At 70.6% G+C, this 101,253-nt stretch carries 73 protein-coding genes and 2 pseudogenes; 45 read left to right on the forward strand and 30 right to left on the reverse strand.

Annotated features, from left to right (window positions below; genetic code table 11):
* Window positions 1–25: 25 nt before the first annotated feature.
* The 9 genes and pseudogenes from OEB96_RS46600 to OEB96_RS04020 form a co-directional block, all read left to right on the forward strand.
* Window positions 26–1,120, forward strand: a pseudogene (locus OEB96_RS46600) (type IIL restriction-modification enzyme MmeI); the annotation flags it as partial.
* A 78-nt stretch (window positions 1,121–1,198) separates the two neighbouring features.
* Entirely contained in the window at window positions 1,199–1,741 is a 543-nt protein-coding gene (locus OEB96_RS03985) for a hypothetical protein (protein ID WP_266214088.1), read from the forward strand.
* A gap of 183 nt (window positions 1,742–1,924) precedes the next feature.
* A complete protein-coding gene (locus OEB96_RS03990; RefSeq protein WP_266214089.1) occupies window positions 1,925–3,271 on the forward strand; it encodes an HD domain-containing protein in 1,347 nt (448 codons plus the stop codon).
* 63 nt (window positions 3,272–3,334) lie between these two features.
* Complete coding sequence (locus OEB96_RS03995; protein WP_266214090.1) at window positions 3,335–3,862, forward strand: hypothetical protein; 528 nt, start codon at window positions 3,335–3,337, stop codon at window positions 3,860–3,862.
* Between the two features lie 162 nt (window positions 3,863–4,024).
* Window positions 4,025–7,465, forward strand: a complete 3,441-nt coding sequence (drmA, locus tag OEB96_RS04000; RefSeq protein WP_266214091.1) for a DISARM system helicase DrmA — start codon at window positions 4,025–4,027, stop codon at window positions 7,463–7,465.
* The gene (gene drmB / locus OEB96_RS04005) at window positions 7,462–9,648 is read left to right on the forward strand and encodes a DUF1998 domain-containing protein (RefSeq protein WP_266214092.1); all 2,187 of its coding nucleotides are present in this window, start codon (window positions 7,462–7,464) and stop codon (window positions 9,646–9,648) included. The genes drmA and drmB overlap by 4 nt, the downstream gene beginning before the upstream one ends.
* Window positions 9,649–9,652: 4 nt before the next feature.
* Window positions 9,653–11,713, forward strand: a complete 2,061-nt coding sequence (locus OEB96_RS04010; protein ID WP_266214093.1) for a 3'-5' exonuclease — start codon at window positions 9,653–9,655, stop codon at window positions 11,711–11,713.
* A 51-nt stretch (window positions 11,714–11,764) separates the two neighbouring features.
* A complete protein-coding gene (locus OEB96_RS04015; protein WP_266214094.1) occupies window positions 11,765–12,361 on the forward strand; it encodes a cob(I)yrinic acid a,c-diamide adenosyltransferase in 597 nt (198 codons plus the stop codon).
* Between the two features lie 79 nt (window positions 12,362–12,440).
* A complete protein-coding gene (locus OEB96_RS04020; RefSeq protein WP_266214095.1) occupies window positions 12,441–12,623 on the forward strand; it encodes a hypothetical protein in 183 nt (60 codons plus the stop codon).
* Window positions 12,624–12,707: 84 nt separating this feature from the next.
* Here OEB96_RS04020 and OEB96_RS04025 read toward each other — a convergent pair whose 3' ends face one another.
* Window positions 12,708–13,787, reverse strand: a complete 1,080-nt coding sequence (locus tag OEB96_RS04025; RefSeq protein WP_266214096.1) for a hypothetical protein — start codon at window positions 13,785–13,787, stop codon at window positions 12,708–12,710.
* Window positions 13,788–14,032: 245 nt separating this feature from the next.
* On the opposite strand from OEB96_RS04025, the gene OEB96_RS04030 reads away from it, so the two are divergent.
* The gene (locus OEB96_RS04030; RefSeq protein ID WP_266214097.1) at window positions 14,033–15,238 is read left to right on the forward strand and encodes a hypothetical protein; all 1,206 of its coding nucleotides are present in this window, start codon (window positions 14,033–14,035) and stop codon (window positions 15,236–15,238) included.
* A gap of 37 nt (window positions 15,239–15,275) precedes the next feature.
* Here OEB96_RS04030 and OEB96_RS04035 read toward each other — a convergent pair whose 3' ends face one another.
* From OEB96_RS04035 to OEB96_RS04060, 6 genes are read right to left on the reverse strand one after another with little or no spacing between them, the layout of a single operon-like run.
* The gene (locus OEB96_RS04035; protein ID WP_266214098.1) at window positions 15,276–16,154 is read right to left on the reverse strand and encodes a 1,4-dihydroxy-6-naphthoate synthase; all 879 of its coding nucleotides are present in this window, start codon (window positions 16,152–16,154) and stop codon (window positions 15,276–15,278) included.
* Between the two features lie 19 nt (window positions 16,155–16,173).
* A complete protein-coding gene (mqnB, locus tag OEB96_RS04040; RefSeq protein ID WP_266214099.1) occupies window positions 16,174–16,791 on the reverse strand; it encodes a futalosine hydrolase in 618 nt (205 codons plus the stop codon).
* 28 nt (window positions 16,792–16,819) lie between these two features.
* Window positions 16,820–17,509 carry a hypothetical protein gene (locus tag OEB96_RS04045; protein ID WP_266214100.1) on the reverse strand — a complete coding sequence of 230 codons (690 nt, stop codon included), beginning with the start codon at window positions 17,507–17,509 and terminating at the stop codon, window positions 16,820–16,822.
* Window positions 17,510–17,564: 55 nt separating this feature from the next.
* Window positions 17,565–18,905 (reverse strand): dihydrolipoamide acetyltransferase family protein, encoded by a 1,341-nt coding sequence (locus tag OEB96_RS04050; protein ID WP_266214101.1) that lies wholly within the window; start codon window positions 18,903–18,905, stop codon window positions 17,565–17,567.
* A 25-nt stretch (window positions 18,906–18,930) separates the two neighbouring features.
* The gene (locus OEB96_RS04055; RefSeq protein WP_266214102.1) at window positions 18,931–19,914 is read right to left on the reverse strand and encodes a pyruvate dehydrogenase complex E1 component subunit beta; all 984 of its coding nucleotides are present in this window, start codon (window positions 19,912–19,914) and stop codon (window positions 18,931–18,933) included.
* A 4-nt stretch (window positions 19,915–19,918) separates the two neighbouring features.
* Window positions 19,919–20,968: a thiamine pyrophosphate-dependent enzyme gene (locus tag OEB96_RS04060; RefSeq protein WP_266214103.1), complete on the reverse strand. Its 1,050-nt coding sequence runs from the start codon at window positions 20,966–20,968 to the stop codon at window positions 19,919–19,921.
* A gap of 135 nt (window positions 20,969–21,103) precedes the next feature.
* On the opposite strand from OEB96_RS04060, the gene OEB96_RS04065 reads away from it, so the two are divergent.
* The 3 genes from OEB96_RS04065 to OEB96_RS04075 all read left to right on the forward strand — a co-directional run bounded on the left by OEB96_RS04065 (window position 21,104) and on the right by OEB96_RS04075 (window position 25,870).
* Window positions 21,104–23,149 (forward strand): WD40 repeat domain-containing protein, encoded by a 2,046-nt coding sequence (locus OEB96_RS04065; protein ID WP_266214104.1) that lies wholly within the window; start codon window positions 21,104–21,106, stop codon window positions 23,147–23,149.
* A 64-nt stretch (window positions 23,150–23,213) separates the two neighbouring features.
* Window positions 23,214–24,308, forward strand: coding sequence for a biotin synthase BioB (bioB, locus tag OEB96_RS04070; RefSeq protein ID WP_266214105.1), 1,095 nt, complete (start codon window positions 23,214–23,216; stop codon window positions 24,306–24,308).
* 29 nt (window positions 24,309–24,337) lie between these two features.
* A complete protein-coding gene (locus tag OEB96_RS04075) occupies window positions 24,338–25,870 on the forward strand; it encodes a ferritin-like domain-containing protein (RefSeq protein ID WP_266214106.1) in 1,533 nt (510 codons plus the stop codon).
* Window positions 25,871–25,878: 8 nt separating this feature from the next.
* On the opposite strand, the gene OEB96_RS04080 is transcribed toward OEB96_RS04075, so the two are convergent.
* Window positions 25,879–28,815: a serine/threonine-protein kinase gene (locus OEB96_RS04080; RefSeq protein WP_266214107.1), complete on the reverse strand. Its 2,937-nt coding sequence runs from the start codon at window positions 28,813–28,815 to the stop codon at window positions 25,879–25,881.
* 172 nt (window positions 28,816–28,987) lie between these two features.
* Here OEB96_RS04080 and OEB96_RS04085 point away from each other — a divergent pair, with 172 nt between their 5' ends.
* Complete coding sequence (locus OEB96_RS04085) at window positions 28,988–31,054, forward strand: cation:proton antiporter (protein ID WP_266214108.1); 2,067 nt, start codon at window positions 28,988–28,990, stop codon at window positions 31,052–31,054.
* 99 nt (window positions 31,055–31,153) lie between these two features.
* Window positions 31,154–32,932: a cation:proton antiporter domain-containing protein gene (locus tag OEB96_RS04090; protein ID WP_266214109.1), complete on the forward strand. Its 1,779-nt coding sequence runs from the start codon at window positions 31,154–31,156 to the stop codon at window positions 32,930–32,932.
* Window positions 32,933–32,946: 14 nt separating this feature from the next.
* Here the strand turns inward: OEB96_RS04090 and OEB96_RS04095 are convergent, their stop codons facing one another.
* Genes OEB96_RS04095 through OEB96_RS04105 form a run of 3 tightly spaced genes read right to left on the reverse strand, consistent with a single transcriptional unit; the run spans window position 32,947 to window position 36,374 of the window.
* Window positions 32,947–34,287 carry a hypothetical protein gene (locus tag OEB96_RS04095; protein ID WP_266214110.1) on the reverse strand — a complete coding sequence of 447 codons (1,341 nt, stop codon included), beginning with the start codon at window positions 34,285–34,287 and terminating at the stop codon, window positions 32,947–32,949.
* Between the two features lie 15 nt (window positions 34,288–34,302).
* A complete protein-coding gene (locus OEB96_RS04100) occupies window positions 34,303–35,898 on the reverse strand; it encodes an AAA family ATPase (protein WP_266214111.1) in 1,596 nt (531 codons plus the stop codon).
* A 20-nt stretch (window positions 35,899–35,918) separates the two neighbouring features.
* A complete protein-coding gene (locus OEB96_RS04105; RefSeq protein ID WP_266214112.1) occupies window positions 35,919–36,374 on the reverse strand; it encodes a DUF6918 family protein in 456 nt (151 codons plus the stop codon).
* A gap of 106 nt (window positions 36,375–36,480) precedes the next feature.
* Between OEB96_RS04105 and OEB96_RS04110 the strand changes: the two genes are divergently transcribed.
* The 4 genes from OEB96_RS04110 to OEB96_RS04125 all read left to right on the forward strand — a co-directional run bounded on the left by OEB96_RS04110 (window position 36,481) and on the right by OEB96_RS04125 (window position 42,328).
* The gene (locus tag OEB96_RS04110; protein WP_266214113.1) at window positions 36,481–38,904 is read left to right on the forward strand and encodes a S9 family peptidase; all 2,424 of its coding nucleotides are present in this window, start codon (window positions 36,481–36,483) and stop codon (window positions 38,902–38,904) included.
* Window positions 38,901–40,937 carry an ATP-dependent helicase gene (locus OEB96_RS04115; protein WP_266214114.1) on the forward strand — a complete coding sequence of 679 codons (2,037 nt, stop codon included), beginning with the start codon at window positions 38,901–38,903 and terminating at the stop codon, window positions 40,935–40,937. Before OEB96_RS04110 ends, OEB96_RS04115 begins: the two co-directional genes overlap by 4 nt.
* A complete protein-coding gene (locus tag OEB96_RS04120; protein ID WP_266214115.1) occupies window positions 40,934–41,350 on the forward strand; it encodes a group II truncated hemoglobin in 417 nt (138 codons plus the stop codon). Before OEB96_RS04115 ends, OEB96_RS04120 begins: the two co-directional genes overlap by 4 nt.
* A 147-nt stretch (window positions 41,351–41,497) precedes the next feature.
* Window positions 41,498–42,328 carry a helix-turn-helix domain-containing protein gene (locus tag OEB96_RS04125; RefSeq protein WP_266214116.1) on the forward strand — a complete coding sequence of 277 codons (831 nt, stop codon included), beginning with the start codon at window positions 41,498–41,500 and terminating at the stop codon, window positions 42,326–42,328.
* Window positions 42,329–42,361: 33 nt separating this feature from the next.
* On the opposite strand, the gene OEB96_RS04130 is transcribed toward OEB96_RS04125, so the two are convergent.
* Window positions 42,362–44,146, reverse strand: a complete 1,785-nt coding sequence (locus tag OEB96_RS04130) for a DUF6909 family protein (RefSeq protein ID WP_266214117.1) — start codon at window positions 44,144–44,146, stop codon at window positions 42,362–42,364.
* A 141-nt stretch (window positions 44,147–44,287) separates the two neighbouring features.
* Between OEB96_RS04130 and OEB96_RS04135 the strand changes: the two genes are divergently transcribed.
* On the forward strand, window positions 44,288–45,259 hold the full coding sequence (locus OEB96_RS04135; RefSeq protein WP_266214118.1) for a hypothetical protein: 972 nt from the start codon (window positions 44,288–44,290) through the stop codon (window positions 45,257–45,259).
* A 2-nt stretch (window positions 45,260–45,261) separates the two neighbouring features.
* Here the strand turns inward: OEB96_RS04135 and OEB96_RS04140 are convergent, their stop codons facing one another.
* On the reverse strand, window positions 45,262–50,562 hold the full coding sequence (locus OEB96_RS04140; RefSeq protein WP_266214119.1) for an AgmX/PglI C-terminal domain-containing protein: 5,301 nt from the start codon (window positions 50,560–50,562) through the stop codon (window positions 45,262–45,264).
* 186 nt (window positions 50,563–50,748) lie between these two features.
* Here OEB96_RS04140 and OEB96_RS04145 point away from each other — a divergent pair, with 186 nt between their 5' ends.
* From OEB96_RS04145 to OEB96_RS04165, 5 genes are all read left to right on the forward strand, one after another.
* Entirely contained in the window at window positions 50,749–51,180 is a 432-nt protein-coding gene (locus OEB96_RS04145) for a hypothetical protein (RefSeq protein ID WP_266214120.1), read from the forward strand.
* A 66-nt stretch (window positions 51,181–51,246) separates the two neighbouring features.
* A complete protein-coding gene (locus tag OEB96_RS04150) occupies window positions 51,247–52,266 on the forward strand; it encodes a hypothetical protein (protein ID WP_266214121.1) in 1,020 nt (339 codons plus the stop codon).
* Between the two features lie 236 nt (window positions 52,267–52,502).
* Window positions 52,503–53,741: an FG-GAP repeat domain-containing protein gene (locus tag OEB96_RS04155; RefSeq protein ID WP_266214122.1), complete on the forward strand. Its 1,239-nt coding sequence runs from the start codon at window positions 52,503–52,505 to the stop codon at window positions 53,739–53,741.
* 191 nt (window positions 53,742–53,932) lie between these two features.
* Entirely contained in the window at window positions 53,933–57,223 is a 3,291-nt protein-coding gene (locus tag OEB96_RS04160) for an alpha/beta hydrolase family protein (protein WP_266214123.1), read from the forward strand.
* 363 nt (window positions 57,224–57,586) lie between these two features.
* Entirely contained in the window at window positions 57,587–59,341 is a 1,755-nt protein-coding gene (locus OEB96_RS04165) for a response regulator (RefSeq protein WP_266214124.1), read from the forward strand.
* Between the two features lie 122 nt (window positions 59,342–59,463).
* Here the strand turns inward: OEB96_RS04165 and OEB96_RS04170 are convergent, their stop codons facing one another.
* Window positions 59,464–60,645, reverse strand: coding sequence for an aKG-HExxH-type peptide beta-hydroxylase (locus tag OEB96_RS04170; RefSeq protein ID WP_266214125.1), 1,182 nt, complete (start codon window positions 60,643–60,645; stop codon window positions 59,464–59,466).
* Complete coding sequence (locus OEB96_RS04175) at window positions 60,642–61,292, reverse strand: hypothetical protein (RefSeq protein ID WP_266214126.1); 651 nt, start codon at window positions 61,290–61,292, stop codon at window positions 60,642–60,644. The genes OEB96_RS04170 and OEB96_RS04175 overlap by 4 nt, the downstream gene beginning before the upstream one ends.
* Before the next feature lie 205 nt (window positions 61,293–61,497).
* Here OEB96_RS04175 and OEB96_RS04180 point away from each other — a divergent pair, with 205 nt between their 5' ends.
* The 3 genes from OEB96_RS04180 to hxsC4 are packed head-to-tail and all read left to right on the forward strand — an operon-like array spanning window position 61,498 to window position 64,723.
* Window positions 61,498–62,022: a hypothetical protein gene (locus OEB96_RS04180; protein ID WP_266214127.1), complete on the forward strand. Its 525-nt coding sequence runs from the start codon at window positions 61,498–61,500 to the stop codon at window positions 62,020–62,022.
* Window positions 62,019–63,629 (forward strand): His-Xaa-Ser system radical SAM maturase HxsB, encoded by a 1,611-nt coding sequence (hxsB, locus tag OEB96_RS04185; RefSeq protein ID WP_266214128.1) that lies wholly within the window; start codon window positions 62,019–62,021, stop codon window positions 63,627–63,629. Before OEB96_RS04180 ends, hxsB begins: the two co-directional genes overlap by 4 nt.
* Entirely contained in the window at window positions 63,626–64,723 is a 1,098-nt protein-coding gene (hxsC4, locus tag OEB96_RS04190; protein WP_266214129.1) for a radical SAM protein HxsC4, read from the forward strand. The genes hxsB and hxsC4 overlap by 4 nt, the downstream gene beginning before the upstream one ends.
* Here hxsC4 and OEB96_RS04195 read toward each other — a convergent pair.
* From OEB96_RS04195 to OEB96_RS04205, 3 genes are all read right to left on the reverse strand, one after another.
* Window positions 64,720–65,781, reverse strand: coding sequence for a response regulator (locus tag OEB96_RS04195; protein ID WP_266214130.1), 1,062 nt, complete (start codon window positions 65,779–65,781; stop codon window positions 64,720–64,722). The two genes, hxsC4 and OEB96_RS04195, sit on opposite strands and share 4 nt — an antisense overlap.
* A 300-nt stretch (window positions 65,782–66,081) precedes the next feature.
* On the reverse strand, window positions 66,082–67,017 hold the full coding sequence (locus tag OEB96_RS04200; RefSeq protein WP_266214131.1) for a radical SAM protein: 936 nt from the start codon (window positions 67,015–67,017) through the stop codon (window positions 66,082–66,084).
* A 39-nt stretch (window positions 67,018–67,056) separates the two neighbouring features.
* Window positions 67,057–67,584 carry a hypothetical protein gene (locus OEB96_RS04205; protein WP_266214132.1) on the reverse strand — a complete coding sequence of 176 codons (528 nt, stop codon included), beginning with the start codon at window positions 67,582–67,584 and terminating at the stop codon, window positions 67,057–67,059.
* A 274-nt stretch (window positions 67,585–67,858) separates the two neighbouring features.
* Between OEB96_RS04205 and OEB96_RS04210 the strand changes: the two genes are divergently transcribed.
* The 4 genes from OEB96_RS04210 to OEB96_RS04225 all read left to right on the forward strand — a co-directional run bounded on the left by OEB96_RS04210 (window position 67,859) and on the right by OEB96_RS04225 (window position 70,056).
* Window positions 67,859–68,194, forward strand: a complete 336-nt coding sequence (locus OEB96_RS04210) for a PilZ domain-containing protein (protein ID WP_266214133.1) — start codon at window positions 67,859–67,861, stop codon at window positions 68,192–68,194.
* Window positions 68,191–68,874, forward strand: coding sequence for a sigma-70 family RNA polymerase sigma factor (locus OEB96_RS04215; RefSeq protein WP_266214134.1), 684 nt, complete (start codon window positions 68,191–68,193; stop codon window positions 68,872–68,874). Before OEB96_RS04210 ends, OEB96_RS04215 begins: the two co-directional genes overlap by 4 nt.
* A gap of 62 nt (window positions 68,875–68,936) precedes the next feature.
* On the forward strand, window positions 68,937–69,464 hold the full coding sequence (locus tag OEB96_RS04220) for a hypothetical protein (protein ID WP_266214135.1): 528 nt from the start codon (window positions 68,937–68,939) through the stop codon (window positions 69,462–69,464).
* A 70-nt stretch (window positions 69,465–69,534) separates the two neighbouring features.
* Window positions 69,535–70,056, forward strand: coding sequence for a hypothetical protein (locus OEB96_RS04225; protein WP_266214136.1), 522 nt, complete (start codon window positions 69,535–69,537; stop codon window positions 70,054–70,056).
* On the opposite strand, the gene OEB96_RS04230 is transcribed toward OEB96_RS04225, so the two are convergent.
* Window positions 70,044–72,257, reverse strand: a complete 2,214-nt coding sequence (locus tag OEB96_RS04230) for a C1 family peptidase (protein WP_266214137.1) — start codon at window positions 72,255–72,257, stop codon at window positions 70,044–70,046. The genes OEB96_RS04225 and OEB96_RS04230 overlap by 13 nt on opposite strands.
* 41 nt (window positions 72,258–72,298) lie before the next feature.
* Complete coding sequence (locus OEB96_RS04235) at window positions 72,299–74,122, reverse strand: hypothetical protein (RefSeq protein WP_266214138.1); 1,824 nt, start codon at window positions 74,120–74,122, stop codon at window positions 72,299–72,301.
* 106 nt (window positions 74,123–74,228) lie between these two features.
* On the opposite strand from OEB96_RS04235, the gene OEB96_RS04240 reads away from it, so the two are divergent.
* Window positions 74,229–74,696: a hypothetical protein gene (locus OEB96_RS04240; RefSeq protein ID WP_266214139.1), complete on the forward strand. Its 468-nt coding sequence runs from the start codon at window positions 74,229–74,231 to the stop codon at window positions 74,694–74,696.
* Between the two features lie 154 nt (window positions 74,697–74,850).
* Here the strand turns inward: OEB96_RS04240 and OEB96_RS04245 are convergent, their stop codons facing one another.
* Entirely contained in the window at window positions 74,851–76,491 is a 1,641-nt protein-coding gene (locus OEB96_RS04245) for an FG-GAP repeat domain-containing protein (RefSeq protein ID WP_266214140.1), read from the reverse strand.
* A 232-nt stretch (window positions 76,492–76,723) separates the two neighbouring features.
* Here OEB96_RS04245 and OEB96_RS04250 point away from each other — a divergent pair, with 232 nt between their 5' ends.
* Both OEB96_RS04250 and OEB96_RS04255 read left to right on the forward strand, forming a co-directional pair.
* A complete protein-coding gene (locus tag OEB96_RS04250; RefSeq protein WP_266214141.1) occupies window positions 76,724–78,799 on the forward strand; it encodes a PAS domain-containing sensor histidine kinase in 2,076 nt (691 codons plus the stop codon).
* 118 nt (window positions 78,800–78,917) lie between these two features.
* Window positions 78,918–80,471: an AAA family ATPase gene (locus OEB96_RS04255; protein ID WP_266214142.1), complete on the forward strand. Its 1,554-nt coding sequence runs from the start codon at window positions 78,918–78,920 to the stop codon at window positions 80,469–80,471.
* Window positions 80,472–80,492: 21 nt separating this feature from the next.
* Here OEB96_RS04255 and OEB96_RS04260 read toward each other — a convergent pair whose 3' ends face one another.
* On the reverse strand, window positions 80,493–81,194 hold the full coding sequence (locus OEB96_RS04260; protein ID WP_266214143.1) for a PspA/IM30 family protein: 702 nt from the start codon (window positions 81,192–81,194) through the stop codon (window positions 80,493–80,495).
* A gap of 117 nt (window positions 81,195–81,311) precedes the next feature.
* Between OEB96_RS04260 and OEB96_RS04265 the strand changes: the two genes are divergently transcribed.
* The 4 genes from OEB96_RS04265 (at window position 81,312) to OEB96_RS04280 (ending at window position 86,156) form a co-directional block, all read left to right on the forward strand.
* Window positions 81,312–82,388, forward strand: coding sequence for a DNA polymerase III subunit (locus OEB96_RS04265; RefSeq protein ID WP_266214144.1), 1,077 nt, complete (start codon window positions 81,312–81,314; stop codon window positions 82,386–82,388).
* Entirely contained in the window at window positions 82,388–83,440 is a 1,053-nt protein-coding gene (locus OEB96_RS04270) for a HEAT repeat domain-containing protein (protein WP_266214145.1), read from the forward strand. Before OEB96_RS04265 ends, OEB96_RS04270 begins: the two co-directional genes overlap by 1 nt.
* A 272-nt stretch (window positions 83,441–83,712) precedes the next feature.
* Window positions 83,713–84,708 carry a hypothetical protein gene (locus OEB96_RS04275; protein WP_266214146.1) on the forward strand — a complete coding sequence of 332 codons (996 nt, stop codon included), beginning with the start codon at window positions 83,713–83,715 and terminating at the stop codon, window positions 84,706–84,708.
* A 260-nt stretch (window positions 84,709–84,968) separates the two neighbouring features.
* Entirely contained in the window at window positions 84,969–86,156 is a 1,188-nt protein-coding gene (locus tag OEB96_RS04280) for a vWA domain-containing protein (protein ID WP_266214147.1), read from the forward strand.
* Here the strand turns inward: OEB96_RS04280 and OEB96_RS04285 are convergent, their stop codons facing one another.
* The gene (locus OEB96_RS04285; protein WP_266214148.1) at window positions 86,157–86,759 is read right to left on the reverse strand and encodes a hypothetical protein; all 603 of its coding nucleotides are present in this window, start codon (window positions 86,757–86,759) and stop codon (window positions 86,157–86,159) included.
* Window positions 86,760–86,770: 11 nt separating this feature from the next.
* A complete protein-coding gene (locus tag OEB96_RS04290) occupies window positions 86,771–87,814 on the reverse strand; it encodes an AAA family ATPase (RefSeq protein WP_266214149.1) in 1,044 nt (347 codons plus the stop codon).
* A 100-nt stretch (window positions 87,815–87,914) separates the two neighbouring features.
* Between OEB96_RS04290 and OEB96_RS04295 the strand changes: the two genes are divergently transcribed.
* The 3 genes from OEB96_RS04295 (at window position 87,915) to OEB96_RS04305 (ending at window position 90,307) form a co-directional block, all read left to right on the forward strand.
* A complete protein-coding gene (locus OEB96_RS04295; protein WP_266214150.1) occupies window positions 87,915–88,778 on the forward strand; it encodes a TatD family hydrolase in 864 nt (287 codons plus the stop codon).
* Between the two features lie 137 nt (window positions 88,779–88,915).
* Entirely contained in the window at window positions 88,916–89,599 is a 684-nt protein-coding gene (gene rplC, locus OEB96_RS04300) for a 50S ribosomal protein L3 (RefSeq protein WP_266214151.1), read from the forward strand.
* Window positions 89,600–89,689: 90 nt separating this feature from the next.
* The gene (locus OEB96_RS04305; protein ID WP_266214152.1) at window positions 89,690–90,307 is read left to right on the forward strand and encodes an RlmE family RNA methyltransferase; all 618 of its coding nucleotides are present in this window, start codon (window positions 89,690–89,692) and stop codon (window positions 90,305–90,307) included.
* A gap of 86 nt (window positions 90,308–90,393) precedes the next feature.
* Here OEB96_RS04305 and OEB96_RS04310 read toward each other — a convergent pair whose 3' ends face one another.
* From OEB96_RS04310 to OEB96_RS04320, 3 genes are all read right to left on the reverse strand, one after another.
* A complete protein-coding gene (locus OEB96_RS04310; protein ID WP_266214153.1) occupies window positions 90,394–92,127 on the reverse strand; it encodes a GAF domain-containing sensor histidine kinase in 1,734 nt (577 codons plus the stop codon).
* 272 nt (window positions 92,128–92,399) lie between these two features.
* Window positions 92,400–95,519 carry an efflux RND transporter permease subunit gene (locus tag OEB96_RS04315; RefSeq protein WP_266214154.1) on the reverse strand — a complete coding sequence of 1,040 codons (3,120 nt, stop codon included), beginning with the start codon at window positions 95,517–95,519 and terminating at the stop codon, window positions 92,400–92,402.
* 31 nt (window positions 95,520–95,550) lie between these two features.
* Entirely contained in the window at window positions 95,551–96,687 is a 1,137-nt protein-coding gene (locus tag OEB96_RS04320; RefSeq protein ID WP_266214155.1) for an efflux RND transporter periplasmic adaptor subunit, read from the reverse strand.
* 93 nt (window positions 96,688–96,780) lie between these two features.
* On the opposite strand from OEB96_RS04320, the gene OEB96_RS04325 reads away from it, so the two are divergent.
* The gene (locus tag OEB96_RS04325; RefSeq protein WP_266214156.1) at window positions 96,781–97,029 is read left to right on the forward strand and encodes a hypothetical protein; all 249 of its coding nucleotides are present in this window, start codon (window positions 96,781–96,783) and stop codon (window positions 97,027–97,029) included.
* Window positions 97,030–97,105: 76 nt separating this feature from the next.
* Window positions 97,106–97,825 carry a recombinase A gene (locus OEB96_RS04330; protein WP_266214157.1) on the forward strand — a complete coding sequence of 240 codons (720 nt, stop codon included), beginning with the start codon at window positions 97,106–97,108 and terminating at the stop codon, window positions 97,823–97,825.
* A 171-nt stretch (window positions 97,826–97,996) separates the two neighbouring features.
* Here OEB96_RS04330 and OEB96_RS04335 read toward each other — a convergent pair whose 3' ends face one another.
* Genes OEB96_RS04335 through OEB96_RS04345 form a run of 3 tightly spaced genes read right to left on the reverse strand, consistent with a single transcriptional unit; the run spans window position 97,997 to window position 100,943 of the window.
* On the reverse strand, window positions 97,997–98,635 hold the full coding sequence (locus OEB96_RS04335; RefSeq protein ID WP_266214158.1) for a hypothetical protein: 639 nt from the start codon (window positions 98,633–98,635) through the stop codon (window positions 97,997–97,999).
* A gap of 46 nt (window positions 98,636–98,681) precedes the next feature.
* Window positions 98,682–99,962: a TRM11 family SAM-dependent methyltransferase gene (locus OEB96_RS04340; protein WP_266214159.1), complete on the reverse strand. Its 1,281-nt coding sequence runs from the start codon at window positions 99,960–99,962 to the stop codon at window positions 98,682–98,684.
* A 15-nt stretch (window positions 99,963–99,977) separates the two neighbouring features.
* Window positions 99,978–100,943 (reverse strand): XdhC family protein, encoded by a 966-nt coding sequence (locus OEB96_RS04345; RefSeq protein ID WP_266214160.1) that lies wholly within the window; start codon window positions 100,941–100,943, stop codon window positions 99,978–99,980.
* A 117-nt stretch (window positions 100,944–101,060) separates the two neighbouring features.
* Between OEB96_RS04345 and OEB96_RS04350 the strand changes: the two are divergent.
* Window positions 101,061–101,253, forward strand: a pseudogene (locus OEB96_RS04350) (hypothetical protein); the annotation flags it as partial.

The following is a 101,253-nucleotide window of genomic DNA, read 5'->3' on the forward strand; positions in this document are numbered from 1 at the left end:
CCCCCCCCCCCCCCCCCCCCCCGACATTGACCTACATCCATTCCATTGGGAGTTGGAGTTTCCCGAAGTATTCGATCGTTCGAATCCAGGCTTCGACGCATTCATCGGCAACCCACCGTTTCGCGGAGGCAAGAACATCAGCGGAGACCTGGGCCCCACCTACCTATCCTGGCTCAAGTCCAACTACGACTCCGCCGGGGGACAGGCAGATCTCGTCGCATACTTTTTCCAGTGCACCGCAAGAAATCTACGCCACGGCGGAACGGCCGGACTCGTGGCAACCAATACGATTTCACAAGGGGATACCCGCCAAGCAGCACTCGAGCACATCACAAACCTCGGCATGACGATATACTCAGCGACACGCAGGCTTCGCTGGCCGGGACGAGCCGCAGTCAATGTCAGCATCATCCATTTCTACAAGTCAACGATGGGACACACTCCCACGGCAACACTCAACGGCGACACCGTCGAACAAATCACATCATACCTATTTCCGTTCGGCCCAAACATATCACCTCAAAAACTCGGCGAAAACTCCAACATTGCGTTTGCCGGGCCAAAGGTAGACGGAGCAGGCTTCACGTTCGACAACGAGAATGAAGGAGCCACTCCAGTATCAAACGCGATAGATCTTCTCGCCGAGAACCCCCGCAACGCAGAGATCATCAAGCCGTATATCGGCGGACAAGAGATGCTCAGCCACCCGAGCCACATGCATCGAAGGTTCGTGATAGATTTTTCAGATCTGTCACTCGCCGAGGCATTGTGCTGGCCAGAGCTTTTACGAATACTTGAGAACAAAGTCAAGGCGCATCGACAAGCCGGCCGACTTTCAAATCACCCATGGTGGCAATTCGAGAGGACTCGCCCTAAGTTGCGACTCGCCACGGCAAACCTACCTCGAGTACTCATGCACCCATTCACCTCGAGAAATCTCGCCTTTGCTTTCATTCCAAGAGGCACTGTAATCGGAACTCCTCATTCAGTGTTCGCAAGTGACTCGTCCGCATTCTTTGCATGCATCCAAGCCCGGACACATGAGACATGGGCACGCTTCTTTGGATCCACCATGAAGGATGACCTTCGATACACATCCTCTGATTGCTTTGAGACGTTTCCTTTGCCTCGATCGTGGGGTTCCACTCTCGCTCTCGAATCTGCGGGTGAAACTTACTACACCCACCGCGCCGCCCTCATGATCCGCAACGACGAAGGCCTAACCACCACCTACAACCGCTTCCACGACCCCGACGAGACCTCCCCCGACATCCTCCGCCTTCGCGAGCTCCACGACGCAATGGACCGCGCCGTGCTCGATGCCTACGGCTGGACCGACATCCAGCCCCGCTGCGAGTTCCTCCTCGACTACGAGGAAGACGACGACGACGAAACCACCAGCCGCCGCCGCAAGCCCTGGCGCTACCGCTGGCCGGACGAGATCCAGGAGGAGGTCCTCGCCCGCCTGCTCGACCTCAACCAGCAGCGCGCCGAAGAAGAACGCCTCGCCGGTCTCACAGCCGATGGTGGCAAGACCAAGGGCGGCAAGAAGGCGACCAAGGCCGCGAAGGCGAGCAAGGCCAAGGCCGGCAAGAAGACTACGAAGAAGACCACCTCCCCTGTCCCAACGATGTCGTCCGCCCCCGACGACGACGGCGAGTGGAAGACCACCAAGAAGAAGCGCCGCAAGAAGGAGACCGCCTCCGCCAACCTCGAGCTGCTACCGAGCGACGACGATTGATCCTCGCCGACCGTTCACGCTGCCCGGTCGCGACCAACCGAGCATGCGACCGCATCGACTGATTCGACGTTCGAGACCCGCCTGATCCCCTACGTCCCATCCACGCCCCACCCCGCTTCGGTGTCCCCATTGGTTTCACCTCGAGCCCCAACCTCGCAGTGTGGCCTTGACTTGCCGATCCCCATGACGTCTACTCCCCTCGTGGATGATCCCTTCGATGGACGCCCGCGGATCTTCCGCGATCCAATCCACGGCGACATCAAGTGGCCCCGCGATGCCTTCGGCACCTTGATCCGTCGGCTCATCGACGCCCCCGCCTTTCAACGTCTTCGGTCCATCCGACAAAACGGCGTCACCAACCTCGTCTTCCCCGGCGCCGAGCACTCCCGATTCACCCACTCCATCGGCGTCGCCTGGACGGCATCCAAGATGCTCGATGCGATCGTTCGCAACTCCAGGATCCCTCTGCCCCAAGAGACTCGCGAGGACACCATCCTTGCCGCGCTGCTCCACGACGTTGGCCATGGGCCCTTCTCGCACACGCTCGAGGACATCCTTCGACAACTCGGGGTCCCCTTCGATCACGAGGCCATGACGGTTCGCCTTCTCACGGAAGCCGGCTCCCGGATCCACGACCTCCTCGAGGACGGCTCCAGCGGGCGCAGCGAGCGTCTGGCGCAGTACATCGACAAGACGCGTCGGGACGAGAACCACTGGTGGCACACCCTGGTCTCGAGCCAGCTCGACGCCGATCGCCTCGACTACATCCGGCGAGATGCCCGGATGGCCGGCATCGACAATCATCGCCCTGATATCGATCGACTCATCGAGCACCTCGGCTGTGTCGGTGAGGACGTCGTGGTCGACGACCGTGCATTCGACGTGGTGGAGAGCATGCTGCTCGCCCTCGACCACCTCTACGGTGCCGTCTACTTCCACCGTACCGTCCGCGCCGCTACCGAGCTACTCACCTCCACGCTCCGGTGCGCGGCATCGGTGCTCGACGCCTCGATCCCCGCCGACGAGCCCCTGCGGGCGCTGCTGGAGCGCGGACAAGAGATCTCACTCGAGGACTACGAACGTCTATCCGACACCACCGTGTGGTACTTCGTCGACCGCTGGCGCTGGTCCAAGGACGCCTCACTCTCCTATCTGGCCAACCGGCTTTGGAGGCGAGATCTCCCAAAGCCGGTCGTTCTGCCCGAGAGGCTCGAGCAGCACTACCGCATCCGTGATCGCGCGCACGCGCTCGCCACCGAGCGTGTGCCGGGTATCCCGGTCGGGCTCCTGGTGACCCTCGACGAGCCCTCCCGGGTAAACTACCGCCGCTACAAGGGCGAGGAAAGCGGCGATGCCCCCATCCGCATTCGTGACCGCGACCGCGGGCGCATCGTCCCCATCGAGGATGTCGAGCGCAGTATCGTTGCCAAGGTCGAGCGACGTTTCTACAAGCCCAGGCTCTTCGTCCCCCCCGAGATCCACCAAGATCTCCTTCGCTTCATCCGCGACGATGGAGCGCGCCATCCCTGAGCCGCATCATCGCCCCGCATCATCGCCCCGCATCATCGCCCCGCATCGCCCCGCATCCTCGCCATGGCCAACCTCGACGATCTCCGCAACGCCCTCGCTGCCCTGGTGGCGCTCGTCCGTGGCTACTCCCCCCTCCACGGACGGGTTCGGCTCCAGAAGCTGGCCTACCTGCTGCAACGGATGGGGTTCGAGCCCCTGCAGCACGTGCACTTCGCCTATCACCACTATGGCCCCTACTCCGATCAGCTCGCGGGTGTGCTCGACCAAGCGGTGGCCTCGGGCTTGGTGCAAGAGCGCGAGCACACCACCGCAGAACAGCGTCGCCAATTCACCTACGAGATCGACGAGGCCCATGACGATCTGCGCTTGCTCGCGCTCACGGACCGTCAGCGTCAAGCGATTTCGACCTTCCACCATGCCACGAAGCAGACCCACTGGCGCACGCTCGAGCTTGCCGCCACGGTGATCTACCTCGAGCGTCACTCCCGGCTCGACCGAGGTGACGCCCTCGCTCGCGCACTCAAGCTCAAGCCAGCCTGCGCGACCTACCAGGACCAGGCCACGCAGCTCCTCGGCACCCTCGGGCTCTGAGGTCATCCACGGCCCATGCGACGAGGCGCTCGCCGCCGCCATCGTGAAGGCATCCCGCCACCGTTCCCCTGCGCCTGACGTGGTCCAAACGGACCTCCTTGCCTCACCGAACGACCGGGGTCTACCCTAGTGTGCCATTCGAGCGCCTGGACGACCCTGCCCATGACCACCTCCGCCACCGTCCGCGCCTCCCTCGTCGACGCCCTTCGTCTCGACCTCGTGGGCCCCGACCCCACCGACCCCGCCCACGCCCCCCACGCCACCGAGCAGCTCTCGCAGTCCCCCACCAAGTGGTACCTCACGGGCTTCCTCGCCCCGCGCGGAGCGAAGCTCGACGACCGCACCGACGACGAGCCCGACGAGCAGCTCGACGAGCACGAGAAGCACAAGACCCTCGGCGCCGACGAGAACTCCCCCGAGACCGCCGCGGCCCGTCGCGCCTTCTTCCCTTCGTCGATGGGCCTATCGGTGCTCGTCCCCGCCGACGTCGACGCCCTCACCGTCACCGCCCACTGGGGCACCTACGCCCCGATCCTCGATACCTCCAGCGACGCGTCCACCACCGAGCCCACGCCGCCCTCGATCGACGACCGCGTCCCCACCGATGCCCCCTGGCAGCGCACCCCTCACGTCGACACCCTCACCGTCCCGCTCCGGCCCGACACCCACGCCCATCCGCTGCCCACCGATCCACTCCTGCGCATCGTCGTCTCCGTCCGCCCGATCCCCTCCACCAACCTCGTTCCCCCCGGGACGCGCTCGGTCTCCGTGTTCCTCGTCAACGACCGCTCCGCCCGCTCGGGCGGCCGTCGTGACGAGGGCTACGTGTTCCAGGCCGCGCTCGAGCTGTCGGCCCCGCGCCCCTTCGTCCCCCGTCCCGACGGCCGCGGCCACGCGCTCGAGGACTGGGACGAGCAGGTGGCCGACCTCCAGTATCGCGACGACTTCGAGCACGCCGTCGGTCACAACGTCTCGGTCCACGCCACCCTCGACGAGCACGGCGCCTGCCACCGCGTGCGCACGGTATGGATCCCCCGCGCCGAGGTCGAGAAGGTCGAGCCCACCGCACCGCCCAAGCTCGCCGTCGACCTCTCGATGGAGGCCCTTGCCAAGGCACCTTCCGCCGAGGCCATCCGCTCCATGGTGGGCCCGCTCGTCACCGCCTACGGCGACTGGATCGAGGACCAGGTCACCCAGCTTCCCGCCGATCCTGGTCGCCACGAGACCGCACAGCGGCTCCTCGAAGAGGCCCGTGCCGTCCGCGACCGCATCGCCGATGGCCTCGCGGCGCTCGACGACCCCACCGTCCTGCTCGCCTTCACCCTCGCCAACGACGCGATGGCCCGCGCCGCCCGCCAGCGCTTCTCCGTCGAGAAGCAGTGCACCCCCGAGGAGGTCGACCCGCCGCGCTGGCGCCTGTTCCAGCTCGCGTTCGTGCTGATGTGCCTGCGGGGCCTGTCCGAGCCCACCCACCGCGATCGCGCCCTCGTCGACCTCTTGTTCTTCCCCACCGGCGGCGGCAAGACCGAGGCCTACCTGGGGCTGGCCGCGTTCACCCTCGTGCTCCGACGCCTCCGCCACCCGGGCGTGAGCTCGGCCGGGGTGAGCGTGCTGATGCGCTACACCCTGCGTCTGCTCACCCTCGATCAGCTCGGCCGCGCCACCACCCTCATCTGCGCGCTCGAGCTCCTCCGCCAAGACCAGCCCGATCGACTGGGCCCCTGGCCGTTCGAGATCGGCCTGTGGGTCGGCCAGAGCGCCACCCCCAACCGCATGGGCCGCAAGGGCGACAAGGACAAGCACTCGGCCCGCTCCCGCACGCTGGCCTTCGAGCGCAGCTTCGATGGCAAGGGCGACAAGCGCAAGCCCTCACCGATCCCCCTCGAGGACTGCCCGTGGTGCGGCCAGAAGTTCGGGCGCAGCTCGTTCCAGCTGCTGCCCGATGCCGACGCACCGCAGGAGCTTCGCGTGGTCTGCAGCCGCCGCCGGTGCGCCTTCGGGGGCAAGAATCCGCTGCCGGTGATCGCAGTCGACGAGCCGATCTACCGCCGGCTGCCCTGCTTCCTCATCGCCACCGTCGACAAGTTCGCGGGTCTGCCCCGCATCGGTCGCACCGGCGTCCTGTTCGGCCGAGCCCCACGCTACGATGCCCAGGGGTTCTACGGCCCGGCCGAGCCAAGCCAGGGCCGCCCCCTGCCCGCCCCGTTGCCCCCGCCCGACCTGGTGATCCAGGACGAGCTGCACCTCATCTCGGGTCCGCTGGGCACCATGGCAGGCCTGTACGAGACGGCCATCGACGCGCTGTGCACCCGCACCATCGACGATCTGCGCGTGGGTCCCAAGATCGTCGCTTCCACCGCCACCGTCCGCCGCGCCACCCGACAGATCCAGGCCCTGTTCGGTCGCACCGAGGTCGACGTGTTCCCGCCTCCGGGACCCGATCGCCGCGACTCGTTCTTCGCCCGCACCGTCCCCTCCACCGACAAGAACGCTCGCCTCTACGTCGGTGTGGCCGCTCAGGGCCAGAGCGCCAAGAAGGTGCTGCTGCGGGTCTACCTGGCCCTGGCCGCGGCAGCCCAGCACGCATGGGAGGAGCACGGCGGAGCCAAGGCCGAGCGCAACCCGGCCGACCCCTACATGACGCTGCTGGGCTACTTCAACTCGCTGCGCGAGCTCGGAGGAAGCCGGCGGATCGTCGAGGACGAGGTCAACGCTCGACTACGCCTCTATCATCGACGCCGCCGCGTGGGCGAGGAACGCGGCCCCTTCAGCCGCCGAACCATTCAGGACTTCCCGCTCGAGCTGACCTCGCGCGTCCCCACCAACGAGGTGGCCGAGACCAAGCAGCGCCTGGCCCTGCCGTTCCGCGACAAGGCCCACATCGACGTGGCCCTGGCCACCAACATGATCTCGGTGGGTCTGGACATCCCCCGCCTGGGATTGATGGTCGTGCAGGGCCAGCCCAAGACCGCCGCCGAGTACATCCAGGCCACCTCTCGCGTGGGCCGCGACGACTCCCGACCGGGTCTGGTGGTCACGCTCCTCAACATCCATCGCCCCCGCGACCGCTCGCACCTCGAGCGCTTCGCCGCCTGGCACCGCGTGTTCTACCGCGCCGTGGAGGCAACCTCGGTCACCCCGTTCTCGCCCCGCGCCCTCGACCGTGGATTGGCGGCCGTCACGGTGGCGCTGGCTCGTCTGAAAGTGCCCGAGCTCACCGCCCCGGCGCAAGCGGTGGCCATGGCGCGCATGCGCAAGGACGTGGCCCACGTGCCACGGACGCTGGCCAACCGTGCCCAGCACCACGACCCCACCTTGCCCACGCCCGAGCAGACCGCGCTCGGGCAGCGCGTTCACGCCCAGGTCGAACGGATCCTGGAGGACTGGGCCGAGCTCGCGACCCGCAACCAGCAGACCGGCTCGGGCCTGCAGTACGCCAAGGAGATGGGCTCGTACCCTGCCCTGCTCGCCGATCCACTCGATGCTGGCGTGGGCCATCGCGAGTTTCGGGCCCCGTGGAGCCTGCGCGACGTGGAGCCCTCGGCCAACCTATGGGTCCGCCACCCCGATGGCCGCGACGAGCTCGAGGAGGACGACCGATGAGCCCCACCCCCAAGTCTTCCGTCGGCCAGATCCGTCAGTCACAGATCGTGACCACCTTTGGTCCGGGTGCGTTGGTCGATCTGCCCGACCACTCGGTGATCGTGGGCGGCCTCGACCACTGGGCCGGCGAGATGCGACCGATCCGCGAGGATCGGCTCACCACCAAGATCGCCGAGGTGCTCGGCGTGTCGGAGGTGACCCTGCGTGCGCCCCCAGTGGACAGCGACTCGCCCCATGCGGCCACCAGCGGGATCACCACCTTCACGTTTCCCGCCTGGTTCCTGGCGCAGTACCAGGACGAGCTGCCCGACGGAGGCCGCACCCGACCGCTGGTACACTGGAACGCGCTCGAGAAGCGACGCTTCCTGGGCCCCGATCGCAAGCGCCACGCAGTGGTTCCGGTGCGCTTCGTACGGGCGTGTCCCAATGGCCACATCGATGACATCGACTGGATCGGGTTCGCGCACCGCGACTATCACACCGCCTGCCGCGGGCAGCTGTGGCTCGACGAGCACGGCACCACCGGTGATCTCGCCGAGCTGCAGGTGCGCTGTGAGGCCTGCAAGGCAACCCGCCCTCTGTCGGCGCTCAAGGGCGCCGAGGGTCATGCCCTGGGCAGTTGCAACGGGAAGCGCCCATGGCTGGGCCGTTCGGCCCGCGAGGACTGCGTGGGCGGCAAGGACGACAGGCCCCACCACGCCCGTCTGCTCACCCGCTCGGCCTCCAATGCCTACTTCTCACAGACGCTGAGCGTCATCTCGCTGCCCGAGCCCGACGAGCGCCTGCGCAACGCCGTCGACCTGGTCTGGGAGGACTTCCTGCAGTACTGCGAGGACCTTGGCGACGTCGAGCGAGAGCGTCGCAAGCAGAAGGTGGCCCAGGCGCTGGTGGGGCTCTCCGACGACTTGGTGTGGCAGGAGCTGCAGCGCCGTCGTGGGGTCGAGACCACGCAGACCCGCGGGATCAAGCAGGCCGAGCTCGAGACCCTCCTGTCCGACGAGCTGGGCCGCGATGATCCCTCCGAGTCGTTCTATGCCACGGTGCGCTCGCTCGATGGCCTACCGGAGGTGCTGGTCCCCATCGTCGAGCGCATCGTGCTCGTGCACCGCCTACGCGAGGTGACGGCCCAGATCGGCTTCACTCGCTTCGAGGCCGCCATGACCGATGCCGATGGCGAGCTCGACCTCGATGTGCGACGTGCAGCGCTCAGCCTCGACTGCCCCTGGGTCCCCGCTACCGAGCAACGCGGCGAGGGCGTGTTCGTGGCCATACGGCCCGAGGCCATCCGCCAGTGGCTACGACGCCGCGCCGTGATCGCCCACGGCCGTCGGCTCGAGGAGGGATTCTCCGCCTGGAAGCAGGCCCACGGCCGCGATCGAGCCCGCTTCCCCGGCCTGCCCTACGTGATGCTGCATTCCCTGGCGCACCTGCTCATCACCGCGGTCGCTCTCGAGTGCGGCTACTCGGCCAGCTCGATCCGAGAGCGCGTCTACGCGACGGGATCGGGCTGCGGGATCCTGCTCTACACCGCCACCCCGGGCGCCGAAGGAACCCTCGGCGGCCTGGTGGAGGTGGGCCGGCGGATCGAGCGTCACCTGCTCACTGCGCTCGACATGGGGCGCCTTTGCAGCAACGACCCCGTCTGCGCCGGCCACGAGCCCAATGCGACGTTCGAGCAGCGGTTCCTGCATGGCGCCGCCTGTCACGGCTGCCTGCTCATCGCCGAGACCAGCTGCGAGCAACGCAACGAGCTGCTCGACCGTGCCCTGGTCATCCCCACCGTCAGCGTGCCCGACGCTGCGTTCTTCGCAGGAATCAGCATCAGCGCAGCCGACGTATCCGAGCTGCCCGCGGCTCCCGATGCCCCGGTGGACCCGCGACTTTCTGCTCCGATTCCGACCGAGCTCGACCTCGAAGACTTCGACGAGCCGTGGCAGCCGTTCGTTGCTCGGCTCGCCGCCCACGACGAGCTCCGGCTCGAGGCCGGCGGCGAGGTGGCCGACGACCGCGGGCGCGTCATCGGTCGTACCGTGATCCGCATACAGGCCGGATCCAAGCTCGTGCACGTGCTCGACGCCCACGACCCCGAGTCCGAGGCGGTCGCCGCACTGCTGCACGCCCGAGGTGCCCGGGCCATCCTGCTGACCCCTGACGCCGATCCGAGCCCCGCGCTCCTGGAGTGACCCAATGGCCGTGATGTTCGCCGACACGTTCTTCCTGTCCGTGGGCAAGCTCGAGCCCCGCGACCAAGCGCGTGCGATCGACTTCGTCAACCGTTTCCAGGCCAATCCTGCCAACCCCGGGACCAGCCTCGAGCGTCTCACCGGGCGCTCGCGCGATCTGTGGAGCGGTCGAATCACCCGGGACCTGCGCTGCATCCTCCACCAGGATGGAGAGCACTGGGCGCTCTTGTACGCCGACCATCACGACGAAGCCTATCGCTGGGCCGAGCGGCGCCGCGTCGGCCGACACCCGGTGACGGGGATCATCCAGGTGGTGGAGACGGTGGAGGCCGTTCCCGAGGTGCAGCGCGTGGTCGAGGCTGCCCCCGCGGATGCGCCGCTCTTGCTCGAGGCGCACGACGATGCGTACCTGCTGAGCCTGGGCGTGCCGGAGGACTGGCTGCCCACGCTGCGCAAGGTGGTCGACGAGGACCAGCTCCTCGTCGTCATCGACAAGCTGCCGCCCGACGTGGCGGAGCGCCTGCTGGCCCTGGCGGCGGGAGACCTACCCACTCCCCCCGCCCCGGTGGCCGCCGATGCACCGCTGCTGGATCATCCCGACGTTCGACGGCGCTTCTTCGTGTCCGAGGACTCGGACGAGCTCCTGCGCGCGCTCGAGGCCCCCATGGAGCGCTGGATTGCGTTCCTGCACCCCTCGCAGCGCGCCCTGGTCGAGGGCGACTACAAGGGCCCGGTCAAGGTCAGCGGCTCGGCCGGCACGGGCAAGACCGTGGTGGCGATGCATCGGGCCCGGCACCTGGCTCGCCAGGGGCAGCGCGTATTGCTGACCAGCTTCGTCAAGACCTTGTGCAAGAACATCGAGCAAGCGCTCGGGATCCTGTGCTCGCCAACGGAGCGTGAGCGGATCACCGTGTCGACGGTGCATGCGCAGGCATTGTCGCTGCTGCGCAGGGTCGAGCCACGGATCCAGCCGGCCTCGGAATCGGCCATCGACGACCTCCTGGTCGAGCTGCAGCGCCGTGAGGCCCCTGGCTTTTCGCTCGAGTTCGTGCGCTCCGAGTGGTCGGCCGTCGTGCAGGCTCAGGGGCTGCGGACATGGGCCGAATATCGCACGGCACGGCGTACGGGACGGGGCACGCCGCTGTCCACGAGTGACCGCAAGACCCTGTGGAAGGTGTTCACCGGAGTACACGCGCGACTGGCTTCGACCGGGCTGCTGGACTGGCCGGGCGTGTGCCGCAAGGTGGCCGACCGACTCGAGGCCGGCGAGCTGCAGTCGCCCTTCGACGCGGTCATCGTGGACGAGGTCCAGGACCTCTCGCCTCCCGAGCTGCGCCTAGTGGCCGCGTCGTGTGCCGAGCATCCGGGCCATCTGATGGTCGTGGGTGACGTGGGTCAGCGGATCTACCCGGGCGGAGGAGGCCTCTCCAAGCATGGCATCGCCGTACGCGGGCGCTCGCACGTGCTCGAGCTCAACTACCGCACCACCGAGCAGATCCGTCGCACGGCCGACCGCATGCTGGGCGTGATCGACGACGAGGACCAGGATCGAACGCGACGCGATCGAACGCGCAGCTTGCTGCGGGGGCCCACGCCCGTGTTGCAGGGCTACGCGAACGTGACCCAGGAACACCTTGGTGCGGTGGAACGAGTGCGTGCGTGGATCTCCGAGGGCCTGCAGCCGGAGGAGCTCGCCGTCTTCGCCCGAACGAAGCGAGTGCTCGACGAGGTGGACGCCGCGCTACACGAGGCTGGTGTACCGACACGGCGGCTGGCGGATGATGAGCGCCCACCACGAGGTGTGGTCAGACTCGGCACGATGCACCGAGCCAAGGGGCTCGAGTTCAAGGCCGTGCTGCTGGTCGGCTGTACCCGAGGGCAGGTCCCCAGCGAAGGGCTGTTACGGCACCTCGGCGATCCTCAGGATCGCGAGCAAGCCGAGGACCGCGAGCGAAGGCTCTTGTACGTGGCCATGACGCGAGCCAGGGACGAGCTGATGCTGAGCTGGGCAGGTGCGCCAAGCCCGTTCCTCGACGGGCTGAGCCACGAGGGTGGCCCAACCTGACGACCCGCTGCGGTGGCACGAGTACAACCCCGTGCTACCGTCCCCCGGCCCATGGTCTACATCTCCAAGGTCTACACCAAGGCCGGCGACGCCGGCGACACCATGCTCGCCAGCGGCGGACGGGTGCGCAAGCACGCGGCCCGCCTCGAGGCGTACGGCACCGTCGACGAGCTCAATGCGTGCGTCGGCCTCATCCGCATCGAGCTGGCTCGCGAGCCTCGGCGCCAGGGCGCCGAGGTGGTCCTCGACGAGATGGACGCCCAGCTCGCGCGGATCCAGCAGGAGCTGTTCAACCTCGGCGCGGAGCTGTCCACCGCCGATGTCGAGGAGCCCAAGCTGCGGATCGATCCTCGCCACGTCGAGCGGCTCGAGAAGGAGCTCGACGCCTGGAACGGCCCGCTGCCGCCGCTGGGCAGCTTCATCCTCCCCGGCGGCGGCCCGGTGGGCGCGAGCTGCCACCTCGCACGCACGGTGTGCCGCCGGGCCGAGCGGGTGGCGTTTCGGCTGGCCGACACCGAGGGCGAGCGGGTGCGCCCCGAGGCGCTGCGCTACCTGAACCGCCTCAGCGACTACCTGTTCGTGCTCGGCCGCGCGGTGGCCCACCGCCTCGAGTACGAAGAGCCGCTGTGGCACCCAGCCTCGACCTGAGCCCGCACCCGACCACTTCCGCCCAGCCGCGAGCCCGCAGATGCCAGCGCTTCGCAAGTTCCGCTACGAGTTCCCCATCATGGAACCCCACTTCCTCGAGGCACCCTCGCCCAAGGCAGTGGTGGCGTTCCTGCGGCGAACCTACCCGCACAACTACGACGAGGTCGTGCCCACGCTGGTCGAGATCCCCATGTGGCCGGAGTTCTGGAAGGTCCTCGACGACGGCGGCCGGGTGATCCCCCGAACGCAGCGCCAGGACTGACGCCACCAGCCCGCCGCTGGCCCATCCGCCGCGTTCGCTCCGAGTTCGCTCCGAGCCCGCACCACCCGCCCCGCTCGTGCGCCCTCACCCGGCGGGGATGAACTCCTCGCACGCGGTGTCGATGGTCTCGATCGCATCGTGGAAGAGCGGCACGTAGTCGGGCTCGCACACCGAGGCCCAAGATCCGTAGGGAAACGACTCGGCCCACTGCCGCAGCCGCACGGCAGGGTTGGCCCCGCTGTTGTCGACGGGATCGAACGGCGCACACACGGCCCCGGGCAGATCGGAGTCGCCGATCAGCGCCAGCACCACCACCGAGCCCTCGTGGCCACCCTGGAGCTGCACCAGCACGTCCTTCCACTGCGGCGGGTCGCCCAGGGAGGCCAGCGAGTCGTCCTCGTCGGTGACCACGGTGACCACGAGCAAGGCATCGTCGCGCAGGAAACCCTCGTTGCAGCCGCCGGGCTGGGCGAGCTCGCCGAGCGCAGCGGACAGCGCCTGCATGGGCCGCTCGTTGGGCTCGCCCTCGATCCCCACCGAGGCCATGCACTGGAAGCTCCCGCTGGGATCGGGATCGCCAGACAGCAAGTAACGCCGCCCCGCGGGCAGCCCACAGGGCACGCCGCTGCCGCTGGTCACCCGCCCCGCCCCCAGCCTGGCGTCGCATGGCACGTCGGAGAACGGAGCGCACGGCTGCGAGTTGCACTCGCAGTTGCAGCCGGCCGGACAGTTGGCCCCGCACCACAGCCCGCAATCGAACGAGTTGTACATGGCCTCGTAGCACGGCCAGCCGTCGCCGATGTCGGTGTCGATCACCAGCACCCGATAGTCGTCGCCCGCGAGCACGGCCTCGATCTCGGCGATGAAGCTGGGAAAGCTGGCCAGCAGGCTCTGCTGCTCGTCGTACATGGAGGCGGAGTTGTCGACCACGAACACGAGATCGATCTTGTCGCAGCGCATGGGCTGTAGCGGCAGGTCGAGACCACCCCCGAGGTCGAGGCGCTCGGCGGTGTCGCCCGCATCGAGCGTGCCGTCGAGGGTCGACATGGGGAGCGTGACGACCGGTCCCGAGGTGCCCGAGTCCGGCCGCGCCTCGTCCCCGCCTCCACACGCACCGAGCATCACGCCCAGCACCGAGCCACCAACGACGAACCGACCACGCATGACGAGCATCGTACGGCCAAAATCGACCCATGCGAGCGCGAAGCGAGCACGACGCTTCGCGCTCGCAGCCGGCCGCCCGTCGATGAATTTCGGCCGATTTCGCTGGATATTGCAGTTTCTTTCACCACGGCTCTAGCCACCACGCGCACCGATCGACGGGTCGCCTCGTGCACCCCCACCCCGTCCTTTCACGCACTTGGTGGCCGCATCGCGCTTGGCACATCGCTTGCTCCACCCATGCCGCGATGACCACGAACGATGCGACCGCCGAGCGTACCCTCGACCCCTGGCACTGGCTGGAGACCCGCGACGACGACGGCGTGATCATCCGCGTGGCGCGAACGTGGGAGGACGCCGAGGCGGCACGCCGGCTGATCCGCGACGCGTGGGCCGTCGAGGACGGCGAGCGCTACTTCTACGGGGCGTTCGACGACGCCAAGACCCTGTTCGAGACGGTCATCGTCCCCAGCACCCGCAGCGGCGACCTGCGCGAGCTCGACGCGATCTGCGTGCTGGTCGACGCGGTGGACGAGCACGGCCGAACCATCAGCGTGGGGACGTTCAGCCTGGTGCTCGACCACGAGGCGCGCACGGTCGAGATCGGTCGCGGGGCGGTCGCTTCGGCGTGGCAGCGCCGGCAGCTCCCGGCGCGCGCGCTCCGGCCCATGCAGCGCCTGCTGGGCACGATCCCCGAGTACGCCGCGATCACCGACGCAACCACCCTCGCCCGCGGCGCCAAGGCGACCGCCGATGCGCTGGGCCTGCACACGGTGGCGCTGCACCCCAGCAACTTCACGGTGCAGGCCAACGCCGTCGCCCCCTGGCACGCACGCCTGCACGAGCGCCGCGGCGCCGCGCTGGCCCAGGCACTGCTGCGTCGCTCGGACCGCACCGGGCTCGGCCGCTTCACCACCAGCCATCACTGCCGCCTGCCCCGTGAGCTCCGTCCGCCGATGCCGGTGCTCACCGCGGCCCAGATGCCGTTCTTCGCCCACACGTGCCGGGTGTCGCAGCTCCACGAGACCCTCGAGGGCGCGCCCACGCAGCGGGCTCGGCTGCGCAAGACGAAGATCAGCGATCGGATCCACACCGCGACCCGCACCGTCGTCGACCCCCACCCCGGGGTCGACGTTCGGGCCAGCGTGACCGCAGCGGCGGCAGAGGGCTTCGAGACCCTGGTGGTGCAGGTCCCGTGCGATGCGCAGCACCGGCCGCTGTGCGAGCGCCTCGAGCTCACCGGGGCGATCCTCGGCGGCGTGTTCGTCGACGCCCACGGCTGCTGGCGCGCCAGCTACACGCTGCCGACCACCGAGGAGCACGCGGCCCAGGTGCGCCGCGACCTGGCGGTGGTCGCCGAGCACGAGGCGCTCGACGGCGAGGCCGCCCCCCTGCTGCGGCTGGTCCATGCGTACGTGACCCACACGAACTCCACGCTCGAGCAGGCCTCGTGAGCGGGGTGTGCACGAGCGCCGGCGGCCGCGGCGAGGCTCAGCGCCAGGGCCCGGGTGCGTCGGCGGGCATCACCCCCGCCTCCCGCATGCGCTGCACCAGCCGCTCGATCGCCCGCCGCCCCTCGTCTCCCAGCGAGGCCGAGAACGCGTTGACGTAGAGCTCGATGTGCCGGCGACAGACGTCGTCGGACAGCTCCTGCGCGTGCGCACGCACGTAGGGGCGCGAGGCGTCGGGGTCGGCCCAGGCGGCCTCCACCGAGGCGCGCAGGCCCTGCTGCACGGCGTCGATGGTGGCCGCCGGTAGCTCGCGCCGCGCCACGATCACGCCGAGCGGCAGCGGCAGCCCGGTGTCGGCCTCCCAGCGCTCCCCGAGATCGGCCACCAGCGCAAGACCGTGATCGGGATAGGTGAAGCGGCTCTCGTGGATCACCAGGCCCGCGTCGACCTCACCGGCCGCGAGGGCGGGCATGATCTCGTCGAAGCGCATCACCACCCGCCGCACGCTGGCGGGACCGAAGATCCGCAGGAGCAGGTTGGCGGTGGTCGCCTCGCCGGGGATCGCCACGCGAGCCCCCGCGAGCTCGCCGAGGCCGACGCGCGAGCGGTCGTCCGCTCGCCGCAGCACGAGCGGCCCGCAGCCCCGGCCGAGCGCGGCGCCAGCATCGAGCACGGCATGATCGGCGGTGAGCCGACCGAGGGCCGCCACGCTGACCTTGGTGACCGACAGCGGCGGCCGCGAGTCGAGCCCGAGCGCCCGGCGGTTGAGCACCTCGATGTCGTCCATCTCGACCGACAAGCGCAGGCCGCCCGCGTCGACCCGACCGTGCACCAGCGCGTCGAACATGAAGGTGTCGTTGGGGCACGGCGAGAAGCCCAGGGACAGCACGGCGGGGGACGACACGGCAGGCTCGGACATGGGTCACCCAGTGGCGCGTTCACGACGCAGGCGGCAGCAGCCAGTCCATCGCCTCGTGCAGCCGCGACAGCGCCCCCTCGAGGTCCCACCCGGCCAGATCGCGATTGCCGGTGCGGTTGCTGATGACCCGCAGCTGGGCCCAGGGCACGCCGAACGCCGCGCACACGGCCCCCACGGCGGCCCCCTCCATGGTCTCCACCGCCACCCCGGGGCACGCGGCCATGCGCTCGTCGGCGCGTCGATCGGTGCCCGAGCAGGTGGAGACGGTGGCGCCGACGACCCGCCGCAGGCCGCGACCGAGACGGGCGTCGAGCACGTCGGTGAGCATCATGTCGGCCACGTAGGGCCCGCGCTCGCCCAGGCTCAGATCCTCGAGCGCGAGGAAGCCCCCGGGGGTGATGACGCCCTCGTCGGCGAGCCAGTCGGCGGTGACCAGGCAGACCTCGCCGACCTCGGGGCCGCGAGGGTAGGCCCCGGCCACCCCGAACAGCACCACCGCCTCGGGCCGATCGGCAAGCATGCGCTCGGTGAGCGTCATGGTGGCGGCGACCTTGCCCACGCCCAGCCCAAGCGTGCGAGGATCGCTGGCCCACGGCTCGCCCTCCCGCGCGGCGGCGTAGACGTAGAGCGTCAGCACGTGGGTCCTCCTTCCCGCACGACGCCACCTAGGGCTTGTTGCACACGCAGATGTGGTCGTTGGCGGTGGCGTCGTCGCAGGTGGTCGCCACGTCGATGGACGCGCAGTCGCTGGCGGTGTTGGTGAAGGTCTCGGCGCAGGTGGCCCCGAACATCATGCACATCGCGTCGCAGCTGGTCATGCCCAGCGTGGCGTTGAACGAGCAGGTGGTGGGGGTCTCCTCGCACGGGATGTAGCCGGGCACGGCCCCGAACAGGTCGTCGCAGACCCCCGGCATGCCGCCGCTGCTGCTGTCGCCGGACTCGGTCATCGGCGGCGGCTCGCCCGAGCTGCTGCCATCGGCCGGCAGGGTGGTCGAGCTGCTGCCGGACGACGAGCCCCCGTCGCTGCCGCTGTCGGTGCCGGTCCCGGCCTCGGTGTCGCTGCCGGTGCCGCCGCCGAGATCGGAATCCTCGTAGCACTTGCCGGCCAGCTCGGCCGCGCGATCGTGCCAGCGCTTGCCGTTGGGACAGCTCTCGTCGGGGAACGTGCACAGGTTGTTGGGCTCGCACACGCCGCCCTCGCCCCCCTCGTCGATGCAGTTCTGATCCTCGAGGCAGGTGAAGACCGAGACGACGTTGAGGTTGCAGCCCACCGCCCACCCGAGCAGCAGACCCAGGCCGGTGTGGAGGGCGACGCGAGGGATCCGCGGACGATCGAAGGCACGCATGTCGGGCACCGCCGCAATCGTGCCAACAAACGCCCCCAGACGCGAGCGCGGTCGGGCCAGGGGGTCAGGCGAGCATGGCCAGGGGCTGCTCGAGCAGGCCACGCATGGTGGCCAGGAACTTGGCGCCGGTGGCCCCGTCCATCACGCGGTGATCGCAGGCCAGGGTCATCTTCATGCGCTTGCCCACCCCGACCTGGCCGTCCACGACCACCACGGTGTCGGCGATGGCCCCCACCGCCAGGATCGCACCCTCACCGGGGTTGATGACGGCCGAGAACTCGTCGATGCCGAACATGCCGAGGTTGGACACGGTGAAGGTGCTGCCGCTCATCTCCTGCGGGGCGAGCTTCTTGTCGCGCCCGCGCAGGCCCAGGTCGCGAGCCTGCTCGGCGAGCTCGCGCAGGCCCTTCTGATCGGCGTGGCGCACCACGGGCACGATGAGCCCCTCGTCCACCGCCACCGCGACGCCGAGGTGCACGTTGCCGCGGCGCACCACGGTCTGTCCGTCCCAGTAGGCATTGACCTCGGGGTGGACGCGCAGCGCTCGCGACGCAGCCATGAGCACGAGGTCGTTGAAGCTCACCTTGGCCTCGATGGCCGACTTGAGCTGATCCCGCAGGGCGACCGCGCGATCCATGTCGACGACGGTGGTGAGGTAGAAGTGCGGGATCTCGGCGTTGGCCTGGCTCATGCGCCGCGCAATGGCCTTGCGCATCTGCGAGAGCTTGACCGGCTCGTCGGGGCGCACGAGCAGCGGACGGCCCGATGCGTCGAGCTCGACGCCGGCCGGCACCGACGCGGCCGCGGGCGCGGCCCCGGGGGCCGCCGCTCGGCCGGCCGCCGCGGCCTCCACGTCGGTCTTGATGACGCGACCATGCGGCCCGCTGCCGGTGATCGACGACAGCTCGATCCCATGCTCGCGCGCCAGCCGACGCGCGAGCGGAGAGGCGGCGATGCGACCCGGGGCTCGATCCCCCTCGGCCGGGGACGCGGGCGGGGCCGGCGTGGCGGAGGGGGCCGGCGCAGCGGCGGCTTCGGTCGGAGCCGCCGCCGGCTCGGGCGCAGGCTCGGGCGCCGCCTTGGCCGCTGGCTCGGGCGCCGCCTCGGCCGGAGCCGCCGTCGCACCGCCGCTGCCGTGGGCCGCGAGGGCCGCCTCGACGTCCTCGCCCGGCTTGCCGAGCACCGCGATCGGCGTGCCGATCGCCATCGTCTCGCCCTCGGGGGCGAGCAGACGCAGCACCACCCCGGCGTCGAACGACTCGAATTCCATCGTGGCCTTGTCGGTCTCGATCTCGGCGATCAGCTGACCGCGCTTGACCTTGTCGCCCTCGGCGACGTGCCACTTGGCGATGACGCCCTCCTCCATGGTGTCGGAGAGTCGGGGAAGCTCGACGATCTTGGCCATCGTTGTTGGTGTCCTTCGGTGCGGTCTACACGCGAACGTATGCGATTCTTTTGATCGCCTCGGCGGCGCGCTCGGGGCTGGGGATCACCAGGTTCTCCAGGTTCTCCGCGTAGGGCATGTTGACGTCCTCGTAGCAGACCCGCTCCACGGGAGCATCGAGGTGGTCGAAGGCCAGCCGCTGGATCCGGTCGGAGATCTCGGCTCCGGTGCCGCCGTACGGCCAGCCGTGATAGACGAGCACGGCGCGGTTGGTCTTGCGCACCGAGGTCAGCACGGCCTCGTCGTCGAGCGGCCGCAGGGTCCGCAGGTCGATGACCTCGCACTGCAGACCGTCGGCCTCGCACAGCTGCGCGGCGGCCAGGGCCACGGCGACCCCCTGCCCCCAGGTGATCACGGTGACGTCGTCGCCGGGCCGCTTGATGTCGGCCTTGCCGATCGGGATCAGGTACTCCTCGTCGGGCACCTCGCCCTTGACCGAGTACATCACCTCGCTCTCGAAGAAGATCACGGGGTTGTCGTCACGGATGGCGGACTTGAGCAGGCCCTTGGCGTCGTAGGGGGTGGCGACCGAGATCACCTTCACCCCCGGGAACCCGCAGTAGAAGCTCTCGAACGCCTGGCTGTGGGTGGAGCTGAGCATGTGCGCGGCCGCGTTGGGCCCGCGGAACACGATCGGCAGCGTGAATTGCCCGTTGGAGAGGTGCCGCAGCTTGGCCGCGTTGTTCAGGATCTGATCGAAGGCCACGGCCGAGAAGTTGAAGGTCATGAACTCGATGATCGGGCGCAGCCCCGCCATCGCAGCCCCGACCCCCACCCCGGCAAAGCCGGCCTCGGCGATCGGGGTGTCGACCACCCGCTTCTCGCCGTACTTCTTCAGCAGGCCCTCGGTGACCTTGTAGGCCCCGTCGTAGTAGCCGACCTCCTCGCCCATGACGAACACGCGGTCGTCACGGCCCATCTCCTCGTCGATGGCGGCGCGCAGCGCCTCGCGGATCTGAAGCAGTGGCATGGCGTCAATTCCCCTCCTGCACGGGCTCGTGGCCGGCGGCGGCTGCGAGGTCGTCCTCGACCAGGTGCCCGAGGAAGCGATGCTCGGGCTCCGGATGCGGCGACTGCTCGGCGAAGCGAACGGCGTCGTCCATCTCCCCCCAGACCGTCTCGTCGATGGCCTCGAGGTCCTCCTCGGACATGCCGTGCTGGCCCCGCAGCTCGGCCTCGGCGCGAAACAGCGGGTCGCGCTCCTTCCACTGCTCGACCTCGTCCTTGGTGCGGTACTTGCCGGGATCGCTCATGCTGTGGCCGCGGAAGCGGTAGGTCAGCAGCTCGACGAGCCCGGGCTGCTCGTCGTTGCGCGCGCGGTCGATCGCCTTGGCCAGGCGGGCCCGGGTCTCGAACACGTCGCGCACCACCCAGCGATCGGAGGTGAGCCGATAGGACGGCGCACGCACGGTGAGGTCGTCGACGGCGGTCTGGCGCCGCAGCGGGGTGCCCATGGCGTACTGGTTGTTCTCGATCACGAACACGATCGGCAGCCGCCACAGCCCCGCGAGGTGCATGCCCTCGTGGGTGGCCCCGATGTGCATCGCGCCCTCGCCCAGGAAGCACAGGGTGACGGCTCCGTCCCCGAGGTACTTGGAGGCGAAGGCGTGGCCGGCGGCGACCGGCACGTGGCCGCCCACGATCGCGTATCCGCCCCACAGCCCGTGGTCCTTGGCGAAGAAGTGCATCGAGCCGCCGTTGCCGCCGACCAGCCCCGTCTTCTTGCCGTAGAGCTCGGCCATGCACGCGCCGGTGTCGCAGCCGAGCGCGACTGCGAACCCGTGATCGCGGTAGGTGGTCACGACGCGATCGCCCGGCTTCATCAGCTCGGCGGTGGACACCGCGATGGCCTCCTGCCCGATGTAGAGGTGGAGGAAGCCGCTGATCTTGCCCTGGGTGTAGGCTCGCGCGGCGGCCTCTTCGAACCGGCGGATCCGCAGCATTTGCGTGTAGAGGCGACGCAGCTCGTCGGGATCGCGGCCGGCCACGGGGGCAGGCGATGTCTCGGCGCTCGGTGGGCTCACGGGGGGACCTCCTTGGAAGGGGGGCGCCGGAGGCTAGCATCGGTCTCGTCACGCTCGCGCGGATCGTCACGAAACGACGAAATCACGGGCACTTTGGTTGCCGGGGCGCGTATCCTCGCAGTCACGCCCGTGCCCATGAGCCCGCCTGAGCCCCCCGCACGCGTCGACCCCAACGACCCCAACGCCGTCGTCGCGGCCACGCTGAACGTGGAAGCGCTGACCCACCGGGTGCGCACCGAGGGCGGCCTGGGTCTCGAGCGATCGCTGCGACGGCTGGCCAAGGTGGTTCCGCCCGAGGCGGCCGAGGCGATCATCGTGCTCGCGCGCGCGATCGGTTCGTGCTCGGACTGGCTGACCGACGATCCCGACGCGCTGCCCATGCTGCTGTACGACCGCTTGCTGGGCCGAGCCCCCGCGCTGCACAAGCGGCTGTTCGACCGCCGGTCGTCGCCCCTGCCGCGGCTGCGCCACCCGCTGCCCGACGATGGCTGGCCCCGGGTGCTACGCGGGCACAAGGGCTGGGTCAACACCGTGGTGGCGCTGCCCGACGATTGCCTGGCGTCGTCGTCGATGGACGCGACGATCCGGATCTGGGACGCGACGTACGGCGAGGGGCTGGCGATCCTCAAGGGACACGGCGGCCCGGTGGGCTCATTGGCGGTGCTGCCCGATGGCCGCCTGATCTCGGGCGGAGTGGACGCCACCGTGCGCATCTGGGACGTGGGTGCAGGACGGCCGATCGACGTGCTCGAGGGACACACGGGCCCGATCTGGGCGCTGGCCCTGCTCCCCGACGGACGGCTGCTGTCGGCCTCCGACGACGGCACGCGACGGATCTGGGACCTGGACACGGGCAAGACCAAGACGGTGCTGCGCGGCCGCGTGCAGGCGCTGGCGATCGCCCCCGACGGGCGCGTGCTGTCGGCCACCGGCGACGAGACGATCTCGGTGTGGGACGTGGCGGCGGGCTGCCCGTTCGCCACGCTCGAGCGCAGCCGCAAGCGCGCGCTGGCGCTGGCGGTGCTGCCCGATGGCCGGCTGGTCACCGCCTCGGGGGATCGACGCCTGCGGATCTGGGATCGATCGGGGCGCAAGCTCGCCACGCTCAAGGGCCACGCGTTCGAGGTCAAGGCGCTCGCAGTGCTGCCCGACGGTCGGCTGGCGTCGTCGGCCCAGGATCACACGGTGCGGATCTGGGACGTGGATGCACGCCGCGAGGCGATGATCCTGCGAGGACACGAGGGCGGGATCAACGGGATGGCGGTGCTGGGGCCCGAGCGGCTCGCGACCGCCTCGGACGATCACACGGTGAGGCTTTGGTCCATCGAGCCCACGACGAGCGAGCACCTGGGGCACACCGACGGCATCACGGCCCTGGCCACGCTGCCCGGCGGGCACGTGGTCTCGGGCTCGCGCGATCGCACGATCCGCGAGTGGGACCCGGTCTCGGGCCGCATGATCGCGATCTGGCGCGGTCATCGGCTGTGGATCAACGGACTGGCGACGCTCGAGGACGGCCGCGTGGTCTCGGTGTCGCGCGATGGCTCGCTCCGGCGCTGGAATCCCCAGACCGGCAAGGCCGACGTGGTGATCGCCGACCACCGCCTCGACGTGCAGCGCGTGGCGGCGCTGCCGGGCGGCCGCGTGGTCTCGGCCTCGGGAGACAAGACGATACGCCTGTGGGATCTCGACTCCGAGCGCGCGCTGGTGACGGTGCCCGACGTGGTGATGGCCCTGACCTCGGTGCCCGACGGCCCGGTGGTGTCGCTGTCGTCCGACGGCCGCGTGCGCCTGTGGGACGAGTCGTCCGAGCGCACGGTGGGCGCCCTGCTGCCCCCGCCGCAGTCGGTGCACGCGATGGTGGCCCTGGCCGATGGCAGCTTTGCGACCGCGACCGACGAGCCCGAGATCGCGATCTGGTCGCTCGAGACGGGCACGCGGCTGTCGACGCTCCTGGGGCACACGGCCCGGGTCAACGCGCTGGCCGCGTGGCCCGACGGTCGCCTGGTCTCGGCGTCGGCCGATCGCACGGTGCGAGTGTGGGACCCATCGACGGGCTGGTGCCTGGCCGTGATCCGCTGCGATGCCGAGGTGCTGGCGGTGACCACGACGGGGCCGCACGCCATCGCCGCAGGCGATGCGATCGGCAAGCTGTGGATGGTGGAGCTGCCGCGGGGCTGATCCGCTGCGCACCGGCCTCCGCCCACGATCCCCGAGCGTTGGTTCCCTGGTATACCTCCTCGTCATGAGCCGCCCCGACCCCGCCGTCTTCGCCGATCGGATCCTGGCGGGCGACGACCACGCCGTCGACGCCCCCACCCTCCTGGCGTTCCTCTCCGAGGACGTGGACGTGTGGGACCTGATGGCGGCGGCGGATCGGGTTCGGCGGGCGCGCTTTGCCGACCGCGTGCACCTGTGCTCGATCGTCAACGCCAAGGAGGGGGGCTGCCCCGAGGACTGCGGGTTCTGCTCGCAGTCGCGCCACTTCTCCACCCACGTGACCGCCAGCAAGTTCACGCCGATCGACGAGGTCGTGGCGCACAGCATCAAGGCACGTGACCACCACGCCACCGCGCTGGGGCTGGTCACCGCCACCCGCGGGCTGCCCGACGACAGCAAGGGGCTGGCCCACGTCGAGGCCGCGATCCGAGCGGTGCGGGAGGCGGGCCACACCGAGGCCCACGCCTCGGTGGGATTCCTGTCGGAGGCTGCGCTCGACCGGCTCGTCGACGCGGGCCTGACCGAGCTGAACCACAACCTCGAGACCGGCCGCAGCTACTTCGCCAAGATCGTCTCGACGCACACCTACGACGAGCGCATCGCGACGATCCGACGGGCCAAGGCCAAGGGCCTGCGCACCTGCGTGGGTGGGATCTTCGGGATGGGCGAGGCGCCCTCGGATCGGGTCGAGCTGGCGCAGGCGCTGCGAGAGCTCGACGTGGACGAGGTGCCGCTGAACTTCCTGGTCAGCATCGACGGCACCGCGCTGCAGAAGGTCGAGCCGCTGCAGCCGCTGCAGATCCTGCGGATCATCGCCGCCTACCGCCTGTTCCTGCCGCGGCAGAACATCTTCATCGCGGCGGGGCGGACCCACCTGGGGCAGCTCTTGCCGCTGATGTTCACCGCGGGCGCGTCGGGCATGATGATCGGCGACTTCCTGACCACGCCCAACCGCGGCCCGCAGGACGATCTGCGGATGCTGGACGAGCTGGGGCTGCGACCGTACGGCTGCGGCACGGACCACGAGGCGCGACCGGAGCTGACGCGCGCGACCCCGACGCCAACGCCCGGTGAGCCGCACTCCGCACCCGTGCGCGCGCGTTTGCCCGTGGTCGCATAGCGCACGGGGAAGGTGCTACCGTGCCGGCCATGCGCGACACGCTGCGTCTGCGAACCACCATCGCGTTGCTCGTCTGCGTGCCGGGGCCAGGGCTCGGACTGGCCGCGTGCTCGCCCCCACCCAAGCCGCAGCAGGTGGAAGAGGAGGACGAGACCACCCGCAAGCGACGCGAGGCGATGGAGCGCCGTCGCACGGAGCGCGAGGAGACCCCGGAGGTCGGTGAGCGGCGCAAGCAGTACTACGAGGACAAGGCCCGTCGCGAGGGCAAGCCGGTCGAGGACGTCACGCCTCCGGCCCAGCTCGAGGCGCAGGAGCTCGACGAGCGCCGCAAGCAAGCGGCCGAGCGCCGGGCCGCCGCGCCCGAGCCCGCCACGCCCGATCCATCGACCCCGACCCCTGGCCCGAACCCTGGCCCGAACCCTGGCCCGAGCGCGGCCGCCACCCCGCCCTCCCCGGATCCCCACACCATGGGGCTGATGGCGTTCCCGGGCGATCCTCCGTTCATCGACGGCTACAACCCCGAGGAGGAGAGCTGCATCTCGGGCAACTGGTGCGGCGCGGCTGCGGCCGCCGCCGCGGTCGCGGTTCCCGGGCTGCCCGAGGAGCTGGGGTGCGCCACGAGGATCACGGGCGGTACCTCGGTGGAGACCATCAAGGGCGCCCCCAAGACCTACGCGGGGCTGTCGGCGGCGCCCAACATGCAGGGCGCGCTCAACCAGCACGGCACGGAGCTGGCGCGGGCCAAGCCCGGCGGCGGGGATACGTGCTGCTACCACTGGTTCGAGTACTGCAGCGGTCGGCCGCACCTCGGCGAGCACGGCCCCGTGCTCGCGGCGCTGCACGAGGGCACGGACTGGGCGCGTGGGTCCGAGCCCGACGCGAGCGCCTCGCCCCGGCTGCCCGCCGCGCTGCGCGAGCGGATCGCCGAGCAATGGCGGCAGGACGCGCGCGCCGAGCATGCCTCGGTGGCGGCGTTCGCCCGGGCCACGCTCGAGCTGATGGCGGTGGGTGCTCCCCCGGCGCTGCTGGCCGAGGCGCAGCGGGCGGGTCTGGACGAGATCGATCATGCCCAGCGATGCCTCGCGCTCGCGGCCCGCTACGGAGGCGCGCCGATGCAGCCGGGCCCGCTGCCGGCCCTCGCACCCCGCCCGGCCACGCTGGCCCGCCTGGCGGCCGACACCTTCGCCGAGGGCTGCGTGGGCGAGACGATCGCAGCGCTGGCCGCCCAGCGAGCGGCGCGTGGCTGCACCGAGGCCGAGGTCGCGCGCCACCTCGAGCCGATCGCCGACGACGAGGCGCGGCATGCCGCGCTCGCCTGGTCGACGATCGCCTGGGCGCTGCGCGAGGGCGGCGAGGCCGTGGCCTCGGAGCTACGCCGAGCTGCGGCCGCGCTGCGCCCGGTGCCCGAGCGACCCGAGCCGACGGCCGAGCCGGACGCGAACACGCTGGCCGCCCACGGCCGCCTCGATGCCCGAGCGCTCCACCGCACGGCCCGCGATGCATGGGACGACGTGATCGGCCCCATGCTCGACGAGCACCTGGCCGCGCTCGGTCACGCGTGAGCGCCCGCCTACGGCCCGCCGTGCTCGGCCAGCCAGGTCTCGACGTCGGCGATGGCCGTGGCCACCCGGCGACGCCGGCCCTCGGCCAGGCCCGCGTAGATCCGCTGCGCAGCCTCGGCCTCGACCCTCGCCGGACCATGCTCCCCTCGGTCCCACCGCACGCGCGCCAGCGCGAAGCGAGCGGACGCGAGCACCCAGGGCTCGGCCTCCTGCGTCTGCGAGAGGCTCAGCGCCCGCTCCACGTGCCGATGGGCGGCATCGAGCTGGCCCTGCTGGCGCTCGGCCTCGGCGAGCGCCAGCAGCGGCTCGACCAGCGCCACGTGCTCGGCCCCTCGCGCACTCTCGAAGACGAGCACGGCGCGGGTCAGGCTGGTGACCGCTTGGTCGTGGTGCTGCTGGGCCAGGTGGACCTCGCCCAGCAGCAGGTGCATGTGCGCGGCCTCGGGCGACTCGGGCCCCTGGGACCGCTCGCGGATCGCCAGCGCCTCGGCGGCCAGCGGAAGGGCGAGCCCGGGCTCGCCTCGCTGGAGCCGCAGGGTCGCGAGGTTGGCCAGGGGCTTGGCCACGTCGGGATGATCGGGCCCCAGCACGCGGCGGCGTAGGGTGTGGGCCCGCTGGAAGCTGAGCAATGCCTCCTCGTCCCGACCGGCGCGCATGAGCACCAACCCCTGGTTGTTGAGCATCTTGCCGACCTCGGGATGCTCGGGGCCCAGGGCGGCCTCGCGGATCGCCAGCGAGCGCTGGATCGCCTCGAGCGCAGCCTCGGGACGATCGAGCTCGAGCAGGGTCAGACCGATGTTGTTGAGATCGGCGGCAACCTCGGGATGCCGAGGACCCCACTCGTGCTCGAGCAGCGGCAGCGCCTCCTCGAAGCGGGCGAGCGCTTCCTCGGGGCGGCGCGCGGCGAGCAGCACCGACCCCTGCGTGCCCAGGTAGTCGGCGCGCGCGCGGGCGCTCCCCACCCGCTCGGCCGCCGCTCGGGCATGCTCGAGCCACTTCTCACCGTCCTCGGGCCGGCCCTGCAGCGAGGCGACCACGTAGGCGAGCATGGTGGAGGCCTGTCGCGCGAGCTCGTCGTAGGGCAGCTCGGTGGCCAGGAAGTAGGCGCGCTCGAGCGAGCGCTCGGCCGGCTCGTGAGCCCCCAGGTAGCGATGCAAGGCCCCCACCTGCAGGTGGGCCTCGACCTGCAGGGGCGCGTAGCCCAGCGCATCGGCGGCGGTGGCCACCGACTCGGCCACCGCCAGCCCCTCCTGGTAGCGACCGGAGCGCTGCAGCGCCTTGGCGCGCGAGAGCGTCCCCCGGTGCACCTCGATGCGCTCGGCCAGCATGGGGTCGGAGGGCGGGGCCAGGGCCGAGACGCCCTCACGCGCGTCACACTTGCCGATCTCCTCGAGCTGGCTCACCGCGAGGGTGGCCTGCTGGACCACGCCGGCGTCGGCCGCCATCAGCACCTCCACCAGCGACCCCAGCTCGCGACGGCGCCGCTCCAGGCACGCCATGCGATCGTCCATCGCCTCGTCGTCCCCGCCGGCGGCGGCCGCCGCCAGCAAGGCCTCACAGGCGCGGTGATGCCCCTCGAGCCACTGGGCGCCGTAGTCGTCGAGCCCGGCCTCGACCTTGCGAAACGTGTCCTCGGCGTAGGGCACCCCGGTGCCCAGCATGGCCTGGCGCACGCGATCCTCGTGCGCGGCGTCCCAGACCTCGGCGAGCTTGTCGCGGCCGCCCGTGCAGCGCTCCTTGCCCTCCGGCTCGTGCGCCAGCCACAGGGTCATCGCGGTGGCGACTCCCACCACGCCCACGCTCGCGCCGAACCACGCCACGTGGCGACGCTGGACCAGCGCTTGCGACAGCGCCACGAGCAGCGCCTGCATCGAGGGCCAGCGCCCGTCGGGCTGGACCGACAACCCGCGCATCACCACCCGATGCAGGGTGGAGGGCACCTCGTTGCCCGCCGGCGGCTCGCGCAGGCGTCCCTCCATCACGTGCTTGGGCAAGAGCTCCCACTGCTGGCGCTCCACGAACGGGTGCTCGCCGTAGAGCGACTCCCACAGCGCCACGCAGAACGAGAACTGATCGCTCTGGGCCGAGGCGGGGCGCCCTTCGTACTGCTCGGGCGACATGTACGCGGGCGTGCCCAGCATCGCGCCCGTGCGCGTCAGCACGCCCTCCCACACGTCCTCGTGACTCTGCAGCTCGACGTTGGCGAGCGCGGGGTGGGACCCCGAGGCGGCCCGGTGCGGGCCCGTGCCCGTCGCCTGCGCTCCCGAGGCGATCGGATGCGGACCGGTGCGCATGGAATCCTCCGATGGCGATCCGGTGGGTGCCGCCAGCCCGAAGTCGAACACGCGGACGCGCCCGTCGTCGTCGACCAGCACGTTCGAAGGCTTGAAGTCACGGTGCACCAGGCCCTGGGCATGAGCGGCGGCCAGGCCCTGCCCGGCCTGCACGAAGGTCTCGATGATCTCGGGCACGGTGCGCGGTGCCGCGGCCAGCCAGCGGTGCAGCGGCGCGCCGGGCAGCCGCTCCATCACCAGGTACGCCCGCCCCTCGTGCATGCCGGCCTCGTAGATCTCGACCACGTTGGGATGGCAGAGCCGCGCCAGCGCCTGCGCCTCTCGCTGCAGCCGAGCCTGTCGACGACGACCCCCCTTGTCGCGCAGCAGCTTGAGCGCGACCGTGCGATCGAGGCGCTCGTCGTAGGCCTCGTAGACGACGCTCATGCCGCCCGAGCCGAGCGGACGCAGGATCCGAAACGATCCGATCCGCCGCGGCGGAGCGATCCTGCGACGAACCGAGGTGGGCCTCAGCCGATCGAGTGGTGCATCGGGATCGGGGGTCCGATCCGGCCACAGCGTCAGCAACACCTCCTTCTTGCGGCGACGCGGCGTCGCGCCCTCGCCCGCATCGCCCGACGGGCGTCCCGAAGCCGGAGGACGGTGTTCCACGGCCAGCAGGATCCCCTCTCGAGCCGCCGTTGTCGACCGGCGTTCGAGACCTTCGGTGGGGATCCCACGCGCTCGGATCGATCGTGCACTCACGCACGCGCATGCTGGGTTACCAATCTCGCACTCCTCGATGGGTGACCCAATGCTGCTATCCCTTGGGCTCCGCCCTCCCATGCCGCACGCGTCCCTCGTCACCGACCTGGCCCTCGTCCTGGGGGTCGCGGCCGTCACCGGCACCGTGTTCCGAGCGCTTCGCCAGCCCCCGATCCTCGGGTACCTGCTGGCGGGCCTCATCGTGGGCCCGTACATCCCCATCCCGCTGTTCGCCGACGTCCACCGCGTGCACGAGCTGTCGGAGTCCGGGGTGGTGCTGGTGATGTTCGCGGTGGGCCTGGAGTTCAGCCTGGGGCGAGTGGCCACGGTGCTGCCGCTGGCCGGGGTGACGGCCGCGATCCAGATCGGCGGGATGTTCTGGGCGGGCAACGTGCTGGGCGCGGCGCTGGGGCTGCCCCCCGTGGGCGGCGTGTTCCTCGGGGCGAGCGTGGCCATCTCCAGCACCATGGTGGTGACCAAGGTCTTCGAGCTGCATCGCCCTCCCGCCGACGTGCGGAGCATGGTGCTCGGCGTGCTGGTGCTGCAAGACCTGGTGGCGGTGGTGCTGATCGCGGTGGTCACCGCGGTGGCCGAGGGCTCGGGCCTGGCCCCGTCGGCGCTGGCGTCGACCCTGGGGCGGCTGCTCGGCGTGCTCGCGGCGGCCACGGGCCTGGGGCTGTGGGTCGTGCCCCGGCTGGCGCGGAGGATCGCCCGGCTGCAATCGGCCGAGGTCTCCACCGTGTTCGCGCTGGGCCTTTGCTTCTCGCTGGCCGCCGTGATGGAACACCTGGGCTACTCGCCGGCGCTCGGCGCGTTCCTGGCGGGCATGCTGGTGGCCGAGTCGGGCCTGGGGCCGCGCTTCGAGCACCTGGTGGCCCCGCTGCGCGATGCGTTCGCGGCGGTGTTCTTCGTGTCGGTGGGCATGACCGTCGATCCGCTCGCGGCGGTCGACCACGTGGGCACGGCGGTGATCGTGGCGGTCGCGGTGGTCGTGCTGCAGCTGTTGCTGGTGACCGGGGCGGGCTTGCTCAGCGGCCTGGGCCTGCGCCGGGCCGGGCACGCGGGGCTGGCCCTGGGGCAGATCGGCGAGTTCGGCTTCATCATCATGGGCATCGGGGTCACGGCGGGCGTGGTGCCCTCGCACATGTTCGCGGTGGTGGTGGCGGCGGCGGTGCTCACCGCCTTCAGCACTCCGCTGGCGCTGCGCGTGGCGCCGCGGCTGCTGGCCACGGCCGATCGCAGGCTGCCCGCCCGCCTGCGCGCCAACCTCTCGCTCTACTCCGCATGGGTCGATGCGCTCCGCCAGGGCGATGGCGTGTCGGAGCCGCGGCGCCTGGTCCGGCGCACCCTCACCGTGCTGGTGCTCGATGCGATGGCGGTGGCGGGGCTGGTGATCGCCGCGTCGCTGGGCCTGCGGCCGGCGACCGCGTTCCTCGGCGAGCGCGCGGGGCTCGATCCCACGATCGCCACCGCGGCGTTCGTGGCGGTGCTCGCGATCGTGGTGTTTCCGTTCGCACGGGGCCTGCTGCGCGCCGCTCGTCGCCTGGGCGGCCAGTTCGGGCAGGCCGTGTTCCCCGATGCACCCAAGGGGCGCGCCGACCTCACCACCACCTCGCGGCGCGCGATGAGCATCGGTCTGCAGCTGGCCGCGCTGCTGGCCACGGGCCTGTTCGTCGCCGCCCTCACCCAGCCGTTCGTGCCTCCGGGCGTGGGCCTGCTCGTGCTCGGGGCGGCGCTGCTGCCCAGTGCCCTGTCGCTGTGGCGCAGCGGCGGCCCGCTGGGCGAGCACGTGCACTCGGCCACCCTGGCCCTGGTGCAGTTCCTGCGACGCGACGATCTCGAGAGCCAGGAGCCCGAGCTGCACGACCTGCTCCACGGGCTCGGCGATGCGACCGCGATCCGCCTCGGGCCGGGGGCCGCCGCCGCCGGGCGTACGCTGGCGCAGCTCGATCTGCGAGCGGTCACCGGGGCCACCGTGCTGGCGATCGCCCATCCCGATTCCGACGTGACCGCGCCGACCGGGCGCGAGGTGCTGCGCGAGGGCGACGTGCTGGCGGTGGCCGGCCCGCACGAGGCGGTGGAGCTCGCGCGCGCGCTGCTGCTGCGGGGAGCACCGATGGAGGACGACGCGCCGCCGAGCGCGTGAGCAGCTCGTGCACGCCGACCCTCCGATCGCCGTGGCGCCGTGCATCGGGGTGCATAGAGTGACGCCGGTTCGCCCCTGCATGCGGGCGTCGAGGTGCGCATGGCCGTCCTCGCGAGTGGAATCGCGCCCCATCACATCACCGTCTTCCTCCTGTCCGTCGGCGTCATGCTGGGGCTCGCCCGCTTCCTCGGCGAGGCGGCCCGCCGCATGGGCCAGCCGGCCGTGCTCGGCGAGCTCCTCGCAGGGATCATCCTCGGGCCCACCGTCCTGGGCGCAGTGGCTCCCGAGGCGTGGGCCTGGCTGTTCCCCGAGCTGGTGGATCCCGCGCGCGACGTCTACGACTTCAGCTACGTGGCGCTCGAGATGCTGGTCACGCTCTCCGCCGTGCTGCTGCTGCTCGTGGCGGGGCTCGAGGTCGATCTCTCCAGCGCCTTTCGCCAGGGCCGCGCCACGATCCTGGTCAGCCTGACCGGCATGATCATCCCGTTCGGGATCGGCTTCGTCCTCGCCTGGTTCCTGCCGGGCCCGCTCGGCCTGGGACCCGAGCTCGACCGGCTCCCGTTCGCGCTCTTCGTGGGCATCGCCCTGGCCATCACCGCGCTGCCGGTCATCGCCCGCATCCTGATGGACCTGAACATGGCCAAGAGCGACTTCGGTGCGCTCATCATGTCGTCGGCCATGATCAACGACCTGGTGGGCTGGATCGGATTCGCGGTCGTCCTCGCCATGGTCCACACGGGAACCTCCGAGGGTCATGGCCTGGGGCTCACCATCGCGCTCACCCTGGTGTTCGTGGCCACGACGCTCACGGCGGGCCGCTGGCTGATCCACCGCGCCTTTCCGTGGCTCCAGGCCAACCTGGCCTGGCCCGGCGGCGTGCTGGCGTTCGTGTTCGTGCTGGCCATGGTCTGTGCGGCCTTCACCGAGTGGCTGGGCATCCACTCCATCTTCGGTGCCTTCATCGTGGGGGTGGCCGTGGGCGACTCTCCGCGCCTGACCAGGCGTGCGAAGGACACGATCCACGACTTCGTCTCCAACATCTTCGCGCCGCTGTTCTTCGCCTCGATCGGCCTGCGGCTGCACTTCACCGAGGCCTTCGATCCGCCCCTCGTGGCGATCGTCCTGGCCGTCGCCATCCTCGGCAAGGTGCTCGGCTCCTACACCGGCGCGCGCCTGGCCCGTCTCGGCCCGCGCCGCAGCTGGGCCATCGGCTTTGGCATGGTGGGCCGGGGCGCCATGGAGATCATCCTGGGCCAGCTGGCCTACAACCACGGCCTCATCGGCGAGGAGCTGCTGGTGGCCCTCATCGTCATGGCGCTCGTCACCAGCATGCTGACCGGCCCGATGATGCAGTGGCTCCTCAAGGGCAAGCGCCCGCGTCGCCTGGGCGAGGTGCTCACCCACGAGACCTTCATCCCCGCGCTGCGGGCGACCGATCCGCGCAACGCAATCGCCGAGCTGGCCGCCGCTGCGGCCGCCGCCGCGCCGGGCGTGGACGCGCGCGAGCTGGCCCGCGAGGCCTGGCGTCGCGAGCGAATCACCCCCACTGGCCTCGCGAACGGCATCGCGGTCCCGTATGGCCACCACGCCGGCGTCCGCACGCCGCTCGTGGTGCTGGGCCTGAGCCACGCCGGCATCGACTTCGATGCCCCGGACCGCCGGCCCGCCCACCTCGTGTGCCTGCTCGTCACCGAAATGCACGACTTCGAGGCCCAGCTGGAGCTCCTGGAGATGGTCGCCCACGCGTTCGCGACCCCGGAGGCGCGAGCCGCCGTCCGCAGTGCCGGCTCGCTGACCCAGCTCAAGGCCGCCCTGACCACGACGGCCCTCGCCGATGACGAGCATGCGCCGGAGGCCACCGGTGGCTGCCCCGAGTAGTCACGCGGCCCGGGTCACTGGATCCGGCTCGCGCGCCACCAAAGCCACGCGGTCTGGAGGATCCGCCCCAGCGAGTAGGCCACCAGCATCACCGGCAGGCCGTCCCAGCGCGCGGCGTACACCCCCAGCAGCAGCACGCCGCTGCAGGTCCCCCCGAACACCACCACCGCCTCCGTGATCCCGCGGGTGCGCCGGGCGTTGACCAGCAGGCCCTGGTACCAGCTCTGGATCACCCGCATCGCGGGGATCGGCAGCGCGAGCCACAGCGTGGCCGTGCCCATCGCGGCCAGCGGAGGCAGCAGCCCCGCCACGCCCGAGAACCACGCGTCGGCCACCGGCGGCAGCGACAGCACGCCGAGCAGCCCCGTCACCCCCGCGGCGAGCACGAAGGTGAAGCGGCGCAGCGGAGGGCCGGCCCCGGGCTCGTCGAGCAGCGCCACCACCACCTCGTTGAGCGCGATGCCCAGCGCCTGCAGCACCCACACCAGGGCGTTGGCCACCGGCCACACCGCCAGCGAGGCCAGCGGATCGGGCATGCGCGCCACCGCGGCGGTCCCCACCGGCAGGATCACCAGCGTCACCAGCGGCGTCATCGCCAGCGGCACGTAGAACCGCCAGAACGCCGCGCCGCGCAGCGGCGGGCGCTCGGGGTCGGGCGGCGGCAGGGCCCGGTGGACCGACCGAACCGCGATCGCTGCGAACACGGCCTCGGCCAGCACCCCGCACGACAGCGCCACCGCGGCCACCCGCACCCCCGTCACGCCGAGAAGCCACGGATCGCCGCCGCCCCGGCCACCGAGCAGGAGCCCGAGCCCGAGCACGCTCGAGGCCACGAGCAGCCGCAGCCCCGTGCCCCACCCCACCGCCCGCGATCGCCCGTGGCGGATGAGCGCCCCTTGATGGAACCGCCGCGAGGCGATCGACCACGTCCACGGCAGCAGCAGCAGCAGGCCCTCGCGCGCCGGCTCGCGCACGGCGGCGGGCAGCTCGAGCACCGTGGCCGCGAGCCAGTCGAACACCGGCGTGACCACCACGAGCAGGTGCAGCAGCGTCAGCCCGAGCCCCAGCCCGTGGGCCACCCGCCGCAGCGAGCGATAGGACGCCTGGTCGCGCGACAGCTCGGTCGACGCCGCCAGCAGCATGATGATCGGTGCCTCGACCACCAGCGCCAGCGGGAACGCAAAGCTCCCCCACGCCGCCAGCTGCACCGCCGGATCGGGCAGCCGAGCCACCGCCGCGCTCACCAGCGGCTGCTCGAGCCCCATCATCCCCCACGACAGCGCCAGCGGCCACCACGTGGTGATCACGCGACGCAGCTGGAGGCCTGCGGGAGGAGGAGGAGACGGAGCCGCCATCGTCACCCCTGGCAGCTAGAGCGGAAGCTGCACCAGGAAGTGATAGACGCGCACGGTCCCACCGGACGCGAGCCGATGCTCGGTGACGATGGCGGGATGGGCGGGCGGGCGGGCGGCATCTTGCCACAGCGGCTCCGGCAGCTCCGACAAGCACTCCTGGAGATATGCATCCCGTAGGGGTCGCTCGTGCCGGTCGATCATCACGATGCACGCGAAGTCGTCGCCAGGGACGACATAGCCCAGCACTTGTTCGAGCACGTCCTTGTGCTTGCGACCCCAGATCTTGATCTCGACGCACGCGCGCTGATCGCTGTCGTCACGCGGTCGCACCTTGAGATCGACGCGGCCGCGGGCAGCAGACAATGGCTCCGGCTCCACGAGCAGATCGTGCTGCCGTAGCGCATGAAGGAGCCCGAGCTGGAAGCTCTGCTCCAGCCCCAACCCATCGCCGCCGGCCTTGGCCTTGCCGCGCAAGAACGGGGCGGGATGCTCGACGATGCTGCGCGCCCAGCGAGCGACCTTCTCCACCACGAGCTGCTCGAATGCATCGACTCCCGGCCGCAACCACTCGTTGCGCTCGCTGGGAGGCGAAGCGAGCGAAGACGACTCACTCATGGGATGGCAACGATTGACCCACGCGCCAAACGTGGCGGAACGGGCCAGCAGCCTGCCTCCCTCGACACGAGCGATTCCCGTGGACTCCAGGACCTCGACGACGTCGTCCGGTCCGCTCCCGAGGTGGATGGCCCATTGCTCGCGCTCGAGCGGCCGGTCCATCGCCAGCAACGTCCGATAGCCCTGCTGCCCCCGCGCGGTGAGATTGTCCCACCAGATGGGGAAGATCTTGGGCTCGAGCATCTCCACCACCACTGTCGTCATTGCGGCCAGCAGGTGGTCGACGACCGGCGTGGACGTCGAGGAACCGAGATCGACGGCACGCTCCATGATCGCTTGCAGCAGCAGCGGGTGTCCCCCCGTTTGTTCCCACAGGACCTCGACCAGGTCCCGCGGCACCTCCAGCCTCAAGGGCTCCCGAATCAGCGCCGCCGTATCCTCGAGCGAGAGCCCCACGAGCGGAAACCACTGCGCCGACCGAAGGAATGGCGACACGTTGCTCGTGAGCAGTTCCCGCAGCCGAATGCCGCCGAACACCACGATGGCCAGGGCACCATGCAGCTGCTCGTAGGCAATGCGCAGGTTCTCGAGCACATCGCGGCCGTCGTCGGAGTCGACGAGCCCGTCGACCTCGTCGAGCAGGAGCACCAAACGTCGACCGCGCCGGGCCTTCACGGCCCGCACGAGCGCCTGTACGAGCACCCCCGGATCGATCGGTGCGTCGAGGGCATCCTCGAGCTGGCGAACGAACGCCCCCGTGTCTCGCCCCACGCGAGCGATCGACCGCACGACGAACTGCTCGTCACCCTCGAGCGCCGACAACAGCCGTGTGGCGAGCGCGGTCTTGCCCATCCCACGCCCCCCCATGACCGCAGCCAACGCATTGCGCCCGGCCTCGACCGACCTGCGCAGCTTCGTCAGCTCGACGCGACGGCCCACGAAGGGACCGACCCCTGGAGCGTCGTGGCGGTAGGGGTTCTCGACGTGCTCAGCCATCGACCACCATCGTCCCCGACTCAGGCGAAGCGTCCCAGCGTCCGGGCCAGGCCCGGAATCGCCGCGGTCACGTGGGTCTTGGCGCTGCCCCGCAGGCGGTCGTAGGTCTTCTTGAGGGTCTGGTTCTTGGCCCCTTGTGCCTTGCGATCGGTCACCCCCAAGAGCGCGTCGGCGGCCTTCTCCTGGTGGGCCACGAGGTGATCCGAGAACACCTGCCCCGATCGCTCGCCGGCCTCGGGAGCGCCGCTGCGCTCGTACATGGGCTGCAGCGCCGTGGCGAACTCGGGCAGCAGCTTGGTGACCGCGTCCTCGATGATCCCCGGCTTGAGCGTCTTGACGACCTTGTATCCGGCCTTGACCGCGGCCCCGGAGAGCCCCGACTTGGAGCCGACCTCGGACTCGATGAGCTGCAGGCACCCCGCGACGACCTGCGGGTGCACGGACGGATCGGTGATCTTCTCGACGAGCGTGGCCATGATGTTCGTTCGAACCGGGTTTTCGGCCATTTGAGCCGCTCCCGCAAGCACCGACGCCCCCGACGCCCGTGGACACCGCCATGGCGCGCCTGCGATCATGCGCGCCATGCCGCCCGCGCGCGTCGTCGACCATCGTCCTCGTCTCCGGGTGTACGCCCGGCGCGCCCTGGGTCCTGCGCTCGGGGCGCTGGCGCTCGCGCTCGCGCTCGCATGCACCCAGGAGCGCACGGTGCCTCGCGAACACCACGACGTCGTCGAGGCCCTTCCGTCCCCTACCGACTCGACCACCATGACCGAGCCCGCTCGCAATCCCGATGGCACGCTTCCGATCGAGGAGGTCGCCAAGTATCCGCTGCCCGGCACGTCGATCCCGGGCTCGTTCCAGTTCAGCCCCGACGGCAAGTGGCTGACCTACCTCGACAGCCCCGACCGCTCGCTCACGCGCACGCTCTACGTCGAGCCGGTCGATGAAGGCACGGCCGAGCGTCGCGTGATGTTCGAGCCCGAGGGGGCCGGCGCGACCGAGGACAACCTCTCGGCCGAGGAGAAGCTCCAGCGCGAGCGCCGACGCGAGCGCTCGCTGGGGGTCACCCGCTACGCGTGGGCCAAGCAGGCGCAGCGCGTGCTCGTGCCCCTGCGCGGCGACCTGTGGATCCAGGACGGCCCCGACGCCCAGCCCCGCAAGGTGGTCGACACCGAGGGCTCCCCCGCGCTCGACCCCGTGCTCTCGCGCGACGGCAAGCACCTGGCGTGGGTCCAGGACGCCGAGCTCTACACGGTGAGCATCGACGACGGCGGCACCCCCCGGCAGCTCACCACGGGCGCCCGCGGCACGGGCAAGACCCACGGCCTGGCCGAGTACATCGCCCAGGAGGAGATGGGCCGCCACCAGGGCTTTTGGTGGTCGTACGACGGCGAGCACCTCGCCTACGTCGAGGTCGACGAGACCCACATCCCGGTCTACCGCATCAACCACCAGGGCCGCGACGACGCCCACTCGCACGAGGACCACGGCTATCCGTTCGCGGGCGAGGCCAACGCCAAGGTGCGCCTGGGCGTGGTGCCACGCCGCGGCGGCGACACGGTGTGGATGCCGCTGTCGATCGACGATCAGGATGGCGGCGGCGGCGACGAGGAGCTCTACCTCGCGCGCGTTCACTGGCTGCCCGACGGCTCGCTCACCGCCCAGCTCGAGAACCGCGAGCAGACGCGCCTGGATCTGGTGCGCTTCGATCCCCGCACCGGCGCCCGCACCACGCTCTCGTCCGAGCGCAGCGACGTGTGGATCAACCTCCACGACGACTTCCGCCCGCTCGAGCACGGCCAGGGCCCCGACGCGGGCGGCTTCGTGTGGACCTCGGAGAAGTCGGGCTTCCGCCACCTCTACGTGCACGACCGCGAGGGCAAGGAGCTGCGGGCGCTCACCTCGGGCGAGTGGATGGTCGACCAGGTGGTGGGCGTGGACGAGACCGGCGGCCACGTCTACTTCGAGGGCACCAAGGACGGCGCCACCGAGCGTCACGTCTACCGCGTGGCGCTGCACGGCGGCCCCGTCGAGCGGCTCACCCCCGAGCCGGGCACCCACGACGCGACGATGAGCAAGGACTTCCGCCACTTCGTCGACACCTACAGCGATCCGAGCTCGCCCCCGCGCGTCACCTTGCGGCGCACCCGCGACGGCTCGGTGGTGCGGGAGCTCCGGATCGAGCCCGACCCCCGGGTCGCCGCGCTCGCCTTGCGACCACCCGAGCTGGTCACGCTCACCTCGCGCGACGGCGTGGAGCTGCACGGGGCGATCTACGAGCCCCCGCCCGGCAACGGCGTCCACCCCCCCTTCGCCACCATCGTCAGCGTGTACGGCGGTCCGCATGCCCAGCGCGTGACCCATGGCTGGGGCATGACGGTCGACCTGCGCGCGCAGTACCTGGCGAGCCTGGGCTTCGTCGTGTTCAAGCTCGACAACCGCGGCTCGGCCCGCCGGGGCCTGGCCTTCGAGGGCGCCATCAAGCACGACATGGGCAACCTCGAGGTCCAGGACCAGGAGGACGGCGTGCGCTGGCTGGTCGAGCGCGGCCTGGCCGATCCGGAGCGCGTGGGGATCTACGGCTGGAGCTACGGCGGCTACATGTCCGCGATGGCCCTGGCCCGCGCCCCCGACACGTTCAAGGCCGCGGTGGCCGGGGCGCCGGTCTCGAGCTGGGACGGCTACGACACCCACTACACCGAGCGCTACATGGGCACGCCCACGAGCAACCCCGAGGGCTACCGCCGCAGCAGCGTGCTCACCCACGTGCCCGACATCCGCGGCTCGCTGATGATCGTGCACGGGCTCATCGACGAGAACGTGCACTTCCGCCACGCGGCGCGCCTGGTGGACGCCCTGGTCAAGGCCCGCAAGCACCACGAGCTGCTGTTGTTCCCCGACGAGCGCCACATGCCGCGCTCCGAGGCCGATCGCGTGTACATGGAAGAGCGCATGCGCGACTTCTTCATCGAGGAGCTGGGTCCGGTGGACCTCGTGCGAGGGTGAAGTACGTCCTCAAGACCTCGGCGCCCGCGCGGGTGCCCTTCGACGCGCGGACCGACCTCAACCCGCAGCAGCGCGCGGTGGTCGAGGCTCCGCCCGGACCACTGTTGGTCATCGCCGGCGCGGGCACGGGCAAGACCCGCACGCTGACCTACCGCGTGGCCCGGCTGGTGGCCGGAGGGTGCCCGCCCGAGCGGATCCTGCTGTGCACGTTCACCAACCGCGCCGCCCGCGAGATGACCGAGCGGGTGGAGGCGCTGCTGCAGATCGACATGCGGCGCTGCTTCGCCGGCACGTTCCACCACATCGGCAATCGGATCCTGCGCCGGCACGCCGAGCACCTGGGCCTGGGCGCCGACTTCGGGATCCTCGATCCCGAGGACGCGCGCACCCTGCTCGCCGGCGTCATCGCCGAGCTGGGGCTCAAGACGCTGAGCGCCCGGCGCTTCCCCGCCCCCAAGGAGCTGATGTCGGTGGCGGGCCTGGCCCGCGGCACCGGCAAGCCCGTGGCCGACGTGATCGCGGCCCGGCTGCCGCGCATGATGGATCAGGTCAGCGTCATCGAGGACGTGCTGCGGCGCTACGACGAGCGCAAGCGCTCGATGAACCTGTGCGACTTCGACGATCTGCTCGCGCGCTGGCACGAGCTCCTGGTGCGGCCCGAGCACGTCGCGGTGGCCCAGGAGCTGCGCGCCGCGTTCGACCACGTGCTCGTGGACGAGTACCAGGACATCAACGCGCTGCAGGGCGCCCTGTGCGACGCGATGGCGGCCGGCCGCGGCAGCCTCACCGCGGTGGGCGACGACGCCCAGTCGATCTATGCGTTTCGCGGGGCCGACTTCGAGCAGATCGCGGGGTTCTGCCAGCGCCACCCCCAAGCCCAGCTCTTGCGGCTGACGATCAACTACCGCTCGACGCCCGAGATCCTGGCGCTGGCCAACCGCTGCATCGCCCACAACCGCCGGCAGCACCCCAAGGAGCTGTCGGCGGTCAAGCAGCCGGGGATGGTGCCGGCCGTGATCCCCCTGCGCGACGTCTACCAGCAGGCGGAGCTGGTGGCCCAGCGCGTGCTCGAGCTGCACCACGAGCAGGGCCTGCCGCTGCGCAAGATGGCCGTGCTCTACCGCAACCACGGCCACAGCCTCGAGCTGCAGGTGGAGCTGTCGCGGCGCCAGATCCCGTTTCGCGTGCGCTCCGGGGTCAAGTTCTTCGAGCAGGCGCACATCAAGGACGTGGTGGCGTACCTGCGCGCGCGGCAGAACCCGCGCGATGGGCTCTCGTGGGTCCGGCTCTTGCGACAGTGGCCCGGGGTGGGCGCGCAGACGGCCGAGCGGATCGCCGGCCGGCTGAGCGAGCCGCCCACCGTCGACCTGGCCATCTCCACGGTGGCGGTGCTCGAGCAGGCCGCCAAGGACAGCCGCGGTCGCGGACGCGAGGCGCTCGGCAAGCTCGCGCGCCTTTGGTCCGAGCTCGAGGACGACGGCCTGCCGCGCCCCGGCGACGCCCTGCGGAGGATCGTGCAGGTGCACTACGGCGAGTATGCCGATCGCACCTTCAGCAACGGGCCCACCCGGCGCGAGGACCTCGAGCACCTCGCCGGCTACGCCGATCGCTACCCCACCGCCCAGGCGTTCCTCGACGAGGTCGCGCTGGTGCAGGGGGTGGCGGCCGAGAACGTGGTGGCCGGGGCCGACGTGGACGATGCGCTGGTGCTGTCGACGATCCACCAGGCCAAGGGCCTCGAGTGGCCGGTGTGCTTGCTGTTGTGGCTGGCCGACGGGCGCTTTCCCTCGGCCCAGGCGCTGCGCAGCGACGACGAGATCGAGGAGGAGCGGCGGCTGTTCTATGTCGCGGTGACGCGGGCGGCCGACGAGCTCTACCTCTGCTATCCCACGCTCGAGGAGGCACGCGACGGACCGATGCGATTGCTGCGACCCAGCCGATTCCTGCGCGAGGTGGACGACATGCCGCCGGTGTTCTCGCGCTGGGAGATCGAGGAGGCGCCCGCCGACGAGGCCCCGGAGGGACCGCCATGACCAGCCCGCCGACGCCTGGCTTTGGCCAGGGCGATGCCTCGTTCCAGGCCGCCGGGGGCATCGAGGGGATCACGGCGCTGGTCGAGCGCTTCTACGCGTGGATGGACGCGCTGCCGCAGGCGCGGGAGATCCGGCGCATGCACCCGGAGGACCTGACCACCTCCAAGGACAAGCTGGCCCGGTTCCTGTGCGGGTGGCTCGGAGGGCCCAAGCGCTACCAGGAGGTCTACGGTCCGATCCGCATCCCGGCCGTGCATGCCCGCTTTGGCATCGGACACGCGCAGCGCGATGCCTGGCTCGAGTGCATGCGCCGGGCGATCGACGAGCAGCCCTACGCCGAGGCGTTCAAGGTCTACCTCCTCGAGCAGCTCGCGGTGCCGGCCGAGCGGGTGCGCCAGGCCTGCCAGGGATAGCACCGAAGACCCGGGTGGTGGTGGGCAAGGGTGGGAGGATTCATCGCATTCCTCCACTCATCCCCACACATCCCCGCCCGCGAATCGGACCAGTCCGGATGACCAAGGCTGGCGATCCGGGCGGCCGAGGGGGCACAATTGCCGGCGTTGATCCGCGACAAGTTCACCGACCCCAAGCGCGCGCACCAGGAGGTCGATCATCCCGCGCTCATGGAAGCACTGATCCAGGCCACGGAGCAGCTCCTGGCCGAGCATGGGCCCCAGGGGGTCACCGCGCTGCGCATCGCCACCAAGGCGGGGGTCTCGTTGACGGCCATGTTCCAGTGCTTTCGCAACAAGGACGTGATCGTGGCCGAGGCGCTCGCGCGCCGGCGCCAACGCATGCTCGGCACCCCGCGAAATCCGGGCGCGGCACCGGTGATCACCCGCAAGCGGGTCGAGACCCCGCCGGCCCCTCCGGCTCGGCGAGCGCCCCCGCCTCCGCCCGCCACGAGCCTCTTTCGCAATCCGCCCCCTCCTCCGTCGTCCTCGCTGTTTCGCAAGCCCGCGACCGCCCCCAAGGCGCGCGCCGACAGCGAGCCGCCGCCCGCCGTCCTGCGCCTGCCGGACCGAAGAGCCGCCCCGCCTCCGGTCGCTCCTCCACCCGCCCCCCCGCCACGCGAGTCGCTCGAGGACGCGATCGCACTGGTCGTGCGGGCGCTGGTGGCCAAGTTCGCCCAGCTGCTGCCCTCGATGACGGGCATGGCCCAGGCCGACAAGGACGCGATCAACCGCATGGAGCTGCGACGCATGGCCCAGGCGTTCACGCAGATGCTGGAGGACCACGGCATCCCCGACCCCGGGCACGTGGCCCACGTGATGACGCTGTCGTGCGACAAGGTGCTCAAGGACGCGATTCGCAATGCCCCGCAGAGCATCACCGACGGGCGCCTCGAAGGCGCCCTGTGCCGGCTCTGCGTGGACTTCGTCGGCACGTAGCCGGCCTGCGCACGCGAGCTGGCCCACGCGCGCTCAGGGCCCGACGCTGCGCAGCCGCGCCACCTCCTGCCGCAGGATCCGCTGCAGCGTCGCCACCGCGCAGCCATAGGTCGCGTCCATCCCGAAGTAGCTCAGGCTCTTGGACAAGAGGCTCTGCCTGCGCGAGTACGGGGTGTCCGACGCGTAGTGCAGCAGGCCGAAGTCGAACGGCAGCAGGTTCGACAGGTGCACGACCTCGTCGGTGGGGTGGCGCTTGGGATGGACCATCTCGTAGATCGCCGAGAGGAACGGCCCGGCCTCCATCTCCACCACCGTGTAGCCCTCGCGGTAGAACACGTTCATGTACTCGCGGTTCTGCAGGAACGCCCCGCGTACCGTCAGCGCCTTTTGGTTGTCGAGCACGGTGCCATAGCGAACGAGCGGGGCCACGTCGGCGGCCACGAAGCAGTTGCGGAACAGGTAGGAGTTCTGCGAGTGCTCGTCGTAGGCCACGGTGGACAGCATGATGTCGCCCACTCGCCCGTTGAGCGTGGCGGCCTTGCCCACCACGTAGATCCCCCGGATCTCCCCCACCCCCTGCGCGAGCTGGGTGAGGTGGTGATAGGCCGCCATGCCGAGCGGATAGTCGATGTTGATGATCACGGCATCGCTGTCGGCCAGCCGCTCGAATCCCTCCACGTCCACGCGGGGATCGAGCCGCTCGTACCTCATCTTGCGCAGCTCGAACAGCTGGGCCGTCACGTCGAGGTGCCCGGGCGAGCTGAGCGTGGAGATCCCACACTCGGCATCGAACGCCTGCACCTCGGCGATCCGCTCGAGCTCCCGCGCGGGATCGGCGGTGATGTGGTGGCGCAAGAGGTAGTAGGCCAGGTTGTGCAGCTCGACCTCGTCGCCGTCGCGCTGCGCCACGGTCACGCGCTCGCCCAGCCCCTCGATGTCGCGCTCGCGGGCCAGATCGAGGATCCGCGTGAGGTGCGTGCGCGCGTAGCCGCCCACGAGATTGCACAGCGCGTGGGTATTGGACGAGACGAAGTACACGGGGCGCGGCGGGCCAGCCCCCAGACCAGAACCCAGACCAGAACCCAGACCAGAGCCCTGGCCCGAGCGCTCGCCGTACGAGGTCTCGATGCTCTGCCACCAGCGCTGGGTCGCGCGGCGATACTCGAGCAGCGTACCCGAAAGCAGGCGCAGCCGTAGATCCCGTGGGCCCCCCGCGATCGCCCGCAGCCCCTCGTCCACTGCGCCGCCCAGCGCCTTGCGCAGCGAGCCGGCATCGTGGGTGGACAGGCCCAACACCTGCGACAGCTCCCGGTCGAGCACGTCGTCGGGCGGGAGGGGATCGCCCCGCAGCAGCCGGCGCCCCAGGTCGCTGGGCGCGAGGCGAGCATGCATCTTGTTCCACTCGATCTGATAGGCGGTGACGATCGGCACCAGGTCGTCGATGTCGGACGCGCTGGTCACGAACACGGCCAGGATCTCGTTGCCGTCGTAGCGGTGGGGCCGTCGCCGACCACGAGTGCTGACCGCGGTCCAGCCCCGCACCGGCAGGCCCGCGCGCTCGAACTGCTCGACCGACTGCCCCGCCACCAACCGGCGCACGTGGGTCATGGACTCGGGCAGGCGAGCCGCGCTGTAGCCGAACGCCGCCACGTCGGGATCCTCCCCCAGCGCGCCCGTGTGCAGGCTCGAGTCGCTGTAGGCATGGGCTTCCTCGAACGACCGCACCCGCACCTCACCGGAGCTGCGCAACAGCGAGTAGTAGGTCCGAATGTAGAGATCGATCGCGTTGGACGTGCTGCGAGGAGGCTGACGATCCACTGCGCAGGAGCATAGGCCCGGACCCCACGCGATGTCCCGCGGGCTGCCTCGGCGACGCCGCGCGATTTACGCATAATCGACGTCGCCGACGTTGCCATGGAATCGGTGGCGATTCGCGAGCGCGCTGGCTATCGTGGCCCCATGGGTCTTACTCGACGTGTCTTGGCCTGCCTCCTGCTCGCGCCCGTGGTCGGAGGCATCGGGGCCTGCACCACCGGAGTGGAGGACGATCCCTTCGCGACCTCCTTCACCGGCCCGCAGATGACCAGCATGCCGCCGGGCGTGACCACGTTCGAGGAGACCGAGGGTCCCGACTCCAACGATGGCCCGAGCACCATGGGGGGCTCGGCCGACGACGTCGCCGACACGACCGAGGGAGCCACGTTCGGATCGACCAGCCTCGACCCCGGCACCACCACCAACTCCGAGGAGTGCAACCCGCCGTGTGCCGCCAACGAGATGTGCGTGCTCGGAGCGTGCGAGCCCATCGACGCCACCACCGGCGGGCCGCCGGTCTGCAACGACGTGCCCGGCAACTACGGCGACTGCCTCGGGCCCGGCAACGCGGTCGACACCTCGGGCTGCGCGGGCGCCAACAACTGCATCACCGCCGGCACTCCGGTCATCGCCGGGGTCTGCTCGATCACCCCGTGCACCGACACCTGCGATTGCCCCGGAGCGCCGGCCACCGGCAATGCCCCGATCGCCTGCGATGCCATCACCGGCGGTCCCGAGGGCTTTTGCTTCCTCGACTGCTCGGCCGGCCAGACCTGCCCCACCGGGATGGTCTGCTTTGCCGAGCTCGCCTGCGTGTGGCCGGGCGAGGGCGCCGACGGCGTGCCCTACGGTGATTGCTTCAACAACGGCGGCTCGATCTGTGGGCTCGATGGGATCTGCCTGAGCGACAACGTGATGGCCCCGACGATCTCCGTGTGCTCCGAGACCTGCAACGTCGTCGGCGATTGCTGGCCCTCCCCGGGCGGCACCGCCCCGGTGACCTGCTCGGACATCACCACCGACGGCGTGGGCGACTGCTACCTCGACTGCTCCCTGGGCCAGTCGTGCCCGGCCGGAATGACCTGCTTCGGCTCGTTCATCTGCGCCTGGAACTGAGGCTACGCGGGCGGCTCGTCCGGGCCGGTGGTGGTCTCGGGCGGGGTCGGCGTGGTCGGTTCCGGCGATGATTCCGGGACCGATGCCGCCGGTGCCGAAGTCACCGGTGCCGAAGCCACCGGCTCGTCCACCTCGGCCTCGACCTCGGCCTCGAGTGCGGGTCGGCTGCGCAGCCACGACCATCCCGCCGCCCCCTCGCCGCCCTCGGACAGCGCGCCGAACACCCACTTGCCCCACGCGATGCTGCTCCAGGCGAGCCACACCACCCACGCGGCCCACACCGCACGCCAAAGGCTCGTCGGCACCGTGACCACGGTGGCCGCGGGCGTGCTCGCCTCGGTGCGGTCGAGGTACCACGACAGCGCGCTGCCGTCGGACCAGTTGTGCACGATGGTCGAGACCGGCGAGGTGAGCAGCGCCTTGGCCGTCATCAGCACGATCGCCACCACCACCAGGGTGATGAGCAACAGGCCGATCTGCGCGAGATTGAAGCGCACGGGGTCCTGCAGACGAGCGGCGTGGCGCTTGCGGAGATCCACCAGCAGGAACCACAGCCACACGACCGGCAACACCAGGAACGAAAAGCCCAGGCCCAGCACGAACCACTTGAGTGCGCTCAGCGTCGTCTTGGTCGTGCGGGCCAGCACCACGGCCAGCACCAGCGACAAGAGGGCCAGCACGCCGAGGTAGGGCCACAGCCAGACCATCGGTCCCACCCCCTCGCCCGAGGTCCACACCACCACCCGATCGCTCTGGTCCGAGTAGTGGAAGGTCACCCGGGCATCCACGGCCCGACCGCCCAGCTCGATGACCGGCGCATGCACCACCGCGGCCGCGCCCGTGTCGAGCGTCAGCTCGATCACCACCACGTGCAGCCCCGGCTGGAAGGTCAGGCGCAGCTCCGTGGCGTCCTTGGCCATGGGCACCTCGTTGCCGTCCATCCGCACCGTGCCCACGTGGGCCTCGGGCGGCAGCGTGAAGGTGCGCTCGGCCACCGTGGCGGTGCGCACCTTCATCGTCAGCCGCGCCTCCGTGCCGGTCTCGCCCAGCTCGAGCTCGAGGCTCGCCTCGTCCACGGCCAGCAGCTGACCATCGGCGGGGCTCGGCTCCACGAAGGTCAGGCGCAGCGTCTCGCCGGGCCAGGGATGGAACGCGCGCGTGCCCCCGCTGTCGGTGGTGGCCGGCGTGCCCTCGTCGCTGCACTGCCAGGCGCCCGCACAGCCGATGATCCAGCTCTCGGTCCAGGCCCCGTCCTTGGGTGCGACCAGCGTGAGCGACGCGCGCGACTCGAGCACCGAGGTCCAGGTGATGCTCTCCCCCGGTGCGCGCAGCGTCACCGTGGCCTTGGGGTCGTCGACCTTGCCGCTGGCCTCGAGCATCTTCTCGCCGGGCAGCAGCGGCACCTGCACCTTGGTGGGCGAAGGACCGTGGTTCAGGCGCGTGACCGTGGTCTCCACCGTCCAGCGCGGACCGATCTGCAGATGGCGCTCCACCGCGAACCAGGGCGCCATGTCCTGCGAGTGGCGCTCGGGCTCGGGCGCGTCCGGGTCGCCGAGTTCATCGGGCTCGCCCTCGTCGGGCTCGCCCTCGTCGGGCTCGCCCCCCTCGTCGGACGCGCTGCGCTCCAGGTGCAGGCTCTCGGCCAGATCGTCCTCGTCGACGCCGTCGACCGTCCAGCCCTTGGCGGTCACCACCACGTGCTTGGGTGCCCCGGCCAGGTCGAGGTCGAGCGACGTGCCGCCCACCGGACCGCTCAGCTCGACCACGTGACGGCCGGGCGGGAGGTGCAGCAAGAGCTGCCCTTCGTGCACCGCCATCGCCCGGGCCGGCTTGCCATCGAGCTGGACCGTGCGCGGCAGCCAGGTGTCGACCGAGCCCGGCACGATCCACACCCCCGGCCCGGCCATGTGGACCTCGGCCCGCAGCGCCAGCTCGGATCCCTCGACCGCGACCTCGAGCGCGCTGACCAGCGCGCAATCGGTGCCGCACTCGGGCGAGGGGGCCAGCGGTCGTTCCTCGTTGACCCGCTCGCGAAGCTGCTCGAGCAGCTCGGTGGGAGGAGCCGCCGACGCCGTCCGGGCCAGCGTCAGCACCACCAGGCCCGCCACCACCGCGCCCGCGCCCGCGGCCTTGCGTGCCAGCCCCTCGGACGGGCCCGTCGCGGGCGGCTCCGGTCGGGCCAGCCATCCCTTGCGCAGCAACAACAACGCCAGCACGAGCAGCGCCAGGGCCCGCACGATCGCGATCACGCGCGACGCCATCGGCGTCACCAGCCACAGCGTCACCGACTCGTCGCGCTTGACCGTGCGATCGAGCAGCAGCTCCCAGCGGGGCCCCGTCCACTCGGGCACGCCCTCCCCGGTCTGCGGCACCGCGGGCGGCTCGAGCTCGGGCAGATCCACGTCGGTGGCCACGAAGCGCTCCTGCGGCGGCGCCTCGACCTCCCCGCCGTCCTCTCCCGAGCCCCCGCCGTCTCCCGGGCTGAGCACGAACGGATAGGTGACGATCACATTGCCCCCGCCCTCGGGCTTGGGGAACTTCCAGCGCACGACCGCCTTGGCGATGCAATCGGCCACGTCGCGATCGGGCAGCCCGTTCTCCTGCACCACCGAGGCCCCCACCTTGCCCTCACCGGTGATGGTGAACTGGACCGCGACCCGGCCCTCCAGCGTGGGTTCGCGGGCCAGGCCCTGGTTGTAGCAGTAGCGCACCTCGTTGATGTGTGCGCGCACGATCCGGCGCACGATGTCCTTGTCGAGGGCACCGGTGACCTCCGCCTTGGCCTGGCGCACGAGCGGGACCGCCTTGCCGCGGCCGCCGAAGCCCGCCCCCTCGCCGCGGCCATAGCCGCTGCCGGTTCCACCGCCGCCGCCCTTGCCGATGAGACCGGTGTTGCCCAGGCCGATCGTGCCCTCGCCCGTGCCGCCGCCTCCGCGACCGGTGCCCACCAGGCCCAACCCGCCCACGCCATAGGCCTCGCCGACCTCGGTGCCGGTCAGGCCTCCCCACACGTCCTCGTCGTCATTGGACGACCACGCGTCCTCCTTGACGTCCGCCTTCGCGTCCCTGGCATCCTTGGGCCCCTTCATCGCGTAGAGCCCGGACTTTTGCTTGGCCGAGGGCCGGCCCATCTTGCCCTCCTCGCCCTTGTGCCGCTGCCCGGGCCCGCCCGCTTCGTCTTCGTCGTACTCCTCGTACTCCTCCTCGGGCTCGGACTCCTCCGGCGCGGCCGCGATCATCTCCTGTGCAGCCCCCACCTCGGCGAAGTCCACCGAAGAGTTGGCCCGGGTGCTCGGCGAAAGCCCTCCGCGATCGCTGGCCCGGCTCACCAGGAGCAGCACGGCCCCCAGGCCCAGCACCGCGGTGAGCCCCACGGCGGCCATCCGTCCCATGCCCTTGCGCGCACGGGCGCTGATGATCGCCATGACCAGCGCGCCGCCGGCCACGGCCGCGAGCGCCAGCGCGGCCTTGGCCACGCTCTCGAGCTCGGATTCCAGACGCACGTGGGCCAGCCCCGACAGGCCATCGCGCCACACCGCCGCCACCCCGGCCGGCACCCGCCAGATCACCCACGCCGCGAGCACGAAGGCCGCCACCGCCCAGCAGAGCCGCAGCGCCAGCCCCACCCCCTTGTTGGCCTGCGGGCGCCGCAGCGCGGGCACCAGCACGGCCAGCGTGCCGCACAGGGCCAGCAGCATCACGTAGCCGTCGCCGTTGCGGGTGTAGGCCAGACCCAGGCCCAAGAGCGCCGCCAGCCCCGCCCAGGGGCTCACCAAGCGCCCCACCAGCAGCACCACCCCGAGCAGCAGGATGAGGTCCAGCGGGCGCCACGCCCCGAACCACGTGGGTCCGAGCGAGCCCGGCCCTTCGGCGTGCAGCAGGTCCCAGCCGCGCGGCAGCATGAAGGCCAGCTCGACCCGATCGAATTCCTCCGACCACCCGCCCAGCGGCACGGTCGACGTGCTCCCCTCGATGCGCCACTGCGCCCGCATGCTCAGCGAGGGACCGCGGACCTCCACCCCCGACCGACCGTCGTCGGTCACGGTGATGACCTGCGGCTCGCCGTTGATGGCCACGCTGCCCAGCACCCCCTGCGCCGCGTCGAGGTCGAGGCGGTTGCCCTTGTTCATCTCGCCGCTGACGTCGTCGACGACCGTCCAGCCCGTCCCCCCCAGATCCACTCGCATGTCGCGAAGCAGCACCAGCCGGTTGGTGCTCGTCTCCGAGACCCCGCGCTGGATCACCTCGAAGGCCAGCGCCCCCGAGGGATCGAGGCGATAGGTCGCCCCGCCCTGCCACTCGCTGGGCGCGTGGGTCCGCGCATGGTCGACCGCTCGTGCTCCCGAGAGGCTCACCTGCCCCATGCTGGGCATCCCGGACGAGGCCGCGTTCCACACCCAGACCTCGTCGTCGGGCCATGGCGCGGGGCGCCGGGGCGGGCTGAGCCGCGTGGGCGACACGGGGAGCACTCCCACCAGATCGATGGCGAACGTGCCCCGACGAACCTGGAGCACCAGGCTGCCCCCCTCGCCCATCGTGACCGGCACCGGGGCCGTGACCTGCAGGAGCTTGGCCCCCTCGAGATTCGGATTGGGCAGCACCAGCTCGCGGGTCTTGCCCGCGACGTGCACGTCGATCCGCGTCAGCACCTGCAGCGGCACCCCGTCGACCAGGCGCCGCGAGACCTCGATGGTCTCGGAGTCGGGCACCTCCTCGGCGGGCTCCTCGGGTTCCTCGGGCTCCTCGGGTTCCTCCGGCGCCTCCTCTCCATCGGGAAGCGGCGGGCCCTCGAGGGAGAGCGACGTTCCGATCCGCGAGGGAAACGGCACCGACTTGCCGCCCACCACGAGATCGACCAGCCCCACCCGCTCGGGCACGCGCAGGCTGTCGGGCGCCTCGCGCCACGGAATGAACCCCGTCACCACGTGCCGGCCCTCCGACAGCTCCACCAGCGGGGCCTCGGCATCGCCTTCGCGCAGCACGGCGCGGGTCTTGCCGTCGACCTCGACGTCTTGCGGCCACTGCTGTGCGTCGCCCGGGAGCTCGATCTCCTCGGGTCCGAACACCGACACGTCGAGCACGAAGCTCGCCCCCTTGGTCCCCACCTCGAGGCTCAGGGCGCTCGGCCACACGCAGATCGTGGTGCCATCGTCGAGGTCGCGACAGTCTCGCGGCTCGGGCTCGACCTCCTTGACCCAGTCGACCCACTCCGACAGCTCCGCGGGCAGCTTGGCGGCCTCCGGCGGCGCCGCCTCGCTGCCGCGCGAGACCAGCACGCCCGCGACGATGGCGACGACGAGCACGAGCCAGCCCATCCGAGGCATGGACCGAGGCATCGACCGAGCAGAGGACCGAGGCATGGACATCGTCCGGCATGATACGTGAAAAATCGGGCTCGACCGCGCGCCCACGGCCACGCGCTCACCGCAGGGCCGGCCGCTTGCCCGGCCGCTTGCCGCCTGGGGCCGGTCGCGCTTCCATCGTCCCCGATGACCCGCTCGGTACCGCTCGGCGTACGCATGGTCCTGTGGCTCTACGTCGCGTTCAACCTGATCATCGCGATCACGCTGGTGTCGTCGCCCGAGGTGATCGACGGCCCCTACCTCGGCGGCCCCCTCACGCCCACGCGGCGGTTCCAGTGGTTCTCCATCGCGAGCTTCCACGTGTTCATGGCCGCGGTGACCGTGGTGTCGCTCCGCCTGCCGCGGGCCTCCGATCGCCGCCGGCTGCACGTGCTCAACGCGGCGTTCTATCTGTGGGACGCGAGCACGCAGTGGATCTACTGGGGCGCCGCCATCGGCATGACCGCGGCCGACCTGCACACCAACGCGGGGGTGAGCGCGGTGGTGGGACTGGCGATGCTGGGGGTGGCGTGGCGCGACCGCGAGGCCGCCGTGCCACCCTCTGCAGTGCGGGCGTAGTGCGGGCCCGTGGGCCGTCGGGGACGTGCTGGCGTCGGCGCGTGTGCTGCGGCATCCTTGCTCGTCATGGACCCAGGGCTGGACCGCATGCGTGAGTCGGCCATGGCCCCGTGGTCGCCGTGGATGGCCCCATCGCTGATCCTGTCATCGCTGATCCTGGCTTGGGTCGTCGCGGTCATCGGCTGCTCGGCCTCGGCCGCGTTCGAGTGCGAGGCCGCCGAGCAGTGCGAGCTCGATGGTCGGTTCGGCACCTGCGAGAGCAGCGGCTACTGCAGCTTCCCCGACGAGTCGTGTCCCTCCGGCCAGCGCTACGGCGACTACGCGGGCCAGCTATCGGGAACCTGCGTGCCCCTCGAGCAGGGGACCGGGACCACCACGGATGCGGGAACCACCACGGATGCGGGGACCGTCCCGAGCACCGATGCCACGCCGCCCCTCGATGACTCGACCTCGGCCTCGGTATCGACCTCGACCTCCGCCACGGCATCGACCTCGACCTCGACCTCCGCATCGACCTCGACCTCCGCCTCGACGTCGACCACCGGCACCGACTCCAGCGAGGGATCGAGCGGCAACCCCGTCGTCGCGCTGAGCTACCCCGCGGTGCTCGCCGCGTGCAACGAGCCGGTCGAGCTCGACCCCGAGGCCTGCGAAGCGCACGGTGAGCCGCCCATGGGGGCGATGGTCGTCGATGCGATGGATCTCGGCCTCGGGCCGTTCCATGCCTACCTCCGCTTCGATCTCGACGACGCCGTGGTCCCCGCCGACGTCGTCGCGGTGACGCTTCGCCTGGTGAGCACCAATGTCTCCGAGTCGGACGCGTCGGGCGTGGTGTACGAGGTGGAGCCCTTCATGCCGATGGACCTCTACGCGCTGCAGCCCGCCACCGTGGGGCCCCTGCTCGGATCCGATCAGGGGCCGGTGGGTCCCGGAGCGGTGGTCGAGTGGGACCTGCCCCCCGAGCTGCTCCCGCTCGACCAGCCGAGCCTCTACCTCGGCGTGCTGCCGACCTCGACCGATGGCATCGACTACTGGAACCTCGACGGCTTGACGCCGCCGGAGCTGATCATCGAGCAGCTGCCCTGATCGACCGACCCGGCCGTCCGGTTGGATGGATGGTTGGACGGCCGTGATCCTCGGGTGGATTTTTCGACGATTCGTGGGTGCCACTTCCTCCTGCTGGCGAAGGATTGGAAGTGGTGGGAGGAATGCCACGACCAAGCCATCCGCGAGCGACGCGACCGTCGCCCAGCCATGCGTGGGCCCTCGCCGTGCTCTGCACCACGGCCTGCTCGCCATCGGTTCCGTACGAGGCTGCGGCCATGGCGAACGATCCATCGGGCTCGTCGAGCGGTTCGGACGCCGCAGCCGATGCCACGCCGACCGGCGGCAGTGACTCCGGCGGGCTGGAGCTTCCCGAGGGCTGCGGCGATGGGATCGTCGAGCCGGGGCAGTACTGCTTCGTGAAGGTGCCGCTGCCGTATCTTGGGCCCGATCACAACAAGGTGACCACCGCGGCCGCCGTGGACGTCGATGGTGATGGCCGCGACGAACTCGTGGTCGGTGGCATCACCGCCGCGTTCTTGTCGTTCGATGACGGTGCGTTCGAGTTCGGCCCGCCGATGGGGTCGGGACTGATGCGCTACGAGCTCACCACGAGGTGGGACTGGGATCGCGATGGGCACGAGGATCTGCTGGTCCCGAGCTACGAGGGATGGCGGGTGTTCATCGTGCGCAGCCTCGGGGACCGGCTGGCCGACGTCGAGACCGAGGTCATCGGGGGCAGCGAGTACATCACCTACGGCGCTCCCGTGGCACTCGACGTCGACGAGGATGGGCAGCTCGAATTCCTCGTCAGCGCGGAGTGGCCGCTGCTCGAGCAGGGCGCTCATCTGCGCAAGCGCGTGGCTGGCGAGTGGACCGACGTCGGGCCGATCCTTCCGCTCCCCGGGTGCGGCGTCACGGGGGCGAGAGCCCAGGCCGACTTCGACGAGGATGGGCACCTCGACCTCGTCGTGCACGACAGCGTCACCGGCTGCGATCCCTATCCCACGCAGTACGATCCGGCGTTCCATCGGGTCGCGGTGTTTCGGAGCGATCCGGAGAGCGGGCGGCTCGAGCCGACGGGGATGTTTCCGACGGGGGGGTGGGGCGAGGTCGGGATGTGGGCTGATGACTTCGATGGGGATGGGCATCAGGATGTGGCGATCCAGATCCAGACCGTGGATGCGATCTCGCTGCTTCGGGGGCGCGGGGACGGGACGCTCGAGGAGGCGGAATTGATCACGGAGATCGGCGGGACGGTCGGGTTTTGGGGCCTCAGCCGCCGGGGGCGTGCAGACTTCGACGGGGACGGAGACCTCGAGTGGATGGGGGGATCCGAGAACGGCGACCGCTGGATTCTCGAGAGCTTTCTCGAAGAGCCGTCCGTTGTCCTACTACCGCGGAGCACGCCACCGGTGATGACCATCGGGGACTTCAACGGCGACGGCGTCGTCGACTTCGTCGACTCCGAGCCTGTGAACCTGGGAGAGAAGTACGTGATGCTGTCCATGCCTTGAGCTGTCGAGCACCACGACATCAGTAACTTCAGCGGCCGACCCGACCCGAGCCGCGCGACTCGCTAGGAGGAGACGAGATGGTACGGCCATGTCGACGACTTGGGCGCATTGCGCCTGTTTTCTGCTTTTCGACCTTCGCGACCGCGAGCGGATGCACCGGCCCACACGATCCCGAAACATCATCGGGGATCATGTCGACTACCGGAGACACGGCCACGACGGGCGGCACGGACACGGGCGCCTACGACGGCGGGGACGAGGAATCGGGCGCGATGGGGGACGAAGGCGGATATCCCTGCGCAATGCAGGGGATGTTCGGGAGCTACCAGACCGAGATCCCGGACACGACGGTCGACGAGGAGTTCGTTGCGGGCGTGGATCCTCGTGTCATCTGCGACTTCCCGGAGTTGGTCGATGCGAGTGGTAACGATCCGGATCGTCTGAGTACGTACGCAGTAGAGGATGGTCTCGATCTCTTCGACATCTACGTCTACCGGCCAAAGGACCCCACCGGAGAATGGCCCGATGACGGGCCGCACCCGGCGATCTTCTTCGTGCCCGGCAAGGGCCTGAACACGGTCAGGCCAGGCGAGCCTGCGACCGAGCCCGAGGATCACTTCTTCGGTTTCTTGTTCGAACCGATGGCCCAGGCGGGGTTCGTGGTGTTTGCGATCCAGCCGAGCAGCGTCGAGTGGGGCAGCGGAAAGCGGCGCGCGGCGCTGGCGTGCGCGATGATGTGGGCCAAGGACGCCGACCACGGCTGGGCGGCGGCGGCGGATGGGCGGATCGGCGACTCCGCCGTGCTGATGGGGCATAGCCGCGGAGGATCGGCCGCGACACGCCTGACCAAGTCGATCCTGTGCCAGGACTCCGACGACCCTGCGGGTGATGGGTGCTGCCTGGCGCCGGATGCTTGCGACGGCAAGGACGATCTGCCGCCCGGTACCGCGCTCGACGACTACGAGATCTGCTCCACCGTGTCGATCGCTCCGCGGTGGAACGGCATCGATCGCACCGAGATCCGCGACCCGAGCTCGCCGCCCTACCTGATGATCCAGGGCACCCTCGACGAGGACACGGTCGGGCAGGGGATCCCCGCGTACGATGCCAATGTCAGCGAGGATCTCGCGGTCGCGGCCGAGCCGTCGTCGTTGCGGCTCCACGACAAGGTGGGCCTGTGGGTCTACGGGCCGATGCACCAGGCGTGGGGCGGCGTCGACGTGAATTCACCCGTGGAGCTGGGCCTGCGTGGCGTGGCTCAGGCGCAGGCGACGGCGCCGTTCTTCGTCGAGCAGTTCCTGCGCTGGCAGCTCTTCCGCGAGCCCGAGGCCCGAGCGAAGGTGCTCGGGCCCACGAATGTCTCGCCGATGCAGGGTGACTTCTCGCCTTCGGTCTGGGAGCCGAGCCTGTGGAACGTCGACGGTACGCAGCCTTATGACCCCAACCTCGCGATGTTCTACCAGGGCGACGGCGCGGATCTCTCGGGCGTGGGCCGGCCGCTGGTGTATGCCGACTTCACCCAGGGCACGCAGTGGCCGGGGGCCGAGCGCTTCATCGTGGATACCCTCGCGCGCGGGATGGCGGCGCCGGATTGCGACGGCGACATCTCGCCCTCGACCATGGGTACGACCGTCACGATGTCGCCGATCGGCGTGGGCAATGCCGCGGCCTGCCAGGGCCCTGCCGAGGAGGTCGGCCCGGTACCCGGCTCCCTCGTTGGCTCCGATCATGCGACCGAAGCGCTTCAGATCGCATGGGGCGACACGTTCGCAGGCGTGCAGGTGGAGTGGTCCCTCGAGGCCGGCGGCCTGCCACTGCCCGAGATCGCCGACTACACGCACTTGTCCTTTCGCGTCGGCAACCTCGTCGACAGCTGCCCTTCCATTCCAGATGAGTTCCAGCTCGAGGTCGAGCTCGTCGCCGAGGACCCGAGCGGGATCCCCATCGCTCGCACCGTGCTGACCGACGTGATCCCCGACCAGCACGGCGAGGAGGTACCCGGCGTCCAGGGCTTTCCGATCTGCCCCAGCAGCCACTTCATGCACACGATCCGGATCCCGCTCGTCGACTTCTGCGATCAAGGCCCGGGCTTCGATCCTTCGGCGCTCACCGCCGTTCGCATCCGCTTTCCGGAATCGATGGAGTCCCATGAGGCGCTCGTGGACTCGCTCGAGTTCACCCGCGATCCCGGCGACGCGGGCTCGTCGGTCTGCCCGCAGTCGCAGAGCGACTGGACGTGTGCTCCCACCGACACCTTGATGCCCTTCGAGACCTCGTGCGCGGGTGAGCCCGATCCGGCATGCGACCCCGACGACGTGGTCACCAATCCCGTCCCATTGCCGACGGTGAGCGACGAGCTCGGCGACCCTCGCCCGGGCTGGGTGGTCCACGTGCCCAAGGGGTGGCTCGGCGATCCCAAGCACCCGACGTCGCTCGATCTCGATGGGATCCTCGACCTGTGCGTCGCGGCCTGTGAGCTCGAGTGGTCGGACGACCCGAGCATCACCGCCAACTGCTCCGACCCGGGAGCCTTCACCACGCCCACGCTCCACGCTGTTCCTGGCCTTGGTTCAACCCACCGGATCCGCACCGACGACCAGCACGGCGGCGGCCTGTTCCCAGGTCACGCCCTCGCTTGCGATCTCGAAGGCGATTGCTGCGAGGCATTCGACGAGGCTCTGTGTGCGGCCCGTCCCTCCCGGCCCACGGCTGCGAGACAGCCGCTCGCGCGCGGCGAGGAGCTCCGCATCGACCTGAGCCCCGCCACGAGCAAGGCCATGCTCATCACCCCCGGCAACATCCAGGACATCCCCCTGGCCGGCGCAGCCGGCTACTCCCTGTGCGCCAACCCGGCAATCGGCCCATGCCCGTTCTACCTCGGCTCACTCTCGGTCACCGCGACCGAGTCGATCACCGTGACCGACACCTGTCCGGACCGCTCGCCGTTCTCGGTCGAGCTCACCGACCTCGACATCGAGCTCCTGCAACCAGCCTTCGGCATCGACGTCGACGGCGTACAGGCGTTCCCGAGCGGCGCCCTACACGTGCAGGGCATGGTCACCGTCGCGGGCTTCACCACCACGATCCGTGCCATCAACGAAGATCCCGTGTTCCTCACCGCCGACCGCGAGGGCTTCCTCTCCGCGGAGGTCGGGCTCGACTTCGCGGTCCCATGTGGCACCGGCTCACTTCCCGTGATGCTGCTGGTCGAACTGCACAGCGCCGACGCCCCGACCGCCCGACCGCCCGAGGTCGAGATCACCACGCCCGCCACGGTCCCCTGCCCAGGCACGCTGGCCTTGACATACGACAGCAGCGATCCCGATGACGACCTGACCTCCGTCCGCTGGATCATCGACGGCGTGCTGCTCGCTCCCGGGATCGGCACCATGCCGATCACCCGATCCCACGATCTCCTCGCCATCGCCCGCGACGCCCGCGGTGCCACGACGACGGACGCTCGTACCGTCACCTGCGAGTGAGTCCAGCACGCTCCGTAGCGACCCCGTGCCGCCGCTTCCATGCCCGCTTCCAGCCCGCCATGGACCGGATGGGGGGCCCCCCAGGTCATGGACCGCCCTTGCGCGCCCCACACCTGCGCATCTTCCGCCAAATCGGCAAACGTTTGCCGATTTGCCCACCCGCATCCTCAGCGGCGTGAGCCTCACATACTGGCAAATGGCATGACGACCAACGAGTGTATGAACTCCGTTATCCGCACTCTCGACGGAATGGCCGTATCCCAGGGCACACGACCTGCTCGCAAACGCCCAAGGCGAGGAAAATCGACCGTACCTCGTCCGATCCGGGTTGCTCGGATCCATATGTCCGCATGAATGTCGTCGATGGTCCAGCAAGCTCGGGTGCTCGTGGTCGACGACCATGCGGGCGTGCGCCACGACTTCCTCACGGTGCTGTCGCCGGAGCAGAACGACGCGGCATTGCTGGACGAGCTGGCGATCTCGCTGTTCGGTGACGCCGCTCCGAGTCGGCTGGCGTTCGAGGTCGACGTGGCGCCGAACGGTATCGAAGGGGTGCTCCTGGCTCGGCGTGCGGTCGCCGAGGGCCGGCCGCATGCCGTGGCCTTCGTGGACATGCGCATGCCCGGTGACCTCGACGGGCTCGCCACCATCGAGGCGCTGTGGCACGAGACACCCACGCTGCAGGTGGTGATCTGCACGGCCCACCTGGACTACACGTGGCACGACATCGTGGCGCGGCTGGGCACTTCGGATCAGCTGCTGATCCTGCGCAAGCCGTTCGACCCGATCGAGGTGCAGCAGTTGGCCTCCGCGCTGTCCACGAAGTGGCGGCTGGAGCAGGAGAAGCAGCAGCGGCTACGGGACCTGGAGCAGGCCAACCACACGCTCGAGAAGGAGATGGAGACGCGGCTGCGGCTCGAGCGCCAGCTTCGTCAGATGCAGAAGCTCGACGCGCTGGGACGGCTCGCGGCCAGCCTGGGCCACGAGATCAACAACCCCCTCGCCTACATCAAGATGAACCTCGAGTGTCTCGGGATCTCGCTGCGCAAGCTGGGCCCCGGCCTCGATGCGATCGGAGGCAACGATCTGCTGTCGCTCCTCGAGGAGACCGACGCCGGCATCGAGCGCATCCGCACGCTCGTGCAGGAGCTGCGCGGCTTTTCCCGCAGCTGCGACGACGACGAGGTCTCGGCCTCGGTGCCGCGCGCAGTCGAGGGCGCGCTGCGGCTGTCGGGGCACGCGCTGCGGCAGCGCGCGAGCATCGTGAAGCAAGTGCCGGCCGAGCTGCCGCCGGTCTGCGGGCACCCCCACCAGCTCGAGCAGGTGCTGGTGAATCTGCTGATGAACGCGCTGCATGCACTGCCCGAGGGCGGCGAGCCCGAGATCGGAGTGCAGGCGGTCCACCATCCGGAGCAAGGCCACGTGGTGCTGTCGGTCTGGGACACGGGCAGCGGGATCCGTCCCGAGCTCCTCGACCGCATCTTCGAGCCGTTCTTCACCACCAAGCCGGTGGGCCTCGGCACCGGGCTCGGCCTGTCGATCTGCCGCGAGATCATCAACGCCAGCGGCGGCTCGATCACGGTGGAGAGCCGGGTCGGCCTCGGCACCACGTTCCGCATCGAGCTGCCCGTGTACACGGCCGGCAAGCCGCGCCAGGCGAGCGCCATGGGCAAGGCGGTCGACACGGCTCGCCCGCGGGCGCGCGTGCTGGTGGTCGACGACGAGCCCCATGTGCTGAGGTCGCTGCAGAAGACACTGCATGGCTGCGAGGTCGACACCGCCAGCTGCGTCGACGAGGCGATCGGCCTGTACGGCACTCGCAGCTTCGACGTGGTGCTGTGCGACATGATGATGCCGGGCGGCAACGGCTCGGAGCTGTACGAAGCCCTCGAGCGCATGGGGCCCGAGCACGCGGCCCGGGTGATCTTCATGACCGGCGGCGCCTTCACCCCACGGGCCCAGGCGTTCCTGGCCCGCACCTCGAACGTCTACGTGGAGAAGCCGATGACGGCCCAGGTGCTCCACGAGGTCATCGAGCGTCAGCTCGCGCTGCGAGGCGCACGCGAGGGCGACCGGCAGGCGCGCTCGTACGCGCTGGGTCAGCACAAGACCCAGTAGAGCCGCGCGGCGTTGTCGAAGGCGAGCGCGCCTCCGGCCTTGTCGGCGGATCCGAGGCGTTCACGAGCGAATCTCCACCGACCCTCGCCGCCTCTCACTGGAAGCCTCGGGCCGCGACGGGATCATGGATCGAGCGCCTCGATCTCCGCCAGCAACTCCGCCCCCGCCGCGGTGGGCCGCGCATGAGCCCGCAGCACCTCCGTCCCCTCGCGGTTGCCCTCCACGATCCGCTCGAGTCGCCGCCGAACCTCGGGTCGCTCGCTGCCCGGCGCTCCGGCCTCGATCATCGCCGCATAGAGCGCCGCCACCGGCAAGAACGCATGCACGGCCAGCAGCACCCCCCATAGCGGCCGCGGGTCGGGCCGCACCGGCGAGGCGTAGCGCTCGTCGGGAGCGTTCTCCAGCACCGGGTCGAGCTCGCACAGCGCCGCGAGCTTGTTGTGCGAGACCTCGTGGATCACCGCCTCGACCATGGTCATCGGGTTGGGATGCAGCGACAAATAGACCGTTCCGATCGCCTCCTGCACCGACGCCGACAGGTGCTGCTCGGGAAACCACCCCACCGGCACCACCTGCCGCAGCACCTGCTCGATCTCGACGCGAAACGGCGGCAGGTGACGCTCGATGATCGACAGCGCCTCCCCCAGCGCGGCCTGCCAGCGCTCGGCCGGCTGCCCCCCAAGATCGAGCGCATTGCCGGACTTGTCCGGGTGAGCCTCGAGCGCGGCCCAGGGATTGTCGTCGACCAACGCCAGCCGCACCGCGCTGCCCGGCAGCGGCAGGAACGCTAAGTCGTCCGGCACGAGCGGCAACGCCTGCCGCTCCGCGCCCCGCTCGGCCCACACCGCCCCCGGCTCGAACGACAGCGCAGTGGTGCCCGGTGGAATCTCGAGCGCCAGCCGCCCCCCACCGCCGAGCACCCGTCGCGGCCACGCCCGTAGTCGCAGCGGCCCGCGCAGCGTCTCCGTCCGCGCGAGCTCGAGCCCGATCGTGCACAGCAGCGTGGGAATCCCCAGCGCCGGATCCACCGCTTGCGCCGCATGGGGCCGCAGGCTCCGCAGCCACACGCCGACCTCCGGCCGCCGCACCACCGCTGCGATCGCTCCGGGCTGGCTCCGCAACAGCGGCCCCACCGCACGAGCGAACGCGGCCACGTCGGCCGCCCACGGCCCGCTCGCATACGCGTGCAGCACCGCCCGCAGATCGCCGAGCGCTCGCCGCAGCGCGCCCGAGAGCACCGCGTGCAGCGTGGTCGAGCCCGGCACGGGCACGCAGAAGTCCGGCAGCGTCGGGACCGTGCTCATCGCACCGCTCCCAGCTCGTCCGCCGCCAGACGCAGGCCCTCCTCGAGCGCCTCGGGCAGCGACGCGCGCGGCACCGCGGGCACCGCTCGCAGCTCCTGCACCCCGAAGCGCTCGAGGTACCAGCGATCCACCCCGCCGCACCCCGCCCGCGACGGACACCCTTCACACGCATCCGGGTACGCACCCGCCTTCACCCCCACGCGCCCCTGCGCCGCAAACGGCCCGAGCGTGCAGGCAGGCACCCCGACCACGAGCGTGGGCAGCCGCCGCTGCATCGCCCGCTGCACCGCTCGCAGCGCGTGCGGCACCGCGATCCCCAGCCGCGGGACCATCCCCGAGTCCATCTCCGGCACGCTCCCCGAGTCCGGGCGCCGCACGACCGGCACCACCTCGCCCGCATCCACCCGCGGCCACACGACCACCCAGCCTCCCACGCCATACCCCACCAGCAGATCGCACAGCGCCACCAGCGAGCGACAGTTGCTGCGGGTCAGCCACGTGGCCACCAACGCGCGCCGACCCGCCGTCCTCGCCTCCCGCAGGCGCTCGAGCACCCCCACGAACGCCTCCCCGGCCCCGCCGTGCAGCTCGTGGCACGCCGCAGAGGGCCCATGCAGGGCGAGACGAACGTCGGAGGGGCGCGACAAGGGCCGGGCGCCCCACCCTACCACGCCGACGCCACCGTTCACCGCGAAACCACCGCTCGCGAGCCCCATCGCCCTCGACCGCACCTGCACGCGGCGGCCCCCGTCGACCTTCCATCGCCTCGAATCCCCCACTTTTGACCCCAGCACCGAGCTGATAACCTGACCCTGCGCAAGCTTCGGTGGCCGCCACCCTTCGAGCAAACCCATGAGCACCTTGCCCTTGCAGGCCCCCGAGGGCCTCCTGGAGGTCGATCTGGACGACGGTTCCGTCTCCCTGCAGATCGACGCGACCCTCTACCCCCTGCCGGCGATCTACGCCGCCGCCTACGTGTTCATCGACCGCGCCTACGTGCTGCTCGATCGCCCCGTCGATGGCCGCGTGCGCCTCACCCTGGCGAGCAAGGCCCCCGCCGCGACCCCGGAGGACCTGCGCGCCCTGGTGGGCGAGGCCGCCAACGAGCTGCTCAGCGCCGCCTTCCGCCACCAGCTCACCCAGGACAACCGCGTGCTGGTGGAGACGGTCACCATGCAGGCCGTGGCCGGGGCCATGGGAGCGCCGTCGCTGGCCGATCTGGCCGACTTCGACTTCACCGACGAAGCGCTCGACGACCCGCTGGGCATCGCCCAGAGCTGGGAGGAGAAGCACGGCCGCCCGCTACCCTCGGAAGCCTCGGCCAAGGCCTCGGCCGAGACCTCGGCCGAAGGCGCCGACTCGGAGGACAGCCGATGACCGACGCCGGCCACGACCCGGACGTTCCGGCCGACCTCGCCGCCTTGCGGCCCGTGCCGCTTCCCATGGCCGCCATACGCCCACGGGCCGGCACCCAGGCCATGTTCCGCTTTCGTCCGATCCGCAACCACGTGCTGGTGACCAACGTCGACGGCCGGTGGCTGCTGCTGTCGCGCGACGAGTTCACCGCCTTCGCCCGCGGCGAGGTCCCCGAGGGCTCGCCCCTGCACGACCGCCTGTCCTCCCACGGCTTCCTGCGCGAGGGCTATCGCGTGCCGCAGGCCGTCGAGCGCCTCCGCGCGCGCCGCTCCTTCCTGCAGGCCGGGCCCAACCTCCACATGCTGGTGGTGACCCTGCGCTGCAACGAGACCTGCGCCTACTGCCACGCCTCGCGTGCCAACATGGACGCGGTCCACACCGACATGAGCAAGGAGACGGCGCGCAAGGCCGTCGACCTCGCGCTCGCGAGCACCAGCCCGTTCGTGACCCTCGAGTTCCAGGGCGGCGAGCCGCTGGTCAACTACGAGGTCGTGCAAGAGGTGGTCGACTACGCCACCCGCCAAAACCGCGAGCGCGGCAAGCAGCTCGAGTTCACCATGGTGTCGAACTTCTCGCTGCTCGACGACGCCAAGCTCGACTGGCTCATCGAGCATCGCGTGCAGCTGTGCACCAGCGTCGACGGCCCGCAGGCCCTGCACAACGCCCAGCGCAGGCTGCCCACCGGCGACGCCCACCAAAAGACCGTGTTCTGGATCCGCCGGATCAACGAGCGCTACCAGCAGCTCGGCCTCGACCCCACCCTCTACCACGTGGAGGCCCTGCTCACGACCACCCGCGCCACCTTGCCCATGTGGAAGGAGGTGGTCGACACCTACGTGGAGCTGGGGTGCCGCAGCCTGTTCCTGCGGCCCATCGATCCGTTCGGGTTCGCCGAGCGCACGGCCCGTCGGCTCGAGTACCCGCGCCACGAGTACCTCGAGTACTACCGCCGCGCGGTCGACTACATGCTCGAGCTCAACGCGCGAGGGGTGGAGATCCTCGAGCGCTACGCGGCCATCTTCCTGACCAAGATCCTCGGCGGACACGACCCCAACTTCCTCGACCTGCGAAGCCCCGCCGGGGCCGGCATCGGCGCGCTCGCCTACGACTACGACGGCAGCATCTACACCTGCGACGAGGGCCGCATGCTGGCCGCGGCCGGCGACCAGAGCTTCCGGCTCGGGCACGTCGACACCGCGCGCTACCGCGAGCTGGTCGGGCATCCCACCGTGCGCGCGCTGGCGATCGCCACCAACCTCGACGCCCAGCCCGACTGCGTGCACTGCACCTATCAGCCCTATTGCGGCACCAACGCGGCCTACAACCACAAGACCCAGGGCAGCATCTTCGGGCGCATGCGCGACAACGCGGTGTGTGCGGTGCACAAGGGCATCCAGGACTACCTGTTCGAGAAGCTCGACGAGGGCGACCCGAGCGTGCTGCGGACCTTCGAGCGCTGGACCACGATCCGGGCGCGGGAGCACTTCGTCCAGCCGCTGTCCGACGCGTCGAGCCCCTCGAGCCCCGCCCCTGCGGACCCGGTCACCCCGCGCGGAGGGCCGGCATGACCGCTGCCGCTCACGGTCCTTCCGCGGGAGGGCGCGAGGCCGCGGCAGGGCAGGAGGCCGTGGCAGGCGACGCGATCGAGCAGCGGATCGCCGGACGGCGCCCCCGAGTGCACATCCTCACCGGGGCCGTGTGCAACAACAACTGCATCTTCTGCATGGAGGAGGACCGCGACGGTCGCTACGTGACCAACTCCGCCACCACCGACGAGACGGTGCGCTGGATCCTCGCCCAGCACGAGCGCTACGAGGAGGTCTGCTTCACCTCGGGCGAGCCCACCACCAACAAGCGCCTGCACCACTGGGTGAAGATGGCCAAGGATGCCGGCGCCCAGTGGGTCTCGATGATGACCAACGGCCGCGCGCTCGGCCACGAGCAGTACGCCCGGCGCCTGATCGCGCTCGGCATGAACAAGTTCTACGTGTCGATCCACGGCCACGAGCGGCGCCTGCACGAGGGCCTGACCCGCACCCCCGGCAGCTTCGAGCAGACGGTGGCCGGCATCGACGTGATCGCCCGCCACAAGCGCCATGGCCTGGCCCTGCACACCAGCACCGTGGTCACCAAGCGCAACCTGCCGCACCTGCTGCCGATCTACCGGTTCCTGCGAGCCCACGGCGTGGATCAGGTCGTGTTCAACGTGATGCAGGCCAACGGGCGCGCCAACACCTATTTCGAACAGCTGTTTCCGCGGTACTCGGAGATCGCGGCGCAGGCCGAGCGCTTCCTCGACCAGGCCGCACGCCACGAGTCCAGGGTCATGGCGTTCTTCGTGGACATCCCGCTGTGCACCACCACCGCGCTGCCCGACTTCAATCGCGGCTACGTGGAAGACTACGTGCACTTCGAGCCCACCGACTCCCGCGGTCTGCTGGCGCCCGAGCTCCGCGACGAGCGGCGGGGCGGCCAGGAGGGCGAGCTGGTCCAGATCCGACGCGCCGACCTCGACGACGACCAGCGCCGCAAGCGGCCCGAGTGCGCCTCGTGCCGCTACGATGCGGTCTGCGAGGGCGTGTGGGGCAACTACCTGCGGCGCTACGGCTGGGACGAGCTGCAGCCCGTGCCCGGGCCGGCCCCCTCGTCGGCCACCGGCTAGCTCGGCGCGGGGCTGAGCGGCTCCTCGGCGCTCGACTGGCGCTCGCTGCCGTCGACCGGGGCCGGCGCGAGGCCGGAGGCCGACACCGAGGAGAGCTCGCCGAGCCCGTCCTGGTGCAGCACCGCCCACAGGCTGGAGCGGTTGGCGATGCCCGCCTTCTCGAGCACCTTGCCCACGTAGCGCTTGGCCGTGCGCTCGGACTTGCGCAGGCGCTCGGCGATGTCGAGATCCCGCAGGCCACGGAGCACCATGCTGGCCACGTCGCGCTCGGTCGAGGTCAGGCCGCACACGTACTGCAGACGAGCGGCCGCGTGCTCGGGGTCGACGAGCAACCGAGGGGGTTCGTCGCGCTCGGTCGTGGCCGGCTCCTCCACCTGACGCCACGCCTGGGTGTCGAGGATGGTGGCGTGGACCCGGGACACGAGCTGCACCGGCCCCTCGGGGCGCGACACGTAGCGAAACGCTCCGCGCACCCGGTAGGCCCGGGCGATCTCGGGACGCGCCTTGTCGTCGATCACGAGCACGCTGCAGCGCCGCTGCTCGGCGCGCACGCGGTCGAGCACCTGCAGGCCGTTGCCCCGGGGCAGGTGATGGCGCAGCACCACCGCGTCGAACGGCAGCGTCGAGTGCCGCAGCAACACCACGGCTGCATCCGCGCCGGACACCACGCAGGGCTCGATCGCCGCGCGTGCCAGGACATCGGCGTCCTGACGCGATCGGGCATCGTCACCGTCGACCAGCATCACCAGGCGCTCGCGCCGAGGAAACGGCAGCGAGTGACGACACACCGCGCCCGTGGTCATTCGCCAGCGGCCGTTGCCCTGCCGCAGACCGCCTTGAACCAGCGAGAGCCGCAGCCGCTCGAGCGCGGCCTCGGGCCCCGAGAACTCGAGGACGACGGGCTCGCTCCGCAGCTCGGTGAGCAGGACGTGCTCGCCAACGAGGCTCTGCACCTCCTCGATGATGGATGCGAGGTGATCCCCGGGAAGGCGGTCGAGGTCGAAGGTGAGGCGGACGCACGCGTAGTCCGAAGAGTGGGTCGGGGTGCTGCTCTGCATGGGCAAGACGCTCCTGTCGCCGTCCCCCGACCTCGCAGTACGGCGAGGCCAGGGCGGTTGGGTGGTCGTGGGCCCGCGCTCGGTGGCCTGAGCCGGGGCCGTCTTGGGGGTGGCGCTCGCACCGGCGAGCGCATCCGTCTTCTAACTAGTGGGGCAGTCGGGAAAACTCGTCGCCCACACGTGCCTTTTGATTCGTGAGAATGCTCTCGAACATGAGAGCGCTGACCCGGGCGGGCGCCTCGTCGCCTCGTCGCCTCCCCGCAGCCGCTCCTGCACGACCGAGCAAGGCATCGTAGGTCCCTATACGACCGGCAGCAGCGGGCCCGCGGTGCCGACCCGCGTGGGCGGCTGCCCCCGCGCGGCGGCGAGCTCCGCATCGCCGTAGCGCCGCAGGTAGTCCTCGCGGACCCCGGGGCAGCGCGACTGCCACGTGCACCCTTCGCAGGCGGGGACGTGCAGCTGCCCGGTGAGTCGGCTGTGTCGCAGCTCGAAGGTGGCCTCGGGGGTCACGACCCGCACCCGCGCCGCCCCGGGGTCGTGCGCGTGCTCGTGGTCGTCGCCCAGCAGGCAGCGCGGGACGTGGAGCGAGCGCACCTGCATGCCATGGGCCCGCGCAAACGCGAACGCCTCGGCCATCACCGGGACGACCTCGGTCATGCGAGGCATCGAGGCCACGTGGGTGGCGTTGCCGTCGGTGAGCGACACGAACCATAGATCGGCCGCAACGACCCCGCGGGCGTGCAGCCAGCGCAGCGCACCGACGAGGTCGGGATAGGTGTCGGTCTTGAGGATCACCTCGACCACCAGCGGCAGACCCGAGGCCACCGCGGCGTCGAGACCCTGGCACATCAGCGAGTAGCTGCCCTCGCGTCGGACCAGCGCGTCGTAGCGATCGGCGCGGTGGGTGTGGATCGACAGGTGCACACGGCTGACCCCGGCCTCGCGCAGTCGACCCAGGTTGCCCGGCACCGCCAGCAGCAGGCCATTGGTCTGCAGCTTCACGTCGCCGTACCCCAGCCTCCGCGCGGCCCGACAGAGGATCAGCAGATCGCTCCGAATCGTCGGCTCGCCGCCCGTCAGCGACAGCGCGTCGTAGTCGTCCCGGCGTCCGCGCGACAGCTCGTGCAGCACGCGCTCGCGGGGCAGCGCCCGGGCCCGCATGGCCGGGGTGATCGTGCAGTAGTCACACGCGAGGTTGCAGTCGTAGCCGAGGATGACGTCGAGCAGCCCCGGCACGATGACGACTCCTCGCTCCGCCCGCCGCTCGAGGGCCGGCTAGAGCCCCTTGGTGATCCGCCACGCGCCCTGATCGCGGACCAGCTCGAACATCGCGTGGTCTTGCTTGCGCGTGTGCCGGCCCTCGACGCGCAGCGAGCCGGAGTCGGGATCGACGATGTCACGGAGCTGGAAGCTGGCGTCGATCCACACCTTCACCGAGGCCCGGTCCTGCACCACGTTGATCTCGAGGTAGTCGATGGTGAAGCGAATGGCCTCGAGCTGGGCGAGGCGCTCGCGCAGGATCGGGCCGAGCTCGCTGTACTCGATGTCGTCGGTCGGATCGTCGGTGCCGGCCGGGTCGTAGTAGGAGGGATGGGCCGTGGCGAGCACCCCGGCGGCATCACGGCGCACGAACGAGGTCCGGTAGCGCTCGAGCACGCGGAGGATGTCGCGATTCTCCTCGGTGTCCGGAATCTCGGTCCCCGGGATGGTGGGGCCGTTCTTGCAGCCCGTCATCGAGGCCACGGGAGCGAGGGACCCGGCGACGAGCAGGCCAAGGAGCAACGTTCGAAGGCGATGGCGCATGGCGGGCAGCGACCGACGTCTTGCAAGGCCGCGACCCGACGGACGTTAGGCCAAACCGCACGAAAATTCATGGGTTTGGTCCAGGGATCCGACGCCCTGGGGAGGTCCCGAGGTTGCCAGAATGACAATCCGGCCAGGGGCTACCTGTCAGGACGTCGCACGGCTCGGCAAGCGCGCTCATGACGCAACCCGTCCCCGATGCCTCGCGGCACCTCGGCCCGGATCAGAGCGGCGCAGGTTTCGCGCGGGGCCCCACGGTGGCTATCATGTCGCCGTGTCCGCCGAATCGCGCCTCCATCCTCGGTTTGCGGTGGATGCCCGTGCCGATGTGATCGGCGAGGAGGTCGTGCTGTCCCATCCGGTCGCGGATCTCAGCATGGGCGGCTGTCGCTTTGGCGAGCCGGCCTGGGAGTCCCCCGGCACGCTGGTCCAGATCGTCATCACGTTCCCCACGCTCGCCGCCAACCTCCCGCTCGCCGGTCGGGTGGTCCGCGCCACCGAGCACGACATGGGACTGCGCTTCGAGAACCTCACCGACGAGCAGAAGTGGGCGCTGCGCAAGCACCTGCGCGACGTGCAGCGCGACAACGTGCAGCGCGACAAGTCGTGACCCTGTCCGTCGAGCAACGCCGCCGGGTGGAGCGGGCCAAGCCGTTGGTGGATCAGCTCGCGCGTGCGCTCGCCAGACGCCTGGCCCGGGTGACCGAGGACGAGCTGCGATCGGCCGGCTACGAGGCCCTGGTCAAGTGCGGCCTGCGCTACGACCCCACCGTGGGCACGACGTTTCGCGCGTTCTCCTTCCGTCGCGTGCGCGGGGCGATGATCGACACCGCACGCAAGGCGATCCCCGGCCTGCGCCAGCGCGGACGGGCCCTGCGGGTGCTCCAGGCCACCCAGGCGCTGCTCGTGCACGACGAGGAGCACGACGACGCCTTCGATCCACGCACGCTGCACGAGCGCGTGGCGGCGGCCTCCGATCTGGTGGCCCAGACCACCGCGGCGGTGGTGCTGTCGCGCATGGTCGACGACCCCGACGACGTGCCCGACGACGCCGTGGGCGATCTCGAGGAGCACCTGCTCGACGCGCAGGTGCGCCTCCAGATCCGCACGACGCTGCTGCGCTGCTGCACCGACCAAGAGCGCGCGATGCTGACGGCCCTGTACGAGGAGGGCCTGAACATGACCGAGCTCGGCGAGCGCATGGGGCTGTCCAAGTCGACGATCTCGCGCAAGCACGCGTCGCTGCTGCGACGGCTGGGCAAGCAGCTGGGCGTGGGACCGGACTCGTGACGGGCTGGGGGCGGAGGGTTCGGTTATTTGGCGGATCGGGCCGGGCCGCTCATCCTCGGCCCATGCACCGCGTCCTCGGATGGATCGCACGGCTCGCGCTCGTGAGCGCCACGGGCTGCGATGCGCCCGAGCGTACGCCGCCCCGGGGCCGCGCCGCCGACAAGGCGGAGCTGTTCGGCGATGCCTCGCTCGTCCCGACTCGTGAAGGCGAGCGAGCGCGCCGCGAGCTCGCGCTGGCCCGGGAGATCGAGCACGCGATCGCCCTGCTGACCGGGGTGATGACGGTGCGCGTGGACGTGGAGCAGCCCGAACGCGAGGCGGCCGAGCCCGTGCGCGTGCTCGCGGTGGTGGTGTCCGAGTCGATCCCCGAGCCCGAAGCGCTCGACGGACGGGTGCGAGCGATCGCCCAGGCCGTGGCGGGGCCCACCGCGACGGTCGAGGTGGTGCTGGAGGCCGGCCCCGCCCCGAGGGATCCCCCGCGCCCCGCGTGGCCGCTGTTGCTGGGTGTGCTCGGGCTCGGTGCGTGCGGCGGCACGCTGCTCGAGCGCGTCCGTCAGCGGCATCGCCTGCGAGCCGGCCGGCTGCGGTGACGCTCGGGGTGACGCTCGGGGTGGATGCGTCGGCTTGGCGTGGTCGAGGCTGCATGCCAAGCTGGCCCCCATGGCTCGCCTCTCGACCCTCGCTCGCGGTTGCCTGGTCCTGTGCCTCGGCGGGCTCGCGTTCCCGTCGCTGGCCGCCGCCAATCCGGCGGTGCAGGCCTGCGAGGGCAAGCGCGAGGGCGACGCGTGCGGGCTCATGAAGCTGGTCAAGCCGCCGGGCGGGGGCGAGCTGCAGCGCTCCACCGTTCCCGGCGTGTGCCGGGCCGACGAGTGCTGCGACCTCGACTACTCCAAGGGCAGTCCCCCCGACACGGTGTGTCACGCGTGCGTGGCCTGCAAGGAAGGCCCGGCCGAGCTCACGCCGCCGCCGCAGGCCGATGGCAAGAGCCCGCCCGCGTCCAACGAGGGCGAGCCGCCACGCACCGCCGATGGCCCGCCACCCACCGCGCCGGGGCAGCAGCGCGGCTGCACGACGGGCGCACGCCCGAGCGCCGCGAGCGGGCTGTGGGGCCTGCTCATGGTGCTCGCGTGCAGCCGGCGACGTGGCGCGAGCCGACGGGTCGACCGAACCTACCCGCAGTAGGCCTTGGGATTCTTCTCGAGCTGGCGGATCTGATCCAGCGCCGCGTCGACCCACTCCTTGGTGGCCGATGGATAGCCCGCGTGGGCCACCAATTCGAAGCACTGGATCGCCAGATCGCACTGCCCGCGCGAGGTGTAGGCCAGGCCCGAGTAGTAGAGCGCATACGCGACGAAGTCGTCCTCGGGATACTCGTAGACCACGTCGTACCACTCGAGGAGCGCCTCGTAGAACGAGCCCTCGAGGTAGTGGCTGTAGCCGCTCCAAAACCGCACCTCGGGCACGCGGGCGTGACCGGGGTGGTCCTCGAGGAAGCGAGCGAACATCGCCCTGCCCTCCTCGTGCTTGCCCGCCTCGATGCGCGAGAACGCCTCGGCGATCGCATCATTGGCCGACTTGCCCTTGCCCTGACTCGTGCCCTTGCCCGTGCCCGCGCTGGCATCGGCGTTGCTCTGGTCGAAGGTGTAGACGAAGGTCTCGTGCTCCAGCCCGGTATAGGAGCCCTCGGGCACGAGCGAGAGGTCGGACGTACGATCCTTGCTCCACGAGCCGCCGCCCTTGGTGGCCTTGGCCCAAAGGCGCACGTTCGAGGCGATCAATTCCTTGCCGTCCACCCCGAGGGACACCTCGGTGTCGCTCGCGATGGTGTACTGCAGCGCCTGGCCGTCGCCCTTGCCCGGGGCAGCCGGCGACCACTTGCGGCCGTACTCGTAGAGGACGCTGACCTCGAGGGGCTGGCCGGTCTTGTTGCGCACGACCAGCTTGCGCGACTTGAACGTCGTGGGCTTGGCAGGCAGCTCGTCGGGCTCGACCACGGCCCAGGCGGCCGACTTGCCCACCTCGTTGCTGCCGTACTTGATCCACATGTAGCCGTCTTCGCCCCACCACGTGCCCCACGAGTTGCGCAGCAGCCACGCCCCGCGCTTGTCGTCCCAGCCCACCAGGGAGACGGCGTGGTTGGTCTGGCCGCGGGCCATCTCGTCGAACACGCCGCCGCTGTAGGCCTTGAAGGCGGAGGTCACGTACACGGAGGACGACACGGGACCGTAGTTGCAGATCGCCGCCTTGATCTGGTCGACGGACCCAATCCCGCCGCTCTCGTCCACGAAGCCCCAGTTGGCGATCTTGTGCTCGGCCTTGCGCGCGTGGTCGCAGGTGCCGTTGCGCTCCTTGTAGGGCACGTCCTTCTCGAGCACGTCGCCCTTGCTCTGCAGGTAGTCGTACACCATCACGGTGAAGCCACCCGAGCAGTCGCCGATGTCGAAGCCGTCGCTGGTCTCGGCGCAATCGACCAGGTGCTGCTCGGAGAAGTCGAGGCCGAGGTCGATGCCGTTGGCGATGTTCTGCGCCGCCTCGAACACGGAGAGGGTGGCGAACGCCCAGCAGCTGCCGCAGCTGCCCTGCGAGCGCGGCGGGGCCAGGTACTCCTTCCAGCTCCACGCGGTCGCCCCCACCGAGCAGACCGCGTCGCCGACCATGGGCTCGAACGGATCGTCGACGACTCCGGACGACTTGCCGTCCTTGGTGGCCGCATCTGCGCCATCGGGCTGGGCCACGGTCCGGTGCCGTAGCGAGCGCTGGCGCAGGTTGGGCACGAAGCGCTTGCGGGCCAGCGTCGCGGCCTCGGCATTCTGCTTGCGCGCGAGCGCGGCGAGGTTCTCGGGCTCGCGCAGGCCGGTCACGCTGGCGGTGGGGAGCTCGAGCACCGGGGTGTAGCCCACGCGAAAGCGTCGCTTGTCGCGCTCGATCGACCGTCGCAGCTTGGCCAGGTCGTCCTTGATGTGCTTGGGAGCCCGGGACTCGCGGGACTTCAGCTCGCTCTTGTTCTTGGTGGTGGTGAAGGCACTCTTGGGCACGCGACCCGCGAGCCGATGCCCGGGCTTGCGGACCTTGTGCGGATCCACCGGGACGATGCGCTCGGCGATCGTGGGAGCCTTGGGTGGCGTACCCAGGGCTCGCTGACGCATCAGCGAGCCGAGGTGCTTGGGCTTGCGCGCGGCCGAGGGGTCGGCACCCGGATTGGCACCCGGATCCGCACCCGGATCGGCCGTCACGACCTTGCGCGCCGCCGGTCGCGTGCCCGGCCTGGCGGTGGTGGTGGTCTTGCGGGTGCGCGGGGCCGGAGGATCGGCGAGCGCGACCGCGGTCGTGCTCGCGTCGACCAAGAGCGCGACGCTCAGGAGGAGAACCGAACGGCGAATCATCAGCAACGCTCCGAGGAGATCGGGTGGCGAACGAGACGGTATCACTTGGGGGCCGGCTTGGCCGTGTCCCGATGCGATGCGGAGGGCCGAGCGCGACGGCGGGTCGGTGAGGATGCGCGCGGCCGTGTGGGCTTGGCCCCAGCAGGAACGGCGCGAGGCAGCTCTTGCACCAGCACGACGCTCGGACCATCGACGGCCGATCCCTGCGCGTCGTCACGCCGGGGACGGGGCTCGTAGATCGTCTCGATGTACGCGAGGTTGCGGGCCCCCCGGGGATGGGGCTCCTGCAAGCGCGTGGCCTGCACGAGCAGCAGGCCCATGCCGCCGCCGAGCGCCAACCCGAGCGCCATGCGGATCCCGGCCTGGCTCGCGGCCGCCAGCAGGAGCCACACGGTCAGCACGCTGCCCACGACCACCATGCTCAGCTCCGAGCGTCCGGTGACGAGGCGTGCGATCCCGTAGGGCTCGAGATCGTGCTCCCACAGCGGCAGCAGGACCTCGGCCACCGGCTGGTGGACGTTGGTGAGATCGAGGTGCGGCCACAGGTTGGCGGCCAGCCCGTTGACGCATGCCGCGTAGGTGGCCAGCGCGGTCAGCAGCGCCATGCCGAGGACGTTGGTGCGCAGCTGGCCGAGCGCATGCACCCAGCCCGGCACCAGCGACGGCAGCACGACCACCAGGTAGCGGGGGCCCACGCGCCAGCCGCCATCGAAGCTCAGGCTCGAGACGAGCACGCCATAGAGCAGCAAGAGGCCCAGGTGCACGCGCGCCTCGGCGCGGTGGGGCCCGGGCGACGTCGCGAGCTGGATTAGACCGTAGGCCGCGAGCACCAGCGGCGGGGCCCACCAGAGCAGCCCTCCGTCGGCGGAGAGCCAGTGGGTGGAGAACGCCTCCCAGCGCGGCCACGACAGGCCCAGCAATCCCTGGCCATGCTTGGCGGCGAACTCGGCGTTGGTGACGTGATGGTAGCCGGTCGACCACGGCGAGCCGAACACCGCGCGGTGGTAGGCCCCGAGCAGCGCCACCGGGATCGACGCGCCGAGCAGGCCGGTCAGCGAGAGTGCGAGACCACCGGGACGGCGCACCACGGCGACGAGCAGGCCCGCCAGCGGCAGCGCCGCGAACACGGCCCCGTACTCCACCGCCACCGCGCAGCCCGCCAGCGCGCCGCCCAGCGCCGCGCGACGCCGGGCGCTTCGGCTGGGGGTCGGGCCCGAGCCCGAACCCGAGCCCGAACCCGAGCCCGAACCCGAGCCCGAACCCGAGCCCGAACCCGAACCGGCCGCGGTGGCATCGCAGAGCAGTCCCGTGCCCACCGCGAGCAGCAGGGCCGCGAGCTGGTGCCCGTAGAGCAGGTGTGCATACGAGGCGGCCGGCGTGGCCAGGGCGTAGAGCACCACCGCGCTCGCGGTCACGGCGGGCCCCGCTCGTGGTGCGTAGCGGCGCCACAGCCAGCCGCACAGCAGCACGGTGGGCAGCACCCCGCCGAGGAGCCGCGTCCACCACGTATAGGTGCGCAGCGTCAGCGGGTGATCGTCGCGCTCGAGCGCTCGTGCGATCCGATAGCCCGCGGCCGCCACCAGGCTGGTCCCCGGAGGCTTGTTGGGGTAGAGCCGCTGATCGACGTCGCTGCGCGCCACGTCGGGACCGGGATCGAGGCCGCGTGCGGCCGGACCGTCGATCGCGAGGCTGCCCTCGTCGACGATCGCCATGCCCTGCAGAAGGCGCGGGCGCTCGTTGGCGTTGCGGGTGCTCTCGAAGTACGGAAACGTCGAGCCGAGCAGCATGCAGAGCCACGGCAGCAGCAGCCAGCCACCACGGCGGCGCAGCCGATCGCGGAGCGCCTCGATGTCGGGGAGCCTCATGTGAAGCGGAAGGGGTCGCGGCGTCGAGCCGCAATGATAGCAAGCCGCGCGGTCGGTACCGTCGGCACCGGCGGCGGGCCCGGCACGGTTCGTTATACTGCCGGCCATGCGCCGCCACGCCCTCGCGATCGCCCCTGCCCTCACCGCCGCCCTGCTGGTCACGCTCGGGAGCGCGTGCCAGAAGCAGGCCACGGGGCCCACGCTCTCTCCCGCCGTCACCGACACGGTGCAGGACCAGGGAGCGACCTTCAAGGTGGAGGTGAGCTGGCAGAACAAGGCGGCCGACGAGGTCGAGGTGGTGGTGGAGATGACCGCGACCGGCATCGAGCAGACCGACAACCTGGTGGTCGACGTCAAGACCGGCGGCTTCGTGATCACCGAGGGCGTGCCGGACTGGACCGGCTTCGTGCTCCCGCGCGAGCACTACACCCACCGGGTCTCGTACAAGATGCTCGACGACCAGGACCAGGGGCGCATGACGGTGTCGATCCGACGCACGCTCGACAGCTCGATGCTGTGGGGAACGGAGCTGTTGTTCCAGCGCGAGGGGGGGCAGGTTCGGCTCGTGCCGTGACGCTGGCGCGCGCGAGACCGTTGACAGCGCCGGGCGACAAGGATGGGCATAGCTGAGCTGAGCCTCCATGTCTTGCTGGGTCATCATCGGTGGCCGTGTTGGCGCCGCTTCGAGGTTCAACAGTGGCTGGCCACCGCGAATGCTAGGCTCGTCCTCACGGCACCCAGCCGTTGCGGAGCAGGTTGCCGCGACCGGTGGGCCAGGGCAGGCAGTTGTCCTGCGAGCCGGGCACCGTGTACACGCGCACGCTCTCGACCCCGTCCTCGGCGTCCTTGAGCGAGACCAGGATCTCGAGCGTGCCATCGCCATCCACATCCGCGATGGTGGGCACCGGCATCGCCCCGCGTCGCGGCAGCGGGAGCTGGTGCAGCACGTTGCCGCCGGCATCGAGCACGAACAGGGCCGAGCGATCCTCGGTGGGCGAGTAGGTGTTGAAGACCAGCTCGGGGATCCCATCGGCCGAGAGGTCGGCGATGGCGATGCCCGCGGTGAGCACGTCGTCGCTGGTGGTGAAGCTCGTCGTCCACAGCCCCTGCCCGCTCGAGGAGACCGCGTGTACGTTGCCGTCGAAGTCGGCGAACACCAACTCGAGCCCGGACTGCTCGGGATCGAGGTCGGCCACGCTCACCTGATTGGTCGCCCCCACCACGTTGGTGCCGTCGAAGTCCCACAGCCCCGCGCGATAGCCGGGGGCATGGAACGGCGCCTCGAAGCCGGGGCGCCGGGAGGCATCGGCACCCACCACCCATAGCGCCACCCCGCGCTCGCGATCGCTCTGCGCCGCGTTCTGGACCGAGCCCACCATCACCACCTCGGGGGTTCCGTCGCCGTCCACGTCGGCGATCGCCGGGGCGGTGTTGGTGAAGTGCGCCTGGTCGGCCGCCTCCTCGTCATCGGCCCAGCCCTGCTGCGCCAGCGCGAGATCGTGGAGATAGCGAACCCCGGGGGTCTTGAGCACGGGGTAGCCGGCGGCCGCGTCGAACGCCTCTCCGGTCGAGCGGTGGATGCTGGCGTAGGCGTTGTCGTGCGGAGCCACGAGATCGGCGAGCCCATCACCGTCGAGGTCGCCCACCGCGAGGTTCTGATCGAAGCAGCCGGCGAGATAGCAGGCGTCGTCGCAGCCCGCGCTGCCGCTGCCGAGGGGCGGAAAGCCAGGGACCACCCCGCCATCGACGTCGAACGCCATGAGTACGTCGGTGGGCCCACCGTGGGCGGGCGCGACCACGAGCTCGAGCGGGGCATCGCCGTCGAGCTGGCCCGCCGCGAGGCTGCGCAGCTCGTCTTCCCAGATCATCGGCGAGCCGGGATGCAGGCTGCCATCGCCCTCGAGCACGAAGACCTGGTCACGCGAGGCGATCGCGATCTCGAGGGCGCCGTCGGCGTCGAGATCGCCGACCACGGGGCTGGCCCAGATCCGGCCGGCACCGGTCTCGAACGTCCACTCGACCGTGCCATCGGGTCCCCACACGATCAGCATGTCGGCCCGCGGAACGATGATCTCGCGCTCTCCATCGTCGTCGACATCGGCAACCGCCGGCGACGCCAGCCACGCCTCCCGCCAGCGGTGGGCGAGCGTGAGCACGAGCGTGGGCTCGGCCACGGTGGCCGAGGGCTCGTCGCCCGGGTCGCACGCCGGGGCGGTGGGTGGCGGGGCACCCGTCTCGGCCGCGTCGGCTCCCTCGTCGTTGGCCCCGGTCGAGGCAGCGTCGGTGGCTGCTCCATCGTCACCAAGGTCGTCACCGCGGCACGCGATGGTGAGCACGACGAGCATCGACGTCCAGCGCGGTGCACCCATGCGCTCAGGATACGACGGAGCACCCCCGAGGGGGCACACCCGTGACCCTTGGCGCCGATGAGCCGTCTGGCCGCACGCTCACGCGCGGCGCGAAGCTCGAGTCGGGCGCTCCATGAGCCCCGAGCCCCGCGTGACACGTCGTAGCGAGCATCCAATCCCGCGCCATCGCCTCGACATGGACACGACGACCAACATCTCTCACCATGACCCTGGCCGCGAAAACGGGAGATCGATGGTAGCCGACCGCGATCACGAGACGAGCTTCCGTGCCTTCATCGAGGATGCACCCCACGCGATCGCGGTCCTCGATCGCCGGATGTGCTACGTGGTCGCGAGCCGTCGGTGGCACCAGGACTACGGGCTCGACGACGCGGTGCTGCGCGGCCGCTCCCACTACGAGGTGTTTCCGGAGATCGGCGAGCGCTGGAAGCACGTGCACCAGCGAGCACTCGCCGGCGAGGTCGTTCGCGCCGACATCGATCGCTTCGTCCGGAGCGACGGCTCGGTTCAGTGGCAGCGCTGGTTGGTCTACCCGTGGCGAAACGTCGACGGCCAGATCTGCGGAATCGTGATCTCCACCGAGGACGTCACCGACTTGGTCGACGGCACGGAGTCACCGGCAAGGGACGCCCAGCTACAAGCCCTGCGGCAGAGCGAGGAGCGCTGCGCCGAGGTCTTCGACCGCGCGCCGTTTGCCCTCGCGCTCGTGCGGCTCCCGGACGGCGTCCTGGTGAGCGTCAACGAGGCGATGTGCCGCATGCTCGAGCGCTCGCGACAGGAAGCGATCGGCAAGACCAGCACCGAGCTCGGGATCGGTGACCCGACCACGCGGGCTCGCGTGGCCCAGCTGTTCGCGGAGAGTGCGGCCCACGACATCCCCCTCGACCACACGACCCCCTCGGGACAGCAGCTGCTGCTGTCCGCCAGCTTCGACCCGGTGACGCTCGACGGCGAGCCGCACGCGCTGGCGACGTTTCGCGACGTGACCGCGCTCGAGCGAGCCCACCGGGCGCTTGAGGCCGAGGTGGCCGAGCGGCAGCGAGCCGAGCGCGAGCTCGAGCACAGCCGCCGCAACGAGGAGCGGCTGCGGCACCGGTTCGAGCGCCTCGACCGGGCCTCGCTGGCGCTGAGCCAGGCCCTGGCGCGGATGGGCGAGGCCCCGGTCGACGAGCTGCTGCAGGCGGTGGTCGATCAGGCCCGGATCATCGCCGATGCCGAGCTCGCTGCGCTCGGCGTGGGCGATGACCCGGACGCCGCCTTTGCCCCGTGGGTCGTCAGCGGTCTCGACGAGACCCAGGTCGCAGGCCTGGGTCGCGTGCCCCGTCCTCGGGGCGTGCTCGGCGAGGTCGTCCGCTCGGGTCGACCGCTGCGCGTGCCTGCGGTCGCCGAGCACCCGGCGTTCGCCGGTCTCCCTCCTCGCCACTTCCCCATCGGCGCCTTCCTCGGCGTGCCCGTGCGTCACCTCGGCCGAACCGTCGGGCACCTCTACCTCGCCAACAAGCGCACCGCCGAGGCGTTCAGCGAGGATGATCAGCAGCTGGTGGAGATGTTCGCCGAGCGGGCCAGCGTCACGCTGGAGATCGCCCGCCTCGCGCAGGAAGTCCGCGCGGCCGTGGATGCCCGAGAACAGCTGCTCGCGATGGTGTCCCACGACCTGCGCAGCCCGCTGACCACCATCGAGCTCAGCGCGCGGGCCCTCGCGCTCGCACGCAGCGGCGACGACGTCTGCCGCCGGACCACCGACGTCGTGCTCCGCTCGACCGCCCGCATGACCCGCCTCATCGACGACCTCCTCGCCGCCGCCACGATCGAGGCGGGGAGCTTCAAGGTGAGCCTCGCCCCGGAGGATCTGCGCTCGATCGTCGAAGAGTCGCTGCAGGCCCTCGAGCCCATCGCGGACGCCAGCTCGGTACGCCTGCACCACGAGGTTCCGGCCAGCCTCCCGCGAGTCCGCGGCGACCGACGCCGGCTCATCCAGGTGCTCGTCAACCTCGTGGGCAATGCGATCAAGTTCCTCGACGCGGGCGGCAACGTCTGGATCCGTGCCGCGGCCGAGCCCGACCAGGTACGGGTGACCGTGCGCGACGACGGCCCCGGCATCCACGAGGACCTCGTGGATCACGTGTTCGATCGCTACCGTCAGGGAGGCTCCCGCACGCACACCGGGGTGGGGCTGGGGCTCTACATCGCCCACGGCATCGTGCAGGCGCACGGCGGCCAGCTCGAGGTGGAGAGCCAGCCCGGGGAGGGGTGCTCCTTCACGTTCACCCTGCCCACGATGAGCCCGGCCACGCACGGCCGGGCCTGATGCCGTTGGCCCCGATCAACGCGTCGACCCGCCCGAGTGCCACCTCGAAGAGCGACTCGAACGCGCGGATGCGGAGCGCGCGCCAGCGGTCCTGGGCCGTCCGCGCTAGGATCCCACCGTGCGCCCGAGCTTCAACATCGCCGGCCCCTGCATTCCCGGCGAGCACTACATGCTCCCGCCGGAGCGCCGCCTCGGTCACGTGCTCCGGCTCGTCGACGAGCGCCGCTACTTCACCCTCCACGCGGGTCGTCAGGTGGGCAAGACCACCTGCGCGCGGTGGATGGTCGACCACCACAATGCCGGCGACCGCTTCTGTGCGCTGTGGGTCGACGTGCAGGATGCCCGTGAGCTCCCCGATCCCGCCCGAGCCTTCGAGCTCGTGCTCGACGATCTCGACCGCGCCGTGATGAGCGATCTACCCGACCTCGCGCCCCCCTCGGGACCGGCTCGCGCACTCGAGCCGGCGCGCAGCGCGATCCATCGCTACCTCGGCGATCTCGCCGCCCGCGCTCCCAGGCCGCTGGTCGTGCTGTTCGACGAAGCCGACGGCCTGGTCGGCGAGACGATGGTCTCCTTCCTCACCCAGCTGCGCCAGGGCTACATCGCGCGGGGCAAGCGACCGTTCCCCTCGAGCGTGGCACTGGTCGGTCAGCGGCAGGTCCGGGACTACGTGCTGCGCGAGGAGGACCGTCGGGCCGTGGCGTGGCTCGGCACCACCTCGCCCTTCAACGTCACCGCCGAGGCCGCCACGCTGGACGTCTTCACCCAGGCCGAAGTGGGCGAGCTGGTCGAGCAGCACACCGAGGCCACCGGGCAATGCTTCGCCCGAGCAGCCATCGCCCGCATCCACGAGCTCGGCCAGGGGCATCCGTGGCTCACCAACGCGCTCGCCGATCAGATCGTGCGCCGCGACGTGACCGATCGCGGGGTGGAGGTGACCGCAGCGCACGTCGACGCGGCCAAGGAAGCGATCATCCTCGAGCGCCGCACGCACATCGACTCGCTGGTGGCGCGGCTCCGCGAGGAGCGAGTGCGGCGGATCATCGCGCCGATGCTGGTGGGTGATCGCGCCACCGGTGACGTGCTCGACGACGACTTCGCCTACGTGCTGGGCCTGGGCCTGATCCGCGAGCACGACGGCCACTACGAGCTGGCCAATCCGATCTACCGCGAGGTGCTGCCGCGCGCGCTCACCCACACCCAGCAGCTGCAGATCGGCAACGAGCCCGCGTGGTACGTACGCCCCGATGGTTCGCTCGACATGCCCAAGGTCATGGCCGACTGGCAGCTGTTCTGGCGCGAGGACGGGCACCTGGCCGCCGCGGGCTTCCGCTACCGCGAGGCCGGGCCGCACCTCATGCTCATGGCGTTCCTGCAGCGCATCGTCAACGGCGGGGGGACGGTGGTCCGCGAGTACGGGCTCGGGCGCGGCGCGCTGGACCTCCTGGTCGACTGGCGAGGGCAGCGGCACGCGATCGAGGTGAAGATCCGCCGCGACACCGTCACCGAGCAGCGCGCGCTCGACCAAGTGGCCCGCTACCTGGACCACCTGGGACTGGCCGAGGGCTGGATGGTACTATTCGATCCACGAGAGGCGCTGTCGTGGGAGGAGCGCCTCTACGCGCGCGAGGTGGAGCACGCGGGCAAGCGGGTACGGATCGTCGGCTGCTGAGCCCACCAAGCGCCCGCCCGCCTACTCGTCCTCGCCCTTGGGCAGGCTCTTCTGTCCCATCTTGGCCTTGAGCTTCTCGAGCTCGTCGTCCAGCCCGCTGCCCGCCTCCAATTGCGCGAGCCTGGCGTCGACGGCGGCGTCCTCGGCCGTGGTCCCGGACAGCTCGGCGTTGACCTCGTTGAGCGCCTCGAGCCGGCTGATCTTGTTCTCGATGTCGTCGAGCCGCGACAGCGTGCCACCGTCGCCCAGGGTGCCGGGCGCCACCCCCTTCTTGGCCGCACGAGCCTGGGCCATCAGCGAGCCGCGCCGCAGGTTGAGCGACTTGTGCTTGGCCTTGGCCTCCTTGATCTGCCGAGCCATGGTGTCGGCCAGCTCGACCTGCTGCTGCAGACCGGCGCGCGCATCGACCAGCTGCAAGGCGTAGTCGCCCTTGCGCGCCAGCGCGGCGCGAGCGAGCTCCTCGTCGCCGAGCCGCAGCGCCTGCTCGGCCTTGCCCACCCACTGCTTCTCGGCCGCCTCGAGCTCGGTGATCTTGCGCTCGAGCATCTTGCGATCGACGATGGCCTGCTTGAGGTCCCTCTCGGACTCCTGGATCTGAGTGCCGAGGTCGTCGATCATCAGCGCCACCTCCTGCCCCGGATCGGACACCGCGTCGACCGCGTCGTTGAGGGCGCTGGAGATGCTGTTCTTGAGGCGGCTGAAGAGACCGGGCTTGTTGCTCATGGGGAAGGCGTCCGCGCCGACCGAGAGTAGCAAGGCCCCCGCAGTGCCGCTAAGACCTTGATTTCATTCGTGGCGGTCATGGCGATCGCACCGCTGCTACGCTGCCCCGCGCGCCCGATGCCCCCTGCCACCGAACAGGCTTCGCCCCGCTTCCCCGGCGTCGTGGGCCACGCCCACGCCCAGGCCCGACTGTCGCGCGCCATCGCCCGCGACCAGCTCCACCACGGCCTCATCTTCATGGGCCCTCGCGGGATCGGCAAGGCGACCCTGGCCCGCGGCCTCGCCTGTGCGCTGCACTGCCCGCAGCAGCCGGCGGTGGGCTGCGGCACCTGTACGGTGTGCCATCGGATCCTCACCAACGTGCACGCAGGGGTGGAGTGGGTGATGCCGGAGGAGCCCGGCGGCACGATCAAGGTCGACACGGCGCGCGAGCTCGCCCACCGCCTGCAGCATGCTCCCTTCGAGGGCCGCCACCACGTGGTGGTGCTCGACCCCGCCGACGCGCTCACCGAGCAGGCCTACAACGCGCTGCTCAAGTCGATCGAGGAGCCCAAGCCGGGGGTGTGCTTCGTGATGGTGACGACCCATCCCCAGGGCCTGCTGCCCACGATCCTCAGCCGCTGCCTCCCGGTGCGGCTGGGGCCGCTGGCCCAGCCCGAGCTCGAGCAGGTGCTCGACGCCGTGCTCCGCGAGCGCCAAGCCGCAGCCGAAGCCGAGGGCCAGCCGCCCTTCGAGCTCCCCGATCCCACCCGCCGCGCGCTCGCGGTGCGGCTCGGTCAGGGCAGCGTGGGACGAGCCCTGGACCTGCTGGTGGACGCCTCGCTGGCCGACGTGCTGGCCCTGGTGCGCTGCGGCATGGAGGCGGTCGCCGAAGGCCCCGCGGGGATCTTCGGTGGGGACAAGGGGCCGCTGTGGTCGGCGTGGACGCAGGCCAGCGGCGGCTCGGGTCCGGGCCGACCGGCCCGCGAGCGCGCGGCGTGTGGCCGGGCCGTCGACCTGTGGCTGCTGCACTTGCGCGAGCACCTGCGCGGAGAGTCGGGCCTGCCCGGCCTGCCCCCGCCCGCCGGGACCACCGACGACGTCCCGCGGCTGCTCCACCAGATCGACCGCCTCCAGGCGCTGCGCGAGAGCCTGCTGCGCAACCCCAACGTACGGCTCTCGATCGAGCAGACCCTGCTGGAGCTGTCGCGCTGATGCTGGCGCCCGACCTCACGCTGGCCGCCGCCCTGCGCGACAGCAAGAGCACGGACGACCGCTTTCGCTACCAGGCCGCCGAGAACCTGGCCCGCGCCCTGCTGTTCGAGCTACGGCAGCCTGGCCCTCGCTGGCGTGCCGCCGCCGAGCATCCGCAGGGCGAGGCGGTGCTCGAGGCCCTGCGGGGCCTGCTGTCGGCGCACGAGCCCGCCGTGCTGCGCGGCGCGGCGGCGGTGGGGCTGTCGATGCTGGGCGAGGCCGCGGTGCTCGAGCTGACCACGCCGTGGCTGCGCTCCGCCGACGGGGGTGACGCAGGCAAGGACGACGAGGATGCGGCGTACCTGCGCGAGTCGGCCATCATGGCGGCGGCACGGCTCCACCGCGCCGCCACCGAAGCCGACACCGCGCCCGAGCTGCGGCACCGGATCGAGGCGCTCGTCGAGGACGCGCTTCGGGCCGAGCCGCCCGACCTCCGCTACCAGGCCGCGCAAGCGCTGGTCGAGCTTGGCGGGTCACGGGCCGAGGCACCGCTGGCGAGGGCCCTGCGCGAGGAGGAGCACCCGGCCGTGCGCGAGGGCATGGTGGAGGCACTGTCGCTGCTCGATCCCCCCGGGCCCGCGGCTTGTGAGGTGCTCGAGGAGCTGCTGCGGGGACCCGAGGGGGTCGAGGGCATCGGTTTCGAAGCGGCGATGACCCTGGCGGCGGCGCGTCGCAGCAGCGCGCGGTCACGTCTCTTGGCCGCGCTCGCGGTCCGACACCAGCGCGATCGAGCTCTGGAGGCGCTGGCCGCACTGGGCCGGACCGCTCCGGCTCCGACCACCGAGCAGGTCGAGGTGGTCGTGCGGCTCGGCGAGCGCCTGTGGCTGCCGGGAGTCACTCGGGTACGGGCCGCCTATGCGCTGGCTCGCATGGTGCCCGCGGGGGACGGCGACAACCCGGGCGTGCTGCGCCTGCTCCGGCTGCGCTGGCATCCTCGCCCCGCCGTGCGCGAGGCCGTCCGCGACGCCTTCACCAACCTCGAGCAGCTCGCGGCTCGCGAGTCGGGCGGCTGAGTTCCTCCCGAGCCCGGCCGGCCTCGCGCCGAGCCCCAGCCAAGGGCCGTCCGCCCGTCCCACGCCCACCATCGTGCGACGCGGTCGTCGATGCTCGCGATCCGCTTGCCCCTCGCTTCGGAGTGCGTAGCACGGCCTCGACATCACGGGATGCAAGGTTCGAGATGAACGAGTCACGGTGGATCAGGCGTTCGCGGGTCGTGGTCGTGGGCATGCTCTTGGGCGGGTGTGGCGACGCGATCCTCCGGCCGCACGATGACGGTGCAGGCATCGTGGTTCTCGGGGGATCGGGCGACGACGACGCCAATACCGACCGGCCGAGCCTCGATGTGGGCGGCGAGACCGACTCGTCGGGCGAAGGCGACTGCACCGCGGTCGAGATCTCGGCGCAGCCCGTGCTGCGGCCCGTCGACATCATCTTCGTCATCGACAACTCCGCCTCGATGAAGTTCGAGGCCGAGCAGATCCAGTCCCGCATGAACGACTTCTCCAGCCAGATCGTGGCCAGCGGCATCGACGTGCGCGTGATCCTGATCTCGAGCCTCCCCGGGAATGGCAACGGCATCTGCATCGACCCACCGCTCGGCAGCGGAGACTGCCCGCTCGCCGATCACAATCCACCGCGGCTCACCCACGTCGAGCGGCTCGTGCAGAGCTATCACGCCTGGGAGGCGCTCCTGGACACCCACGCCCAGTGGTCCGGAATCCTGCGCGAGGACTCGATCGTGCACGTGGTGGTGGTCTCCGACGATGCCTCGAACCTGGGGTGGTCCACCTTCCACGCCCAGTGGAAGGCGCTCGAGCCCGCCCATGTCGACATGGTGCACGACTCGGTGGTGTGCCACTCGCACTGCGAGGACGCGTCGGCGATCGGTGGCGACTACATCGTGCTCTCCGGCCTCACGGGCGGGGTGGCAGAGGATCTGTGCGACCAGGACTTCCAGGCCGTGTTCGACGCGCTGTCCACCGAGGTGATCGCCGGGACCACGATCGCCTGCGAGATCTCGATCCCCACGCCACCCGACGGCCTCGAGCTCGACCTCGACGCGATCGACGTCGAGCTCCGTGACGGCCTCGACGCGTCGCAGATGATCGGTCGCGTGGGCTCGCCGAGCGACTGCGTCGCCGCGATCGACGGCTGGTACTACGACGACCCCGCCGAGCCCGCGGCCATCGTGCTGTGTCCGCAGACCTGCGAGCGGATGCAGCAGGTGGTCGACGGATCGATCGCCATCCTGTTCGGGTGCACGTCGATCCCGGCGGGCTGAAGGCTCATCGCCAACGATTCACGGCATGATCCGGCACACGATTCTTTCACGCGGTAATGGTGGCCCCCCTGCGGGGCACAGTTGGGCGATTCGCCCAACTCCGTGGCCGGTTCGCCCACCGAAGGGAGCGGCTCGCCCAGGCTGGACCCTCCGCAACCGCCCCCCGAGCCCCTTCCTCCAAGAATTTCACCTGCCGGCGATCTTGGCCCGGAAACCGCAACGTAGGTCGGTGTCCTACTCATGGAACAGGGGCTTGCACGATGAACGAGACACGGTTGACCAGGCATGCGGTGGTGATGGCGCTGGGCGTGATGCTGCTGGGGTGCCAAGACCCCGATCGGCGGCCGGGCGGAGGGGTCGGCGTGGGGATCGGCGGCCTCGACGGGGGTGACACCACCGAGGGTGACGGCGGCACCATGGATGGCGACGCCACCGAGGGTGGCGGCGGCACCATGGATGGCGACGACGGCCTCGACGGAGGCGGTCCCAAGTTCGACATCGGCGACGGGGCCGACGACGGCCAGCCCCCCCCGGGCGAAGAGGAGTGCGCCTCGGTCGACGAGGCGGCCGAGCTGGTCCCGGTGCCCGCCGACATCATCTTCGTGGTCGACAACTCGGGCTCGATGGCCTTCGAGGCGGGGCAGATCCAGGCCCACATGAACGACTTCTCCAGCCAGATCATCGCCAGCGGCATCGACGTGCACGTGGTGCTGATCTCGAGCTATCCCGGCAACGGCCACGGGATCTGCATCGGCGCCCCGCTGGGCAGCGGGGGGTGCCCGGGGTCCGACAACAACCCGCCGACCTTCACCCACGTCAACCAGTCGGTGGGCAGCCACAACGCCTGGCAGGTGCTCCTGGCCACCCACGGCCAGTGGGCGGGAGCCATGCGGGCGGACTCGGTCAAGCACATCGTGGTGGTGACCGACGACACCTCGAACCTGAACTGGTCGAGCTTCGACACCCAGTTCAAGGCGCTGCATCCCAGCTACGCCGACTACGTGCACCACTCGGTGGTGTGCCACTCCAACTGTGCGAGCGCGGCCGGGATCGGCAGCGACTACATCACCCTCTCCAACAACACCGGCGGGGTCGCGGCGGACCTGTGCGACCAGGACTTCCAGGCGGTGTTCGACGTGCTCACCACCGAGGTCATCGGGGGGTCGGCCCTGGCCTGCGAGTTCGCGATCCCCATGCCGCCCGACGGCATGGAGTTCAACCCCGACCAGGTCAACCTCGAGTTCGACGATGGCATGGGTGGGGTGATGGCGGTCGGCCGCGTGGACTCGGCCGCCGACTGTCCGAACGTGGTCGATGGCTGGTACTACGACAATCCCGCAGCACCGACCTCGATCGTGATGTGCGAGCAGACCTGCAACAAGATGCAGGCGGCGGAGAACGGCTCGATCAACATCCAGTTCGGGTGCGCGACGGTTCCGGCGGGGTGATCAGTCGGATCGAGCTCGGGGGCGCACCACGATCCCATGATCGGTGAGCTGCGCCCCGCCCAGCGAGCAGATCATCACGCGCGGCGTCAGCCAGCGAAGCGCGCCCTTGAGGGCCTGCGTCATCGTGGCCAAGCGGGACTTGTGGCGCTTGGGGTGAGCGAGGGGGATGTCCTCGGCGCCGCGATCTTCTTCGAGCCAAAGGACCACGGTGAGCCGGGTCTGCGAGGCAAGTCGCGCCGCCAACACGGAGAGATCGGCATCGTCTCCGTTGCGAGCAGCTCCACAGATCCCTGCGATGGTATCGCGGGCCTTGCAACCGACCTCGACGAACAGCTCACCGTTCTTGATGCGCTCCTTGTTCTCGATGCGATGCTCACGGAAGTCCTTGATCTCGATCATCAAGATCTTGCCATGCGACTCGCTGAACGCGATCACATCGACCGCCTTGCAGTCTTCACGTTCTCGTGAGCCTCTGGACTTGTAGACTCCCGTGAGCTTCTGGATGCCCTGGCGATAGGCATCGCTTCCGTCCCACTTGCATACGACGTTCCAGTCGTCCCCGAGCTCGAGTTCGAGTGCACCTTCGACGATGGTCTGGGGCATCGGCTCGTCCTTCAGTCGTCCGCGAGGGCCAGCGCCTGCTCGTCATCGTAGAACCGCGCGAACTCGTCGAGAATCGAGTTGTGCTCGAGGTCGACGAGCGTATCGCCGGCCTCCACCTCGACGGGAGCACCCGGTTGCGGACGTGACAGCGAGAAGAACCGCATCGTCGCTCCCTCGGGAAGCTTGCCGTACTCGGCCAGCAACGAGAGGCGGTGCGTCAGGAGGTAGTCGTGAGACGCAATGACCACCTGAACGCCGCTACCGACGAGCGCCACGAGGAACTTGGCGACGCGCTCGGTCAGCCGCGGGTTGAGGCTGGCCTCGGGCTCGTCCCAGAACAGGATGCCGTCCTGGGTCAGGCCCCCGGTGTTGATGAGGTGGTAGATGGATGCGATCTTGCGCAGGCCCTCGGCAACGAGATGCGCCTCGAGTTCGACGCTGCCTTGCTCGACGTAGAAGCGCCCATCGGCACTGCGGACCTCTCCTCCAAGGGCCTCGCGCAGCGGCTCGAGCAGCTCCTTCGCCCGTTCGGCCCGCTCCCCGCGAAGCGGGGTGGCGCTCAGCAGCTTGCACAAGTCATAGTAGGTCTCGTCGAACGAGAGCTCGCGGGCGTCGTAGGCCGCAACGAACCCCTCGTACATCGCGAGGACCTCACGACTCGGCACGTAGACCGCCGACGAGCTGGGAGTCGGGCCCTGCATCACGACCATGGGAAAGTCGGACTCGCGATCCCAGTACGAGTCCATGTGCATGTCCCCCACGAAGATCTCGATGCCCGCCTTGCGATCGCCAGCATTCGATCGCATCAGTCGCCCGATGTCGCCGTCCTTGGGTCGAAAGACCGCCTGAAGCCTGAACGCGAGGCTCGCGGCCATCGTGGCACGAGACTCGGACCGATCACTCTGCAGCGCCCGCAGCATCGCGTACGCCGCCTTCATCGCGTGCGACTTCCCGGTCGCGTTCTCCCCGATGATCACGTTGAGCCCCGGGCAGAATTCGAAGGTCACGTCCTCGAAGACGCCGAAATCGTTCAGATGGAGGGACTCGAGCGCCATCGTCTGAGGTGAGCCTATCCCAGCGACGCCGACCCGGTCCAACCTCGAGCCCCTCTCCCAGCTCGACACCACCCCCCGCCATGCTAGCGTCCCGCCGGTCATGGGACGCAAACGTCCAGCCCCGCCCCGGTTCCCGGGCCTCATCGACGCGCACTGCCATCTCGACTACCCACCCATGGCCGACGACGTCGCCGCCACGCTCGCGGCGGCGGCCGCCGTCGGCGTCGAGCAGGTGCTGCACATCGGCTGCACGCGCGAGAGCCAGCCGCGCGCGCTGGCCTTGATCGACGCGCACCCGCAGGTGTTCGCCGCGATCGGGATCCACCCGCACGAGGGCAAGACCACCGACGACACTGCCCTGGCCGAGCTGCGCGAGCGCGCTGCACACCCCAAGGTGCTCGCGATCGGCGAGACCGGGCTCGACTACCACTACAACCTCAGCGACCCTCCGCAGCAGCGCGAGTCGATGGCCGCCCACGTCGCCCTGGCCCGGCAGCTCGACCTGCCGCTGGTGCTGCACATCCGCGATGCCCACGAGCAAGCCCTCGCCATCGTGCAAGAGGTCGGCCCCCGCGAGCGCGACCCGGGCATGGTCCACTGCTTCACCGGAGGGCCCAAGGAGGCCGAGGCGTGGCTCGCCTTGGGCTTCCACCTCTCGTTCTCCGGCATCGCGACCTTCCCCAGCGCCCAGGACATCCGCGAGGCGGCGTGCCTGACCCCCGACGACCGGATCCTGCTCGAGACCGACGCGCCCTACCTCGCGCCCGTACCCATGCGCGGCACCAAGAACCAGCCCGCGTTCGTGGCCTTCACCTGCGCCCAGCTGGCCCAGGCACGGCAGCAAGACCCGCTGACGCTCGCCACGAAGGCGGCGGCCAATACGCGAGCGCTGCTGCGGATGCCCCTCCCCGAAGCGGGCGCTGGTCCTGGATCCCTACCGACCCGAGACCCCGCTCACACTTGACGCGTCGACTTGACGCCTCCGGGGCCCGTTGTCCATAGTCCCCCACCCCGCCGGGTCCGCCGTGTCATCGGCGCCCGCAACGAACGCCTCTGGCCACGCGCCACGCTTCGCAACCGTTCACCAAGCAAGGACCCACCATGAACCTCCAGCCAGGTCTCATCGCGAAGAAGCTCGGCATGACCCAGCTCTTCCTTCCCGACGGCACCCGCGTCCCGGTCACCGTGCTCTCGGTCAAGGGCAATACCGTCACCGCCCACCGCACCACCGAGCGCGACGGCTACACCGCGCTGCAGGTCGGCTTCGAGGAGCAGAAGGCCTCGCGCATGACCAAGGCCGACCTCGGACGCTTCGGCAAGGCCGAAATCTCGCCCCGCAAGCACGTCCGCGAGTTCCGCGTGTCGGCCGACGTGCTCGCCAACCACCCGGTGGGCCAGGACATCTCGCTCGACCTCTTCGCCGAGGGTGCCGCGGTCGACGTCACGGGCACCAGCAAGGGCAAGGGCTTCCAGGGCGTGATGAAGCGCCACAACATGCGCGGCAAGCCAGCCACCCACGGTGTGCACGAGTACTTCCGCCACGGCGGCTCGATCGGCTGCCGCCTCACGCCCGGTCGCGTCCAGAAGGGCAAGCGCATGGGCGGCCAGATGGGCAACGTGCGCAAGACCGAGCAGAACCTGACCATCGCCAAGGTCCTGCCCGAGGAGGGCGTGCTGCTGGTGCGCGGATCGATCCCCGGCTCCAACTCGAGCATCGTCACCCTTCGCCTCTCGCACAAGGCGGCCCTTCGAGCCCAGCACGCGGCCGCCAGGGGCAAGAAGTAGCCCAGCACCGTTCGTGCTCGTCGGGCGGCTGCCGGGCTGATCCTCGCCCTCGGCAGCCGCCCTTGCTCGTTTCTGGCGACCCCAACGCCCATGGCCCGCAAGCGCACCAAGCTCGGCGATCGCAGCGCCCGACACGACTCGGCCTACCGCCGCGCCAAGCAAGAGGGCTTCGCAGCGCGGGCCGTCTACAAGCTCGAGGAGCTCGACCGCCGCTTCCACCTGCTCGCGCCACGGCGACGCGTGCTCGATCTGGGCTGCTGGCCCGGCTCGTGGATGCAGTACGCCGCGGGTCGAGTGGGCGACGAAGGCCTGGTCGTCGGACTCGATCTACGACCGGTGGAGCTGGCCCTGCCGCCGTGGTGCGAGGCGTTCGTCGCCGACGTCGACGAGCTCGATCCCCAGTCGCTCGTCGATCGCTTCGGCCCCTTCGACGTGGTGCTCTCCGACATGGCACCCAAGACCATCGGCGATGCCACCACCGATCGCCTGCGCAGCGAGGCCCTGTTCGAACGCGCGCTCGACATCGCCACCATGGTCCTGCGCCCCGGAGGGCACTTCGCCGGCAAGGTGTTCCAGGGCGGCGGCTTTGGCGGGCTCATCGAGCGCATGCGCCTGACGTTCAGCCAGAGCAAGCCGTTCCACACCAAGGGCACCCGAGCCGGCAGCGCCGAGCACTACCTGGTGGGCCAGGGGCGACGCGCAGGCTGAGCCTGGCTGTTCTTGGCGGCCCCTTCGGGAGCGTCGCCTACCGGCGCCGCAGGGCCTTCCGCCAGGCTCCGCCTGGCTCCGCTGGCTCAGCTCGCCGCGGCCGGGACCGCCTGGGCCGTCGCGGAGGGAATCGACACCGAGAACGTCGAGCCCTGGCCTACCACGCTGTGGACCTCGACCGTGCCGCCGTGGCCCTCGACGATGCCCTTGACGATGGCCAGTCCCAGGCCGGCTCCAGCCCCTCGCTTGCGATCGGCCTGCCAGAAGCGATCGAACAGGCGCGGGATGTGCTCGGGTGGAATCCCACAGCCAGTGTCGCTCACCGCCATGCGCACCCCACCCGAGTGACGAGACACGGACACCACCACCTTCCCCCCCTCGGGCGTGAACTTGAAGGCGTTGGTGAGCAGGTTGGACAGCACCTGCACCAGGCGATTGCGATCGGCCCAGAGGCGCGGAAGCCCCGGCTCGACCGCGACCTCGAGCGCGATCCCACCGGCCTCGGCGGTTGGCCGTAGCGCCGCGCCGACCTCGGCCGCGATCTCGGCCGCGTCGACCTCTCCGAGCTGGAGCTGCAGCCCCCCCGCCTCGATGCGGCTGATGTCCAGTAGATCGGTGGTGAGCCGCTCCATCTGAGCCACCGCGCGACCGATCACCTCGAGCCCCTGCTGGTGCTGCACCGCTGATACGCCCGGCATCCCCAGGATCGCACACGCGGTGGTGATCGTCTGCAGCGGCCCACGGATGTCATGGGACACCACCGCGACCACCTCGTCGCGCATGCGCACCGCCTCCTGTGCGGCGTGATAGAGCCGGGCGTTGTCCACCAGCAACGCCGCCCGCCCCGCGAGCTCGTCGAGCAGCGCCAGATCGGCGACCGTGTAGCTTCGCTCGGAATCGGCGGTGGTCGTCACGACGCTCGCCCCCAGCGTGCGCCCGCGGGCCCGCAGCGGCACCACGATGCTCGAGCGTGGCTGCAGCTCCTGCACCATGCGGCGCAGCTGCGGGCTCCACTCGTCGACGTCGAGCATCGAGTCCCCGGCCTGCTCGGCGAGCAGCGCCTGGCCCGTCCGCACCACGGCCCCGATCCCCACCGGGTCGTCGACCTTGGGCTGCCGTCCCCGTACGAGGCGCTCGACCAGCACCCCCTTGCCCGCATCACGATGGCACACGGCCACGCATCGCAGCGCACCATCGGCCTCGAGCGAGTAGGTCACACAATAGTCGGCGACGTGCCGCACCAGGAAGCTCGTGAGGCGCTGGAGCGCCGTCTCGGAATCGAGCGCACCGGCCATCGCGGCGCTCTGCTCGGCCAAGATGCGAAGGCGCCGGGCGCTCCGGGCCACCTCGGAGCGTGCCTTCTCCGCGGTGGCCTCGGCGGCAAAGCGATCGATCGCAAACGCCACGTGTCCCGCGATGGCCTGCACGAGGACCAGCTCGGTCTGGGGCACGACGTGGGGCCGGCCAAAGTACAGCATGAACTTGCCCAGCAGCACGTCACCGAGCTGCAGGGGAACGAAGGCGAGCGCGGCGATGCCCTCGCCATGGAGCAGCGGGCGATAGTCGGCCAGCGCCGGATCTTCGTCCACGTTGGGCACCATCAGGGGCTCGGCGCCCCGGGTACCGGGCTTCCATGGCGTGTGCCCCTCCACGGCCTGACGATATGCGTCGGAGAGCCCGCGCCAGGCCACGAACCGCATCACGCCCTCGTCGTCGAACAGCAACACCGACGAGCGCCGGACGCCCACCGCCTGCTCGAGGCAATCCATGGCCGCGCCGTAGACCTCCTCGACGGTGGTCGCGCGAGCCACGTGCTTCATCAGCGTCCAGAGGAGCTCGGCGGCGGTCGCTGCCGACGAGATCCGTTGGTGGTGGGGCGCGGGCAATCGGACGCCTCTCGTGCATCGATCATAACACCGCGGTTCGAGCGGTAGGAACGCGTTGGCCACGTGCGCCCGCCCCGACGGCGATGGAGGCGCCCCACTCGTGGCCCGAAGGATCCACCCACTCGCCACGGCCGGCACGATTGCCCGTCGTTCACAGGGAAACGGCGGTTCGATCCAACGAGGCCTCCTCGGCTCCAACCGCCGGTTCAACCAGCGTCGTCGAAACCATGCGATCGATTGGACGATCCGGACCCGGGCTTCCCCTTGCGTCCCATGAGCCGCTGGCCAAGGCCGCGCACGTCCTCGAACACCAGGTACGCGGCCGGCACCACCAACAGCACCAGGCCGGTCGCAAACCCGAGCCCTGCGCTGATCGACACGGCCATGGGCGCGAGCACGTCGTCGCGTCCGCCGAGCCCGATGGCCAGCGGCAACAACCCCAGGCAGGTGGTCAGCGTGGTGGAGAGGATCGGGCGCAGGCGCTCGATCGCCCCCACCTCCACCGCGGTCCATAGCGGCAGCCCTTCGTCCTGGCGCTTCTTGTTGATGAAGTCGACCATCACCAGCGAGTCGTTGACCACGATCCCCACCAGCGCCACGATGCCGAACAGCGCCATGAGCGACAGGTCGAAGCTCATGACGTAGAGCCCCAGCACCGCGCCCATCAGCCCGAACGGCACGGCCGAGAGGATGATGAACGGCTGCAGGTACGAGCGGAACTGCAGCGCGAGCACCAGGTAGATCATCAGCACGGCCAGGCCGAACGCGCCGGGCAGGTCGCGCAGGCTCTCGGTCAGCTCGTCGGCTTGACCGCCGAACGTGAGCTGCAGGCCCGGGTAGCGGCTGGCGAGCTCCGCGTCCCAGTGGGCCGCAATGCGCTGGGCGGCCTCGAACGGCGGCAGCACGTCCTGATCGGTATCGGCGAGCACCGAGACCTGGCGCAGCCCTTCTTCGCGCCGGATGTAGCCCACCTCGCGGGTGCGCACGACCTCGGCCACCTGATCGAGGCGCACCGCCCGGCCGCTCGCGCCCGTGACCACGAGGTTCTTCAGCCCCGAGCGATCGCGGCTGCGGCCCTCGGCGTAGCGCACCACGATCTCGACCGGCTCCTCGTCGATCGACACCTCGGCCGCCACCAGGCCATCGACGGCCGTGCGCACGGCCTGGGCCACGTCGAGCTCGGTGAGCCCGTAGAGCGCGGCCCGATCCTGGTCCACCTTCACCTGGAAGGTCTCCTTGCCCGAGCCATAGTTGTCGCGGATGTCGCGGGCGCCCGGTTGCTCGTAGAGGAAGACCTTGAGGTCCTCGATCGCCGCGTTGATCCGATCGATGTCGCGGCCGCGCACGTTGGCGGTGACCGCCGCCCCGGCAGGCGGACCCGCCTGCACCTCCTTGACCGCGCTGCGCGACAGCTCGGGATTGGTCAGCAGGGACTTGCGCAGCGCCCGGACCATGGCGGGATAGCGCGCGACGAGCTCGTCGCTCATCTCGAATTGCCAGCGCAGCTGCCCCATGTTGGCGCCCACCGACAGCACGCCGGTCTCGTCGTCGAGGATGCTGCCCACCCGCAGGGAGGTCAGCCGGATGTGCTCCTCCCCCAGCTCGCGCCGCACGAGCCGATCGATGGCCTCTCCCTCGGCCTGGGTGAGCTCGCGGGCGAGCCCGGGCGAGACTTCGTAGTGCACCCCGAGCTGGAAGGGCTTGCCCGGCGCACCGATCTGCAGGGGCATCGTCGAGGCCAGTCGCCCCACCCCCACGAAGGCCGCGATCACCAGCACCACGGTGAGGAAGCGGTGACGGATGCAAGCCCGCAAGAGCGGGCGATACACGGCCTGCATCCGCCGGGCCAGGCGAGCGGTGTAGCCGTCCTTGGCGTCCTCGGTGGCGTAGTCGGCGATGTGCCCGGGCAGGATGAAGATCGCCTCGAACATCGAGCCGATCAGGCAGAAGATCACCACCAGCGGCAGGATCTTCATCACGCGTCCCATGGTGCCGCCCACCATGGTCAGGGGCACGAACGCGAGGATGGTGGTGAGCACCGCCACCGTGACCGGCAGGATCACCTCCTTGGCCCCGTCGAGGGTGGCCTGGACCCGCGACTTGCCCATCTCGAGGTGGCGCTGCACGTTCTCGATCACCACGATCGCGTCGTCCACGATGATCCCGGTGGCGATGAGCAGGCCGAAGGTGGAGACCACGTTGATGGTCAGATCCGTCTGGTCCATCAGCAGCGTGGCCGCGAGGTACGAGACCGGCATGCCCGCGATGGCGAGCAGCGCCTGTCGCAGGCCCGACATGACCAGCAGCACCAGCAGCACCAGCACCGCCCCGCCCGCGGCGTTGACCCACACCGTGTGCAGGCGGTCGCGAATGGTGGCGGTGAAGTCCTCGGCGAAGCGGATCTCCATGCCCGCCGGTAGCTCGGCCTGCAGCGTGGGCAGGACCTCGAGCACGTGCTCGCGGATCTCGAGCGGGTCGGCCGTCTCCTCGCGGCCCACGGTCAGCTTGACGCACGGCTCGCCGTCGACCCAGTAGAGCGTCTCGGCCTCGTCGGCCACCTCGCGGGTCTCGCTCACGTCGCCGATCCGCAGCGGCGAGCCGGGCATGATGGGAATCCGCGCCACGTCGGCCGCCGATTGCAGGCGCTGCTCGGTCTTGACGAAGATGTCCTGGCCCTGCTGCTCCACGGTGCCCGCGGGGAGGTTGGCCTCGGCGGAGCGAATGGCCTGACGGATCTGGGCCGGCGAGATCCCGAGCGTGCGCAGCTTCTGCTCGTCGAGGTCGACGAAGATCTTGCGCTCGGCCACCCCGCTGACGTTGACGGTGGCCACGCCCGGCAGATCCCGCAGCGCATCGGCCATGCGATCGGCCACCAGGGTCGCGCCGTTGTCCCCCGTGAGCGCCACCGAGACCACGGGCAGCTCGAGGGTCAGCTCGCGCACCACCGGCGTCTCGGCGTCCTCGGGCATGTTCTGCACCGACGAGACCGCCTTCTCCACCTCGGACCGCGCCGCCTGCAGATCGGTCCCCTCGTTGAAGATGATGGTGAGCGTGCCGCTGCCCTCGTTGACGAAGGCGCTGTACTCCTTGATGTTGTTGACGCTCTCGATCTCGTCCTCGATGGGACGGATGATGAGCTCCTCGACGGTGGCCGCGGTGGCCCCCGGGTAGGGCACGTTGACCATCACCCGGTCGAGCGAGATCTCGGGGAACTCCTCGCGGGGCAGCGACATGGCCGCGCGCAGCCCCGCCGCCACCACCAGGAAGAACAGGAGGTTGACGAACACCGGGTTGGCGACGCTCAGGCGGATGATGCGGTCGAACATCGGTCGCTCTCCCTGGCCCGCGTGAACGCGCTCAGCCGGAGGCCTCGGCCAGCACCTGCGGCGGGGCCTCGACCACCACCACGTGATCGCCGGGCATCAGGCTGATCGGTCCGGCCGCCACCACCGGATCGCCGATCGCGAGCGGGCCCTCGACGGTGACCAGCTCGTCGCTGTCGTCACCCACGCGAACGTCGACGCGCTCGATCGCATCGCCGGACATCCGCAAGACGTAGGCCGCTCCGGCCGACCAGCGCACGGCGGTCATCGGAACCGCCAGCACCGGGCCTCGCTGCGGCCCGAACACCTCGACCCGTGCCGACTCGCCCGCGCGCAGGGTGCCCTGGGCGTTGTCGACGAGCAGCCGCGCGGTGAAGGTCGACGTGCCGGGATCGGCCTCGTTGGCGATCCACTCGAGTCGCGGCTCGATCCGCTCGCCGCGAACGACGAGGGCGAACTGAAGGCCGCCCTGGTCGTGCCCCTGATCGTGCATGGCCAGCTCGGCCTCCGTCAGCGGCACCTCGACTGCGAGCGGATCGAGCTGCGCCAGCACCATGGCCACCGAGCCCGGGCCGATGTACTCGCCGAGCTCCGTGTCCACCGACGTCACCGTGCCCGAGAACGGGGCATCGAGGGTGGAGGCCCCCACCGCATCCTTCGCGCGCAGCAGCGTGCCCTTGGCCTCGCGAAGCTGCGCCTGCAAGGTGGCGCGCTGGGTCTGCAGGCGCTCGACCGCGCGCGTGGTCTCGACCCCCCGCGAGACCAGATCCTCGGTGGTCTGCAGATCTCGCTCGGTATCGAGCAGCTGCTCCTGGATCCGGGAGATCGACGCCTTGGCGGTCATCAGCCCGCCCTTGGAGTCCCCGGCCGCGAGCTTGCACAGCACGTCGCCCGCCGAGACCTTCTGTTGGTCCTCCACGAGCAGATCGATGACCTGCCCGCCCATGCGGGGCGACAGGCGAGCGCGGCGAGCCGGCTGCAGCAGCACCAGGTGGCGCGACTTCGGACGCGGGGTGACCTCCGCGACCTTCTCGACCCGTACATGGGGAGGGGGCACCTCATCGAGGCGCGTGCTCTCGGGCTTGTCGCAGGCGCTCGCCAGCAGCGAGATCGACGAGATCAGCGGGATTCCCAGGCTCCACGCGAGCAAACGCCGTTGCGCCCCCTTCACGATGGGCTGGGTTCTAGCGCCGGGACGGGTGCCTCGCAAGGGATCTCCTGGTCCGAGCCCCTCGTGGTCGCCGCGCGTGCTATGCCGCCTGCCATGCAGGATCTGGGGCTGGTGACCTGTTCCACCGACGCGCTGCGCAAGCTGTTGCGAGCCGTATACAAACGCGAGGTGGACTGCCCGCTCACCATCGCGGCGCTCGCTGGCATGGGCCTGCAAGATCACGCGGAGCGATTGCTGGGACACCTGCGCGGGCTGCCGAGCGACGCGGTGCATGCCGTGCTGGTGGCCGCGCTGGCGGAGCGCACCGCGACCGACGAGCAGAAGCTGAAGCGGCTGATGTAGTCTGGCAGGGGCTTCGACCAGTCGAGCTGCTTTTCGCGGTTGACACTGAACCTACGAACAGTATCATCGACCCACCTTGGCTTTGGCGGCTCTACGCTTGCTTCCCACCGCCGCTGCGGCCTCCTCGGAATCCGAGGAGGCCGGGGGGAGTGACCAGGCAAGCTTCGTCGGGGCCGGACTGGCCCCCGTCGGGGCCCCCGTCGAGCCCGTAGAGCTGGCCGAGCTGGTCACGCCCGGGCGTCTGGTCGAGCTGTCCTCACCACCTTCGGGCGGGGGTGCCTGCATCAGCACCGCCGCGTCCTTGCTGCGTCGGGCCCAGCGCGAGGGTGAGACCACCGCGTGGGTCCAGCCCCGCGGGGGGATGCTCTATCCGCCCGATCTGCACGAGGCCGGCATCGATCTCGAGGCGCTGGTGGTGGTGCACGTGCCCGAGGACGAAGGAGCGGCCGGGCTGTGCAAGGCGGCCGAGCTGCTGCTGCGCTCGAGTGCCTTCGGCCTGGTGGTGGTCGACCTGGGCTCGCTGCCGTCCGGGGGCGCTCGCTCGGCCTCGCGCACCTCGTGGCAGGGGCGTTTGCTGGGCCTGTCGCGCCAGCACGACAGCCGCGTGATCCTGTTGACCGAAAAGCCCTCCGATGCCGACTCGCTCGGTCCGCTCATCGGGCTGCGAGTCGAGCCCCAACGAATTCGTCGAGCCGATGGCTCGTTCACGGTGGAGCCCCACGTGCTCAAGAACAAGTCCGGTGCTCCCGTGAGCCCGGCCGCGAGTCGCTTCGTGGGACCACCCGGGCTGCGCTGATCGGCGAAGCCCCGGCTCCTCTTTCAGAACCGAGTTCCCCGCAACGCGGGGCCCGAGGTGGCCTCCTCCAACGGCCGCCCCCACGCGCGACGAAACGGCATGCATAGCCGATGCGTCGGGGGTCGTGCATGCACGCGGCAGGACGCCTCGGGCTCCGCTCACGGGGTCTCGCTACCGCAGGCTCACCCGCAGCCCCGCCCCGAAGGTGGCGCCGATCGAGCCGGGGAGCCGCACCAGCGTGCCCGCGCCGGGGACGTCGTGCATCACGATCGCCGGGCCGAGCACGGGGATCACCGTGCCGCCGCGCAGCAGCAAGCCCACGCGATCGGGATCCACCCCCCGCCGCCGACCGAGCGGGATGTTGAGATCACCAAAGCCGGAGAGCGCCCCCCAGGGCATGGCGCGATGACCCGCTCGCTCGAAGCCGCGGTAGCGCAGGTGGACCACGCCGATCTGACCACCACCGCACAGCCTCACCCGAAAGCCACGACGGCCTCGAGCCGCGCACGCGTGCACGGTGCTGGCTTCGGTGATCTCCCCCACGCGATGGCCCGTCGGCGACAGCGTGCGGTCGGGGCCTCCGACCACCTGCAGCCCCAGACGCACGTGCAGGTTGGGCCGCCCCACCGTCACTCCGAGATCGGGACCAACGGTGGGCCCGGTGACGGTGGGCATCACCACCACGTCCGAGATCTCGAGGTCTCTCGGGCGCGGCCCGTCGTCCTCGCTCGCGCTCACGTCCTCCGACGCGGAGGGCGTGGGCGGGCTCGCGGCCAAGAGCAGCGACATCAGCACCATCGAAGCGGACATGCGCGTGGCCTCCCCGCTCCAGAGTAGGGGAACGACCGTACCAACCTCAAGGGGGCTCGAGCGGCTCGAGCCCCTTGGGGCCTGCAGACTCCTGGTGCGCGGCCGCGCGCGCCAGCGCCACCAGGTGCTCGCGCCGCGGCGCCCCCCCGAGGAAGTCGGGCCGGCGCTGGGACGCGGAGGCCACCACCATCAGCTCGGCGCGCTCGGCGAGCGTCGCGAGCTGGCGCACCGCCGAGATCCTCCGTCCACCGACCTCGGCATCCCCCACCAGCAGCACCACTCGACCACGCGGCGAGAGCACGGACCCGATCGAGCCCAGCATGGCCTGCACCTGCTCGGCCCAGCGCCGCGCCGCATCTCGATCCTGCCCTCGTGCCGACAGATGACGCCGCGCCCCCAGCTCCCCCCGCTGCAGAGCCTCCGCCGACAGCCCCAGCCACGGGTAGCGGCGCGCATGATGATCCGCGTAGTCGTAGGTGCCGCCATAGGGCGGCGAGCTCAGCACCAGATCGAAGCGCCAGCGCCCCACGACCTCGCGCAGCCGTCGGGCGTCGCCCTCCCACAGCCGTGGGCTCGGCCCCTCCTCGGGCGCCTCGTCGGCCAGCGCAGCCAGGCGCGCCACCAGCTCCTGCGCCTTGCGAGCGAAGAACCCGGTCACCACCTTCTTGCCGATCCGCTTGTCCACCTCGCGCTCGGTGGTCTCGGCCCGCTGCCGCGAGAACTTGACCACGATCGACGAGAGCACCACCTGCAGCGCGCGCCGGACCATGCCGGGGGGCAGCGCCTCGATCTCGGCGTGCAGACCCCCGAGCTCGAGCAGCACGTGCGGCTGGTACCACTGTCGCTCGGCCGCGGCCAGCGGCGCCCGCACGGGCACCCTGCGCTGCACCCGATCGAACGACGCCTCCACCACCCGCTGCGCGGCGTCGGCCAGGGCGCGGCGCTCGCTCGGCCCCGCCCAGGTGGTCGCGATCTCGGCGATCCGCAGCGCCAGCGGGTTGAGGTCCACCCCCGCGGTGCGAAGCCCCCGTCGCCTGGCCTCCACCAGCACGGTCCCGCTGCCGCAAAACGGGTCGAGCACTCGGGTGCGCGGCTCGGCCCACGCCTGCAGCACGTGGCGCGCGATCGCGTGGTGCATGCGCGCCGGGTAGGCGTGCAGCCCATGGGTCAGCGGGTCGCGCTCCGCTCGCTCGACCGACTCGAGCGCCGCCGCGAGCACGGCCGCCACCTCGGGATCGCCCTCGCGAGCCGCCGCCCCTCCCTGGTGCTCGAGCGCGCGACGTCGAGGCTCGGGGTGCGGATCCGGCGGCTGCGAACGCGTGGGCATGGACGACGAGACCGCCTACTCCGCCTCAGGAGACGTGGTGACGTCGTCCCCCTCGGATCCGTCTCGGGCCTGGGCCTGGGCCTCGAGCTCGCGCTCGATGCGACCCGCCGCCTCCTCCACCACGCTCATGCGACTGCCCTGCCCTCCGTAACGCTCGGCGAGCAGCTCGGCCACCACGCTCACCGCGATCTCCCCCGGGGTCCTTCCCCCCAGGGCCAGCCCGATCGGCGCGCGCACCCGCGAGAGATCGGGCCACGGTCGGCCCAGCTGATGCTCGCGTCGCAAGATCCGACCGAGCACCGCATGGACCTTGCGACGGCTGCCGATCATGCCGAGATAGCGATGCGGCCGCCGCAGCAGGTGGGCCAGCGCTCGTTCGTCGCGCGCGTGATCGCGGGTGGTGATCACCACGTAGTCGCGCTCGTCGAGATCGGGCAGCGCGGCCCGAAGCTCGTCCACGTCGTACGACGCGGTGCGAACGCCCGCGTAGGCCGGATTCTCCAGCAGCTCCTCGCGATCGTCGAGCACCTGGACCGAAAAGCCCGCGGCCTGGGCCACGGGGGCGAGCGCCTGGGCCACGTGCCCGGCGCCCAGGATCACCAGCCTCACCTGCGGCTCCAGCGATTCCACGAACACCTCCATGCTGCCTCCGCAGCACATCGCAAGGTCGCGCACGAGCTGGGCATCGATGCGGCGAGGCTTGCCGTCGCGCAGCGTGGAGCGGCACGCGGCCAGCACCTCGGCCTCGATGGCCCCGCCGCCCACCGTGCCCACGATCTCGCCGTCCTCGTGGAGCAGCAGCCGCGCGCCCAGGATCTGCGGCGCCGAGCCCTTGCGACCGACCACCGTGGCCATCGCCGCCCGCCCGCGACCGCCCTCGAGCACCGTCACCACCTCGCGGGCCACGTCGAGCGCCCCGGCCCCTCCACGTAGCGGCTTGCCGCCGCCAGGGAGCGGCCCGTCGGGAGGAACGTCGTGCACCGGGCGCGGAGTCTAGCAACCTCGATCGACCCCATCAAAACGCCCGCACCGCCGCCCGATCGTAGTATCAGCACCCGCTCGTCGAAGCTCATCGCCATGCCCCGATCACGCGCACCCATGCCCCGCCTCACGCTCGCCTCCACGTCGTTGCTCGCGCTGCTGCTCGCGTGCGGTTCCCCGCAAAGCGGCAGCGACGCCGCCACGCCGACCAAGGCCACCCCGTCGTCGCCCACCCCCAAGACGCCCGAGCCCATTGCCCCCGAGCCCACCGCCCCCGAGCCCACCGCCCCCGAGCCCACCGCCCCCATGC

Source organism: Paraliomyxa miuraensis (assembly GCF_026337845.1).
GTDB lineage: Bacteria > Myxococcota_A > Polyangia > Nannocystales > Nannocystaceae > Paraliomyxa > Paraliomyxa miuraensis.

Excerpts from the sequence above, each read along its gene's own strand:
- OEB96_RS03985 (WP_266214088.1), top strand. The coding sequence starts at position 1,199 with ATGATCCGCAACGACGAAGGCCTAACCACCACCTACAACCGCTTCCAC.
- OEB96_RS03990 (WP_266214089.1), top strand. The coding sequence starts at position 1,925 with ATGACGTCTACTCCCCTCGTGGATGATCCCTTCGATGGACGCCCGCGG.
- OEB96_RS03995 (WP_266214090.1), top strand. The coding sequence starts at position 3,335 with ATGGCCAACCTCGACGATCTCCGCAACGCCCTCGCTGCCCTGGTGGCG.
- drmA (WP_266214091.1), top strand. The coding sequence starts at position 4,025 with ATGACCACCTCCGCCACCGTCCGCGCCTCCCTCGTCGACGCCCTTCGT.
- drmB (WP_266214092.1), top strand. The coding sequence starts at position 7,462 with ATGAGCCCCACCCCCAAGTCTTCCGTCGGCCAGATCCGTCAGTCACAG.
- OEB96_RS04010 (WP_266214093.1), top strand. The coding sequence starts at position 9,653 with ATGGCCGTGATGTTCGCCGACACGTTCTTCCTGTCCGTGGGCAAGCTC.
- OEB96_RS04015 (WP_266214094.1), top strand. The coding sequence starts at position 11,765 with ATGGTCTACATCTCCAAGGTCTACACCAAGGCCGGCGACGCCGGCGAC.
- OEB96_RS04020 (WP_266214095.1), top strand. The coding sequence starts at position 12,441 with ATGGAACCCCACTTCCTCGAGGCACCCTCGCCCAAGGCAGTGGTGGCG.
- OEB96_RS04025 (WP_266214096.1), bottom strand. The coding sequence starts at position 13,787 with ATGCGTGGTCGGTTCGTCGTTGGTGGCTCGGTGCTGGGCGTGATGCTC.
- OEB96_RS04030 (WP_266214097.1), top strand. The coding sequence starts at position 14,033 with ATGACCACGAACGATGCGACCGCCGAGCGTACCCTCGACCCCTGGCAC.
- OEB96_RS04035 (WP_266214098.1), bottom strand. The coding sequence starts at position 16,154 with ATGTCCGAGCCTGCCGTGTCGTCCCCCGCCGTGCTGTCCCTGGGCTTC.
- OEB96_RS04050 (WP_266214101.1), bottom strand. The coding sequence starts at position 18,905 with ATGGCCAAGATCGTCGAGCTTCCCCGACTCTCCGACACCATGGAGGAG.
- OEB96_RS04055 (WP_266214102.1), bottom strand. The coding sequence starts at position 19,914 with ATGCCACTGCTTCAGATCCGCGAGGCGCTGCGCGCCGCCATCGACGAG.
- OEB96_RS04065 (WP_266214104.1), top strand. The coding sequence starts at position 21,104 with ATGAGCCCGCCTGAGCCCCCCGCACGCGTCGACCCCAACGACCCCAAC.
- bioB (WP_266214105.1), top strand. The coding sequence starts at position 23,214 with ATGAGCCGCCCCGACCCCGCCGTCTTCGCCGATCGGATCCTGGCGGGC.
- OEB96_RS04075 (WP_266214106.1), top strand. The coding sequence starts at position 24,338 with ATGCGCGACACGCTGCGTCTGCGAACCACCATCGCGTTGCTCGTCTGC.
- OEB96_RS04085 (WP_266214108.1), top strand. The coding sequence starts at position 28,988 with ATGCCGCACGCGTCCCTCGTCACCGACCTGGCCCTCGTCCTGGGGGTC.
- OEB96_RS04090 (WP_266214109.1), top strand. The coding sequence starts at position 31,154 with ATGGCCGTCCTCGCGAGTGGAATCGCGCCCCATCACATCACCGTCTTC.
- OEB96_RS04095 (WP_266214110.1), bottom strand. The coding sequence starts at position 34,287 with ATGGCGGCTCCGTCTCCTCCTCCTCCCGCAGGCCTCCAGCTGCGTCGC.
- OEB96_RS04100 (WP_266214111.1), bottom strand. The coding sequence starts at position 35,898 with ATGGCTGAGCACGTCGAGAACCCCTACCGCCACGACGCTCCAGGGGTC.
- OEB96_RS04105 (WP_266214112.1), bottom strand. The coding sequence starts at position 36,374 with ATGGCCACGCTCGTCGAGAAGATCACCGATCCGTCCGTGCACCCGCAG.
- OEB96_RS04110 (WP_266214113.1), top strand. The coding sequence starts at position 36,481 with ATGCCGCCCGCGCGCGTCGTCGACCATCGTCCTCGTCTCCGGGTGTAC.
- OEB96_RS04120 (WP_266214115.1), top strand. The coding sequence starts at position 40,934 with ATGACCAGCCCGCCGACGCCTGGCTTTGGCCAGGGCGATGCCTCGTTC.
- OEB96_RS04135 (WP_266214118.1), top strand. The coding sequence starts at position 44,288 with ATGGGTCTTACTCGACGTGTCTTGGCCTGCCTCCTGCTCGCGCCCGTG.
- OEB96_RS04145 (WP_266214120.1), top strand. The coding sequence starts at position 50,749 with ATGACCCGCTCGGTACCGCTCGGCGTACGCATGGTCCTGTGGCTCTAC.
- OEB96_RS04150 (WP_266214121.1), top strand. The coding sequence starts at position 51,247 with ATGGACCCAGGGCTGGACCGCATGCGTGAGTCGGCCATGGCCCCGTGG.
- OEB96_RS04155 (WP_266214122.1), top strand. The coding sequence starts at position 52,503 with ATGGCGAACGATCCATCGGGCTCGTCGAGCGGTTCGGACGCCGCAGCC.
- OEB96_RS04160 (WP_266214123.1), top strand. The coding sequence starts at position 53,933 with ATGTCGACTACCGGAGACACGGCCACGACGGGCGGCACGGACACGGGC.
- OEB96_RS04165 (WP_266214124.1), top strand. The coding sequence starts at position 57,587 with ATGGTCCAGCAAGCTCGGGTGCTCGTGGTCGACGACCATGCGGGCGTG.
- OEB96_RS04170 (WP_266214125.1), bottom strand. The coding sequence starts at position 60,645 with ATGAGCACGGTCCCGACGCTGCCGGACTTCTGCGTGCCCGTGCCGGGC.
- OEB96_RS04180 (WP_266214127.1), top strand. The coding sequence starts at position 61,498 with ATGAGCACCTTGCCCTTGCAGGCCCCCGAGGGCCTCCTGGAGGTCGAT.
- hxsB (WP_266214128.1), top strand. The coding sequence starts at position 62,019 with ATGACCGACGCCGGCCACGACCCGGACGTTCCGGCCGACCTCGCCGCC.
- hxsC4 (WP_266214129.1), top strand. The coding sequence starts at position 63,626 with ATGACCGCTGCCGCTCACGGTCCTTCCGCGGGAGGGCGCGAGGCCGCG.
- OEB96_RS04195 (WP_266214130.1), bottom strand. The coding sequence starts at position 65,781 with ATGCAGAGCAGCACCCCGACCCACTCTTCGGACTACGCGTGCGTCCGC.
- OEB96_RS04205 (WP_266214132.1), bottom strand. The coding sequence starts at position 67,584 with ATGCGCCATCGCCTTCGAACGTTGCTCCTTGGCCTGCTCGTCGCCGGG.
- OEB96_RS04220 (WP_266214135.1), top strand. The coding sequence starts at position 68,937 with ATGCACCGCGTCCTCGGATGGATCGCACGGCTCGCGCTCGTGAGCGCC.
- OEB96_RS04225 (WP_266214136.1), top strand. The coding sequence starts at position 69,535 with ATGGCTCGCCTCTCGACCCTCGCTCGCGGTTGCCTGGTCCTGTGCCTC.
- OEB96_RS04230 (WP_266214137.1), bottom strand. The coding sequence starts at position 72,257 with ATGATTCGCCGTTCGGTTCTCCTCCTGAGCGTCGCGCTCTTGGTCGAC.
- OEB96_RS04235 (WP_266214138.1), bottom strand. The coding sequence starts at position 74,122 with ATGAGGCTCCCCGACATCGAGGCGCTCCGCGATCGGCTGCGCCGCCGT.
- OEB96_RS04240 (WP_266214139.1), top strand. The coding sequence starts at position 74,229 with ATGCGCCGCCACGCCCTCGCGATCGCCCCTGCCCTCACCGCCGCCCTG.
- OEB96_RS04245 (WP_266214140.1), bottom strand. The coding sequence starts at position 76,491 with ATGGGTGCACCGCGCTGGACGTCGATGCTCGTCGTGCTCACCATCGCG.
- OEB96_RS04250 (WP_266214141.1), top strand. The coding sequence starts at position 76,724 with ATGGTAGCCGACCGCGATCACGAGACGAGCTTCCGTGCCTTCATCGAG.
- OEB96_RS04260 (WP_266214143.1), bottom strand. The coding sequence starts at position 81,194 with ATGAGCAACAAGCCCGGTCTCTTCAGCCGCCTCAAGAACAGCATCTCC.
- OEB96_RS04265 (WP_266214144.1), top strand. The coding sequence starts at position 81,312 with ATGCCCCCTGCCACCGAACAGGCTTCGCCCCGCTTCCCCGGCGTCGTG.
- OEB96_RS04270 (WP_266214145.1), top strand. The coding sequence starts at position 82,388 with ATGCTGGCGCCCGACCTCACGCTGGCCGCCGCCCTGCGCGACAGCAAG.
- OEB96_RS04280 (WP_266214147.1), top strand. The coding sequence starts at position 84,969 with ATGAACGAGACACGGTTGACCAGGCATGCGGTGGTGATGGCGCTGGGC.
- OEB96_RS04285 (WP_266214148.1), bottom strand. The coding sequence starts at position 86,759 with ATGCCCCAGACCATCGTCGAAGGTGCACTCGAACTCGAGCTCGGGGAC.
- OEB96_RS04290 (WP_266214149.1), bottom strand. The coding sequence starts at position 87,814 with ATGGCGCTCGAGTCCCTCCATCTGAACGATTTCGGCGTCTTCGAGGAC.
- OEB96_RS04295 (WP_266214150.1), top strand. The coding sequence starts at position 87,915 with ATGGGACGCAAACGTCCAGCCCCGCCCCGGTTCCCGGGCCTCATCGAC.
- rplC (WP_266214151.1), top strand. The coding sequence starts at position 88,916 with ATGAACCTCCAGCCAGGTCTCATCGCGAAGAAGCTCGGCATGACCCAG.
- OEB96_RS04305 (WP_266214152.1), top strand. The coding sequence starts at position 89,690 with ATGGCCCGCAAGCGCACCAAGCTCGGCGATCGCAGCGCCCGACACGAC.
- OEB96_RS04310 (WP_266214153.1), bottom strand. The coding sequence starts at position 92,127 with ATGAAGCACGTGGCTCGCGCGACCACCGTCGAGGAGGTCTACGGCGCG.
- OEB96_RS04315 (WP_266214154.1), bottom strand. The coding sequence starts at position 95,519 with ATGTTCGACCGCATCATCCGCCTGAGCGTCGCCAACCCGGTGTTCGTC.
- OEB96_RS04325 (WP_266214156.1), top strand. The coding sequence starts at position 96,781 with ATGCAGGATCTGGGGCTGGTGACCTGTTCCACCGACGCGCTGCGCAAG.
- OEB96_RS04335 (WP_266214158.1), bottom strand. The coding sequence starts at position 98,635 with ATGTCCGCTTCGATGGTGCTGATGTCGCTGCTCTTGGCCGCGAGCCCG.
- OEB96_RS04340 (WP_266214159.1), bottom strand. The coding sequence starts at position 99,962 with ATGCCCACGCGTTCGCAGCCGCCGGATCCGCACCCCGAGCCTCGACGT.